General features: G+C 70.0%; 99 protein-coding genes and 7 pseudogenes (1 of these 106 running past the window's edge). 55 read left to right on the top strand and 51 right to left on the bottom strand.

Annotation, left to right across the window (positions count from 1 at the left end):
- From EOT10_RS26430 to EOT10_RS26410, 5 genes are all read right to left on the bottom strand, one after another.
- Positions 1-1,166, bottom strand: partial view of an aconitase X gene (locus tag EOT10_RS26430; RefSeq protein WP_127830837.1) — the 5' portion only. The gene continues 115 nt to the left of window position 1, outside the view; 1,166 of the gene's 1,281 nt are visible here — the first part of the coding sequence; its start codon is at positions 1,164-1,166; its stop codon lies beyond the left edge, outside the window.
- Positions 1,163-2,857, bottom strand: coding sequence for a dihydroxy-acid dehydratase (gene ilvD / locus EOT10_RS26425; RefSeq protein WP_223281209.1), 1,695 nt, complete (start codon positions 2,855-2,857; stop codon positions 1,163-1,165). Before ilvD ends, EOT10_RS26430 begins: the two co-directional genes overlap by 4 nt.
- 11 nt (positions 2,858-2,868) lie before the next feature.
- Positions 2,869-4,161, bottom strand: coding sequence for an FAD-dependent oxidoreductase (locus tag EOT10_RS26420; protein WP_127830836.1), 1,293 nt, complete (start codon positions 4,159-4,161; stop codon positions 2,869-2,871).
- Positions 4,162-4,291: 130 nt separating this feature from the next.
- The gene (locus tag EOT10_RS26415) at positions 4,292-5,371 is read right to left on the bottom strand and encodes a LysR family transcriptional regulator (protein WP_223281208.1); all 1,080 of its coding nucleotides are present in this window, start codon (positions 5,369-5,371) and stop codon (positions 4,292-4,294) included.
- Between the two features lie 554 nt (positions 5,372-5,925).
- Positions 5,926-6,837 (bottom strand): helix-turn-helix domain-containing protein, encoded by a 912-nt coding sequence (locus tag EOT10_RS26410; protein WP_127830835.1) that lies wholly within the window; start codon positions 6,835-6,837, stop codon positions 5,926-5,928.
- A gap of 84 nt (positions 6,838-6,921) precedes the next feature.
- Here EOT10_RS26410 and EOT10_RS26405 point away from each other — a divergent pair, with 84 nt between their 5' ends.
- The 4 genes from EOT10_RS26405 (at position 6,922) to EOT10_RS26385 (ending at position 9,842) form a co-directional block, all read left to right on the top strand.
- Positions 6,922-7,524 carry a non-oxidative hydroxyarylic acid decarboxylases subunit B gene (locus EOT10_RS26405; RefSeq protein ID WP_127830834.1) on the top strand — a complete coding sequence of 201 codons (603 nt, stop codon included), beginning with the start codon at positions 6,922-6,924 and terminating at the stop codon, positions 7,522-7,524.
- A 28-nt stretch (positions 7,525-7,552) separates the two neighbouring features.
- The gene (gene vdcC, locus EOT10_RS26400) at positions 7,553-8,980 is read left to right on the top strand and encodes a non-oxidative vanillic acid decarboxylases subunit C (RefSeq protein ID WP_127830833.1); all 1,428 of its coding nucleotides are present in this window, start codon (positions 7,553-7,555) and stop codon (positions 8,978-8,980) included.
- A 41-nt stretch (positions 8,981-9,021) separates the two neighbouring features.
- Positions 9,022-9,267, top strand: coding sequence for a non-oxidative hydroxyarylic acid decarboxylases subunit D (locus EOT10_RS26395; RefSeq protein ID WP_127830832.1), 246 nt, complete (start codon positions 9,022-9,024; stop codon positions 9,265-9,267).
- Positions 9,268-9,473: 206 nt separating this feature from the next.
- Positions 9,474-9,842, top strand: a complete 369-nt coding sequence (locus tag EOT10_RS26385) for a phytanoyl-CoA dioxygenase family protein (RefSeq protein ID WP_189492099.1) — start codon at positions 9,474-9,476, stop codon at positions 9,840-9,842.
- A 386-nt stretch (positions 9,843-10,228) separates the two neighbouring features.
- Here the strand turns inward: EOT10_RS26385 and EOT10_RS26380 are convergent, their stop codons facing one another.
- Positions 10,229-11,440 carry a M20 metallopeptidase family protein gene (locus tag EOT10_RS26380; RefSeq protein ID WP_127830830.1) on the bottom strand — a complete coding sequence of 404 codons (1,212 nt, stop codon included), beginning with the start codon at positions 11,438-11,440 and terminating at the stop codon, positions 10,229-10,231.
- A 14-nt stretch (positions 11,441-11,454) separates the two neighbouring features.
- Positions 11,455-12,888, bottom strand: coding sequence for an MFS transporter (locus tag EOT10_RS26375; protein WP_127830829.1), 1,434 nt, complete (start codon positions 12,886-12,888; stop codon positions 11,455-11,457).
- 116 nt (positions 12,889-13,004) lie between these two features.
- Between EOT10_RS26375 and EOT10_RS26370 the strand changes: the two genes are divergently transcribed.
- The gene (locus tag EOT10_RS26370) at positions 13,005-14,015 is read left to right on the top strand and encodes an Lrp/AsnC family transcriptional regulator (RefSeq protein ID WP_127830828.1); all 1,011 of its coding nucleotides are present in this window, start codon (positions 13,005-13,007) and stop codon (positions 14,013-14,015) included.
- A 4-nt stretch (positions 14,016-14,019) separates the two neighbouring features.
- Here the strand turns inward: EOT10_RS26370 and EOT10_RS26365 are convergent, their stop codons facing one another.
- Both EOT10_RS26365 and EOT10_RS26360 read right to left on the bottom strand, forming a co-directional pair.
- Positions 14,020-14,562 (bottom strand): phenolic acid decarboxylase, encoded by a 543-nt coding sequence (locus tag EOT10_RS26365; RefSeq protein ID WP_127830930.1) that lies wholly within the window; start codon positions 14,560-14,562, stop codon positions 14,020-14,022.
- Between the two features lie 65 nt (positions 14,563-14,627).
- On the bottom strand, positions 14,628-14,927 hold the full coding sequence (locus tag EOT10_RS26360; RefSeq protein ID WP_127830827.1) for a hypothetical protein: 300 nt from the start codon (positions 14,925-14,927) through the stop codon (positions 14,628-14,630).
- A gap of 918 nt (positions 14,928-15,845) precedes the next feature.
- Here EOT10_RS26360 and EOT10_RS26355 point away from each other — a divergent pair.
- Complete coding sequence (locus EOT10_RS26355; RefSeq protein WP_189492097.1) at positions 15,846-17,351, top strand: extracellular catalytic domain type 1 short-chain-length polyhydroxyalkanoate depolymerase; 1,506 nt, start codon at positions 15,846-15,848, stop codon at positions 17,349-17,351.
- 280 nt (positions 17,352-17,631) lie between these two features.
- Positions 17,632-18,000 (top strand): hypothetical protein, encoded by a 369-nt coding sequence (locus EOT10_RS26350; RefSeq protein ID WP_127830826.1) that lies wholly within the window; start codon positions 17,632-17,634, stop codon positions 17,998-18,000.
- A 14-nt stretch (positions 18,001-18,014) separates the two neighbouring features.
- Here EOT10_RS26350 and EOT10_RS26345 read toward each other — a convergent pair.
- A pseudogene (locus tag EOT10_RS26345) lies at positions 18,015-18,236 on the bottom strand (IS5/IS1182 family transposase); the annotation flags it as partial.
- A 359-nt stretch (positions 18,237-18,595) separates the two neighbouring features.
- Between EOT10_RS26345 and EOT10_RS42120 the strand changes: the two are divergent.
- Positions 18,596-18,934, top strand: coding sequence for a transposase (locus tag EOT10_RS42120; protein WP_223281206.1), 339 nt, complete (start codon positions 18,596-18,598; stop codon positions 18,932-18,934).
- A 238-nt stretch (positions 18,935-19,172) separates the two neighbouring features.
- Here the strand turns inward: EOT10_RS42120 and EOT10_RS26335 are convergent, their stop codons facing one another.
- Positions 19,173-23,264, bottom strand: a complete 4,092-nt coding sequence (locus EOT10_RS26335; protein ID WP_127830928.1) for a carboxypeptidase regulatory-like domain-containing protein — start codon at positions 23,262-23,264, stop codon at positions 19,173-19,175.
- Positions 23,265-23,652: 388 nt separating this feature from the next.
- Here EOT10_RS26335 and EOT10_RS26330 point away from each other — a divergent pair, with 388 nt between their 5' ends.
- Positions 23,653-24,711 carry a hypothetical protein gene (locus EOT10_RS26330; protein ID WP_127830824.1) on the top strand — a complete coding sequence of 353 codons (1,059 nt, stop codon included), beginning with the start codon at positions 23,653-23,655 and terminating at the stop codon, positions 24,709-24,711.
- 414 nt (positions 24,712-25,125) lie between these two features.
- Here EOT10_RS26330 and EOT10_RS26325 read toward each other — a convergent pair whose 3' ends face one another.
- Positions 25,126-25,770: a TetR/AcrR family transcriptional regulator gene (locus EOT10_RS26325; protein WP_127830823.1), complete on the bottom strand. Its 645-nt coding sequence runs from the start codon at positions 25,768-25,770 to the stop codon at positions 25,126-25,128.
- 158 nt (positions 25,771-25,928) lie between these two features.
- Here EOT10_RS26325 and EOT10_RS26320 point away from each other — a divergent pair, with 158 nt between their 5' ends.
- From EOT10_RS26320 to EOT10_RS26310, 3 genes are read left to right on the top strand one after another with little or no spacing between them, the layout of a single operon-like run.
- The gene (locus tag EOT10_RS26320; protein WP_127830822.1) at positions 25,929-27,131 is read left to right on the top strand and encodes an acyl-CoA dehydrogenase family protein; all 1,203 of its coding nucleotides are present in this window, start codon (positions 25,929-25,931) and stop codon (positions 27,129-27,131) included.
- The gene (locus EOT10_RS26315) at positions 27,128-28,156 is read left to right on the top strand and encodes a phosphotransferase family protein (protein WP_127830821.1); all 1,029 of its coding nucleotides are present in this window, start codon (positions 27,128-27,130) and stop codon (positions 28,154-28,156) included. Before EOT10_RS26320 ends, EOT10_RS26315 begins: the two co-directional genes overlap by 4 nt.
- A gap of 29 nt (positions 28,157-28,185) precedes the next feature.
- On the top strand, positions 28,186-28,944 hold the full coding sequence (locus tag EOT10_RS26310) for an SDR family NAD(P)-dependent oxidoreductase (protein ID WP_127830820.1): 759 nt from the start codon (positions 28,186-28,188) through the stop codon (positions 28,942-28,944).
- Between the two features lie 49 nt (positions 28,945-28,993).
- On the opposite strand, the gene EOT10_RS26305 is transcribed toward EOT10_RS26310, so the two are convergent.
- From EOT10_RS26305 to EOT10_RS26220, 18 genes are all read right to left on the bottom strand, one after another.
- Positions 28,994-30,034 carry an MBL fold metallo-hydrolase gene (locus tag EOT10_RS26305; RefSeq protein WP_127830819.1) on the bottom strand — a complete coding sequence of 347 codons (1,041 nt, stop codon included), beginning with the start codon at positions 30,032-30,034 and terminating at the stop codon, positions 28,994-28,996.
- A gap of 98 nt (positions 30,035-30,132) precedes the next feature.
- Positions 30,133-31,644 carry a class I adenylate-forming enzyme family protein gene (locus tag EOT10_RS26300; protein WP_127830818.1) on the bottom strand — a complete coding sequence of 504 codons (1,512 nt, stop codon included), beginning with the start codon at positions 31,642-31,644 and terminating at the stop codon, positions 30,133-30,135.
- Between the two features lie 134 nt (positions 31,645-31,778).
- Entirely contained in the window at positions 31,779-32,099 is a 321-nt protein-coding gene (locus EOT10_RS26295) for an EthD domain-containing protein (RefSeq protein WP_127830817.1), read from the bottom strand.
- 39 nt (positions 32,100-32,138) lie between these two features.
- Complete coding sequence (locus EOT10_RS26290) at positions 32,139-32,516, bottom strand: hypothetical protein (protein WP_127830816.1); 378 nt, start codon at positions 32,514-32,516, stop codon at positions 32,139-32,141.
- Between the two features lie 44 nt (positions 32,517-32,560).
- The gene (locus tag EOT10_RS26285) at positions 32,561-32,920 is read right to left on the bottom strand and encodes a nuclear transport factor 2 family protein (RefSeq protein WP_223281204.1); all 360 of its coding nucleotides are present in this window, start codon (positions 32,918-32,920) and stop codon (positions 32,561-32,563) included.
- A 49-nt stretch (positions 32,921-32,969) separates the two neighbouring features.
- Complete coding sequence (locus EOT10_RS26280) at positions 32,970-34,160, bottom strand: ABC transporter substrate-binding protein (protein ID WP_127830815.1); 1,191 nt, start codon at positions 34,158-34,160, stop codon at positions 32,970-32,972.
- A 206-nt stretch (positions 34,161-34,366) separates the two neighbouring features.
- Positions 34,367-34,987, bottom strand: a complete 621-nt coding sequence (locus EOT10_RS26275) for a TetR/AcrR family transcriptional regulator (protein ID WP_127830814.1) — start codon at positions 34,985-34,987, stop codon at positions 34,367-34,369.
- 79 nt (positions 34,988-35,066) lie between these two features.
- Positions 35,067-36,215: an acetyl-CoA C-acetyltransferase gene (locus EOT10_RS26270; protein WP_127830813.1), complete on the bottom strand. Its 1,149-nt coding sequence runs from the start codon at positions 36,213-36,215 to the stop codon at positions 35,067-35,069.
- A 47-nt stretch (positions 36,216-36,262) separates the two neighbouring features.
- Positions 36,263-37,057, bottom strand: a complete 795-nt coding sequence (locus EOT10_RS26265) for an enoyl-CoA hydratase/isomerase family protein (RefSeq protein ID WP_127830812.1) — start codon at positions 37,055-37,057, stop codon at positions 36,263-36,265.
- Positions 37,054-37,839: an SDR family NAD(P)-dependent oxidoreductase gene (locus EOT10_RS26260; RefSeq protein ID WP_127830811.1), complete on the bottom strand. Its 786-nt coding sequence runs from the start codon at positions 37,837-37,839 to the stop codon at positions 37,054-37,056. The genes EOT10_RS26265 and EOT10_RS26260 overlap by 4 nt, the downstream gene beginning before the upstream one ends.
- Positions 37,836-38,612, bottom strand: a complete 777-nt coding sequence (locus tag EOT10_RS26255; protein ID WP_127830810.1) for an SDR family oxidoreductase — start codon at positions 38,610-38,612, stop codon at positions 37,836-37,838. Before EOT10_RS26255 ends, EOT10_RS26260 begins: the two co-directional genes overlap by 4 nt.
- Positions 38,609-39,871, bottom strand: a complete 1,263-nt coding sequence (locus tag EOT10_RS26250; RefSeq protein ID WP_127830809.1) for an acyl-CoA dehydrogenase family protein — start codon at positions 39,869-39,871, stop codon at positions 38,609-38,611. Before EOT10_RS26250 ends, EOT10_RS26255 begins: the two co-directional genes overlap by 4 nt.
- 46 nt (positions 39,872-39,917) lie before the next feature.
- Positions 39,918-40,892, bottom strand: coding sequence for a phosphotransferase family protein (locus tag EOT10_RS26245; RefSeq protein WP_127830808.1), 975 nt, complete (start codon positions 40,890-40,892; stop codon positions 39,918-39,920).
- Positions 40,889-42,091, bottom strand: coding sequence for an acyl-CoA dehydrogenase family protein (locus tag EOT10_RS26240; RefSeq protein ID WP_127830807.1), 1,203 nt, complete (start codon positions 42,089-42,091; stop codon positions 40,889-40,891). Before EOT10_RS26240 ends, EOT10_RS26245 begins: the two co-directional genes overlap by 4 nt.
- A gap of 17 nt (positions 42,092-42,108) precedes the next feature.
- Positions 42,109-43,257 (bottom strand): thiolase family protein, encoded by a 1,149-nt coding sequence (locus EOT10_RS26235; RefSeq protein ID WP_127830806.1) that lies wholly within the window; start codon positions 43,255-43,257, stop codon positions 42,109-42,111.
- Positions 43,254-43,634, bottom strand: coding sequence for a Zn-ribbon domain-containing OB-fold protein (locus EOT10_RS26230; RefSeq protein WP_127830805.1), 381 nt, complete (start codon positions 43,632-43,634; stop codon positions 43,254-43,256). The genes EOT10_RS26235 and EOT10_RS26230 overlap by 4 nt, the downstream gene beginning before the upstream one ends.
- A gap of 5 nt (positions 43,635-43,639) precedes the next feature.
- Positions 43,640-44,428: an enoyl-CoA hydratase/isomerase family protein gene (locus EOT10_RS26225; RefSeq protein WP_127830804.1), complete on the bottom strand. Its 789-nt coding sequence runs from the start codon at positions 44,426-44,428 to the stop codon at positions 43,640-43,642.
- A 119-nt stretch (positions 44,429-44,547) separates the two neighbouring features.
- A complete protein-coding gene (locus tag EOT10_RS26220) occupies positions 44,548-45,600 on the bottom strand; it encodes an alcohol dehydrogenase catalytic domain-containing protein (RefSeq protein ID WP_127830803.1) in 1,053 nt (350 codons plus the stop codon).
- Between the two features lie 165 nt (positions 45,601-45,765).
- On the opposite strand from EOT10_RS26220, the gene icmF reads away from it, so the two are divergent.
- The 3 genes from icmF to EOT10_RS26205 all read left to right on the top strand — a co-directional run bounded on the left by icmF (position 45,766) and on the right by EOT10_RS26205 (position 51,676).
- Entirely contained in the window at positions 45,766-49,014 is a 3,249-nt protein-coding gene (gene icmF / locus EOT10_RS26215) for a fused isobutyryl-CoA mutase/GTPase IcmF (RefSeq protein ID WP_127830802.1), read from the top strand.
- Positions 49,015-49,091: 77 nt separating this feature from the next.
- Positions 49,092-50,765 (top strand): AMP-binding protein, encoded by a 1,674-nt coding sequence (locus EOT10_RS26210; protein WP_127830801.1) that lies wholly within the window; start codon positions 49,092-49,094, stop codon positions 50,763-50,765.
- 47 nt (positions 50,766-50,812) lie between these two features.
- Positions 50,813-51,676, top strand: coding sequence for a 3-hydroxybutyryl-CoA dehydrogenase (locus EOT10_RS26205; RefSeq protein WP_127830800.1), 864 nt, complete (start codon positions 50,813-50,815; stop codon positions 51,674-51,676).
- A gap of 96 nt (positions 51,677-51,772) precedes the next feature.
- Here the strand turns inward: EOT10_RS26205 and EOT10_RS43190 are convergent.
- The 7 genes and pseudogenes from EOT10_RS43190 to EOT10_RS26170 all read right to left on the bottom strand — a co-directional run.
- Positions 51,773-52,093, bottom strand: a pseudogene (locus tag EOT10_RS43190) (GMC oxidoreductase); the annotation flags it as partial.
- Between the two features lie 142 nt (positions 52,094-52,235).
- Entirely contained in the window at positions 52,236-54,197 is a 1,962-nt protein-coding gene (locus EOT10_RS26195; RefSeq protein ID WP_127830799.1) for an oxidoreductase, read from the bottom strand.
- 19 nt (positions 54,198-54,216) lie between these two features.
- Positions 54,217-55,350 (bottom strand): acyl-CoA dehydrogenase family protein, encoded by a 1,134-nt coding sequence (locus tag EOT10_RS26190; protein ID WP_127830798.1) that lies wholly within the window; start codon positions 55,348-55,350, stop codon positions 54,217-54,219.
- 44 nt (positions 55,351-55,394) lie between these two features.
- Positions 55,395-56,735: an FAD-dependent oxidoreductase gene (locus EOT10_RS26185; RefSeq protein ID WP_127830797.1), complete on the bottom strand. Its 1,341-nt coding sequence runs from the start codon at positions 56,733-56,735 to the stop codon at positions 55,395-55,397.
- A gap of 94 nt (positions 56,736-56,829) precedes the next feature.
- Entirely contained in the window at positions 56,830-59,334 is a 2,505-nt protein-coding gene (locus EOT10_RS26180) for an ATP-binding cassette domain-containing protein (protein WP_127830796.1), read from the bottom strand.
- An 11-nt stretch (positions 59,335-59,345) separates the two neighbouring features.
- Positions 59,346-60,215 carry a branched-chain amino acid ABC transporter permease gene (locus EOT10_RS26175; RefSeq protein ID WP_127830795.1) on the bottom strand — a complete coding sequence of 290 codons (870 nt, stop codon included), beginning with the start codon at positions 60,213-60,215 and terminating at the stop codon, positions 59,346-59,348.
- A gap of 184 nt (positions 60,216-60,399) precedes the next feature.
- Positions 60,400-61,203: an SDR family NAD(P)-dependent oxidoreductase gene (locus tag EOT10_RS26170; RefSeq protein WP_127830794.1), complete on the bottom strand. Its 804-nt coding sequence runs from the start codon at positions 61,201-61,203 to the stop codon at positions 60,400-60,402.
- A 90-nt stretch (positions 61,204-61,293) separates the two neighbouring features.
- On the opposite strand from EOT10_RS26170, the gene EOT10_RS26165 reads away from it, so the two are divergent.
- The gene (locus EOT10_RS26165) at positions 61,294-62,412 is read left to right on the top strand and encodes an NAD(P)-dependent alcohol dehydrogenase (protein ID WP_127830926.1); all 1,119 of its coding nucleotides are present in this window, start codon (positions 61,294-61,296) and stop codon (positions 62,410-62,412) included.
- A gap of 80 nt (positions 62,413-62,492) precedes the next feature.
- A pseudogene (locus EOT10_RS43185) lies at positions 62,493-62,760 on the top strand (IS481 family transposase); the annotation flags it as partial.
- 275 nt (positions 62,761-63,035) lie between these two features.
- Here EOT10_RS43185 and EOT10_RS26160 read toward each other — a convergent pair.
- Genes EOT10_RS26160 through EOT10_RS26150 form a run of 3 tightly spaced genes read right to left on the bottom strand, consistent with a single transcriptional unit; the run spans position 63,036 to position 66,188 of the window.
- A complete protein-coding gene (locus tag EOT10_RS26160) occupies positions 63,036-63,710 on the bottom strand; it encodes a GntR family transcriptional regulator (RefSeq protein WP_223281203.1) in 675 nt (224 codons plus the stop codon).
- Positions 63,711-63,763: 53 nt separating this feature from the next.
- Entirely contained in the window at positions 63,764-65,164 is a 1,401-nt protein-coding gene (locus EOT10_RS26155) for an MFS transporter (protein WP_127830793.1), read from the bottom strand.
- A gap of 25 nt (positions 65,165-65,189) precedes the next feature.
- The gene (locus tag EOT10_RS26150; protein ID WP_127830792.1) at positions 65,190-66,188 is read right to left on the bottom strand and encodes a 2-hydroxyacid dehydrogenase; all 999 of its coding nucleotides are present in this window, start codon (positions 66,186-66,188) and stop codon (positions 65,190-65,192) included.
- A gap of 151 nt (positions 66,189-66,339) precedes the next feature.
- Here EOT10_RS26150 and EOT10_RS26145 point away from each other — a divergent pair, with 151 nt between their 5' ends.
- Entirely contained in the window at positions 66,340-67,215 is an 876-nt protein-coding gene (locus EOT10_RS26145) for a dihydrodipicolinate synthase family protein (RefSeq protein ID WP_127830791.1), read from the top strand.
- Between the two features lie 123 nt (positions 67,216-67,338).
- Here the strand turns inward: EOT10_RS26145 and EOT10_RS26140 are convergent, their stop codons facing one another.
- From EOT10_RS26140 to EOT10_RS26125, 4 genes are read right to left on the bottom strand one after another with little or no spacing between them, the layout of a single operon-like run.
- Positions 67,339-68,808, bottom strand: coding sequence for an FGGY-family carbohydrate kinase (locus tag EOT10_RS26140; protein ID WP_127830790.1), 1,470 nt, complete (start codon positions 68,806-68,808; stop codon positions 67,339-67,341).
- Positions 68,805-70,439: a fucose isomerase gene (locus EOT10_RS26135; RefSeq protein ID WP_223281202.1), complete on the bottom strand. Its 1,635-nt coding sequence runs from the start codon at positions 70,437-70,439 to the stop codon at positions 68,805-68,807. The genes EOT10_RS26140 and EOT10_RS26135 overlap by 4 nt, the downstream gene beginning before the upstream one ends.
- On the bottom strand, positions 70,436-71,530 hold the full coding sequence (locus tag EOT10_RS26130) for an exo-alpha-sialidase (protein WP_127830789.1): 1,095 nt from the start codon (positions 71,528-71,530) through the stop codon (positions 70,436-70,438). The genes EOT10_RS26135 and EOT10_RS26130 overlap by 4 nt, the downstream gene beginning before the upstream one ends.
- Positions 71,531-71,553: 23 nt before the next feature.
- Complete coding sequence (locus tag EOT10_RS26125; RefSeq protein WP_127830788.1) at positions 71,554-72,234, bottom strand: GntR family transcriptional regulator; 681 nt, start codon at positions 72,232-72,234, stop codon at positions 71,554-71,556.
- 213 nt (positions 72,235-72,447) lie between these two features.
- Between EOT10_RS26125 and EOT10_RS26120 the strand changes: the two genes are divergently transcribed.
- The 13 genes and pseudogenes from EOT10_RS26120 to EOT10_RS26060 all read left to right on the top strand — a co-directional run bounded on the left by EOT10_RS26120 (position 72,448) and on the right by EOT10_RS26060 (position 90,285).
- Positions 72,448-73,827 (top strand): MFS transporter, encoded by a 1,380-nt coding sequence (locus EOT10_RS26120; protein ID WP_127830787.1) that lies wholly within the window; start codon positions 72,448-72,450, stop codon positions 73,825-73,827.
- Between the two features lie 377 nt (positions 73,828-74,204).
- Positions 74,205-74,483, top strand: a pseudogene (locus EOT10_RS26115) (amidohydrolase family protein); the annotation flags it as partial.
- Positions 74,484-74,582: 99 nt separating this feature from the next.
- A complete protein-coding gene (locus tag EOT10_RS26110) occupies positions 74,583-75,014 on the top strand; it encodes a hypothetical protein (RefSeq protein ID WP_127830785.1) in 432 nt (143 codons plus the stop codon).
- Between the two features lie 105 nt (positions 75,015-75,119).
- A complete protein-coding gene (locus EOT10_RS26105; protein WP_127830784.1) occupies positions 75,120-76,043 on the top strand; it encodes a DUF8832 domain-containing protein in 924 nt (307 codons plus the stop codon).
- A 96-nt stretch (positions 76,044-76,139) separates the two neighbouring features.
- The gene (locus EOT10_RS26100; RefSeq protein ID WP_127830783.1) at positions 76,140-77,300 is read left to right on the top strand and encodes a permease; all 1,161 of its coding nucleotides are present in this window, start codon (positions 76,140-76,142) and stop codon (positions 77,298-77,300) included.
- Between the two features lie 223 nt (positions 77,301-77,523).
- On the top strand, positions 77,524-80,127 hold the full coding sequence (locus tag EOT10_RS26095; RefSeq protein WP_127830782.1) for a PA14 domain-containing protein: 2,604 nt from the start codon (positions 77,524-77,526) through the stop codon (positions 80,125-80,127).
- A gap of 133 nt (positions 80,128-80,260) precedes the next feature.
- Entirely contained in the window at positions 80,261-82,660 is a 2,400-nt protein-coding gene (locus EOT10_RS26090; RefSeq protein WP_127830781.1) for a beta-L-arabinofuranosidase domain-containing protein, read from the top strand.
- Between the two features lie 336 nt (positions 82,661-82,996).
- A complete protein-coding gene (locus tag EOT10_RS26085; RefSeq protein WP_127830780.1) occupies positions 82,997-84,007 on the top strand; it encodes a LacI family DNA-binding transcriptional regulator in 1,011 nt (336 codons plus the stop codon).
- 215 nt (positions 84,008-84,222) lie between these two features.
- Positions 84,223-85,335 carry an aldose epimerase family protein gene (locus EOT10_RS26080; protein WP_127830923.1) on the top strand — a complete coding sequence of 371 codons (1,113 nt, stop codon included), beginning with the start codon at positions 84,223-84,225 and terminating at the stop codon, positions 85,333-85,335.
- A 191-nt stretch (positions 85,336-85,526) separates the two neighbouring features.
- Positions 85,527-86,624, top strand: a complete 1,098-nt coding sequence (locus tag EOT10_RS26075; RefSeq protein WP_127830779.1) for an ABC transporter substrate-binding protein — start codon at positions 85,527-85,529, stop codon at positions 86,622-86,624.
- Between the two features lie 112 nt (positions 86,625-86,736).
- Positions 86,737-88,296, top strand: a complete 1,560-nt coding sequence (locus EOT10_RS26070; protein ID WP_127830778.1) for a sugar ABC transporter ATP-binding protein — start codon at positions 86,737-86,739, stop codon at positions 88,294-88,296.
- Positions 88,289-89,251: an ABC transporter permease gene (locus EOT10_RS26065; protein WP_127830777.1), complete on the top strand. Its 963-nt coding sequence runs from the start codon at positions 88,289-88,291 to the stop codon at positions 89,249-89,251. The genes EOT10_RS26070 and EOT10_RS26065 overlap by 8 nt, the downstream gene beginning before the upstream one ends.
- Positions 89,248-90,285, top strand: coding sequence for an ABC transporter permease (locus EOT10_RS26060; protein ID WP_127830776.1), 1,038 nt, complete (start codon positions 89,248-89,250; stop codon positions 90,283-90,285). Before EOT10_RS26065 ends, EOT10_RS26060 begins: the two co-directional genes overlap by 4 nt.
- A gap of 18 nt (positions 90,286-90,303) precedes the next feature.
- On the opposite strand, the gene EOT10_RS26055 is transcribed toward EOT10_RS26060, so the two are convergent.
- The gene (locus EOT10_RS26055) at positions 90,304-91,377 is read right to left on the bottom strand and encodes a polyketide synthase dehydratase domain-containing protein (RefSeq protein WP_189492094.1); all 1,074 of its coding nucleotides are present in this window, start codon (positions 91,375-91,377) and stop codon (positions 90,304-90,306) included.
- On the opposite strand from EOT10_RS26055, the pseudogene EOT10_RS26050 reads away from it, so the two are divergent.
- Positions 91,375-91,893, top strand: a pseudogene (locus EOT10_RS26050) (IS5 family transposase); the annotation flags it as partial. The gene EOT10_RS26055 and the pseudogene EOT10_RS26050 overlap by 3 nt on opposite strands.
- A gap of 16 nt (positions 91,894-91,909) precedes the next feature.
- Here the strand turns inward: EOT10_RS26050 and EOT10_RS26040 are convergent.
- Positions 91,910-93,055, bottom strand: a complete 1,146-nt coding sequence (locus tag EOT10_RS26040) for an LLM class flavin-dependent oxidoreductase (protein WP_127830773.1) — start codon at positions 93,053-93,055, stop codon at positions 91,910-91,912.
- Positions 93,056-93,181: 126 nt separating this feature from the next.
- On the opposite strand from EOT10_RS26040, the gene EOT10_RS26035 reads away from it, so the two are divergent.
- The 6 genes and pseudogenes from EOT10_RS26035 (at position 93,182) to EOT10_RS26020 (ending at position 96,825) form a co-directional block, all read left to right on the top strand.
- Positions 93,182-94,126 (top strand): IclR family transcriptional regulator, encoded by a 945-nt coding sequence (locus EOT10_RS26035; RefSeq protein WP_127830772.1) that lies wholly within the window; start codon positions 93,182-93,184, stop codon positions 94,124-94,126.
- Positions 94,127-94,243: 117 nt separating this feature from the next.
- Positions 94,244-95,095: an SDR family NAD(P)-dependent oxidoreductase gene (locus EOT10_RS26030; protein WP_223281201.1), complete on the top strand. Its 852-nt coding sequence runs from the start codon at positions 94,244-94,246 to the stop codon at positions 95,093-95,095.
- 27 nt (positions 95,096-95,122) lie between these two features.
- Positions 95,123-95,287 (top strand): annotated as a pseudogene (locus EOT10_RS42905) (SDR family NAD(P)-dependent oxidoreductase); the annotation flags it as partial.
- 16 nt (positions 95,288-95,303) lie between these two features.
- Positions 95,304-95,636, top strand: a complete 333-nt coding sequence (locus tag EOT10_RS42900) for an SDR family oxidoreductase (protein WP_317617362.1) — start codon at positions 95,304-95,306, stop codon at positions 95,634-95,636.
- Entirely contained in the window at positions 95,636-95,929 is a 294-nt protein-coding gene (locus EOT10_RS42895; protein WP_317617363.1) for an SDR family NAD(P)-dependent oxidoreductase, read from the top strand. The genes EOT10_RS42900 and EOT10_RS42895 overlap by 1 nt, the downstream gene beginning before the upstream one ends.
- The gene (locus EOT10_RS26020) at positions 95,926-96,825 is read left to right on the top strand and encodes an alpha/beta hydrolase (protein WP_189492091.1); all 900 of its coding nucleotides are present in this window, start codon (positions 95,926-95,928) and stop codon (positions 96,823-96,825) included. The genes EOT10_RS42895 and EOT10_RS26020 overlap by 4 nt, the downstream gene beginning before the upstream one ends.
- On the opposite strand, the gene EOT10_RS42645 is transcribed toward EOT10_RS26020, so the two are convergent.
- Positions 96,818-96,940, bottom strand: coding sequence for a hypothetical protein (locus tag EOT10_RS42645; RefSeq protein ID WP_262985441.1), 123 nt, complete (start codon positions 96,938-96,940; stop codon positions 96,818-96,820). The two genes, EOT10_RS26020 and EOT10_RS42645, sit on opposite strands and share 8 nt — an antisense overlap.
- Positions 96,941-96,990: 50 nt before the next feature.
- On the opposite strand from EOT10_RS42645, the gene EOT10_RS26015 reads away from it, so the two are divergent.
- Entirely contained in the window at positions 96,991-97,344 is a 354-nt protein-coding gene (locus EOT10_RS26015) for a DUF4277 domain-containing protein (RefSeq protein ID WP_223281200.1), read from the top strand.
- Positions 97,345-97,820: 476 nt separating this feature from the next.
- Complete coding sequence (locus EOT10_RS26010) at positions 97,821-98,153, top strand: hypothetical protein (protein WP_127830770.1); 333 nt, start codon at positions 97,821-97,823, stop codon at positions 98,151-98,153.
- Positions 98,154-98,517: 364 nt separating this feature from the next.
- Here the strand turns inward: EOT10_RS26010 and EOT10_RS26005 are convergent, their stop codons facing one another.
- Complete coding sequence (locus tag EOT10_RS26005; protein WP_223281199.1) at positions 98,518-99,483, bottom strand: DUF2599 domain-containing protein; 966 nt, start codon at positions 99,481-99,483, stop codon at positions 98,518-98,520.
- Positions 99,484-100,148: 665 nt separating this feature from the next.
- On the opposite strand from EOT10_RS26005, the gene EOT10_RS25995 reads away from it, so the two are divergent.
- The gene (locus EOT10_RS25995) at positions 100,149-100,613 is read left to right on the top strand and encodes a DUF6188 family protein (RefSeq protein ID WP_223281198.1); all 465 of its coding nucleotides are present in this window, start codon (positions 100,149-100,151) and stop codon (positions 100,611-100,613) included.
- A gap of 512 nt (positions 100,614-101,125) precedes the next feature.
- Here EOT10_RS25995 and EOT10_RS25990 read toward each other — a convergent pair.
- Positions 101,126-101,329: a hypothetical protein gene (locus EOT10_RS25990; RefSeq protein ID WP_127830767.1), complete on the bottom strand. Its 204-nt coding sequence runs from the start codon at positions 101,327-101,329 to the stop codon at positions 101,126-101,128.
- A gap of 519 nt (positions 101,330-101,848) precedes the next feature.
- Between EOT10_RS25990 and EOT10_RS25980 the strand changes: the two genes are divergently transcribed.
- The 9 genes from EOT10_RS25980 to EOT10_RS25940 all read left to right on the top strand — a co-directional run bounded on the left by EOT10_RS25980 (position 101,849) and on the right by EOT10_RS25940 (position 109,432).
- Positions 101,849-102,139 carry a DUF6879 family protein gene (locus EOT10_RS25980; RefSeq protein ID WP_431313325.1) on the top strand — a complete coding sequence of 97 codons (291 nt, stop codon included), beginning with the start codon at positions 101,849-101,851 and terminating at the stop codon, positions 102,137-102,139.
- An 82-nt stretch (positions 102,140-102,221) separates the two neighbouring features.
- Positions 102,222-103,016 (top strand): helix-turn-helix domain-containing protein, encoded by a 795-nt coding sequence (locus EOT10_RS25975; RefSeq protein WP_223281224.1) that lies wholly within the window; start codon positions 102,222-102,224, stop codon positions 103,014-103,016.
- Positions 103,017-103,274: 258 nt separating this feature from the next.
- A complete protein-coding gene (locus EOT10_RS25970; RefSeq protein ID WP_127830765.1) occupies positions 103,275-103,616 on the top strand; it encodes a hypothetical protein in 342 nt (113 codons plus the stop codon).
- Between the two features lie 3 nt (positions 103,617-103,619).
- The gene (locus tag EOT10_RS25965; RefSeq protein WP_127830764.1) at positions 103,620-104,243 is read left to right on the top strand and encodes a relaxase domain-containing protein; all 624 of its coding nucleotides are present in this window, start codon (positions 103,620-103,622) and stop codon (positions 104,241-104,243) included.
- Entirely contained in the window at positions 104,138-105,100 is a 963-nt protein-coding gene (locus tag EOT10_RS25960) for an AAA family ATPase (RefSeq protein WP_189492088.1), read from the top strand. The genes EOT10_RS25965 and EOT10_RS25960 overlap by 106 nt, the downstream gene beginning before the upstream one ends.
- Positions 105,101-106,924 (top strand): hypothetical protein, encoded by a 1,824-nt coding sequence (locus EOT10_RS25955; protein ID WP_127830762.1) that lies wholly within the window; start codon positions 105,101-105,103, stop codon positions 106,922-106,924.
- Between the two features lie 8 nt (positions 106,925-106,932).
- On the top strand, positions 106,933-107,703 hold the full coding sequence (locus EOT10_RS25950; RefSeq protein WP_127830761.1) for a calcium-binding protein: 771 nt from the start codon (positions 106,933-106,935) through the stop codon (positions 107,701-107,703).
- 519 nt (positions 107,704-108,222) lie between these two features.
- Positions 108,223-108,705 carry a hypothetical protein gene (locus tag EOT10_RS25945; RefSeq protein WP_127830760.1) on the top strand — a complete coding sequence of 161 codons (483 nt, stop codon included), beginning with the start codon at positions 108,223-108,225 and terminating at the stop codon, positions 108,703-108,705.
- Between the two features lie 244 nt (positions 108,706-108,949).
- Positions 108,950-109,432 carry a hypothetical protein gene (locus tag EOT10_RS25940; protein ID WP_127830759.1) on the top strand — a complete coding sequence of 161 codons (483 nt, stop codon included), beginning with the start codon at positions 108,950-108,952 and terminating at the stop codon, positions 109,430-109,432.
- A 645-nt stretch (positions 109,433-110,077) separates the two neighbouring features.
- Here the strand turns inward: EOT10_RS25940 and EOT10_RS25930 are convergent.
- On the bottom strand, positions 110,078-110,623 hold the full coding sequence (locus tag EOT10_RS25930; protein ID WP_127830757.1) for an AAA family ATPase: 546 nt from the start codon (positions 110,621-110,623) through the stop codon (positions 110,078-110,080).
- Positions 110,624-110,726: 103 nt separating this feature from the next.
- Between EOT10_RS25930 and EOT10_RS25925 the strand changes: the two are divergent.
- The 3 genes and pseudogenes from EOT10_RS25925 (at position 110,727) to EOT10_RS42110 (ending at position 112,335) form a co-directional block, all read left to right on the top strand.
- Positions 110,727-111,536, top strand: a pseudogene (locus EOT10_RS25925) (transposase family protein).
- 132 nt (positions 111,537-111,668) lie between these two features.
- Complete coding sequence (locus EOT10_RS43180) at positions 111,669-111,935, top strand: DUF6082 family protein (RefSeq protein ID WP_431313324.1); 267 nt, start codon at positions 111,669-111,671, stop codon at positions 111,933-111,935.
- Between the two features lie 10 nt (positions 111,936-111,945).
- On the top strand, positions 111,946-112,335 hold the full coding sequence (locus tag EOT10_RS42110; RefSeq protein WP_431313327.1) for a DUF6082 family protein: 390 nt from the start codon (positions 111,946-111,948) through the stop codon (positions 112,333-112,335).
- A gap of 73 nt (positions 112,336-112,408) precedes the next feature.
- On the opposite strand, the gene EOT10_RS25915 is transcribed toward EOT10_RS42110, so the two are convergent.
- A complete protein-coding gene (locus tag EOT10_RS25915; protein WP_223281197.1) occupies positions 112,409-113,212 on the bottom strand; it encodes a hypothetical protein in 804 nt (267 codons plus the stop codon).
- Between the two features lie 332 nt (positions 113,213-113,544).
- Between EOT10_RS25915 and EOT10_RS25910 the strand changes: the two genes are divergently transcribed.
- Positions 113,545-114,963: an SMI1/KNR4 family protein gene (locus EOT10_RS25910; protein WP_127830755.1), complete on the top strand. Its 1,419-nt coding sequence runs from the start codon at positions 113,545-113,547 to the stop codon at positions 114,961-114,963.
- 61 nt (positions 114,964-115,024) lie between these two features.
- Positions 115,025-115,343: transposase (locus EOT10_RS25905; protein WP_146003137.1), on the top strand; the 319-nt coding region annotated here is incomplete at its 3' end.

Raw genomic sequence — 115,343 nt, 5'->3', positions numbered from 1 at the left:
GAGTCGGTGGCGAAGACCTTCGTGCCGGGCGGCACGGAACGGGACATGGCGGGGCAGGAGTCGGTCAGGACGCGGCCGCCTGCGCGCTCGATGGTCTGCGTCCAGCCGTTGCGGTCAGCGGTGGTGCGCAGCGCGCGCGGCACCATCAGCCACAGCTGGGTGCCGGAGCTGAGCCGCCGTCCCTCCAGCAGCCGGGCGGTGTCGCGGACCTGGTCGAGCGAGGCGTGGGGGCACCCGAGGAGGACGAAGTCCACGTCCGGGTCGTTGCCCTGGGAGTTGAGGTCCTCATAGACGGCGCGGCGCTCGCGCTCCCCGTACGGGACGGCCTCGGGTACGGGCCGCCCACCGAAGGCCGCCTCGAGACTCGGGGCTTCCGGTGTGATGCCGGGTAGGTGGTAGATCTCGACGCCGCCCGAGGAGGCGGCGGCCGCCCCGAAGTGCTTGAGGTCGAGCGGGTCGGGCCGGGCCAGGGTGCCGGTGACGACCGGGCGTTCCTCCTGGACGAGGCCGCCCGCGAAGTAGCCGAGCATGCCCCAGTCGAGCGGCCCGACCACCGGTGTGCGGACGTCGATGTGGTGGGTGCCGAGCCGGTTCTCGGTGTGGTGGTTGCCCCAGCAGGGGATGCGGCCGGTGAGCGAGGCCGCTCCGGTGGAAGCGGTGCCCTCGCAGTTGGTGCGGGCGCCCAGGACCGAGTTGGCGTAGACGACCGCCGAGGACTCCATCCAGGCCACGTGCTCGCCGCGCACGGGGAGGTTGCCCACCTGGTACGGCGTACAGGTGGCGAGGATGTTGACGCCCTTGCGGCTGTAGAACGCCTCGGCGTCGGTCTGCAGCGCGACGAACTCCTTGGGGTAGGGGGCGATGCCCTCGGCGTCGGGGCCGAAGCTCTGCTGCAGCTGGCAGGTGGGCACCTTCATGTCGGGGATGGCGAAGTCGCCGTCGCTGTCAAGGTTGAGCACGGCGTAGGCCTTGTGCCAGCCGCCCTCCCGCACCAGTCGGGCCTTGGCGGGCGAGGGCTGGGTCATCGTCCCGGCGACGTTCCGCACGTCGCACAGCTGCTCGGCGTCCAGGGCCTGCCCGTAGCGGACGAGGAGGTCCATGGCGGCCGCGACGGCGGGTCCTTCGGCGCCGTCGAGCATGGCCTTGTCGGTGTCGCTGAGCTTCACGCGTTCGTGGTTCCTTCCTCGAGCGTGCGCGGGGTGAGGACCGCGCCTTCCTGGAGGGGGCGGACAGTACGCCGGTAGACGGACAGCCAGCCGCGCTCGGCGTCGACGGACGGGGTCCAAGGGATGCGGGTGGCCAGTTCCTCGTCCGGTACGAGAAGGTCGACGCGGCGGTTCGTGAGGTCGATGGAGATGGTGTCGCCGTCGCGGACCAGGGCCAGCGGCCCGCCGTCCGCGGCCTCCGGGGAGACCTCGCCGACGACGACGCCCTTGTTGACCAGGCCGGAGAGCTGCCCGTCGGTGACGACGGCGACCTTGCCGGTCAGCCCGGCCCCATCGAGGGCGAAGACGGGCCGCGAGGCCATGCCCATGCCGGGGGTGCCCTTGGGCCCGAGACCGCGCAGGACCAGCACGTGTCCCGGCTGCGCGTCTCCGGCGCGCAGCCCGGCGAGAGCGTCCTGCGGGCTGTCGTACACCTTGGCCGGTCCGGTGAACGACGGCGGGCGCTCCTCGTCGACCGCCAGCTTGACGATGCCGGTGGCCGGCGCGAGCGAGCCGCGGACCAGGACGATCGTGGGTCTGCGGCCGAACGGCCGCTCGCCGGGGCGGATCACCTCGGGGTCCGCGGGCTGCCGGCCCGCGAGCTCCTCGCCGAGGGTGCGGCCGGTGGCGGTCAGGGCCTCGGTGTGCAGCAGTTCGCGCAGCTGCCACAGCACCCCCGACGCACCTCCCGCCGCCTCGAACTCCTCAATGGAATGCGGGCCGTTCGGCCGTACGGCGGCCAGCAGCGGCACCCGGTCCGCGAGCCGCTCGTACATCCCGTACACGTCGATGCCGCTCTGCGCCTCCTCGGCGACCGCCTGCAGGTGCTTGACGGAGTTGATGGAGGCGCTGACGGCGAGCATGGCCGTCACCGCGTTCTCGAAGGCCTCGCGGGTGAGCAGGGTGCGAGGTCGCAGGTCCTCCCGTACGAGCTCGACGATCCGCCGCCCCGCCGTCCGCACGTCGGCCCACATCCTGGGGCTGTTGGCGAGCACGGGGGTGGAGCCGGGCAGCGCCATGCCGAGTGCCTCGCAGGCGATGTGCAGGGAGTTGGCGGTGCCCATGCCGGCGCAGACGCCGGGGCCCGCGACGGCGTTCTCGCTCATGCCGGTCAGTTCGTCCAGGCCGATGCGGCCCTGGGCGTAGTGGCCCGCGCCGAGAAAGACGTCCTCGATGTCGCAGGGGCGTCCGCCGAAGGTGCCGCAGGCCTGGTAGCCGCAGCCGACGACGATGGTCGGCAGGTCGAGCCGCGCCGCCGCCATCAGCTGGCCGGGCGCGGTCTTGTCGCAGGAGGCGAGGGTGAGCATGCCGTCGAGCTGGGCGCCTTCGACGGCGGCCTCGATGTCGTGGGTGATCAGGTCGCGGGCGGAGAGGATGTATCCGCCGCGCCCGCCCGCGCTGTGGATGAAGTCGCTCGGGGCGACGGTGCGGATCTCGAAGCCGACGCCGCCCGCTTCGGCGATCGCCTCCTTGACGGCCCTCGCGATGTCGTCAAGGTGGCTGTAGCAGGTGGCGAGCTGGGACGAGGAGTTGACGATGGCGATCTTCGGCTTGGCCATGTCCTCGTCGGTGAGGCCGAGGGCCCGCCACTGGGCCCGCCGGACGGCCCACGGGGACGTGCCGGGGGTGTAGTTGCTGCGGAGTGCGGTCACGGAACGGCTCCTCAGTCGTCGACGTTGGCGGCGAGTCGGGCGCGAAGGGCGGCGAGGTCGATCGCATGTACGCTGCCGTCGCGGCCGGCGAGGTCCAGGGCGTGCGCGGCGCCCGCCCCCATGGCGGCGCACGGGCCCATGACGCGGACGCTGGACAGGGCGGCGGCATCGCCGTCGGCGCAGCGTCCGGCGGCGATGAGGTTGTCGCAGTCCGGTGAGAGCAGGGAGCGCAGCGGCACGTAGTGGACATGGTCGGCGTCGAAGGTCTCCCAGACGTATCCGTCGGCGCGGTCGTGCAGCTCGATGGGCCAGGAGGTGCGGGCGACCGCATCGTCGAAACGGATCCCTGTCCGCACCTCTTCCAGCGACAGCTGGTGGACCCCCTTGATCCAGCGGGTCTGCCTCCTTCCTGGGAAGCCGTACGAGCGGACCTTCGCCGCACCGAAGGCCTTCGGGAACTCCGCCCGGAGGAACTCGACCACTCGGTCGGCCTGTTCGCGGCCCTCGAGCTGGGCGGACGACGCCTCGACCGGGTCGAGCGGGGCCGGGATGTGGGTCATGTTGAGGACGGCGGTGTTCCGGCCGGGGAAGAAGAACGCGAGCCCGTCGCGGCGTATCAACCCCCACTCGGCGGCGTTGGCGTGGACGCGCTCGGCGAGCTCCTCGCGGCTCGGCTGGTGTTCTTCGTCCAGGTGTTCCAGGACGATCTGCTGCGAGCCGTAGATGGTCCGATCCGGTATCCGGCAGGGCAACCCCGCCTCCCAGGTGAGTGCCGCGTCGCCGGTGGCGTCGACGAATCCCGGCGCGGTGACCCGTACCGCCCCATGCCGGGTGGCGAAGGACACCGCCGTGATGCGCCGGCCGTCGCGTTCCACACCGGTGAGGGAAGCACCGAGGACGACGCGGACGCCCAGCTCCCGGATCCGGCGCTCCACCCACCGTCCCAGCGCCACCTCGTCATAGGTGACGGTGATGGTGTGGCCGCGGTTGACGTGCAGATCGCCCGAAGCGCCCAGGTCCGCGAAGATGCCGTCGAAGATCCCGTGGGTGAGCTGCCGGTAGGCCGGCCCGTTGCCGTACACCCCGCAGAACAGCCCGATCAGCGAGTTCACCATCTGCCCGCCGAGCACGGGCAGGCCGTCGACCAGGACGACCTCACGCCCGAGCCGGGCGCTCTCGATCGCGGCGGAGATACCGGAGACGCCCGCCCCCACCACGCAGAAATCGGCGTCGAGCTGATGGCTCGTGGTGCCGACGGGCTTGGTGACGGTGTGGACCTTCAGCTCGGTCAGGGCATGGGGCATGGAGGTCTCCTGTGCGAGGGGGCGGTGCCGCAGTCGGCTCTCGGTGCTTGCCCGGCACAGTAGGAAGCCCTGCCCGGCGGAGGGAATGCCCAGGTCGATAGAGCATTCGGCTGGGCGGCATCAATCGCGTTTATGGTCCGAGGCAGGCCGCCGCCCGGGCCACCAGGTCACGCAGCCAGCTGTGCGCCGGATCCTGGTCGTGGCTCGCGTCCCACCACAGATGCTCCTCCAGCGGGTCGAGCGGTATCGGGCAGTCGAGCGTGCGCAGCCCGTGCGCGGACGGCAGCGGCGCGGCGAGCCGCTCCGGAATGAGCGCCACCCGCCGCGTGCCGGCGATGAAGTCGGGTACAGCCCGGTAGCTCTCCACACGTACGGCGATCCGCGGCCGGATGCCCAGTGCGGTCAGCTGCCGGGTCGCCGGAGCGGCCGACGGATAGCCGTCGTCCCGGTGGTAGGGCACCACCCACGGCAACCGTGCCAGGTCCTCGATGCCGAACGACTGGGCCTCGCACAGCGGGTGGTCGGCGGACACCACGCAGACCCACTGGTCCTGGAAGAGCGGAGCCGACTCGACCCCTGGGGTGCGGGAGTGGCCGAGGGGCGGGGAGACCATGCCGTCGACGAGCCGGATCGCGTCGCCCGCGACGCTGCCCAGAGTCTCCCTGATGAGCTGGAGATGGAGCGCCGCATGCGGCGCCTCGCGGTCGAAGAGCCGTGACAGCGCAGGGCCCAGGACGGTTGCCGGGTAGTCGGCCATCAGCAGCGTGAACTCCCGCTGGGTGGTGGCGGAGTCGAACGCCCTGCCTGTCGCGAAGAGCCGCTCGGCGGCCGCACACACGGTCTCGGTCTGCCCGGCCAGTTGCGCGGCGAGCGGCGTCAGGACGTAAGAACCCTGGACCCGCACGAGCAGCTCGTCCCCGAAATGCCGGCGCAGCCGGGACAGCGCGGCGCTGGCGGCCGGCTGGGTAACGCCGAGGTGCCGGGCGGCACGGGTGACGTTGCGCTCGCGCAGCAGCGCGCGGAGCGTCACCAGGAGGTTGAGGTCGAGGTTGGCGAGGTGTGCGGAACGGGACTGCCGTGGGGTCATGTGCTCGGGATTCTGCCGCATGCACGCCCTGCCGGTCAGCCAGGATTCCGGTGGCTGGAAACCAGCGTTGACCTGGTGATCCTCGCGGACCCGCTCACGACGGCTGACGCGGGGCCACTTCATCAGCGGTGCCTCATCAGCGCCGCAGCGTCACGGTGGTCTCTCGCAACCGGGCTGTAGGCCGCGGTACGTCTCGCGGGCCGACAGCCACGCGTGTGGGACGGACGGTCGGGCAGCCACTGTGAAGACCGGAGTCGTGAGTCGTCTGGGTTGGGCGGGTTTTCTCCGAGAAGGGATCTGGGATGCAGGAGTGCGGCGGCCCGAGTCCCCCGTGTACGACGCGATGCTTCTCCACCGCGAAGAAGATGATGGGGGGACGGCGGGTGTGCGGGGTCGCGTTCCGCGGAGCGGTCGGCTGACCCGGTTTTCGGCTTCTTGCCGTCCGCCCGACTGACCGGAGAGCCCGCCCGTCAGCGCCGCACCCCCACCAAGTTCGAAGACCCGACATGACGGAAACGGTGCGCTTCATCGGAGTGTGACCGCTGGGCGGTCAAGATCGACAGGGCACGCCCTGGCCCGGCAGCCCGAGCCGGGTACTGAGGGCCCCGGCCGGGGGCAGGCCGTGCGCCAACCTGTCCTGCGGTAGTCCTGGGCGATGACGGTGCAGCGAGGAGCGTTCAGGTGGGCGTGTGGTGCCCATTCTGATGACGTGGCGATGGGTCCTCGCGGAAAGCGCCCGGCGTCACGCCCGTCCGTAGCCGAAAGAACTTCGTGAAGTCGCTGGCGTCGGTGAACCCGAGCCGGTCCGCGACCTCCTTCGCGGCGAGACCGCTGTGCCACAGCAGGCGCTTCGCCTCGAGCAGCACCCGGTCGTCGATGTACTGCTTGGCCGTACGTCCCGTCGCGGCGAGCGTCGCACGGGTCAGCGTGCGCGAGCTGTAGCCGAGCGCCGCTGCGTAGTCCTCCACGCGTCGGGTCACCGCATGGTCCCGCTCCACGGCCGAGTGGAAACGGCGGAAAGTCTCTGACGCGGGGGTCGGCCGGGGCGCCGGGCCGCGCGCCTGTGCGAACCGCACCACAAGGACGGACAGCAGCGCGCGCAACACCTCGGTGTGTGCCTGAAGGGGAAGCGAGGCCATCGCACCGTACTCGTACGAGAGATGGTCGAGCGCCCGCCGCAGGCCCTCCGCCGCCGCGCTGTCCGGCGTCGTCGGACGCTGCTCGTAGGGCGGGTCCATGTGCGCCGCCGACACCGTGGCCGACGGCAGGAAGCCCGGCTGGAACAGCACCACCACCCCGTCCGCCGCCACCAGGTCGGGGCCGAACCGCTGCACCTGACCCGGTCGGATCCACAGCCACGACCCGGGCCGCAGCTCGTGCTCGACGAAGTCCACCCACATCCGCAGCGGCCGCGAGCGGGCGCCGATCAGCTGGTGGAAGGCGGGCCGCAGCGGCACGTACGGGTCGTTGCCATGGCGGCGTGAGCGCTCGTACAGATCGGCGAGCTCCATCACCTCGACCCCGGCCGCGGCGCCCACGGTCGGGGTGTAGGCCAGCTCCTTGACCTCAGACTGTCCGTTTTTCCCCATCGTGAGTCCCGAGGGTACCGTCGCCCGCCGAGAACCGCCTCCTAGCGTGGAATCACAGGTCAGCGAGGTGTGAGGAGTGGTCTTGTGCGGTTGGTCGTGGGAATGACCGGGGCGACGGGAGCCCCGTTCGGTGTCCGGCTCCTGGAGCACTTGCGGGAGCTGCCGGACGTGGAGACGCATCTGGTGCTGTCCCGGTGGGCGCGCACCACCATCGAGCTGGAGACGGGCCTGTCCGTGGCCGACGTGTCCGCGCTCGCCGATGTCACGCACCATCCCGAGGACCAGGGCGCCACCATCTCCTCCGGTTCGTTCCGCACCGACGGCATGGTGATCGTGCCGTGCTCCATGAAGACCCTCGCCGGGATCAGGACCGGCTATGCCGAGGGGCTCGTGGCCCGCGCCGCCGACGTCGTCCTCAAGGAGCGCCGCAAGCTGGTCCTCGTCCCGCGCGAGACACCGCTGAGCGAGATCCACCTCCAGAACATGCTCGAACTTGCCCGCATGGGCGTGCACGTGGTGCCGCCCATGCCCGCCTTCTACAACAACCCGCGGACCGTCGACGACATCGTCGACCACATCACGGCCCGCATCCTCGACCAGTTCGACCTGCCCTCGCCCGCCGCCGAGCGCTGGGCCGGGATGCGCGCGGCGCGCACGGCCTCCCGATCGTCGGCTGACGTCGCCTGAAATTTCTCAACCCGCAAAGGAGTTCCCTATGGCCTACGACGATCTGCGTAGTTTCCTGGACACGTTGGAGAAGGAGGGGCAACTGCTGCGCATCACCGACGAGGTGCTGCCCGAGCCGGATCTCGCGGCCGCCGCCAACGCGACGGGCCGCATCGGCGAGAACGCCCCCGCCCTCTACTTCGACAACGTGAATGGCTTCACCGACGCCCGCATCGCCCTCAACGTCCACGGCTCCTGGGCCAATCACGCGCTCGCCCTCGGACTGCCGCGGAACACCCCGGTCAAGGAGCAGGTCGAGGAGTTCGCGCGTCGGTGGGACGCCTTCCCCGTCGCGCCCGAGCGCCGCGAGGACGCGCCCTGGCGCGAGAACACCCAGGAGGGCGACGACGTCGATCTCTTCTCCGTGCTGCCGCTGTTCCGCCTCAACGACGGCGACGGCGGCTTCTACCTCGACAAGGCCGCCGTCGTCTCCCGCGACCCCGAGGACCCGGACGACTTCGGGAAGCAGAACGTCGGCACCTACCGGATCCAGGTCATCGGCCGGGACCGGCTCGCCTTCCAGCCCGTCCCGATGCACGACGTCGCCCAGCACCTGCGCAAGGCCGAGGAGAGGGGTGAGGACCTGCCCATCGCCATCACCCTCGGCAACGACCCGGTGATGGCGATCGTGGCCGGGATGCCGATGGCGTACGACCAGAGCGAGTACGAGATGGCCGGCGCACTGCGCGGCGCGCCCGCGCCGATCGCCACCGCGCCGCTCACCGGCTTCGACGTGCCCTGGGGGAGCGAGGTCGTCATCGAGGGCGTCATCGAGTCCCGCAAGCGTCAGATCGAGGGCCCCTTCGGCGAGTTCACCGGACACTACTCGGGCGGCCGCCGCATGCCCGTCATCCGCGTGGACCGCGTCTCGTACCGCGCGAACCCGGTCTTCGAGTCCCTCTACCTCGGCATGCCGTGGACCGAGTGCGACTACCTCGTCGGACCCAACACGTGCGTGCCGCTGCTCAAGCAGCTGCGCGCCGAGTTCCCCGAGGTGCAGGCCGTCAACGCCATGTACACGCACGGCCTGATGGTGATCATCTCCACAGCCAAGCGGTACGGCGGCTTCGCCAAGGCCGTCGGCATGCGCGCCATGACGACGCCGCACGGACTCGGCTACGTGGCGCAGGTGATCCTCGTCGACGAAGACGTCGACCCGTTCAACCTGCCGCAGGTCATGTGGGCCATGTCCGCCAAGGTCAACCCGAAGGACGACGTCGTCGTCATCCCCAATCTGTCCGTCCTGGAACTCGCGCCCGCCGCGCAGCCCGCCGGCATCACCAGCAAGATGATCATCGATGCGACGACGCCGGTCGCCCCGGACGTCCGCGGCAACTTCTCCACCCCGGCCAAGGACCTGCCCGAGACCGCCGAATGGACGGCCCGTCTGCAGCGCCTCATCGCCGACCGCCACTGACGCCTGTCACTCCTCCCCTCCTCCCCGAAAGGACAAATCCCATGAACGACGAGCACCTTGAGTGCCCCCGTTGCGCTTTCGACACGATCACCCAGCTCGCCTCTTCCCCGGTCCCCGGTGTGTGGGACGTGCTGCAGTGCGCGCGCTGCCTCTATACCTGGCGCACCATCGAACCCGCCCGCCGCACCCGCCGCGACACCTACCCCGAGGCGTTCAAGCTGACGGAGGCCGACATCGAGAACGCGATCGAGGTGCCCGCCGTCCCCCCTCTCATTGGCCGCAGTTGATGACGTAGCGGGTGTGTGGGCGACAGCAGCCACTGCTCGACCTTGCCCCACGGCGGCAGGAACGCCCCTCCGTTGTGCTGCACCAGCCAGTGCGCGTGGCTGTAGCGGTCGTCGACGCCGAGGAAGTCACGGAAGTCACGGACCCGCTCCGGCTTGAAGATCCGGCTCAAGGATCACCCCGGCGATCCGGCCGCGGTGCTCGACAAGTGCCACGCTCGACCGCGGACAGGTCGTTGAAGGGGACGATCTTCAACGGCTGCCTGCAGGTCATCCCCGGCTCGCACACCGCCGGGTGCCTCGACCACGCCCACGAGGACAGCAGCGCTCACCGCGGCAAGACCCTCGGCGTAAAGGGCATGCCGAACGGCCCGCACGAACGCTCCGTCTGGCTCCCGCTCAACGCCGGGCAAGCCTGCCTCATGGACGTACGACTCGTGCCCCGCTCGGACAGCAACAACACGACCGCAGGCGCCCGCATCGGCCTGAACATCCGCTACGTCGCTCCCGGCGCGATCCGTTCCAACGACGCCTCCCCCAGCCCCAGCCTGTACCCACTCACCGGGCCAGGCCGGTGAACCGCAAACCCACCCGCACACGAGGACCACTGACTCCCCATTCAGCCCCACCCAGCCAACATCCAGCCAGCGGTACGCGAACGGGGCCGACCCGAACCCGGGACGGCCCCACCTGACCTGGCAGTTTGCTAAACCGCCGGATCGGCGCTACCGCGTGGCCCATACATTGAACCGGAACATCCAGCCCAGGGATTTGGCCTGCGGAAACGCTGGCGATTCAACGCGGATCCAGCCCGGATCCAGCCACCGGAACCCCGTACGAAGCGGCCCCGGCCAAGGCGGTTGACCGTCAGCGCCCCAGCGTATCGAGCGGCAGCACGTGCAGTCGGTCTTCGCAGGCATGGGCCCGCTTCCCCAGGTTGATCACCACTCCGCCCGCGAAATCCTCACCGAGCAAGGCGCCGCACCGCCATCTCGGCCAGCACGGCCGCGCCCCTCGGGAGCGCCGCGTCGTCGAAGACGGCGTACGCGGAGTGGTTGAAGGGCGCAGTCGCCTCGTCCGTGCCGGCCGGGCGCGCGGACAGGCCGAGCTGGACGCCGGGGACGACCGCGGTGACCCGGGAGAAGTCCTCCGACGCCATGATCGGATGCTCGGAGTACACCCAACGGGCGTCGCCGTAGAGGTCATTCACGACCTCGCGGCCCAGCTCCACCGCTTCCTGCGCCGCGATCATCGCCGGGTACACCTCGTGCGCGTCCACGTCCGCCGCCATGCCCCAGCCGCCCGCGATGCCCTGCACCAGGCGCACCGCGCGCGGCAGGAAGTCGGCCATCGCCTCCGGTGAGGTGGAACGGACCGTGGCCTCGAACTCGGCGGTGCCGGGGATGATGTTGAGCTTCGTACCCGCCTGGAACAGGCCGACCGTGAGCACAACCGGGTCGAAGACCGAAGTCGTACGCGTCACCAGGTTCTGCAGGGCGAGCACCATCTCCGCCGCCACCGGCACCGGGTCGGCCGCCGTGTGCGGGGTCGATCCATGACCGCCCTTGCCGCGCACGGTCACCTTCAGCTCGGCGTTGCCCGCGGTCTGGGTGCCGACGCGGCCGCTGAAGGTGCCGCACTCCGGGCCGTTCGACGACACATGGACCGAGTACGCGCCGACGAGCGGCTGTCCGGCGGCGTCGAGCAGCCCCTCATCGATCATGTATCGGGCGCCGTCGTAACTCTCCTCGCCCGGCTGGAACATGAAGACCACAGTCCCCGGCAGGTCCGCCTGCCATTCGCAAAGGAGCCGGGCCGCGCCGACCAGGATCGCCACGTGCTGGTCGTGCCCGCACGCGTGCATCACACCGTCGATCCGCGACTTGTACGGCACGTCGGCCAGCTCCTGCAACGGCAGCGCGTCCATGTCACCGCGCAGCAGTACCGCGGGCCCGGGCCGCCCGCCTCGCAGCACAGCCACGACGGAGCCGAGCGCCTTGCCGGTGGTGATCTCCAGCGGCAGGCCGGCAAGCGCGGCAAGCACTTTCCCCTGGGTCAGGGGAAGTTCGAGCCCGATCTCCGGTTCACGGTGCAATGCGTGGCGCAGGGCGGTGAGTTCGGGCGCGAGGGCCTCAGCGCGGTCCCGGAATTGCGTCGCGAGCGGCTCAGTCGTCATCGGTGAAGTCCCTTTCAAGGTCGGTCGGTCGTACGGCGTCGTGCGAGCAGGACGAGCCCGGCCGCGACCAGGCCCGACAGTGCGCACGTCAGCCACACCAGGCGGTACGCCTCCACCGACGGCAGCGGCGAGTTCGCGAGCAGCACGTTGCTGAGCACCACGGCGAACAGTCCGCCGGCGATCCCGCCCGCCAAGGTGCGCACGGTGTTGTAGATGCCCGCGGCGATCCCGGTCTGCCCGGCGGGCGCACGCTCGGCGACCAGCGAAGGGAAGCCGCCGGACATCAGGCCCACGCCGAGCCCGACCAGCGTGACGGTGATTCCGAAGGCCGCCTCGCTGCCGTGCGCCAGGCACAGCGCCCCGTATCCGACGGCCAGCAGGGCGGCGCCGGTGGCGATGGTGCGGTGCAGACCGATCCGGGCGGCGAGCCGGGAGTGCAGCGAGGCGCCGATCACCGAGGCGATCTGGCTGGGCAGCGTGAGGAGGGCGATGCCGGTGGTGTCGAGTCCGAAGCCGTACCCCGCCTCGCCCGAACGCGTCGCCAAGAAGGTGGAATTGGGCGACTGGGACCCGAACAGCGCAATGGCGAACAGCATCGCCGCGAGCTGCACCGGCCACATCGAGCGGTGCCCGATGACGCGCAGATCGACGGCGGGCTGCTCCGTCCGCAGCTCCCACCACGCCCACGCCGCGAGTACCACGAGCCCGCCGAGCAGGCACCCGAGCACGGTCGACGAACCCCAGCCCAGTCTCGACGTCTGCGAAAGACCGTACTGAAGCAGCAGCAGCGCCACGGCGAGCCCCGCGAACCCGACCCCGTCGATCCGCTGCGCGGCCCGCACCGACGTCTCCGGGATGAGGAACACGGCGCAGCCGAAGGCGAGAACGGCGAGAACGGTGAGTACGAGCAACGCGGGACGCACCCCGCCGAGCAGATCCTCCGCGGGACCGGCCATCAGCGACCCGAGTGCCACCCCGCCGGTCAGACAGCCGACGAGCAGCCCGATCGCCCGGCGGCCCGCGTCGCCCTGCACCTTGTCGCGCGTGATGGCGATCTCCAGCGGCAGCCAAGCCGACAGCGGACCGGTCAACACCCGCCCCAAGAGCACAAGTTCGTACGACGGGGCGAGCGCCACGAGCAGCGAGCCGAGCACCACGACACCGAGCGCGATCCGGAGCATCCGCCGGTGGCCGTACATGTCGCCGAGCTTGGTCAGCACCGGCACGCACACCGCGGCAGCGAGCAGTTGCAGGCTCACCACCAGGCCGATGTCGCCCGCCGACACCCCGTGCAGGCCTGCGATGGACGGCAGCAGCGGCGGCACGAAGCCCTGAAAGAAGCCACTGGTCAGCTCGACGAAGGCCATGAAACCGACGACGGCGCCGATCCGGGCCGGCGCGGCGGCCGAGGCCTCGGCGCGTTTCGGGGGTGGCAGGGACACGGGCATACGGGACTCCTGGGGCGCACGGCGGCGGGGCAGTCGGAATTGCGGATCACCGTGCAGCAAGAAGCCGTGACGGGTGCCGATCTAGCTGATATCCGTCACCTGTTACGTTGCCGTGGATGGAATCAGTCACCGCGTCCGAAGCCGATCTGCAGCTGCTGCACGCCCTGCAGATCAACCCGCGGGTGCCCTGGAACGTGCTCGGTGACGTCCTCGGCATCACCCCCTCCACTGCCGCCCGCCGCTGGGCGCGACTGTCTGAGGAGGGTCTCGCCTGGGTGACCGCCTACCGCCCCGACCTCGCCGGCCAGCTCGGCGACCCGGTGAACGCACTGGTCACCGCCGTCTGCGCGCCGGGCAGGCTGAGCGAGATCGCCCATACCTTCGCCACGCACCCGGAAGTCCTCTCCGTCGAGATCGTCTCCGGCGACGGGGACCTCCATCTCACGGTCGCGGCGGCCGACCGGCACGCGTTCGCCGCGTACATGCTCGGCCCGTTCGCCCAGGTCGACGGATTGCTGCAGTCCAGTACGTGCTGGGTGACACGGCTCTACAAGGAGGGCAGCAAATGGCGGTTGCGGGCACTGAGCCCGACCCAGGTGCGCCAGCTGCGCAGCGCAGCGCCGGTCGACCGGGCCTCGGCGCCGCGCACCGCGGTCGACGCGGTGGACGAGCGCATCGTGAACGCCCTCTCGGCCGACGGCCGCGCCTCCTACGCGGCGCTGGCGGAGGCCGCCGCCGTCAGCGAGCCGACGCTCCGCCGCCGCCTGCGCCGACTCCTCGACACCGGCCGGGTCGCCGTCCGCTGCGACGTGGCCTGGGAGGCGGCGGGCTGGCCCGTCCCGACGGTGGTCGCGCTGCGGGTCCCCGCCGACCGGCTCGACGAGACGGCCCGCGCACTGAGCGCCCGCCCGGACACCCGCCTGGTCGCCACCTGCGTCGGCGAGGCCGACCTGCTCGTGTCGGCCTGGCTCCCGTCCCTGGCCGACACGCATCCCTTCGGGCGGATGCTGGCGGAGCAGTTCCCGGGGGTACGGGTGGTGCGCTGGCTCACCGGCCTCCGGGCGGTCAAGCGGATGGGTCAGCTACTGGACGAGCGAGGTCGCGCGGTACGCGATCAGCGGCGGTAGCCGGTCAGTTGGTGCGGTCGGACCAGCCTGCGGGCAGCTCGCCGGGAGCGACGGAGATGACCTTCTCGTCGTCCTCACCGACGTACTCGTCGAGCGTGATGCGGGCGAACTCGGGGACCTCGTAGATCGGGTAGGTCGGGCCCGCGTCGCGGAAGGCGCGCATCTCGTCGAGGTGGTCGTTCTGGAACAGGACGGTGCGCTCACCGTGGTCCTTGATCCAGTCCGGGAAGAAGATGACGCCGTGCAGGACCCGCTCGGCGGGGACGACGGTGACGCAGACCGAGGTGCCGGTGGGCTCGTTCCAGGAGATCTTGTATACGCCCCGGGTGAGCATCGCCAGGTCGACCCTCTGGTCCTTGACCCAGCGGCCGCCGACGTGGCCTGTGTGGATGCGGTAGTCAATGGTGGTCGCGTTCTTGACGTACATCTCGTACTGCCAGCCGTTGGCGTACGTGTAGATGAAGCGGTGGCCGACGGCGCCGGAGAGGTCCTGCGTCGGGACGGGGCGCTCGACGGTGGTCGGGTATGCGGGCCTGGTGGTTTCCACCCGCAGCAGTTCGATCTGCGCCTCGGTTAGGTCGGGGAGGTTCTCGCCGGTACGGGTCACGCGGATCACGGCGCGGCGCAGCGGGCCGAGGAGGCGGCTGAACTCATGGCTGTGCTCGCCGACGGGCCGCTCACCCCGCGCCAGGCGGCCTGCGGCAGATGGTCACCGAGGGCAAGGTCGACCTCGACCTGATCGACGAGGACACCGACGGCCACTCGTCGGGAGCCAACGGGGGAGGTTCGGCGCTTGTCGCGTGCGGCGGTGCGGAACATGTTGCCGATCATGTGCATACGGTCCTCGACCGTGGCCACCGCCAGCTTCTTGCGCACCGCGGCCACGAAGGCCTCGATGTCCGAGCGCTGCACCCCGGCGATGACGACAGGTGACGAACCGTCAGCCCATCCAGCACGGATCCAGCACGGGGTACGAAACGGCCGCGTCCACCACTCGGGACGCGGTCGTTTGACCTGCCTATTCGGCAGTAACAAATCGCGATGCCACGGGCGCCATCAGACGTTGAACCGAAACTCCACCACGTCTCCGTGGCGGCCGGAGACGCGGTGGAGGGGGCCGACGGAAGGCGACACATCTGCCGTGCGACATCTCTATAAGGGATGTGTCAGCCGCAACGAGTTCTCTGGCCCAGGCGCCCAACAACGGATGCCCATAGCCCTCATCCGAGCAGTACTCGTACCTGGGCTGCTCGCCTCGGCGCCGCGCACTGGCTGGGATCCGGCGGACGCGGTGAGGGCGCGGGCGGCCACGGCGTGAACGCACCGACCGGCTGAAGCTCGGGCGGCGAGGGCCACGTCTCATGGCACCCACGGACTGATGGGGCGTCACGTATGTGCCGACGGCCCCGTGAACCGGACCGTCGGTAGAGCGCCATGGGAAACCGCCGCGTCCGGACGGAGGCTCCACCCACACAACCGGAACCGCACAGTGGACAGTGGACGACAAGGACCTTCACGACCTGGTCGGCGAACTGTGCGCGTGCGGAGTGGAGTTGGACACCCATCGGGATGCCGTAACGCCTGCCGTAACGGCGGCGGCGTGAAGCAGGCACCAGGCACATCATCCGCCGTCGTGGCCCTTCCGAGTGGCGCAACGGTGACGGCCCACAGCCCACACCCCTTCGAGGTGGGGCGCGTCACCATTACTGTCGCCAGACGGCCGGACGTAACTTCCCTGTAACTCCTGGGGCACGTAACGCTGTCCGGTACCGGGCGGCCAGGGCCGGGGGTTGTCCGTCTCCCCGTCCCTCGCGATCACCTGGTGGCACGATGCATCCTGCTTCCCCCCACTCCTCGCGGCGCGGCTTCCGACGCGTGCTGCGGCCTGCCGACCGCGGACGTCGGTCGCGCTCCGCGTCCGCGGTCGCGCTGGTGCTGTCCGCGGTCGCCCTGATCCTCGGGTTGCTGTCCCCTGCCCCCGCGCAAGCCGCCTCCCTGCAGGAGGTGACGAGCTTCGGCTCCAACCCCGGCAGCCTGCAGATGTTCCGCTATGTCCCCGACGGGTTGCCGTCCGGGCGCCCCCTCGTGGTCGCCATGCACGGCTGCACCCAGTCGGCCTCGGCGTTCGACGACGAGACCGGCTGGACCAAGTGGGCCGATGCCTGGGGCTTCGCGCTGGTGCTGCCCCAGCAGAAGAGCGCCAACAACGCCAACTCATGCTTCAACTGGTTCCAGTCGTCCGACTTCTCGCGCGGTCAGGGCGAGGCCTTGTCCATCAAGCAGATGGTCGACAAGACCGCGGCCGACTACGGGACCGATCCCTCACGTGTCTACGTCACCGGCCTGTCCGCGGGCGGGGCGATGACCGCGGTCATGGCGGCCTCCTACCCGGACGTCTTCTCCGGCGCGGCAGTGGCCGCCGGCCTTCCCTTCGACTGCGCCCGTTCCACCACCGAAGCTCTGAGCTGTATGAACCCCGGCAGCAACCTCACCGCGCAGCAGTGGGGCGACAAGGTGCGCGCGGCCGACCCCGGCTACAGCGGCCCCTACCCGACGGTGGCGGTGTGGCAGGGCTCCCAGGACACCACTGTCGCGCCGATGAACATGACCGAACTCGTGGAGCAGTGGACCAACGTCCACGGCACCGACACCACGGCCGACGTGAGCGACACGGTGCAGGGTTTCCCGCACAAGGTCTACCAGGACGCTTCGGGCCGCGCCGTCGTCGAGTCGTACAGCATCACGGGCATGTCCCACGGCCAGCCGGTCGATCCCGGCACCGGGGCCACCCAGTGCGGCACGGCCAGCCAGTACCTGCCGGACATGAACATCTGTGCCTCGTACTGGATCGGACACTCCTGGGGACTCGACGCCACCGACGGCGGCGGTTCCCTGCCCGCCCCGACCGGGCTCACCGTCACCGCCACCACCGACACCTCGGCGTCCCTGTCCTGGAACGCCGTCGACGGTGCGGCCTCCTACCGCGTCTACCGCGGCGGCACCCAGGTCGGCTCGCCTTCCTCGACGTCGTTCACCGACACCGGGCTCGCCCCCGGCACGACGTACAGCTACACCGTGGCCGCCGTGGACGGCTCCGGGGCCGTGGGCGCGTCCTCCACCGGGGCGCAGGCGACCACGACCGGTGCCACCCACCACTGCTACACCGACAACAACTACAACCAGGTCGCCGCCGGACGTGCCCACCAGAGCCTCGGCTACGTCTACGCCAACGGCTCCAACCAGAACATGGGCCTGTACAACGTCTACGTCACCCACACCCTGGAAGAGACCTCGCCCGGCAGTTTCGTGATCGCCGATTCCGGCTGCCCGTCCTGACGGACCCATCCGCTGAGGCGGCTTCACCTTCACCGGGTGAGGCCGCCGCCGCACGTCGTCACCTGTCCTGTGATGGGGGCGAACTGCGGCGTGCTCAGCAGGCACGCACCTCCGGGCGCCGCCGCACCAGCCGAGTCTGCCGGTCTGGGCTCCAGCGCCGCCGGCCCCGCCTTGGAGTGAAGGACCGATGCCCGAAAGGCCGTTGAACTAGGACCTGTCCGGCCGATCATGTATCGGCCCTGCGGCGCCTGTCTTGAGCCTGGTGCGTCATGATCTCGGTGTGGCAGATGATTCCGTCTCGGTGACTTTCAGCTCGTTGTGGCATCTGAAGGCCCTGCATCGCATGGTGATGAACGGGAAGTTCGACGGTCCCGACGACGTCTTCTTCGGCAGCTCTCATCTCGCGGCCGCGCAGCACGCGATCCTTGAGGCGTTGATGCGGGCTGAACCCCAACAGGCCGCGAGGTGGGAGTCTTGGCGAGACGCGCGCGGGCACGAGGAGGTCCTGGATAGGGTTCGACGACATCTGCGGGACCACGCTGAAGCCGTCACAGCCATGGAACCGGCGGCCCGCCGTAGCTATGTGGAGAGCCTGCTTGCGCCGCTGGTAGGCGACCCCGATCTACTGGCGGAGTTGATAGGTGAGTAGTTCTTCTTCGGTATTCAGGTGCGCCGCCAGATGACGATGGCGGCGACAGTGGCGGTGCCGAGGAAGACGTAGCCGCGTTTGTCGTAGCGCGTGGCAATCGCCCGGGACTGTTTCATGCGGTTGATCGCCCGTTCGACGGTGTTGCGTTTCTTGTAGCGGTCCTCATCGAAACCGGGTGGCCGTCCGCCGCGTGAGCCCTTGCGCAGGCGGGCGGCTTGGCTGTCGGTCTTCTCCGGGATCGAAAGCCCGAGGCACCACGTGCTCTGGTGCTGCGCCTGGCCCGCGAAAACGACGGTTGGGGATATCGCCGGATCCATGGCGAACTGATCAACCTGGGCTGGAAGGTAGCCGTCTCCACCGTCTGGGAGATCTTGCAGCGGACCGGCGTCGACCCGGCGCCCCGGCGCGCCGACCGCTCCTGGGCGAAGTTCCTGACCGCCCAGGCCCAGGGAATCCTCGCCGTCGATGTCTTCCACGTGGACAATGCCTCTTTACGGCACTTGTTCGTCCTGTGACTCCCGGCGGGTGCACATCGCCGGCATCACCCGCAGCGTCACCGCCGCATGAGCCACGCAGCAGGCCCCGCAACCTGCTGATGAGCCTGGACGACACACGCATCGACGGCATCCGGTACCTGATCCATGACAACGCCGGCTACTTCAACCGGGGCTTCGACGCGGTCTTCACCGCCGTCGGCGCCCGAGTGGTGCCGATCCTGCCCGGCGTGCCCCGGATGAACGCGATCGCCGAGCGCTGGGTCGGATCATGCCGCCGCGAGGCCACCGACCGCATCCTCATCACCGCAAAGCGCCACCTGCGTCTCGTCATCGACCAGTACGCCGACCACCACAACAAACACCGGCCGCACCGATCACTCACTCGAACAACGAAGCCCCGACGGTGTCGGCACGCCCGAACCGCCCGCCACCGATGACCAATCGTGTGTCATCCGGCGCGACCGCCTCGGCGGCTTCATCCACGAATACACGCAGGTCGCACAGGGTGACAGAGTTTTCGGCACGCACAGGGTGTCGCGACCGGAGGGACGGCGTTCGCGGTGTCCCTTCCGAAGGCACCGGAACGGTTCAACTACGCGCGCCCGTGCGGGCCGATCGATAGACCGGCCCGCACGGGGTGGGACAGGATGATGCTGTAATTCGCGGAACAGGTGGTCAGGGCGTCTTCTTGAGCGTGAAGTCGCCGGTGGTCGTCGCTCCCTTCGCGATCTTCACCGTGGTGGTGGTGGGCTGGTAGCCCTCCTTGGCCACGATCACGGTGAGCGGGCTGTTGTGGACGTCCAGCCACAGGGCGTAGCTGCCGTCCTTGCCGGTTTTGAGGGTGTAGCTTGCCGCCTTGCCGTTGATCTGGATGGTGGCTCCGGCGAGGGGCACGGTGTCGCCCTTGCCGTCGGAGCCGAGGACGGTGCCGGTGTACTTGCCCCAGGTCTTGGGCGGGTTGACGTGCATTGTCACCGGGATTGCAGGGATGCGGTAGGGGGTGTCGGTGCTCATGCTCAGCTTGGTGCTGTATGTGCCGGGTTGGCTGATCTCGGCGGCAGAGGCGTCCAGGGTGACCACCACGGTTGTGCTGGCCCCCGGTGCGAGGGTGGCCTGCTTTGTCCCGAGGGAGAGCCAGGTCGCCGTCGAACCTGCTTGGTCGTAGCCGGGCAGCTCCTGGACGGTTGCGACCGGGTCCCGCCCGGCGCCGGAGTTGCCGCCGACAGTGTAGAAGCCCGGGGCTCCGCCGCCGCGGTAGAGCGCGGTGTTGGCGTTGGGCAGTGCGCTCCAGGTACCGGCCGCCGGGTCGAAGGCGAAGCCCTGGTTGGTGAGGGCAGTGCTGCCGTTGACGACGCCGCCGCTGGTGAGGAGCAGGCCGTTCGCGGCGGTGTAGGCCGAGCCCCACAAGTCGGTGGGCAGGTCGGCGATCGGGGACCAGCTGTCGGAGGAGGGGTCGTAGACGTAGGCGTGCTTGGTGGTGCCGTTGTTGGTCGAACCGCCGGCGCAGTAGAGCAGGTCGTGGATACCTCCGCAGGCGCTCCAGGAGACGGGCTCGGGGTAGGAGGCGATCTGCGACCAGCTGTTGGTGGACGCGTCATAGGCGTAGGCGTCCGTGGTGCCGCAACTGGAGGCGGCGCAGCCGCCGATCACGTAGAGCTTGCCGTTCAGGACCGCGTGGCCCGAACCGGCGTAGGCCTTGGGAGCGGAGGCGCCGGTGGTCCAGCTGTCGGATGACGGGTTGTAGATCTCCAGTTTGGTGTCGGGCGCGCTGCTGGAGCTCCAGCCGCCGACGGCGTAGAGCTTGCCATCGATGAAGCCTGCAGCCGGGGCGTCACGGGTGTCGGTCGACGGGGCCAGCGTGGACCAGGAGCCCGAAGTGGAATCGTAGGTGTACAGGGCGGTGCTGTCCTGGCTGCCGGTGGAGCCGAAGGCGGTGTAGAGCTTGCCGTTGTCCGACGCGACCGCAGTGTCCTGGAGGGGCACCGGCAGGTCGGCGACGGGTTGCCAGGCGTCACCGGCGGCTGCGGGGGCGGCTGTTGCGCCGGTGGCGGACTTAGGGGCCCGCAGCGGCGAGTAGCTGCCCTTGACCAGTTGCCGGGCTGCGCCTCGGGTGGCCTGGATCTGGAAGTCTCCGCTGCCCTTGTTGAGGTTGAAGGTGGCGGGGGCTCCTCCGGTGTTCTTCACGGTCAGCTGCTGGGTGCCGGTGGCACCCCAGGCGAGGGTTGTGTCGACGGAAGCCGGGGTGATGGTGAGCCGGCCGGCCTTGACGGCGTAGTCGCTCTCGGTGGTGCTGTCCGCCGCCACCTGTACGGCCTTGCTGTCGGACGTGTACTTGTTCTTGTCCGCCTTGAAGGAGTGTTGTCCGACGGTGTCGGAGAACATCCAGTAGAAGCCGTCGCCGAGCGCCGGGTCGTCCGGGGTGGCGGCGGTCATGGCCGACTGCTCGGGAGCGTCGGCGTTCGTGACAGTGGCGCCGACCACGCCGTCACCGGTGTTGGCGTCGGTGACGGTACCCGCCACCAGGCCGCCGGTCACCGGGACGTAGTTCCGGTTGCCGACGGCGATGTCGTCCACCTGCCACCACCAGCCCCACGTGGCGACGTAGTGGAACCGCAGCTGGACGGCCGATGCGCCGGCGTAACTGGTGAGCGGAATCTCCACATGGGCCGGACCGGTCAGTGAGGTGGTGCGGGTCCACACCGGGGTCCAGGTGGCACCGCCGTCGGTGGTGATGTCCACGCTGCCGGTCTGGTTTGCGTTGTGGAACTCGGTGTCGAAGGAGATATAGGGCGCGGAGTCGTCGGTGAAGTCGTACACCGGGGTGATCAGCGAGCTGTCCTGGTGCTTGCCCTGACCGTAGTAGTCGCTGTCGACCATGGCGAAGGCTCCGCTGCCTCCGGTGTGGTTCTTGCGTCCGCGGGTGTCGGAGAAGTCCCATCCGCCGTAGGTGCCGTCGGCATTGACTACGCTCCAGCCCTGCGGAGCGGAGGTGGTGGAGTCGAACGTCTCGGCCGTGCCCGTACGCTTCAGCTTGTAGCCGACCGCCGTGCCCTGATCGGGGTTCACCGGAACGGCGAAGTTCACGGTCTGCGCGTCATCCCCGGATTTGACGTCCTTGCTCACCGCCTGGTAGCCGGGGTATTGCGCGGCGACCTTCAGCGTGTAACTGCTGCCCACAGGGAGTTGGAGTTTGTAGGCGCCGGTGTAGGGGTCGGTGTAGACCGGTCCACCGGGCATGCCGTCGACGGTGATCGACGCGTACAGCGGCCATCCGTGGCCGGAACCGTCGGTCACCTTGCCGGTGACGGTCCGGCGGGCCACCGCATCCAGCGCAAAGGTCTCGGTGACCGACCCGCCATCCTCGACCGCGACTGCGCTGGTCGTCTTGCTGGCGTATCCGTAGGCGGAGGCGGTCAGGTCGTAGGTGCCGGGTTTGACTGTGAGTGAGTAGTGGCCCTTGGCATCCGTGGTGGCACGGTAGTCGCCCGCGGCGATGGTGGCCCCGGCCAGCGCAGCACCTGAGGCGTCGGTGACGGTGCCGCCGATCTCACCATGCGGGCCGCTGCGGAAGGCTGCGAGGCCGTTGGGGGTGCCCAGACCGGTCGGGCCGTCGTAGCCGGTCCCGGCGTTGCACAGGTAGCTCGGTGAGCAGGAGCCGTTGGACCCGCTGGTCACGTCGTTGAGGGCCGACACGTTGAGGTACGGGTACGCATTGGGGTAGCTGCCCGTGGCCGGTGCGCCGGCCGCAGCGTACACACCCGCGATGATCGGCGAGGAGGCACTCGTACCGCCGTACACGGCCCAGCCGCTGCCGCCGTAGCTCTGGTACACCGAGACACCTGTGGCCGGGTCGGCGACCGCGGAGACGTCGGCAACCGACCGCATGGCACAGCCGGTGTCGCCCTGGAACGCCGGCTTGGGCTCGTACATCGAGCAGCCTGACCCCGTGCCGCCGGTGCCGTTGTGCCACACCGACTCCGACCAGCCGCGCGTCTGGGTGGTGTCCTTCTGCAGTGAGGTGCCACCGACAGCGGTGACGTACTGCGACGCCGCAGGATAGGAGACGCCGTAGGAGGCGTCCCCGGAAGAGGCGACCATCGCGACGCCCGGATGGTTGTAGTGGGCGTCGAAGGCAGTGGTCTCGGAGGGGTCCTCGCCGCTGCCCGGCGTGCTGGTGTACCCGCTGCCGTAGGAGTTGGACACGTACTGGGCGCCCAGGGCGACGGCCTCGTCGACCGCGGCTCCCATGTCGTCGAAGTTGGCGGAGTCGGCCTCGACCAGCAGGATGTGAGCATCGGGCGCGGCTGCGGAGACCATGTCGAGATCGAGCGAGATCTCGCCGGCCCAGTTCGAGTCGGCCCCCGGGTAGTTGGTACCGCCTCGCTGGTCGACCTTGTGGAAGCAGCCGTTGGCCGTGGTGCACGCCGGCAGGCCGTACTGCGCTCGGTAGATGGCCAGGTCAGCCTCGGCCGCGGGATCGTCGTACGCGTCTACGATGGCTATCGTCCTGCCGCCGCCCCCGTCGCCCGGCAGGTTGTAGGCGCTCTGCAGATCCGAGGCGCCCCAGCCGCTGGGTGTGGCCGCGTCCGGCTGGACCCCCTTGGTGCCGGGGACATCGGTGCGGCGCATCGCGAAGCAGGCGACGTCACCGGGCTTGGGAGTGCTGCACACTTGCGCGACGGGGGGTGTGGCATCCCTCGACGCTGCACTGAGCGGCTGCGCTCCCGCAGTCGCAGCGAGGGGCAGCGCGGCACCCACGATCGCCAGTGCGGCGGAGGCGACAACGGCCAGACGTGAGGGATTTCGCCCTCGGTCCGGACCTCTGAACGTTCTGGCGGCTTGCAACGTGTGACTCCTCTGCAACGTGCCTGGAGTCGACCGCAGGCGTGCTCGCTGGTCGACGGCGGACGCCTTCGTTCGCCGTTCAAGTTCATCTTGATAAAGAGCCCACCAGCAAGAAGGTAGAGAGGTCGCATTTACGCCCTGTCATAAATGCGCCAGGGAGGGAGTGTTGGATGTCGCCAGTGCACGCGTGCACGGTCCACAGGCCGCGGGGTGCCCGGGTGTGGTGGGCTTGTGTGCCAACTCATTGGACAACACGGCACATTCCGCTAATGTGATCACGCGTGGAAGATCGACTGAGGGAGTGGGGACTGTGGCGGAGCCGGTCCCGCAACCGAAGATGGCGGAGCCTTCACTGCTGACCCTGCTCGGTATCGACGCCGAGCAGGACGCCCTCTACCGCCTCCTCATCGACCGTCCTGGCAGCGATCCGGCAGCCCTGGCCCCGCATCTCGGGAACGGCGAGGCGGTTGAGCGCATCCTGTCGACTCTGGTCGATCGCGGGCTGGCCAGCGCCGAACAGGACACGGACGGTGTGCGCTACCGTGCCTCGCCGCCGACCCTTGCGCTAGGTCCCCTGCTGGAATCCCGGCGCGCCGCCCTGCACCGGGTCGAGCATCTCGTCACCGAGCTGGCCGACCGGCACCGCGCCGCACAGTCCCATACCTCCGAGGCAATCGTCGAGGTCCTGTCCGGAGCTGCCGCGATCCGGCGCTGGCTGGTCGCGATGCAACGGGACGCGCGGAGCGAAGTCCGAGGGATGATCCCGGCCACGCAGGCAACCAGCGTCATCACCTACCAGGACAACCTGGATGAGGTGGAACGCGACATGATGCTCCGAGGGCTGACCATACGCACCGTCTTGGAACGCGCCTGGCTGGAGGATCCCGCGGCCGCTCGCTCCCTCGCACAGGCGGCAGCGCATGGGCAGCAGATCTCCGTCACCGACAAGGTGCCCACCAAGCTGCTCATCGCCGACGACGACATCGCCGTGCTGCCGCTCGACCGCGAACGGGACGCGGCCGGAGAACCCGTGGCACTGGTGGTGCACCGCAGCAACCTGCTCACCACCCTGATCTCGATGTTCGAACTGTACTTCGCGATGGGTTGGCAGTTGCGTACCGATGGCCTCGACCAGACCGCAGCTGAGAACAAACCCCGCTCCGGTCAACTCGAACCGATCGACCGGAAGATCATCGCCCTGCTCCACATCGGACTCACCGACGCAGCCATCGCCCGCCAACTCGACATGAGCCACCGCACGGTCCAGCGGAGACTGCACCATCTGATGGATACGGTCGGCGCGGCAACCCGCTTTCAACTCGGCTGGCACGTGGCCGTCTCTGACTGGGTGGACACGAACCCGTCCTGAAACGTTCTCTTTCACCAGTACCCCATCACGGGGGCCACCGTCTCTCCGGACTTCACTCGCGGGATCGCGAGTCACTCCGACGGTCTGTGCCAGGACGATCATCAGCGCTGAAGTCTTCGCCGGCCCACCCTGTGCCGTTTCCGCACCAGCGCGATGGCGCGGGCGCGGAACTCAGCGGGGTAGGCGCGGGGCATGTCGGGCAGCCTTTCGTGAAGGCCGTCAGTTAGCCACCAGAACTGGAACCTGAGAGGTGGGGCAGGTCAGTCACCCGATCGTGCAGCAGACCCCTTCGCTTGCCGGAAATCGCCCCCGCTCGGCTGTCAGGCCACAACCTCGCCGATTCCTCACGACATCCGGAGTGCTGCACCCGCGAGGTTCGATACCCTCCGGCTCTCACGACACCACGATCGGAAATCAGTAAGCATTCACGATGCGCAGGGCGATATCGCCGTACTGGTAGGCGAGTTGGTCAACGGAGGACTCGCCACCCTCGTGGAACCAGCTGGCCACGCCGATGCCCATATCCAGGATCGAGTACGAGGCGATCCTGGCCGACCGAACCTCGAAGGCACCTTCGGCCGCACCCCGTTCGATGAGTTCGCGGTAGCGGCGCTCGTAGTCGCTGCGGCTGCTGAGCACACGCTCCTGGTCCGGCGGCTCCAGGTTGCCGATCTCACGGTTGCCGACGAATGCCTCGAGGCGATGGCGTGCGTGGTAGCGGATGTGTGCCTCCACCGAGCGGCGGAGCTGTTCGCGTACATCGTCTGTGCCGCCGACGGCCGCGATGTTGTCCGCGATGAGCTGCTCCATCGTGCCGATCATGATCTCGGCCAAGAGTTCATGCTTGGAGGCCACGTGTTTGTACAGGCTCGGGCCGCGGATGCCGACGGCGGCGCCGATGTCTGTCATGGTCGTGGACCGGTAGCCCTGTTCCGCGAACAGTCGCAGCGCTGCCAGGCGGATCCCCGACCGGCGGTCCGCCGGCGACTTCTCCTCGGATCGTGCGGGGCGATGAGCACGCTCGTAGCGACCGTCCTGGCCGTCGTGCACTACTCCCATGCCACCCCTCCGTTAGGCTACTCATGGTTAGCTGACTGAGCAATGCTCTGCGTGGTCATCTGACCTGTTCTTCCACAAGGATAGCGGCCTCGCCCTTGACACATCACCCCTCCCCCTCTCTGATGGCTAATGGTCATTAGCCGAACTCGGGAGTGAGCGTGTCCATCGGATTCGAGATCGACGAGAGGGTGGCCGACATCGCGCGGCGCACCGCGGAGCTCGTACGGGATGTGGTGATCCCCGAGGAGCAGGCGTGCGACGGGAACGTCCACAACGGGCCGGAGCCGCTGCGCCGTCGGCTTCAGGAGGCGGCACGCGTGGCAGGGGTGTTCGCCCCGCACGTCGGCGACGAGTGGGGTGGGCTCGGACTTGATCTGTGCGGGCAGGCGGTGGTGTTCGAAGCGGCCGGGTACTCGCTGCTCGGGCCGCTCGCGCTCAACTGCGCTGCGCCCGACGAGGGCAATATGCACCTGCTCGAAGTGGTCGCCACCGAGGAGCAGAAGGAGCGCTTCCTCCGCCCGCTTGCGGCCGGTGTGGTGCGCTCGTGCTTCGCGATGACCGAGCCTGCACCCGGCGCCGGTTCCGATCCCCGGGCCCTTGCCACGACCGCCACGAGGATCGACGGCGGCTGGCGGATCGACGGCCGCAAGTGGTTCATCAGCGGCACGGACGGGGCCGCCTTCGCCATCGTCATGGCTCGCACCCGCGGCGAGGCGGGGGACGCGGGCGGGGCGACGATGTTCCTCGTCGAGGCCGACAACCCGGGCATGAAGATCGTCCGGAACATCGACACGCTGGACCAGGGGCTGTTCGGCGGCCACAGCGAGGTCGTCTTTGAGGACTGCGAGGTCGGCGACGACGCCGCGCTGGGCGCGGTCGACGAGGGTTTCACATATGCGCAGGTGCGCCTCGGGCCCGCGCGGATGACCCACTGCATGCGCTGGCTCGGGGTGGCGCGCCGCGCGCAGGACATCGCCCTGGAACGGGCGGCGGACCGCTCGGCCTTCGGAAAGCCGCTGGCCGAACTGGGCATGGTGCAACAGCTGTTGGCCGACTCCGAGATCGACATCGAGACCAGCCGGGCGGTGTTGTGGCGGGCCTGCTGGGAACTGGACCAGGGCCGCTCGGCCGCCCAGCACACCTCGATCACCAAGACGTACGTCTCGGAGGCGGTCAACCGGGTGGTCGACCGGGCCGTGCAGGTGTGCGGAGCGCTCGGCATCTCCGGGGACGCCCCCCTGTCGCGTCTGTACCGGGAGGTGCGGCCGTTCCGTATCTACGACGGGCCGTCCGAGACGCACCGCTGGGCCATCGCCAAACGCGCCGTGCGCGCGGCGCGGGAGCGGCGGGCCGCGCTGTGACCGCGCCCGAGGCAGCCGTCGTCGGTATCGATGTGCCCGCGCTGCGGCGGTACTTCGAGCGCCATGTCCCTCAGTGCACGGGCCCGCTCGGGATCGAGCTGCTGCACGGCGGGCGCTCCAACCTGACGTACCGCGTGACCGACCAAACGCACCGGTGGGTGCTGCGCCGGCCACCGCTTGGGGTGCTGACGCCGACCGCGCACGACATGGACCGCGAGTACCGCGTGGTCGCCGCGCTCGGCGGCACCGGGGTGCCGGTCGCCGGGGCCGTCCTGTCGTGCACGGACCCGGACGTCATCGGAGCGCCGTTCTGCGTCGTGGACTTCGTGGAGGGGGCGGTGCTGCGCGACGGCGACGAGGTCGCGGCGCTGCCGTCCGCGGACGTACGGGGATCCGCCGACGCTCTTGTCGACGCCCTGGTGGCCCTGCACGCGGTCGACGCCGCGACCGTCGGACTGGGCGACTTCGGCCGCCCGGACGGCTACCTGGAACGGCAGGTGCGACGCTGGCGCGGCCAGTGGGAAAAGGTCGCGACGCGGGCGCTGCCCGACCTCGACGCCCTGCACGGCAGGCTCGCCCGCACCGTGCCTGCGAGCGGCGCACCGGCGATCGTGCACGGCGACTACCGCCTCGACAACACCATCCTGGCGCCCGGCGACTTCGGGCAGATCGCCGCGATCGTCGACTGGGAGATGGCCACGCTCGGCGATCCGCTCGCCGACCTCGGCATGCTGCTCATGTACTGGGACCCGGCCTGCGAACCGGTGCTCGGGGCGCGCCACGTGCCGACGGCCCATCCGGCCTTCCCTGGTGGGCACGAGCTGGCAGAGCGGTATGCCGCGCGCTCCGGCCGGGACATCACCGCGCTGCCCTTCTACCAGGCTCTGGCCTGTTTCAAGCTCGCGGTGATCGCGGAGGGCATCCACGCCCGCTATATCGCGGGCCGCACCGTCGGCACCGGTTTCGAGCAGGTCGGCTCCGCGGTCCCCGCGCTGCTGCGCTCGGGGTTGGAGCTGCTGTCGTGATCACCGCACCCGCGAACGAAGGAGAGACCGTGCGAGAGCGACTGTCCGGAATGATTGCCCTGGTCACCGGTGCGACCGGGGGCATCGGCGATGCCGTCTCACGTCGGCTCGCCGCCGAGGGTGCCACCGTGGTGGTCACCGACGTCGACGCCGACCGCTGTACGGAACTGGCGAAGGAGCTCTCCGCCGACGGGGCGCAGGCGCTGGGGCTCGCCCTCGACGTGAGCGAAGAGGAGGCCTGGCGCGCAGCGATCGAGCGCGTGGTGGCCGAGCTGGGCGGCCTGTCCGTCCTCGTCAACAACGCGGGGATCGCGGAGATGCGGACCGTGGAGACGGAGACCCAGGAGTCCTGGGACAAGGTCATCGGAGTCACGCAGGGCGGTGTGTGGCTCGGCATGAAGCACGGCGGGCCCGCGATCGAGCGCTCCGGCGGCGGCTCGATCGTGAACATCGCGTCGATCTTCGGTACGGTCGGCGGCTTCGGCAGCCAGTTCTCGTATCACGCGGCGAAGGGCGCGGTCCGGTTGATGACGAAGAACGCCGCGCTGCACTGGGCCACCCGCGGTGTCCGCGTCAACTCCCTCCATCCCGGCTTCATCGAGACGCCGCTCTCGCGCGAGCTGTGGCGCGGCACGCCCCGGCACACCGCGATGGTCGAGGGCACCCCCATGGCGCGGCTCGGCCGGCCCGACGAGGTCGCGGGCGCGGTCGCGTTCCTCGCCTCGCCGGACTCCAGCTTCGTGACCGGTTCCGAGCTGTACGTGGACGGCGGCTGGACGGCCCGCTGACACACGTGAGGGGCGCGGCAACTGCCGCGCCCCTTGAGGTCGTTGATCGTCAGCGCACTCGCGTGTACTGGTTCACCCCGCCCACGACCTTCACCGCGGCCCGTCCCCGCAGCACCAGGACGTCCAGGTGGGCCGCCGTCTCGTTGACCGCGAGCATCTGGTTGAAGGCGCTGAGGTCACCGAACGGCACTTCCCGGCGCGTCCAGCCCAGGGCGCGCGCCACCGCGTGGGCGTCGAGTGTGGCGTCCCCCAGGGCTGCCAGGCTTTTGGCCAGCCGGTTGTCGTGGTGCGTGAGCAGCTCGGCGACGCGCGTGTGGGAGCTGTCGGCGACCGGCCCATGGGCGGGCAGCAGGCGCGTGTCGGCGTAGCGGGTCATGAGCCGCAGCGAGTCCAGATAGTCGGCGAGGGGTCGTCCGCCGGGTTCGGTCAGTTCGAAACCGATGGACGGAGTGATGTGCGGAAGTACGTGGTCCCCTGAGAACAGCAGCCCGCGCTGTTCGTCGAGGTAGACGACATGTCCTGTGGTGTGTCCGGGAGTTGGTACGACGCGCAGTTCGCGTTCGCCGAAGCGCAGGGTCTCCGCTCCGAGCCAGCGGTCCGGGGCCTCCCACACGCTCGGGTCGTAGCCGCCGTGGTCCATCGCCTGGACGTGGTCGGCCAGTTCGCCGGCGCCCGCCCGGCGCAGTGTCTCCAGTGACCCCGCGGGTTCGTCGCTGCGCAGCCGGTGGAGCATCTCCAGGCCTGGCCGCTCGCCCGCGCCCAAGTACACGCGTGAGCCCAGCAGTCGGCGCAGCTCGACTGCGTTGGTGTAGTGGTCGCGGTGGATGTGCGTGACGAGGATGTGGCGGATGTCGCCGAGGTCGCGGCCGATGGCGGCGAGGGCTTCTTCGAGCGCTTTGCGGGCCTCGGGGATCGCCCAGCCGCCGTCGATCATGACGATGCCGTCGTCCTCCGCCAGGTTCTCCAGCAGATAGACGTTGACGGCGTGCAGACCGTCGTTGGGCAGCGGCAGCGCAACGCGGTGCACCTCAGGCTGCACGGTCTGGACTCCGGCTGCGGCCCATGGGCCCTGGTCGAACCGCGGTGTCATGACTCTCCCTTGCCGGCTGTTGTGCCGTGGTCGGTTGTCCTTCGTGGTGCGGGCCGCGCCGGTCGTGTGGCGGCGCGGCCCTCGGTAATGCCGCCGGGTCAGGCCGGGCCGGAAGTGTGCGTACGCAGCCTGCGGGCCAGTTCGCCGGCCCCGGACCGGTCGAGCTTGCCGACCTTGGTCTGAGGCAACTCCTCGACGCCGTACACGAATTCGGGCCATTTGCTCTTGGAGAGGCCTAGGTGTTCGAGGTGTGCGGTGATCTCCGCCAGGTCGATGGCGCCGCCGTCCTCGGTGACGACGAGCAGCGCGATCCGCTCGCCGAGCACCTCGTCGGGGACGGCGGCGACGCAGGCCCTGGCCACGCGCGGGTAGGCGGCCACCGCCCGCTCGATCTCGGTGATGTCGATGTTGCGGCCGCCGCGGATGATGATGTCCTTCTCGCGGCCCATGATGGTGACGGTGCCGTCCTCGTGGGTCATCAGCAGGTCGCCGGTGGGGAAGTAGCCGTCGTCCATCAGCTCCGGCGGCTCGACCCGGCCGTCACGTGCATAGCCGAGGAAGAGGGACGGGCCGCGGACCTGCGCCCGCCCGGACACACCCGGTGCCGCCTGGGCGCCGTCGGGGGTGAGCGCGCGGAGGTCCGTGCCGGGGAAGGGGCGGCCGTCCCTGCCGAGCCGGATCTCCTCGGGGTCGTCGGGGCTCGGGGAGGTGTGGCCCAGGCACTCGGACATGCCGAAGACGCGAAGGATCTTCGTCCCCAGGGATTGTTCGGCGCGGGCGAGGGCTCCGCGGTCCATCGGTCCGCCGCCGACCGTGATGGCGCGCACTCCCCCGAGGGCGCCGGATCCGGCCGCTTCTGCGCCCATCTGGAGTGCCATCGTCGGGACGCACATGGTCCAGCGGACCTCGGTCTCGGCCATCCGCCGCAACGCCGCTGCCCGGTCCCACTTCGCCGTCAGTACGAGCGGGCCGCCCAGCAGAAGGGAGAGGTAGACGCCGAAGCAATACGCGGCCGTCGACGACAGCGGCACAATCGCGGCCACCGCGTCCCCGCGCGCCAGGCCGTTGATCTCGATGGTGCTCGTACCGGCGTAACGCAGGGCGGCCTCGGACTGCACAACTCCCTTCGGCCGCCCGGTCGAACCGGACGTCAGTCCGATGAGGGCGCCGCCCGACCAGCGCGCCACGTCGTACGGTCCGGGCGCCGACCGGCAGGCCCAGCCCTCGAGCACCGTGCCCACCCGGCCCTCCGCAACCAGGTCGGACACCCCCCATTCCTCCATCGCCGAGGGCTCGGCGACCACGGCGTCCGGTCGGATGTCCTCGCAGGCCGCGGCGAACTCCGCACGCGTGGTGTGCCGATTGACCACCGCGAGGACACCTCCCGTCAGGCCCACGGCGAGGCTGCCGGCGACGGTGCGCCACGAGTTGTCGGCCTGCAGCGCGACGGTGCCGCCCGCCCCTCCGGCTCCCCCGGGGAACATCACCTCGGCGAGCCGGGCCGCCTCGGCGAGCAGCTCGCGCGCCGTATGGGGGCCTGTGTCGTCGATGACAGCGACGAAGTCCTCCTGCTCGGCCCTGTGTTGGAACTCCCGCACTACCTGTCGCATCCCGCTTCCTCGCTACGCTGTACCGAACTCCGTGATGACCGTGTGGCGCGTGCCGTGGTGCTGTCGTGCGTTGGCGCTTGTGGTGCGTTGGCGCTGTGGTGCCTGGTGCTGTATTGGCGATATACGGGCAGGTCTCAGCCGGTGAACATCTCCGCCTCATGGCCCATCACCGCGATACGCCGTCCCTTCATGTCCCCCACCTGCGCGATCGCGTCCGCCCACTCCTGGCTCTCGAGTGCCTTCTTCAGCTCCTCCGGGGAGTCGAAGCTGAGCACGGAGATTCCGTCCCAGCCCTCGGAGCGCGGCTCCAGGGCCTGGTCGATCTCGGTGTGCCGCCAGGCGCGCAACCCGGGCAGGTGGTAGGTGAGTTCGGCGTGGTCGCCGCGCCACCAGTCGATGAACCGCTCGTGCGTCCACTCCGGAGGCCGGGCTGCCAGCAGAACGAGGTTGTACATAACCACTCTCCAAACAGGGTCGGTTGAGGCGCGACGGGGTCATTCGAAGCGGATCTCGGACGACCGGCCGATCAGCAGCCGCTGCAGCCGGTTCTCGTCGTCGACGCGTCCGGCGGCGACAAAACTCGCCTCGGGGACACCTGCGCGGCGCACCTCGCCGAGGAAGAGCTCGTCCTGGCCGATGGTGGTCGCGGACAGGAGATGGTGGGTACGCGTTCCCCGCTCGCGCTGTTCCAGATAGCCGACCAGCTCGGCGCGGTCCCCGGCGAAGTCGGTCGCGTTGCCGTCGCCGGTGGAGAACAGGATGGAGAGTTCGAAGTCGTCACTGATCAAATCGAGGATCCTGTTCGGCGTGTCACTGTCGAGGATCTCGAACCAGGCGGTGAGAAACGGGGCGGCGGTCGTCGTCTTCGTCATCTGGGCTTCCTTTCGGCTCGGTGTCGGTGGCCGCGTATGCGGGACTACTCCGGCAGGTCGATGAGGTCGTACGTCGTGGTGAAGTACGACTGGTAGCGGGCCATTCGCCCCTCGGGCGTGACCACGGCCGCCGACAGGAAGGACCCGACGGCCTTCCCCGACTCGGTCACCACTCCGTACACGGTCTCCAGATCGCCGTCGGAGCTGTGCCGGAGGATCTTGTGCTCCCTCTCCACGGCGTTGCGGCCCGCGATGTAGGCGGCGAAGTCCGCCTTGGAGCGTCCCGTCGCCTCGCGGCCCGGCAGGGCGATGAGGTAGCGGAAGTCCGGTTCGAGGAGGTCGAGCGCCTGCTCGGGGTCCTCGCTGTCCATGCGTGCCATGTAAGCGAGCAGTACGTCGGCCATGATTGGTCCTCTCGTTGGGGGGTGGCAGCCGTGCGCGACACGAAGGCTGTCAGTCGCGGGTCGGCGGGGTGAAGAAGTCGCCCTGCGACTCCCAGCGGCCGTTCTTGACGACGAGCTTTTGCAGGTCACGGGTGCCGAGGTGGTGGCCGGGACCGAAGTCGAGAACCGGCCCGACGCCCGTGTCGACCTGGCGCGCGTTAGCGAAGGCCCGGGTCAGCGACTCGCTGGTGACCGGCCCGTCGATGGTCTTGGCTATCTCGCCGAAGGCCTTGGCCGCCTCCCAGCCCCACAGGGTGATGAAGTCGGCCGGCTGCCCCCGCTCGTACTTCGCCATCGCCGTGCGGAACTCCTTGATGGCCGGGTCGTCGTCGTGCGGCGACTTGACCAGCTGCAGCGCCTTGAGCCCTTCGGCCGCCTTCCCGGCCAGTGTCAGCGTGGCCTGCGCCGCCACGGGCGCGTAGCCGTACACCGGGGCGGTGAGCCGCTGGAGCCGCGCTTCCTTGAGGTACGAGGCGGTCTCGGGGGCGGTGAGGATCAGCACGACGGCGTCGGGCTTCTGGGCCTTGACCTTGCTGATCACCGGGCTGTAGTCGGTGGTCTGGTACTTCACCGTCAGCCGTTTCACCTGTACCGACGGATCGGTCTTGCGGGCGGCGGGCTCGATCTGCTTGCCCACGTTCACGAACGCCGCCGGGTCACTGTGCACGACGACCACCTTCTTGGCGCCGTCCCGCACCACCCACTGTCCGAGGGCGGCGGCCTGGTCCTCGTACAGCGTCTGCAGACCGAACAGCCCGTCGCGCGCCGGCTCGTACCAGGACGCGTCGCCGCCGAGCGTGTTGAGGACCGGCACCTTCGACTGCTCCAGGACGAAGGGGAACGTGGCCTGGGTCTGGGAGGTGCCGTTGGTGGCGACGATCGCCACGACCCCGTCCTGGTCCACGAGTCGACGGGCGATCTGGACGGTCTGCTGCGGATCGTTGGCGTTGTCCTTGACGACCCAGTCGATCTTGCGGCCGTTGATCCCGCCCTGTGCGTTGACCGATGTGAAGTAAGCGTCGGCTCCTGCCCTTTCGGGGATCCCGAAGGATGCCAGGGGGCCGGTGAGCGGGTACCACGCACCGATTTTGATGACCTTGTCGTCGCCCGCAGAGGGGCTTTTCGTGCCGCAGGCGTTCGCCATCAGGGCGAGCGTGGCGGCCAGCGCGGCGATGAGCGCGCGAGTCCTGCGTCGTCGCATGACCCCTCCCTCAGATCAACCTGAGTTAAGTTCAATTCAGTTCGGATGTTAATCCCGGGGAAACGCACCTGGCAATGGCCGGTCACATACCGATCCGCCACGCTCCAGTCGGGGTGACCCGAAACAACAGCGCGGCCCCCTGACGGATGTCCGTCAGGGGGCCGCGCAGGGCGGGACCGCTCAGCGGTTCCGCATCGATATCGGCGTCAGGAAGCGACCATGCGTACGCAGGCGCCCTCGATCAGCTCGCTGATCTCCGACAGTGGTGTCGGTCCCGACGGCCGGTACCACCGCCACACGCTGACGATCAGTCCGAGCACGCTCGAACCGAGGAGCTGCGCGTCCCGCAGCGGGAAGGAGCCCTGGGACATGCCCTTCACCAGCAGGTTCGTCCAGTCCCTCTCGACGACCTGGACCAGCTGCCGGGCCGCCACGCGCTCGGCCTCCTCACGCTTGGACCTGCGGGTACCCGAGAGTAGATCCATGTGGTTCTGCAGGATGCGCATCTGCAGGACCTCGTGCGGAGAGACGTCGTACGCCGCGCGGACCGCCGTCCGCAGCGCCTCGACGGGGTCCTCCACGTCCTTGGTCGCCTCGACGAACCGGTCGTGCGAGCGCTCCAGTTCGAGCCGCATGATCGTGAGCAGGCAGTGGGTCTTCGATTCGAAATAGTGATAGAGGGCGGTCTGGCCGATACCGACCCGCTCCGCCACGGTGGACCACTTGGTGGCCTCGTAGCCGGCCTCCCCGAAACAGTCCACAGCGGCCGTGAGGATGGCGGCGCGCTTGGACCGGGGTCCCGCCTCCGGTTCAACGATCCTTGTCATTGCTTCTCTCCTGGCCGTCACCCACCGTGGTCGTACCCGAGAGTAAACCCAAGTTGAACTCAGTTGCCAACCGAATGACCTACACCCGTTCGAGCACGGTTGCGTTGGCCATGCCGCCGCCCTCGCACATCGTCTGCAGACCATAGCGACCGCCGGTCCTGCGCAGCTGGTGAATCAGTGTGGTCATGAGCCGGGCGCCCGTGGCGCCGAGCGGATGCCCGAGCGCGATCGCCCCGCCGAAGGCGTTGACCAGCTCATGGGGCGCACCAATCTCCTTCTGCCAGGCGAGGACGACGGAGGCGAAGGCCTCGTTGATCTCCACCAGGTCGATCCGGTCGATCGTCAGGCCCGCCCGGTCGAGGACCTTCTCGGTGGCGGGGATCGGGCCGGTCAGCATGTGGATCGGGTCGGAGCCGACCACGGCCATGCTGTGCACCCGGGCGAGCGGGGTCAGACCGTGGCGGCGTACGGCCTCCTCGGAGGCGATCAGGAGGGCGGCGGCGCCGTCCGAGATCTGGCTGGAGACGGCGGCGGTCAGCCGTCCGTCCTCGGTGAGGGGCTTCAGGCCCGCCATCTTCTCAAGCGTGGTGTCGGCGCGCGGGCCCTCGTCGGCGGTGAGCCCGAAGGCCGGCACGATCTCGTCGTCGAAGTCGCCGGCCGCCTGGGAGGCGAGGGCCCGCTGGTGGCTGCCGAGCGCGAACCGCTCCATGTCCTCGCGGGTGATGCCCCACTTCTCGGCGATCAGCTCGGCGCCGCGGAACTGCGACACCTCCTGCTCCCCGAAGTTCTCGCGCCAGCCCTCCCCCGTGAACGGGTTGCCGAGGCCCGCCTGTTCACCGAGGTGCATGGGGCTGGCGATGGGTACCAGGCTCATCGCCTCCACGCCACCCGCGACCACCAGGTCGGCGGCCCCCGATCCGACGGCCTGGGCCGCGAAGTGGACGGCCTGCTGGGACGATCCGCACTGCCGGTCGATGGTGGTGCCGGGCACGTGCTGCGGCAGCCCCGCCGACAGCCAGGCGGTGCGGGCGATGTTCCCGCTCTGGGCGCCTATCTGGCTGACGCACCCGAAGTACACGTCGTCGACGGCCGCCGGGTCGACGCCGGTGCGTTCCAGCAGGGCGCGCAGCACGTGTGCGCCGAGGTCGGCGGGGTGTACGCCGCTGAGTGTGCCCTTGCGGCGGCCGACCGGGGTGCGGACGGCGCCGACGATGAATGCTTCCGACATGGTGGGCTCCACGAGGTTCTCGAAGTTCAAGGGGACAGGGGATGGCATCAGGTGCCGGACGCGGCGCGCGTGAAGTCGGGCGCCCGCTTGCCGAGGAAGGCGGCGACGCCCTCGCGGCCCTCGTCGGAGGCGGCCGCGGCGGCGAGCGCGCGGGCCTCACGGTCCAGGTGCGGGCCCAGCGGCGAGGTCAGCCCGGCGGCGACGAGCCGGCGCGTGGCGCCGAACGCGGCGGTGGGTCCACGGCGCAGGACCTCGGCCGTCCGCGCGGCCTCCTCGGGGAGGTGACCGGCGGGGACGACGCGGCTCACCAGGCCGAGCGCGGCGACTTCGGCGGCCGATGTCCTACGGTTCGTCAGCAGCAGGTCCAGGGCCCGCTTGGGGCCGAGCAGACGCGGCAGGAACCAGCTCACTCCGGCGTCCGGCGAGTAGCCGATCCCGGTGTACGCCGCGGTGAACGAGGCGCTGTCGGCGGCGAGGGTCACATCGGCTGCCGCGGCCAGACCGATGCCCGCGCCCGCGACCGCGCCCTGCACGGCGGCCACCATGGGCGCATCGAGCGCGGCGAACGTGCGCAGTGCCTCGTGCAGTGCTTCCGTGACCGCGATGAGGTGCTTCTCCAGCGCCTCGCCGGAGAGTAGGGAGAACTCCCTGAGGTCGCCGCCGACGCAGAAGGACTTCCCTTCGGCAGTGAGCAGGACGGCTCGTACGGACGCGCGCTCGCAGGCCCGTGCGGCGTCGAGGAGTCCGTGCGCGGTCTCCAGGCCGATGGCGTTGCCGGCCTCGCCCCGGCGCAGGGTGACACGGGCGAGGCCGCCGTCGTCGATCTCCGCCGTGACCGTCATCGCGTGGTCCATCCGCCGTCGACCGTCAGGACCTGTCCGGTGCAGTACGTGGAGGCGTCCGAGGCGAGGAACAGCAGCGCGCCGTCGAGTTCCTGGGCCTCGCCACCGCGCCCGAGCAGGGTGTTGCGCTCGATCCAGCGCCTTGAGCGCTCGTCACCGAAGAGGTCCGCGGTCATCTCGGTGCGGAACCAACCCGGCGCGAGCGCGTTGACGCGGGTCCCGGCGCGGCCCCACTGCCCGGCCAACTCCCGTGTCAGACCGATGAGTCCGGCCTTGGACGCGGCGTAACTCGCGCCGCCGAGGGGCGCGGCGGAGACCAGGCCGAGGATGGAGGAGATGTTGACGATGCTCCGGCCCACCGGGGGTCCCTCGGTGGGGGCGGGCGCTTCGGCGATCAGGCGGGCCAGGTGGAACGGTGCGGTGAGGTTCACGTCGAGGACGTCGGCGAAGGCGCCCGGGGATTCGTCCTCGGCGCGCGTCTCGCCGGACGTGGCCGCGTTGTTGATCAGGATGTCGATGCGGCCGGTGGCGGCCAGCGCGGTGTCCACCAGCCTCGTACGGTCGGCTTCCTGCGAGACGTCGCAGGCGACGGGGTGGATGCGCGCGTCGGAGTCGGCGAGCTCCTTCAGCCGGTCGATGCGCCGTGCGGCGGCGAACACGGTGGCACCCGCCTGCGCGAGGACGGCGGCGAACCGTGCGCCGAGCCCGGCGGAGGCGCCCGTGACGAGGGCGGTCCGGCCCTCCAGGGAGAACAGTTCGGCGGCGGGGCGCGGCGCGCTCACTCGTCCACCCCGATGGGCAGTGCGGTCGCGCCGCCGTCGAGGACCAGGGTCTGGCCGGTCATCCAGGACGAGGCGTCGGAGGCGAGGAACAGGGCGGCGTTCGCCACGTCCTCGACCGTGCCGAGGCGCCGCATCGGCAGCTTGGCGGTGAGGAGGGGCTCGCGAACTTCCCACACCGCGCGTGCCAGTTCCGTCTTGATGAGTCCGGGCGCGATGGCGTTCACTCGTGCCCGCGGCCCGAGTTCGTAGGCGAGCTGCCGGGTCATGTGCAGCATGGCGGCCTTGGTGGCGTTGTAGTAGCCGATGTGCGGGTCGACGATCAGTCCGCCGACGGAGGCGATGTTCACCACCGCTCCCCCGTGCTCGGCCATCCAGGCCCGCCACGCGTAGCGGGTCCAGGCGAGCATGCCGTACTGGTTGACGCGCACGGTCTTCTCCGCGCGCGGCAGGTCCAGATCGATGAGGTCGCCGTTGTAGGGGTTGGTCGCCGCGTTGTTGACGAGGATGTCGACCCGGCCGAAGCGGGTCATGGTCTCGTCGATACAGGCCTCGGCCTGGTCCGGCTCACCGGCGTTGGCGACCACGGTGTGGAGATCGCCGTCGCCCTTGACGCGCAGCAACTCCTCGCGCGCCGAGTCGAGTCCGGGTGCTTTGCGGGCCGCGATCACCACGTGGGCGCCGGCCGCGCGGTAGGCGGTGGCGATGCCGAGGCCGATGCCGCGGGACCCGCCGGTGATGACGGCCACCTTGCCGTCGAGGGTGTGGGCGCTCACGCCGCACCTGCCTTCGTCTGGGAATGCGTCGGGGCCTGTGTCTCGCACTTCTTGGACTTCTTGTACGGGGCGAGTTCCTGGCGGGCCACGGTCCGCAGATGCACCTCGTCGGGGCCGTCGGCGATCTTCAGGGCCCGCGTGATGGAGTACAGCCGTGCCAGTACGGTGTCGTCGCTCACCCCGGCCGCTCCGTGGGCCTGGACCGCGCGGTCGACGACCTTGTGGGCGACCTCGAGGGCCGCCACCTTGATCGCGGCGACCTCCATACGGGCGGCGGCGTTGCCGACGGTGTCCATCAGCCAGGCCGACTTGAGAACCAGGAGCCGCAGCTGCTCGATCTCGATGCGGCTCCGGGCGACCCATTCGCGCACCACGCCCCGATCAGCGAGTGGCCCTCCGAAGGCCTCGCGCTCGGTGACGCGTTCGCACATCAGCTGCAGGGCGCGCTCGGCGAATCCGACGGCGCGCATCGCGTAGTGCATGCGTCCCGGGCCGAGCCGCCCCTGAGCGAGCGCGAACCCCTCGCCTTCGCCTCCCAGGATGTTCCGCACGGGCACGCGGACGTTCTCGAAGAGCACGTCGCCGTGGCCGAGCCGGTCGGTGTAGCCGAACATCGGCAGGTCGCGAAGGACGGTGACGCCCGGGGTGTCCCGGGGAATGAGCAGCATGCTCTGTTGCCGGTAGGTAGGCGCGTCCGGGTCGGTCTTGCCCATCAGGATGATCAGCCGGCAGTCGGGGTCGAGGATCCCGGAGGTGTACCACTTACGGCCGTTGACGACGTACTCGTCGCCGTCACGCGTGATGCTGGTACGGATGTTGCGGGCGTCGGAACTGGCGACCTCGGGCTCGGTCATGGCGAAGCAGGAGCGGATCTCCGCGTCCAACAGGGGCCGCAGCCACCGCTGTTGCTGCTCGGTGGTGCCGTACAGAGCGAGCAGTTCCATGTTGCCGGTGTCGGGCGCCGAGCAGTTGAACACTTCGGGCCCGATGATGGAGCGCCCGGCCAGCTCCATGAGCGGCGCGTATTCGAGGTTGGTGAGTCCCGCGCCCCAGTCGCCGTGCGCCATGAAGAGGTTCCACAGGCCCTCGGCGCGGGCCTTCTCCTTCAGCTCGGTCATCACCGGCGGCAGCGCGTGCGGGTCGTCCGCCTCGGCGAGCTGCCGGTCGTACACCGCTTCCGCTGGAAAGACGTACTGCTCCATGAACGACCGCATGCGGTCCTGGAGTTCACTCGCGCGCGGCGAGAATCCGAAGTCCATGATGGCTCCTGTTGTGGGTCTGAGCGGGTCCCCGGGGCCGCTCGGGTCAGTCGAGGAGGTCGCGCGCCGTGCGGATCATCGCGGCGATGGTCGGCGGCAGTCGCTCCTGGTCCGGGTCGTGGTGCTTGCCCTCGCGGTGCCGGCGCAGGTTGTGGCCCATGATCGCGGCCATCTTCATGCGGCCCAGCGCCCGGAACCAGTTCATCGCGGGCAGCTCGGGCCCGCCGTCGCGGTAGGCGTCGAGGAGTTCGGCCTCGGTGGGCAGGCCAGGCACCGCTCGCCCCAGCTGCGGGAAGTTGTGGTGGTCGGCGAAGAGCAGGAACCAGCCGAGGTCGATGCGCGGGTCTCCCACGCTCCAGATCTCCCAGTCGACGACGGCGACGGCGCGCTCGCCGACGTACAGCACGTTGCCGAGCCGGAAGTCGCCGTGCAGCAGCACGGGCGGGAGGCCGTCGGGCACGTCCTCCGCGAGGCGTGCGAGCAACTCCTCACCGCCCGGCCGAAGTTCGGCCGGGACGGCGTGCATAGTGCGGCTCCAGCGCTCCAACTCACCCGCGGCGTCGAGGGGCTCGGGCGCCTGCAGAGTAGGGCCTGACACATCGGTACCGTGCAGTGCGCGCAGGACGCGGGCGCTGTCCAGCATCCGCGCCCGCGCCGTCGTAGCGGGTACCTCGGGCTCGTCGAGCACGGGCTCGACGGCCTCACCGGCGGCGAACTCCATGGCGAACCAGGCGGGTTGGACCTCGTCGACGGCGGCGAGACCCGGCACGGGCACTGCGGAGCCGGAGAGAGCGCGCAGCACCCGCGCCTGGCGCAGCACGTCGTTGCGCCCGATCGGCCGCTGCCCCGGGGGCACCGCCTTGACGACGTACTTCTGCTCCCCCGCCGTGACCGAGTACGTGAGCCCTGAGTGTCCGCCCGGAAGCGTCGCCAACTCCCCTATGAGCGTGCCGGGATGACGCAGGGCGAGCCGGTCACGGACGCGCAGGGCCAGTTCGGCTACGGGGGTGGCCGTGCTCATCGGACAGGCTCCTTGGGCAGGCCGAGCACGCGCTCGGCGAGGATGGTGTGCTGGATCTCGTCGGTGCCGCCCGCGATGCTGTATCCGGGCGCGCCGAGCAGGTGCTCCGTCCAGGCGTACGTGCCCCACTCCCCCGTGTCGGCGACGAGGGACGGGCCGAGCAGGTCCGACACCAGATCACTGGTGCGCCGCATCGTCTCGGTTGCGTACAGCTTGCCGACCGAGGCCTCCGCGCCGGGTTCGCGTCCGGCGACGAGGGCACCGGTCACCCGTAGCCCGATCAGCCGCTGCACGAGGGCGCGTGCGTAGAGGTCGGCGGCCCGCTGCTGTTCGCCGCCGGTGAGGGGGCGGGGCAGGTGCCGCGCCAGGTCCAGGGCCCGGTCGGAGTTGTCCAGGCCGAGGTTGCCGGAGTCGAGGCGTTCGGCGGCGAGCACGCTGAGCGTGACCCGCCAGCCCTCGCCCACCGGGCCGAGCCGGTCGGTGTCGAGGACGACGACGCCGTCGAGGTAGACCTCGTTGAAGCTGGCGCCCCCGGTCATCTGCCGGATGGGCCGCACGCTCACACCAGGCGCGTCCATGCGGACGAGGAAGACGGTGATGCCCGCGTGCTTGCGTACGTCGGGGTCGGTGCGGCACACCGCCACCCCCCAGGTCGCGACGGTCGCTCCGGAGGTCCACACCTTGTGCCCGTCGAGGACCCAGGTGTCGCCGTCGCGCACCGCCTTGGTGCGCACCGCGGCCAGGTCGGATCCCGCCTCGGTCTCCGAGAAGAGCTGACAGGCCAGCTCGTCGGCGCGCAGCATCGGGCGCAGCCACCGCTGCTTCTGCTCCTCGGTGCCCCAGATGCCGATCGCCGACGCGACGAGCTGCTGCGTCACAGGGAAGATCTCGGTGCGGTGCGGCACGTCGAAGGCCGCTTCCTCAGAGCGGTAGAGCTGCTCGTAGTACGCGGGCAGGCCGCGCCCCCCGTACGTCGCCTGCCAGTTGAGCGCCCCCCACCCCTGGTCGTAGCGGGTGCGCTCCCATTCCTGGGTGCGGGCGGTGTACCGGCGTTCCTGCTCGTCGGTCCGGTTCTCGAACACGGCGACCGAGTCGGAGCCGCTGCCCCAGGCGCCGTCGGCGGCGCGCGGCCGGGCGACCGTGGCGAGCCACTGCCGGGCCTGGGCGCGGAACTCCTCGGGTTCTGGGATTTCCGTCATGTCTTCCTCACCTCCGTTCAGCGGGACAGCACGGTGCAGGCGCTCACGCCCGGGGCGCCGTACACGTGGGTGAAGCCGACCCTGGGCGCGCCGGGCACCTGGCGTTCGCCCGCCGCTCCCCGCAACTGCTGGACGACTTCGTAGACCTGGCGAAGGCCGGACGCGCCGATGGGTTCGCCGTTGGCGATGCAGCCGCCGTCGGTGTTGACCGGCAGTGGCCCGCCGATCTCCGTGGTGCCGGCGGCGATCAGCCGCTCCTGTTCGCCGTCCTCGCAGAAGCCGCACTCGGCCAGGTGCATGACCTCGGCGCCGCTCTCGGTGTCCTGCAGCTGGCAGACGTCGACGTCGCCGGGGCCGATCCCCGCCTCCTCGAAGGCGGCGGCCGAGGCGTCGCGGCTGACACTGGTCAGCTCGCCCCCGGGGATCCAGGGGCTGAACACCTCGAACGAGCCGAAGCGCCGGGTGCGTACCGCCGCCGAACGCAGGGTCACCGAGGGGGCGTCCAGGGTCCGGGCCACCTCGGGCGAACAGAGCACGAGGGCCGCGGCGCCCGAGCCCGGGGAGCAGAACATGTAGCGGGTCAGCGGGTCGCTGACCATGCCGGAGTCCAGGATCTCCGCGGCCGTCACGGGCTTGCGGCGCCAGGCCTCGGGGGTGCGGGCGCCGTTGCGGTACGCCTTCTCGGCGATCAGCGCGAGGGTGTGCGGGGTGATCCCGTGGTCGTGCATATAGCGCTGGATCTTCATTCCGAAGAACTGCGTGGTGACCATCAGGCCGTCGCTGCCGTACTCCTCGCCCAGGCCCCAGTCCTCGGGCCGGGGGTCGAAGGCGCCGCGCGGGTGTTTGTCGAAGCCGACGGCGAGGACGACGTCGGCCATGCCCGAGCGGATGGCGTTCACGGCGGAGATCAGCGCGCTGCCGCCGGTCGCGCAGCCGTTCTTGACGTTCACGAACGGCAGCCCGGTCAGACCGAGTTGGGCCACCAGGGTGTCGGCGAGCCCGGCGCTGTCGCTGCCGCCGAACGCGGCCCGCACCCGGGACCACTCGATCCCGGCGTCCGCGAGGGCGGCGCCCACCGCGCTGACGGCCAGCTGCCGGCCACTGGCCTCCGACCGGCCGAACGGGGTGCGTCCGGCGCCGCAGATCAGGACGTCGCCGCCACTCATGAGGCCTCCTCTCGGGTGTTGGTGGGCCGGGCCCGCGGCACCCCGTCGCCTGCGCTCACGGTGAGGGGCATGCCGATCCGGACCTCCTCGAGGTCGTCGACGTCGAGCACCGCGGCCACCCGCACGCCCTCGGCCAGCTCCACGTAGCCGAGGGCGAACGGCGCGAATCCGCCGGGCGGTTCCTTGTACGGCGGTGACTTGGGCGCGTACCGCTGGACCGTCCAGGTCCACAGCGTGCCCGCGCCGGACAGGGCCGCCGCGACGGCCGGCCCTCCGCAGCGCGGGCACGACTCGTCCGCGGGGTACACGGTCACCGAGCAGCCGGAGCAGTGCGAGCCCTGGAGTCCGGCGGCCGGACTCCGCGGAAGCGTGGTCATCCGGATCAGCGCCCCGTCCACTTGGGTTCGCGCTTCTCCAGGAACGCCGAGACACCTTCGTTGGCGTCCTCGGAGTTGAGCGCCACGCCCACGGCGAGGTGCTCCATGACCATCAGCGACTGGGTGTCGGCGTCGAGGCTGCGGTCGATCGTCATCTTGGTGAGCCACATCGTGAACGGGCTCTTGTCGGTGAGGTGGGAGATGAACTCCTCGACCGTCTCGTCCAGCTTCTCTGTCGGCGCGTGGTCGTTGATCAGGCCGAACTCGGTGGCCTCGATGCCGGAGAGCAGCTTGCCGGTGAGCATCAGCTCCTTGGTCTTGCGGATGCCGATCATGCGCGGCACCCGGTAGATCGGTCCCGCTCCGCCGAACAGCGCGCGGCGGATGTGGAAGTCACCGATCTTGGCGTCGTCCGCGGCGATCGCGAAGTCGCAGGAGATCATGATCTCGAAGCCGCCCGCGGTGACATGCCCCTCCAGGACCGCGACCGAGGGGGTCTTCATCGAGTACAGCCGGTCGCACACCTTCGCGGACTTGACCGCGACGTCGATGGCGTTCGACTTGCCGACGAAGTCCGCCTTGAGGCTGTCCAGGTCGAAGCCCGAGCAGAAGGTGCCGCCGCGGCCGCGGAACACCAGGACGCGCAGCTCGGGGTCCTCGTCGACCTCGGTGATGATCTCGTCGAGGCGGTCCAGGATCGGCACCGTGACGCAGTTCTTCTTCCACGGGCGGTTGAGCCAGACGCGGGCGACATGACCGTCACGCTCGAACTGGATCTCGTCTTCCACTGCCATCTCTGATCCCTCCGGTTCCAAACTGAACTGAATTCATTACGAGTTTGCGCAGCTAGTGATCCACTGTCAAGACCCACTTCGAAACTGGTTCAGTGAAATCAGGCCGACTTCGCGCCGGGTCAGTTACCGCTGCCCGCGGGGATGTCGACGAGCACCTTGGTCCGCCGCGCGTCGCGCACGTCGTGCAGTCCCGCGACGGCGTCGGTGAGGGGGATGTGCTCCAGCCAGCCGTCCGTCGGGAAGCGGCCGTCGGCCATGTGCGCGAGGACCCGTTCGAAGACGCCGTCGGGGTACGCCTCGGAGCCGAGCAGCGCGAGTTCGGCCAGGCGCACGACAGAGGCGTCGATCGCGACCGGACCTGAGTACAGGGCGACCATGACGACCGGCGCCCGGGCGGCGAGCGAGCGGATGGCGGTGTTCAGCGCATCAAGCCGGCCCGCGCACTCGATGGCGGCGCCGACGCCCCGCCCGCCGGTGTGCCGCATGACTTCATCGACCACGTCCACCGCTCCCGGATCGAGCACGTAGGCGCCGTGCCGCTCGGCCGCGGCCCGGCGGGACGGCGAGGGTTCCACCACAAGCACGTCGTCCACCCCGTTCGCCTTCAACGCGAACAGCGCCCCCATGCCCACCGCGCCCGCGCCCGTCACCAGCGCGCTGCCCCCGCGCACACCGGCGCGTTCCACGGCGTTCAGAGCCACGGCCATGGGCTCGACCAGCGCACCCTGTTCCAGCGAGAGCCCGTCGGGCAGCTGGTGCACGGACCCGGCCGGCACGACCACGTACTCGGCGAGGCCACCACCCGGCGAGGTCACCCCGATCGCGGCAAGGGCCGCGCACAGGTGGTCCAGTCCGGCCGTGCACCGCGGGCACACCCCACAGGTGCGTATCGGCCGGACGCAGACCCGATCGCCCAGCGCGGCCCGGTCGACGCCCTCTCCGCGGGCGACCACCGTCCCGGCGAACTCGTGACCCAGCGTCTGCGGCAAGGTGGCCCCGGTCAGCGGGTTGGGCTCGTGGGTGGCACGAGGCGTCTCGAAGTACTCGTGCACATCCGTTCCGCAGATCCCCGCGTACGCCACGCGGATCTTCACCTCGCCGGGGCCCGGCTCGGGTTCGGGCATCTCCTCGATCCGCAGATCCTTGGCTCCGTACAGCCTGGCGGCCAGCATCGTTCCTCCCGGGAATCGCTCCAGTACGACACCTCGACACTGCCACCGAACTGAACTGACTTCAACAAATTCCTTGAGACTTGCACCTACTTCGGTTCACTATGGAGAGCGTCCGCCCACCCGTATCCGCCCCTGCCGACGCGGGAGGGGCAGTCTGGAGTGCCAATGTCCGCCGGCGACGCGGCAGCGCGGCCGTACCGCGCACAGCATCCCGTCCGCTTCGTGACCGCTTCGAGCCTCTTCGACGGCCATGACGCGTCGATCAACATCATGCGGCGCATCCTGCAGGCCCAGGGCGCGGAAGTGATCCACCTCGGGCACAACCGCTCCGTCGGCGAGGTGGTGGACGCCGCCCTGGACGAGGACGTCCAGGGCGTGGCCGTCAGCTCCTACCAGGGCGGTCACATCGAGTACTTCGAGTACCTGATGGAGCTGCTGCGGGAGCGCGGCGCCGGGCACGTGCGGGTGTTCGGCGGCGGCGGGGGCGTGATCGTGCCGCAGGAGGCCGAACGGCTGGCGCGGGCCGGCGTACGCATCTTCTCGCCGGAGGACGGGCAGCGGCTCGGCCTGGTGGGGATGATCGGGTCGATGATCGAGGCGTGCGACACCGCACCCTGGCAGGAGTCACCGGCCGAGCTCGGCCGGGTGCTCGCCGGTGAACGCCCGGCCCTGGCCCGAGTGCTGTCCGGAGCCGCCACCAATGCTGTGCCGGCCGCGGACCTGCGGGCTCTGGAGAAGGCGGCCGCGGCGCGCCACGTGCCGGTCCTCGGCATCACCGGCACGGGCGGCTCGGGCAAGTCCTCGCTCACCGACGAGCTCGTGCGCAGGCTCCGCACCGACCAGGGAGACGCGCTGCGGGTGGCCGTCCTCGCCGTGGACCCGACACGACGGCGCGGCGGAGGCGCACTGCTCGGCGACCGCATCCGGATGAACTCCCTGGACGGCGACCGCGTCTTCTTCCGCTCGCTCGCGACCCGCGGCAGCGGTGAACTCCCCGACGGCCTCGACGAATCGATCACCGCATGCAAGGCCGCCGGCTATGACCTGGTCATCATCGAGACACCCGGCATCGGCCAGGGCGACGCCGCGATCGTGCCCTACGCCGATGTGTCGCTGTACGTGATGACGCCTGAGTTCGGCGCCGCATCGCAGCTCGAGAAGATCGACATGCTGGACTTCGCGGACGTCGTCGCCATCAACAAGTTCGAGCGGCGCGGAGCGGCGGACGCCCTGCGCGACGTCGGGCGCCAACTCGTACGCAACCGCCAGGCGTTCGGGTCGCGGCCCGACGACATGCCGGTGTTCGGCACCAGTGCCGCCACCTTTCACGACGACGGTGTGACCGCGCTCTACCAGCATCTGCGCACGCTGCTCGCCGAACGCGGCCTGCCGGTCGGCGCCGGGGCGCTGCCCGCGGTGTCCGTGCGCCACTCCAGCGGCGCGGCGCAGATCGTGCCGCCGCAGCGGGCGCGCTATCTGGCCGACATCACCGAGACGGTGCGTACGTACCATGCGCACACCCTCGACCAGGCCGAGGCCGCGCGCCGAGTCCAGCAACTGGCATCGGTCCGCGCAGAGTTGGCGGCAGCCCAGGCACCGACAGCCGATGTCGACCAGCTGCTCGCCACGGCCCAGGGGCGGCTCGACGAGGACGCGCGCCGCGCACTGGAGCAGTGGCCCGGGACCGTACGGGCCTACTCCGGCGACGAGTTGGTGGTCTCCGTACGCGACCGGGAGCTGCGCACGGCACTGGTGCGCGAGTCGCTGTCGGGCAGCAGGATCCCCCGCGTCGCACTGCCGCGGTACACCGACCACGGGGAGCTGCTGCGGTATCTGCGGGCGGAGAACCTGCCGGGCTCGTTCCCGTTCACGGCCGGGGTGTTCCCCTTCAAGCGGGAGGGCGAGGATCCGGCGCGGATGTTCGCCGGGGAAGGCGATCCGTTCCGTACCAACCGCCGCTTCAAGCTGCTGTCCCAGGGGGCCGAGGCGACGCGTCTGTCCACTGCCTTCGACTCCGTCACCCTCTACGGACGCGATCCCGACCGGCGCCCCGACATCTACGGCAAGGTCGGCACCTCCGGTGTCTCGGTGGCGACGCTGGAGGACATGAAGGCACTGTACGAGGGGTTCGACCTGGTCGCGCCGACCACCTCCGTCTCCATGACGATCAACGGACCCGCACCGACCATCCTCGCGTTCTTCCTGAACACGGCCGTCGACCAACAGCTCGACGCGTACACCGCCGAGCACGGCCACGCGCCCGACGCCGAGCAGGAGCGGGAGATCCGGGCCCATGTACTGAGCAGCGTGCGCGGCACCGTGCAGGCCGACATCCTCAAGGAGGACCAGGGGCAGAACACCTGCCTGTTCTCCACGGAGTTCAGCCTGCGCATGATGGGCGACATCCAGGAGTGGTTCATCGAACAGGACGTCCGCAACTTCTACTCGGTCTCCATCTCCGGCTACCACATCGCCGAGGCCGGCGCGAACCCCATCAGCCAGCTCGCGTTCACGCTCGCCAACGGATTCACCTACGTCGAGTCGTACCTGGCGCGCGGCATGGACATCGACGACTTCGCGCCCAACCTGTCGTTCTTCTTCTCCAACGGCATGGACCCGGAGTACTCGGTACTCGGCCGGGTGGCCCGGCGCATCTGGGCGGTGGCGATGCGCGACCGCTACGGAGCCAACGAGCGCAGCCAGAAGCTCAAGTACCACGTGCAGACCTCGGGCCGCTCCCTGCACGCCCAGGGGATGGACTTCAACGACATCCGCACCACTCTGCAGGCGCTGATCGCGCTCTACGACAACTGCAACAGCCTGCACACCAACGCCTACGACGAGGCGGTGACCACCCCGACCGAGGACTCCGTGCGGCGGGCGCTCGCCATCCAGCTGATCATCAATCGCGAGTGGGGGCTCGCGATGAACGAGAACCCGCTGCAGGGCTCGTACATCATCGACGAGCTCACCGACCTCCTGGAGGAAGCGGTCCTCACCGAGTTCGAGCTGATCAGCGAACGCGGCGGCGTGCTCGGTGCCATGGAGACGGGCTACCAACGGGGCCGTATCCAGGACGAGTCCATGCTGTACGAGGAGCGCAAGCACAACGGAACGCTGCCCATCATCGGCGTCAACACCTTCCGCAAGCCGCACGCCGAGGACACAGCCCCGGCCACGGTCGAGCTGGCGCGCGCCACCGAGCGGGAGAAGGAATCCCAACTCACCCGCGTCCACGACTTCCAGACCCGTCACGAGCACGCGGCCCGCACCGCGCTTGCCGACCTCAAGCGTGCCGCGACCGGCGGGGAGAACGTGTTCGCCGTGCTGATGGACGCTGCACGCGTCTGTTCCCTGCAGCAGATCACCGAGGCGTTCTTCGAAGTGGGCGGCGCCTACCGGCGCAACGTCTGACACACCATGCGCAAGCCGGCCACCGGATCGTCCACAGCCGACCGACCGACCAGAGACAGCCGACCCAGGAGGCATCCATGCGGCCGACGCATCCGCCCGCGGCCGAACTCGCCGCTCAGTACCGTGCCCATGGAGACTGGCGGGACCGCCCGATCGCCGGATATCTGCGCCGCGCGGCCACCCTGTGGCCGGACGCGCTCGCCCTGGTCGACGGTGACCGGCGCCTGACGTTCGCCGACGTCGACCGGCAGGCGACGGCGCTGGCCGCCGCCCTGCACGCCCGCGGGATCGGCCAGGACGACGTCGTGTCGTTCCAACTGCCCAACCGGGCCGAGGCCGTGGTGCTCTTCCAGGCGATCATGAAAGTGGGCGCGGTCGCCCATCCGATCGTGCCGATCTACCGAGGGCACGAGCTCCGCTTCATCCTGCGCCAGGCGCGAACAAAGATCGTGTTCGTACCGGGCCGCTACCGGGACTTCGACTATCCGGACCTCTACCGGCGCCTGCGCGACGCCCTCCCCGAACTACGGGAGGTGGTGGTCGTCGACGGCGACGCGGACGACGGAACGTCGTCGTGGGAGGCGCTCCTCGGCTCAGCGGGACCTGATCCCGAGGCTGCGGTGGACGCATTGCCCGAGCCGGACCCCGACCAAGTCTGCCTGCTGCTCTACACCTCCGGCACGACCGCCGACCCCAAAGGCGTGCTGCACAGCCACAACACCCTGGTCTTCGAGAACTTCTCGATGATCGACCAGTTCGCGCTCAACGAGCGGGACGTGATCTTCAACCCCTCCCCGGTCACCCACATCACCGGGGTGAACTGCGCCCTCGTACTGCCCTTCCTGCTCGGCGCCCCCGTGGTCCTCCAGGACCTGTGGGACCCGGTACTCGCGCTGCGCCGGATCACCAGCAACGCGGCGAGTTTCGCGATCTTCTCGACGCCCTTCCTGACGGGCCTGCTCGCCGCCGCCGAGGCCTCGGACGTGACGGCGCCGACCCTCCGCTACCTTGTCTGCGGCGGCGCGGCCATCCCCGACGACCTCCCCCGCCGAGCCGCGGACCGCCTCGGTGTGGTCACCCGCATGTACGGCGCGACCGAAGGCCCCTCGGTGACCGCGGCCGACCGCTGGGACCCGGCCTGGGTCCGGAGCCGCACCGACGGCACGCCCCTCGCCCCGACCGAGGTCGTGGTCTCGGACGGCTCGGGCGGGACGGCCCCTGTGGGCGTCCTCGGCGAGGTGCTCTGGCGTGGTCCCGACACCTGCCTCGGCTATCTCGACGAGCGGCTGAACGAGGCCGCGTTCACCCCGGACGGCTGGTTCCGCAGCGGCGACCTGGCCCGGTTCGACGAACACGGCGCCCTCCACATCGAGGGCCGCATCAAGGACGTCGTCAACCGTTCGGGCGAGAAGATCAGCGTCCACGAGGTGGAGAACCTCCTGGGCGAGCATCCCGCCGTCGCCGAGGTCGCCGTCGTCGCCGGACCCGACGACCGCACCGGGGAGCGGGCCTGCGCGTTCGTCGTGACCGGCGGAGAGCGAGAACTCACCCTGCAGGACATCGGCGCGCACCTGACCGCCCGCGAAGTGGCCACGCAGAAGATTCCCGAGAGCCTCTTCGTCGTCGACGCCCTGCCGTACACGGCCAGCGGCAAGATCAAGAAGTTTGCGCTCCGGGAGTGGCTGCGAGACCGCGGAACGGCCTCGAAGAGCATCGCGGGCATGACCGTCCTGCACGTCCACGAACGCTGAACTCCCTTGCCCCAGAAAGGAACTTCATGCCTCCGGAAAGGAACCCCATGTCCCGCATTTCCCGCCTGGGCGTCGTCGGCTGCGGCCTCATGGGCTCCGGCATAGCCGAAGTCGCCGCACTGCGCGGCCTCGACGTCACCGTCGCCGAGGCGACGCCCGAGCTCACCACCGCGGGCCGGGCCCGCGTCGTCGCGTCCCTGGACCGCGGGCTGCAACACGGCAAGCTCACCCCGGCCGAACGCGACCAGGCCCTGGCCCGGCTGTCCTTCACCCACGATCTCGGCGAGCTGGCCGACCGGCAGTTCGTCATCGAGGCGGTCGCCGAGAACCGGGAGGTGAAACTCGACATCTTCCGACAACTGGACAAGGTGATGGCCGAGCCCGACGCCGTCCTCGCCACCAACACCTCCTCGATCCCCGTCGTCGACCTCGCCGTCGCCACCGGCCGCTCCTCCCACGTCGTCGGCCTGCACTTCTTCAACCCCGTACCGGTGCAGAAGCTCGTCGAGGTGATCCCCGCTCTGACCACCAGCGCGGACACAGTGACCCGCGCCCGCGCCTTCGCCACCGAGCTTCTGGGCAAGGAGGTCATCCAGGCGCCCGACCGGTCGGGCTTCGTCGTCAACGCGCTGCTGGTCCCATATCTGCTCGCCGCGATCCGCATGGTGGAGTCCGGCGCCGCCCGCCCCGAGGACATCGACCGCGGCATGGAACTGGGCTGTGCCCACCCGATGGGCCCCCTGCGGCTGCTCGACCTGATCGGCCTCGACACGGCGCAGGCGGTGGCCGAGTCGATGTACGAGGAGTTCAAGGAGCCCCTGTACGCCGCTCCCCCGCTGCTCCAGCGGATGGTGGCGGCCGGGCATCTGGGGCGTAAGAGCGGGCGCGGGTTCTACCTGTACGACAGGTGAGCGCGTACGGCACGGCCGGCCGCCAGGGTTCGGCGGCCGGCCGTGCCGGGGGGTTGCGTGCCGTCGACGGTCGGGCGTTCCGGCGCAGTTCTGATCGACGTCCGCCGTGGGGTTGCCCTCGCCGCCCATGACGCAGGTGCCGACGGCGTGACAACAGGCGTTCTTGCCCTGGCGGACGGCGCGGACGAGGTCGGCGTCGAAGGTCACGTCCGGGCCCGGCCATGTCTCGGCCCGGACGTACTTCTCCAGCGGGCCCGACTCCATGGTCCTGCAGGGCTCGCGAATTCCCGAGACCATGCGATGCAGTTCGTCGGGGTGGTCGAACAGGCCCAGCCGGATGCGCGGTGCGGCCTGCGGGTTCCGGGAGATGATCTCCACACGCCCCAGCGAGTAGGGGCGGTGCCGGACGAGCGGCACCAGCAGCACCCCCTGCCACCGGCGGAACCATCACCACAGACCACCATGCGACCTGCGACTGCTGCCTCTCTTCTTGGTTGATGAGGGGAATCGCTGGTGCGGGAGCCTGCTGATGAGGTGTCCGCTATGAAAGGCCGTTCTTCTACAGGGATTTGGTTCCGACGGCATCCGCTGCCGCCCGCCCTTCCGCGATGGCGTGGGCGATGCGGCGCGGTACGACGCAGTCACCGACGGCGTGGACGCTCCGGCCGTCGGCCGGCGTGATGTCAGGCCGGTGCGGGAGCCTTTCGCCGACGGTCACCAAGAGGTCCGCGGCCAGGATCGATTCATGACCGTCCATGACGTGGCGCAGTCGCAGCCCGTCGGCGGTCGTGGCCGTGACGGTGTTCATCACGACGACCCGCAGCGGCGCTCCGGTGAGCCGGTTCATCAGCTGGGTGCGGTTCTCCGGCGACAGACCGGTCGCGAATCCGTGGCCGGGTGTGATGAGCGTGACCTCGCGGGCCCCGGCCGCGAGTGCGCTCTCGACGGCGCTGATGCCCTGCCACCAGCCGAAGCCGTCGTCGAGGACGGCGACTCTGGGGGCGTCCGGTACGAGGTCGGCATACCGGTGGAGGAAGTCCGTGCTGGTGAGGGTCGGCAGTTCCCCGGGTACGGGCACGGACGCCTCCCGTGCGCCGGTGGCGAGGACGATCCTGGAGAACCGCGTCAGGTCGGCGGAGGTCGGCGTCGTCCCCAGCAGGACACGGACGCCGAGGTCGGTGAGTTGGTCGCGCTGGTGGTCGACGATCTTCTGCCAGCCGGAGCGGTGTGCGGCGCGGGCGGCGATGCGTGCCTGGCCGCCGACTTCGGGTGCGGTGTCGAAGACGACGACTTCGACACCGGTGCGGGCGAGCGTCATGGCGCACTCCATGCCGGCGGGGCCCGCCCCGATGACGGCCACGGGGCCGGGCCGGTCGACCTGCCAGGGGGTGAGCCGCAGGGGCACGGCGGGGCGGAACTCGGCTCCCGGCGGGCCGAGTTCGGGGTTCACCGAGCACGACCCGGTGGGCTCGAAGGTCCGGCAGCCCTCGTTGCAGCCCGTGCAGGGGCGTACGGAACGCTCGTCGCCCGCGACGAGTTTGCGAGCGAAGTCGGGGTCGGCGATGAACGGCCGTGCCATACCGACCAGATCGGCCCCCGCACGCAGCGCCCCTTCAATGTCGGCCACCGACCGGAATCCCTGGCTGACGAGGAGTGGCAGCGGGACCGCGGCGCGCAGCCGGGCAACGGATTCAAGGAGAGGCGGGCGGGTGGTGGCCATGCCGGGGACGTAGGTGTTGCGGACGCCGGTGGTGACATTGACGTACGTGAAGGGCGAGGCTGCGCACAGGCGCGGCAACAGTTCGGCCAGGTCTTCGAGGCCGAGCCCAGAGTCGTCGCCCGGTTCCGCCGACACCCGTACACCGATGGGAAGTTCACCGATCTCGCCGCGGATCGCGTCGATCACCTGGGCGAGCAGGGTGATGCGGTCGCCGTATTCGTCGGTGCGGGTGTTGTTGACGCGGGAGAGGAACTGGGCGAGCAAGTAACCGTGGCCCGCGTGCAGTTCGACGCCGTGGAAGCCGGCCTGCACGCTGTTGGCTGCCGAGATGCGGAACGCGTCGACCACATGGCGTACTTCTTCTGTACTCAGGGGGTGGGGTGCGCTCGCCTCGCGTGGTGAGCGGACTGCGGCCGCGGAGACCGGGGCGTAGTACGTGCCCGCGCCGAGGGTCTCGCGGCCGAGGTGGACGAGCTGGGCGATGGCCACGGCGCCGCCTTCGGTGATGGCTTCGGCTCGGCGGCGCACGGCGTCCTTGGTCTCGGGGCGCCATGCCTCGGTCAAGTACCGTTGTGGCAGGGTCGATTCTGCGGCCACCGCGGTTCCGCCGGTGATGACCATGCCCGCGCCGCCCTGTGCGAGGCGCCGCCAGTAGGCCGCGTCGGCGTCGGTGGGGGCGCCGTCGGCGACGGCCGCGGTGGCGTGCGCGGTGGCGACGAGGCGGTTGCGAAGGGTGTGCCCGCCGAGCGTGAACGGTTGGGCGAGGGTGAGTGCGGGTGTGAGTGCGTCATGTTCGGTCATGTGATTCTCCCTGCCGGGCTCAGGCGGCGGATCGCGGGGCGAGACCGACGAGTCCGGCGATCCGGGCGCGGTGCTGCTCCGTCGTGCCGAACAGCACCTCGCTGCTGCGGGCGCGCCGCACGTACAGGTGCGCGGAGTGTTCCCAGGTGAAGCCGATTCCGCCGTGCAGTTGGACGTACTCGGCCGTGGCCAGGCGGAAGGTCTCGGAGCAGACTGCTGCGGCGGCGCTCGCGGCCACCGGCAGGTGGGGCGAGTCGAGGGCCATGCAGGCGCTCGCGTACCTGGCTGCCGAGCGCGCCGCCTCCAGCGCGACCAGCACGTCGGCTAGCCGGTGTTTGATGGCCTGGAACGAGCCGATGGGGCGCCCGAACTGGTGGCGCTGCGCGACGAATGTGACCGTCGCGTCCAGCGCGTGACCGCTGCCGCCGACCTGTTCGGCGGCGAGCGCGGCCCGCCCCGCGTCGAGCGCCGCCGTCAGTTCGCCGGATTCCCCCACGGCTGTTGCCGGTGCGCCGTGGAACTCCACGCGTGCCTGCCGGCGGGTCTCGTCCAGGACGCGGTGCGGGGTGCGCACGCAGGTCTCCGGGGCGGGTTCGCAGGCGAACAGCCGTGGTCCTTCGGGAGTTCGGGCCCGTACGAGGATCAGATTCGCGCCCGCTCCGTCGAGCACGAAGTCCACAGCGCCGCGCAGCACCGTGCCCGCACCGGTGGGCTCGGCGCTGACGCCGGGCTCGCCGTCGTGGAAGCCGGCCACGGTCGCGGTGAGCGTGCCGTCCGCGATGCGCGGCAGGTAGCGCTCGCATGCCTGCCGGTCCCCGGCGGCGAGCAGGGCGTGCGCGGCGAGGACCACTGTGGGCAGCAGCGGCGCGCAGTACAGGGCGCGCCCCGACTCCTCCAAAGCCACGGCGAGTTCGGCGAAGGTGTAGCCCGATCCGCCGTACTCCTCGGGAATGGCAAGACCGTGCACACCGATCTCGCCCGCGAGCCGCTTCCAGAGGGCTTCGTCGTATCCGCGCGGGGTGGCGAGATGCTTGCGGATGTCCTCCGGGCCGCTCGTCTCGGTGAAAAAGTCCCGCAGGACGCTGCGAAGTTCCCCCTGTTCCTCGGTCTCGGACAACATCTGGGGGTCGATCTCAGGGTGACGGCGGTGCATGGGGTCTCCAACGGGCTCGGGTGTGCGGATGGCCGACGGCGGCGTCATGAGCGGTGCGCCTGTTCCGCGGCGGTCTCCGCCGCTGTCAGTCCGAAGACGAGAGCCGAGGCGAGGCCGCCCGCGTAGGCGCGGTGCCACAGGCCGCCGGTGTCCGATCCGGCGGCGAGCAGGCCTGCCAGTGGCCGGCCGTCCTCACCCAGGACGCGGGCCCGGTCGTCGATGCGTACGCCGTGGAAGGGGAAGGTGATGGCCGGGACCGTCTCGATGACGTAGTACGGCGGTTCGTCGAGCGGCAGGCGGTCCAGCTTCCGGCCGGGGACCGGTTGGCGCCCCTTTGCGACCTGCTTGTTGAACAGGGCGACGGCGTCGCGGACGGCATCGGCGTCGTAGCCCCACTCCTCGGGCAGGTAGGCCAGTTCGTCGAGGTCCTCGGCGAGTCCGACGCGACCGCCCCGCTTGCTCGCCAGGGCGTACTTGTCGACGGCGACGGCTCCTTCGACGTAGGAACCGATGATCCAGTCGCGGAACACCCGGGCGTCGGCGATCAGGAGCCCGCGGCCCTCCGGCTGGTCAAGCAGCTCCATGGCGGTGAGGTGGTCGCCCTGCGTCTCGTCGACGAACCGCTCGCCGCGGAGGTTCAGCAGCAGGGCATGCTCGCTGTAGTAGAGCGACATGTCGACGAAGTCGGCCCCGTCGGCGAAGGGGATGCCGCTGGGGATGAGGTGTCCGTAGAAGCCCGCGTTGTCATCTCCGGTGGCCGCGCCCGCTTGCGTGGCCAGCCGGTAACCGCCGCCGGTGCTGTGGGGGTTGGAGCGGAGCTGCATGCGGTCGGCGCGGGGGTGCACGTGTGCCGTGCGCAGGGCGAGGTCGCCCTGGAATCCGCCGGTCGCGATGAGCGTGCTCCGGGCCCGTATCCGGCGGTGCGTGCCGTCGGCCACCCTCAGGTCCGCTCCGACCACGGCGCCGTGCTCGACCACGAGGCGATCGGTGTCGGTCTCCAGCAGCACCTCGCCCCCGCCGTCGAGAACGAGGCGGCGGCAGGTGTCGAGGTAGTGGTTGGTGTCGAACTGGTGCCCGCGGCCGAAACTGAGGATGCGTTGGGCGTCCTTGGCCTCCACGCCGGTGGAGCGGATCCAGGCGATGCCGTCGGCGAACCGGTCCACCAGGGCCCGCTTGAGCGCGGTGTCGCCGCGCGGGTTGTGCTCGTCCATGACGTCGTGGTCCGGGGCCGTCCACGCATAGCCGGCGAAGCGCGCCGAGCCGCCGACGTCCGTACCGGTCTCGGTGATCGCGACGGACAGGCCGTCCCGGACTGCGCGGGCGCCGGCGGTCAGGCCCGCCATGCCCGCGCCTATGATCAGCAGGTCAACGGCATCGGTGGTCATGCGGCTCTCCCGAGGTCTAGGGGTGTGGGCGTGGCGGGTCGGTGTCTCAGCCCCACGCGACGAAGGTGTCTCAGCCCTGCGCGAAGGGGATGTCTCAGCCCTGCCCGACAGGGACGGAGGCATCGTCCTGCCCGTCGAAGTAGGCCTGTTCGGCCCGGGCGAGGAACACCGGGTCCGCGGGCTCGCCACGGGCTGCGATGTTGCCCTCGTGCAGGACGATCACCTCGTGGCAGGCGGACGCGGCGCGGCCGAGCGACTGTTCGAGGAGGACGACCGTCAGGCCCTCGTGGGCGAGGCGGCCGAGGCGCGCGTACACCTCGTCGACCATCGCCGGGGACAGGCCGAGCGCCGGTTCGTCGACGATCAGCAGATCGGGCCGGGCCATCAGGGCGCGGGCGACCGCCAGGATCTGCTGCTCGCCGCCGGAGAGCCCGGCGGCGGCCACTCCCATCCGGTCGCGCAGCCGCGGCGGCAGCCACTCGGCGGTCTCCGCGAGCCGCGTCCGCAGTTCCGCTCCCTTGATGCCGGCAGCGTACGCGGCGACCTCCAGGTTCTCCCGCAGCGAGAGCGTCTTGAACAGGGCGCGGCCCTCGGGCACCAATGCGGACCGCAGGTCCTCGGCGGCCGTGCGCCCACCGAGCGTGGGCGGGAGCGTGCCGTGCAGGATCCGGCCGAGGGTGCTCTTGCCCGCGCCGTTGGCACCGACCACGCCGATCACGCTGCCCTGGGGGACGGCGAGGTCGACGCCGTGCAGCGCGGTGACCCCGCCGTAGCTGTGGCCGACGCCTTCGAGTCGTACCGCGGCGCGCTCGGTGCCGTCGCGGGCCGGGAGCTCGTCCCGGGCGCCGCCCTCGCCCAGATATGAGGAGCGCACCCGGGGATCGTCCAGGATCTTGCCGGGCTCGCCCTCGCCGATCGGCCGCCCGAAGTCGAAGGCGACCACGCGGTGGGCGACGGCGAACAGGTCGTCGAGGACATGGTCGATGATCACGACCGCGGTACCGCGCTCCTGCCGGCGCACGATCTGCCGGGCGAGGAGTGTGCGTTCGGTGGCGTCGAGGCCGCCGAACGGTTCGTCCAGGATGAGCAGTTCGGGCTCCTCGGCCAGCGCTCTGGCCAGGTCGAGGCGTTTGTGGAGGCCGAACGGGAGCTCGTTCGGGTAGCGGTCGGCGACGTGTGCGAGGCCGACGCGGTCGAGGAGCTCGGTGGCCGCGGCGCGGTGCTGTGCGGTGATACGTCGCCGGGTGCAGAGCACGTTCTCCAGGACCGTCAGTTCGGGGAAGGTCTCAGCGTGCTGGAAGGTGCGCCCGATGCCGAGCCGTCGGCGGGCGGTGGCGCGGCTCTTCAGCAGGGGCTTGCCGTGATAGCGGGCGCCGCCCGCGACCCGTCCGCTTCCGACGAGTCCCGACAGGACGTTCAACAGCGTTGTCTTTCCCGCTCCGTTGGGGCCGATGATCGCGACGGTCTCGCCGGCCCGTACGGACAGGGAAGCGCCTTCGAGCGCTTTGAGCCCACCGAAGGTGACGGACACGTCGTCAAGGCGCAGGAGTTCCGGGGCGGTCGCCGACGGTGCGGGCACGGTCTGTGCGGGCCCTTCGGCCAGTTCCACCGCCGTCGGTGCCTGTCGGGCGGGCCGCCGCAGCAGCAGTCGGCGTGCCAGGCGCCCGACGGCGAGCACCACGCCGCCCGGCAGGAAGAGCAGCGCAACGATCAGCACGATGCCCTGAAGGATCGGCTGCGGAACGCCCGCGCTCTCGGCGGCGGTCGGCGCCCAGGTCAGGTAGGCGCCACCGACGACCGCGCCGATGAGCGTGCCGGCGCCACCGAGGACGCACGCGGCGATCAGCGAGATCGCCAGCGTGAGGGAGAACGGGTCGGGGCTGACGAATCCGACGACCACGGCCAACAGGACGCCCGCCAGGGCGGCGAACGCGGCGCTGACTGCGAAGGCGAGCGCCGACTGGGCCTCCGGTGCGATACCGATCGAACGCGCCGCCATCGGATGGGACTTGGCGGCAACGAGCCGCATCCGCAGGGCGCCGGGCCTGGCCAGCGCGCCCACCGCGAGCGCGATCCCGGCCACGCCCACGGCGAGGTACTGCGCCTGCGTGCCCGCGCTGGCCAGAGTGCCGAGACCCAGGGCGCTGTGCAGCTTCGTCATCGGGATGCCCTGGTCACCGCCGGTCACATCGGTCCACTGGCCCATCACCTCCAGCGACACCATGGTGAACGCGAGGGTGAGCAGGGCCACGTACAGCATGGAGAAGCGGGCGCCCGCGCTGCCCAGGAACGCTCCGAGGGCGGCGCTGCACCCGACGGCGCCGAGCACCACGGCCTCCACCGACCAGCCGTGTCCACTGCCGTAGGCGGCGAAGTAGGCGCCCAGGGCGAAGAACGCGGGATGGGCGATCGACCAGATCCCGGCCCATCCCGCGAGCAGGCCGACCGAGAGGACGAGGACGGTGTAGACGGCCGCGAGTCCCACGGAGTAGGCCTGGTAGGGCGGGATGACCCCGGAGCTCAGTACGGCGATGAGCGCGGCCGCGGCGAGCGGTCCGAGCGCCGCTCTGGCGAGGGTGGAACGACTGATGGCGGACATGGAGCGCTCCCTCAGACCCGCTGGAATGTGCGCACGCCGAACAGCCCCTGCGGGCGGATCAGCAGCACGAGGATGGTGAACGAGAACACGAAGGTGTCCCGGTAGCCGGCCGAGACGTAACTCGCGGCCAGGTTGTCCAGGACGCCGACCGTGAGGCCGCCGACGACGGCGCCGTACATGCTCGTCAGGCCGCCGAGGAAGATCCCGGCGAAGGCCCTGAACAGGGGCGCGCTGAGCACGGTGGGGACGAGTCCGGCGCGGGGCGCGTACAGGACGGCGGCGAGCACGGCCAGGCCGAGCCCGAGCGCCCAGGCGATCCGCGCGATGCGCTGCGAGCCGAGACCGAGGATCTGCGCGGTCTCGGCCGACTCGGCGACGGCGCGCATCGCGGAACCGATGGTCGTGCGTCCGAAGAGGTACGCCACCAGTGCCATCGCGACCGCCGCGACCGCGAGGGTGAGCAGGCTCTGGGCTGGGATCGCCGAACCACCGATCGCGACGGATCCCTCCACCAGGCTCGGGAAGAGCCGTGGCTGGTCGTCCCAGATCGTGCTGATGACGCTCTCCGCGATGAGCGAGAGGCCCATCGTCATGACGAGCGCCGTGAGCAACTCCCCGTGTGCCAGGGGCCTGATCACCGTTTCCCGGGCGGCCAGGCCGACCGCCGTGGTCACCACGATCGCGGCCACGGCAGCGAGCAGCAGCGGCAGGCCGCTGTCGTACAGCGCCAACGCGGCGTAGAGCCCGACGGTCGCCAGGCTCGCGAGCGCGAAATTGACCACATCCGTCGCCCGATAAATGATCACAAGCCCCAGACCCATCAGGCCGTACACCGCACCACTGGCGAGACCGCTCACCAGGACGAGCAGAAACTGATCCACGTCGACCGTCTCCTCGCACCGGGCGCCCTCGCGCCCCGCACCTCGGCGCCTCCACGAGCGCATCGCAAACTGAACTCAATTCATGCACCGTAGGCAGCCGCGGCCCGGCGGGCAAGACCCGTGCACGAGTTCGTCGAAGTCCCGGCTTCACCGGCGGGCACGCCCCCCGCACCCAGCCCTTGGGTCAGACGGTGAACCGGCCACCGTTGGCCAGCAGCACCGCGCCGACCAGGTTCGCCGCGGCATCACTCGCCAGGAACAGGGCGATGTCGGCGATCTCCTCGGCCGTGGCGTACGGGCGTACTCGCGGGTCGGCGAATCCGCTGCGCAGCGCCGCGGGCGTGCGCGCCGCCATGCCGGTCTCCGTCGGTCCTGGCGCCACCACGTTCACCCGGACCCCCGAGGCGATGACCTCCTTGGCGACGGCCTGACTCAGCGCGTGCACGCCCGCTTTGGATGCCGCGTAGTGCGGATAGCCGACGGGGGTGTCGAAGACCGACGAGGACCCGATGACCACGATGGCCCCGGCCCTCTCCGGCCTCATCGCCCGTACCGCGGCGCGCAGTACGTGGAACGTGCCGTCCAGGTTGATCCGCATGACGCGCTGCCAGTCCGCGTCCTCGAGCCGGTCGGTCACCTCGGGCGGACGGCCCTCCACCAGCGCGTCCGCTATCAGCTGCTTGGCCTTGGGGTCGTCGACGCCCGCGGCGTGCACCAGGACGTCGAGCCGCCCGTGCCGGCGCACCACGTCCTCGACGGCCATATCCACCGTTGCCGCGTCCGCCACGTCGAGGGTGACCGCGCTCGCGACGCCGATCCCCTCGGCGACGGCTTCGGCACCCTCGGCTTTGACGTCGGCCAGGACCACGGCCCGCGCCCCCTCGGCGGCCAACTGCCGTGCCACCGCCGCTCCCATGCCCGATCCGGCCCCGGTCACCATCGCGACCTTGCCCGCGAACCGGCCCTGCTGCCACGTACCGCCACTCATCCCGAACTCCTCGCCGTCGCTTGATATTGAACTGACTTCGTCTCTGTTACCGTGATCGGCGGCCTACTGACAAGAGCCTGGACGGTGAACATGCAAGCGGTGCGACTGGCGGCCTGGCAGCGGGAGCCTGTGGTCGCGGAGGTGGAGCGACCAGTGCCCCGGGCGGCCGAGGTACTGCTCCGTGTGGAGGCCGCCGGGCTCTGCCACTCGGACGTGCATGTCGTCGACGCACCCGCGGGGACGCTCCCCTACGAGCCGCCGTTCACCCTCGGACACGAGGTCGCGGGGCGGGTCGAAGCACTCGGCCCCGACGCGGATGCCGACGGCTTGAGCGTCGGTGACCGCTTCGTCGTGTACGGCCCGTGGGGCTGCGGGTCCTGCTCGCGCTGCGCCGCCGGCCAGGACAACTACTGCGATCGTCGCGGCACCCTGTCCTGGCACGGCGTCGGACTCGGCCGGGACGGCGGGATGGCCGAGTACGTGCTGGTGCCGTCGGCACGTCACCTGGTGCCGATCGGCGACCTGTCGGCCGATCAGGCGGCGCCGCTCTCCGATGCGGGCCTCACCTCGTACCACGCCATCGCCGGGCTGCGGGACCTGCTCGGCGAGGGCACCACGGCCGCGGTCATCGGTGTCGGCGGGCTGGGCCACGTGGCCATCCAGATCCTGCGTGCGACGACCCCGAGCCGCGTCCTCGCGGTGGACGTCCGCGAAGAGGCCTTGGCTCTCGCAGAGCGGTCCGGCGCGCACTTCGCCACCTTGCCGCGACCGGACACGGCACGCGTACTGCGCACCCAGGCCGGCGGTGTGGGGGTGGACGCCGTGCTCGACTTCGCCGGCACCACGGCCACCCTGGAGCTCGCCGCCGCGGCGCTGCGCCCGGGCGGCGGACTCGCGCTGGTCGGCAGCGGCGGCGGCCAACTCACTGTACGCAAGTCGGGGTTCCTGCCCCCTGGCTTCCGACTCTCACTGCCCTTCTGGGGCCCCCTTCCCGAGCTCCCCGAGGTCATCGCGCTGGCACGCTCCGGAGCTGTCAGGGTCGAGACGGAACACTTTCCGCTCTCCGCGGCACCGGAGGCCTTCGCTCGCCTACGGCGCGGCCAGGTGCGAGCCCGGGCAGTGCTCGTTCCCGACTGCACCAGGAAAAGCAACGCCGTCGCCTACGGGCGGGCGCCGAGACCGGAGGGGGCGGGCCGCGACACCTGGTGAACGGGGTTGCCGGGGGGAGGTGCGGCCCCCGAGCAGAATCGAGCCGGGGACCGCACCAATGCACTGAACAACGCCCCCGCCTGCGAGGTGTCCGGTCGGCCGGTCCCGAGCCACGTCCAGCGAGGGAGCCCGTGCGGGTGCAGCGGCGGATCAGCAGCCGAGGCGCGATCATGGTCTGCCGCCAAAGACTCTCGCTCGGCCGCACCTACGCCGGGCAGACCGTGCGAACGTCCACGTAGCCGTATCTACCCTCACAGTCGAACGGGACGGCGGAGTACGTCCTTTCGGCGCACCACCGAGATTCCGATCCGTAACCTGAAGGCGCATAAACCCGCGCGAAGTTCCTGATGTTGCCTAGGACCACCGTCAAACGACAGATGGGACTAAAACGTCAACCGTCAATTGGGACACAAAAGCTTGGCCAGTCCGCCCGTGGCGTGAGGGCCGCACCCCCCGCCAATGCGGGGACAAATGTGCACCGTATCGAGCTAGTTGAGTCAGGACTGTAACGCGGAAACGATGAATTGGGAGGCCCTGTGTCGTCGTCAAACCAAGGCCAGGTTGATCGTCTGGCACGAACCCCGACAGACGTCACTCGAACCAGTGACGTGCGGAGAATGGGTCTAGCTGTCGGTCACCTGCCGTAGCGCCGTCCGCAGTCGGTTGCCAGCGCCCAGCAGGTGGCTGCTGAGGAGGCTGGTGGCCTTCGCGACGTCGCGGGAGCGGACGGCGTGCAGGAGGTCGGCATGGGCTTCCGCAGCCGGGTGGAGGTCGCGGTCTTGGGTGTTGGTGACATCCAGGATCACCGCGAACACAGGCCGGTACTGTTCCCATACCGCCGCCAGACGCCGGTGTCCGGCCAGTGCGTAGAACGCGGAGTGGAACTCCAGGTCGGCCTCGGCGAAGGCGGCCGGATCGCCCTTGTCAGCCGCCTTGGTCATGGCGGTGACCGACGACTCCAGCGTGTCGATGTCGCGTTTCCCGGCGCGTTCGATGACACGGGTGAGGGCCAGCGTCTCCAGGGACTCGCGCAGAGTGAACAGCTCCTCGACGTCGTCCTCCCCCAGCCCGGTGACGTACACGCCGCGGCGCCGGGACTCCACCAGGCCCTCCGCTTCCAGCAGCCGCAGGGCGTCGCGGATCGGGCCCCGGCTGACGTCGAACCGGTCTGCCAGCGCCCCCTCCACCAGGTGTGTCCCCGGCTCCAGCTGCCCGGTGACGATCAGCACCCGCAGCTGGTGTGCCACACGCTCGCCCAGCGGCAGCTGCCGCACCTGCCTCACGGCCAGCTGTTCCACGCCGATCCCTCCCTCACGTGCCGTCCGTACCGTCAACGGTTGACGAGTGACTACTATCCCATCGTGTGCGACGGCTCCCCGTCCAGTCGCAGCGGCTCCACCTTCGGCAGGAGGAACGCGTAGGTGGCCGCACCGAACAGTGCCACGCAGCCTGCCGTGACGAGTGGGACGACGAAGGAGCCGGAGCTGCCCATCAGCACGCCGAGGAGCAGCGGGGACACGATTCCGGCGATGTTGCCGGCGGTGTTCTGGATGCCGGCGATGGAGCCAACGTGGCCGGGGGTGGGGGCGATGTCACCGGGCAGCGCCCAGACGCTGGCGGCCGCAAAGGTCGAGCAGAAGTACGACGCGGACAGGGCGGCCAGCGCCATGCCGACGCTCGGGGAGACGACGGCGAGGGCGATGACGGAGGTACCCAGCAGGCCCCCGACCAGGCAGGTCTTGCGAGCCTTGGTGACCGGGGTGCCGCGCCGGACCAGCCAGTCCGAGACCAGGCCGCCGCACCAGCCGCCGACCATGGACGCGAGCCCGGGCACCATGCCCAGGAAGCCGAACTTCATCGTCGACAGGTGGTACGTCTCCACCAGGTACGACGGGAACCAGGTGATGAAGAAGTAGGCGACGAAGTTGACGCAGAAGAAGCCGAGCATCATCGCCCACACCAGGCGGAACCGGAACAGGTCGCGCCAGCGGACCGAGCTCTGCGTGGGGGTGTCCGCGCTCTCCTGACCCGCCTTGATGTAGTCCAGTTCCGGCTTCTTCAGCTGCCCGTGCCGCTCGGGGTCGCGGTAGTACAGCCACCAGCCGAACGCCCAGAGCACTCCCAGTCCGCCGGCCACGGCGAATGCGGCCCGCCAGCCGAGTGTGCCGACGACCAGCGCGACGAGCGGGATGGACAGCGCGCCGCCTACGGCGTTGCCGTTGTTGAAGGTCGCCGACGCGAAGCTGCGCTCCGTCCTGGGGAACCACCGGGAGACGACCTTGGCGCTGGACGGGAAGGACGGGGCCTCGCCGAGGCCGAGCACCATGCGCAGCGTGAGCAGCGCACCGGTGCCGCGGGCCAGTCCCATCAGGGCGGTGGCCACGCCCCACCACAGGCTTGCGAAGAACAGGGTGACGCGTGGGCCGAACCGGTCGGCCAGCCATCCGCCCGGCATCTGCCCGAAGGCATACGTCCAGAAGAACGCCGACATGATCGTGCCGGCGAGGGCGGGCGATATGTGGAAGTCCTCGCTGATGTGCGGCAGGGAGACGCTGAGGGCGGCGCGGTCGATGTAGTTGATCGTGATGCCGATGAACAGCAGGCCGAGGATGACGAAGCGGGTCCGGCCTACTCGCGGCCGGCCGGCCGCCGGGGTGTCGGCGTCGGCGGGCTGGGTTCCGTCAGTCGGCCGCGTGCCGTCAGTGGGCTGGGCTCCGTCGGCGGGCCGGATTCCGGGATGGGTACCGGTCATGGTGGGCTCCTGGGGAAGTAGGCGGTCAGACGCGGGCCTGGTCGGGGGCGACGCCGTTGACGACGTTGCGGGGCGGCTTGCCGGACAGCACCAGGTCGAGGCTGTCGATCACACTGGCGCGGAGGTTGTGGTACGCCTCGTGCGTCACTCCTGCGGCATGCGGGTTGAGCAGGACGTCGGTGCGGCCGCGCAGCGGTGAGGAGGCCGGCAGCGGCTCCTCGGTGAAGACGTCGAGCGCGGCGCCGGCCAGCTGCCCGGAGTCGAGGGCCCGCACGACGGCTTCCTCGTCCAGCACGCCGCCGCGACCGGCGTTCACGATCCACGAGCCGCGCGGCATGCGCTGCAGCAAGGCGTCGCCGATCAGGCCGCGCGTGGCGTTGTTCAACGGCATGTGCAGGGTCAGGACGTTGCTGCGGGCGGCCAGTTCGTCCAGGTCGACGTACTCCCGGCCGGGCTCGCTCGGCACCGGGTCGTGGACGAGGATGCGGGCCCCGAAGGCGTCGAGGCGGCGGGCGACGGCACGCCCGATGTTGCCGAATCCGGCGATGCCGACGGTCAGTGACGACACGTCGCGGCCGCGTACCCCTTCCGGCCCCCACTCGCCGCGCTCGATCTTGGCGTGGCCGAACGCGTACGGGCGCAGCAGGTAGAGCAGCGCGCCCACCGTCCAGTCGGCCACCGCGTCCGTGTTGAAGCCGGGCAGATTGGCGACGGGGATGCCGCGTTCGGCGGCGGCGCGGTGGTCGACGCCGTCGAAGCCGACGGCGACCGACTGGATGAGGCGGCACTGCTCCATGACGTCCAGCAGCTCGGCGGTGATCCGACGCTCCTTCTCCAGCGGTGCCAGGACGACCGTCGCGGTCGCCAGGGTCTCGAGGTGGTCGCGCGGGTCCTCGTCCGGGCCGATCTCGGTGATCCGCAAGTCGGTGTGGCCCGGCAGGAGGCGGCGCAGCTCGGCGGGGCCGAGGTCGTTCAGGTGGTAGAGGCTGACCAGGTGTTCGGGCTGGTCGGGCTGGTCGGGCATGTGCGTACTCCGATGTGTGGACGGGGTGAACGATGCGACCCCGGCGGCTCGTGACACCGCAGATCATCGGGCGTACGATGAATTCTCGTCAACGGTTAACCGTAGACTGATTCGGAAAAGTTTCCCCGCCGCCCCGGAGGACCACCCCCTCATGCCTGCGCCGCAGACCACCGTCATCACCCCGCTGACCACGCCGTTCACACCGGACGGCGAGCTCGACCTGGCCGCTGCCCGCGAGCTGTTTCGCTTCACCGCCGACACGACGGGGCTGCTGATGATCGCCGGGACGACCGGAGAGTTCCCCGCCCTGGACCGCTCGGAGCGGCGCGCACTGACCGAGCTCGCCCTGGAGGTCGCGGGCCCGGGCGCCGTGATGGCCCATGTCGGCGCCCCTGATGCGCACGCGGCCGTGGCCCTCACCCGCGACGCGGTCTCCGCGGGCGCCACCCGGCTCGCGGCGCTCACCCCGTACTACATGCCGGCCGAGCCCGACGAGCTGCGGGACTACTTCCTGCGCGTGCGGCAGGCCGCGGGGGACGCCGAGCTGTTCGCGTACCTCTTCCCCGAGCGCAGCGGCATCACCGTCGGCCCCGAGGAGTTCGCGCGGCTGGCGAAGGAGTGCGGTCTGTCCGGCGTCAAGCTGAGCGGCACGCCGTCCACCGAGGTGGCCGCGTACCGTGCCTTCCTGCCCGCGGAGTTCACCGTCTACTCGGGCAACGACGCCCTGCTCACCACGGTCCTCGACGAAGGCGGCGCGGGCGTGATCTCCGGCTGCTCCGGCGCCCTGCCCGAACCCTTCCTGGAGCTGGCCGCTGCCAAGCTCGCCGGTGCAGGGGCGGATGAACTCGCGCCGCTGCAGGCGCGGGTGGACCGCGTGGTCGCGCTGCTCGGCCCGAGCGCCGGGCGGATCAAGCACGCCCTGCGCGTACGCGGCCTGCCGGCCGGATCCTCCCGCATGACCGTCGGCTACCCGGACCCGCGGACGGCGGACGAAATCGAGAAGCTGGTGGCGGACCTGGCCGGGTGAGCTCCGACGAGGGGGACGGACGACCTCGACGCGAAAGCAGGCGGCGGGTGCACGGAGAACCGTGCACCCGCCGCGTCGTACGAGGACCATGCCCCCGCCATGTCGTACACGGATCCGGCGGCGTCAGCCCCCGCGCTGGAACCGGGCCAGGGCATGGGCCGTTACCCGGGTCGCCGGATACAGGTCCCGGTACAGCCCGTGCAACCGGTCGTACGCTCCCACCGCGGCCGGGTCCGGCACGCGCTGCTCACGCACGGGGTTCCAAACCGCGATGTCCGCCTTCTCGATCAGCTGCGCGGCCAGCCGGGCGGCGCCGTAACTGGCTCCGACCGTGACGGTCGGGACGTCCTGCGGCAGCCCGGTGACGTCGGAGACGATCTGCGTCCACAGGCCGCCCTGTGTGCCGCCGCCGACCGCGACGACACGCTCGATCGCCGCGCCCGCCTTCCGCATCGCCCCGATGTTGTGCCGTACGCCGTGCGCGGTGGCCTCGAGCGCGGCGCGGTACAGGTCACCGCGGGTGTGTTCGACGGTGAGGCCCGCGATCACACCGCGGGCGTCGGGGTCGGCGATCGGAGTGCGCTCACCGGCGAAGTACGGCAGCATCGCAAGACCCCGCGCACCGACGCCGCTCGCCGCGGCCTCCGCGAGCAGATCCGCATGGTCCGGCGAGCCGAACAGGCCGCGCAACCACTCGGTGACCGCTCCCGAGGTAGCCATACCGCCGGCCAGGGAGCGCGTGCCGGGGAAGGCGCCGACCGTGCTCCACAGCTCCGGCACCCGCAGCTGCCCGATGACCGTGGCGACGAGGAACATCGTCGTGCCGTACATGAGCATCAGGTCACCCGGTCGCGTCGCACCGACGCTGACGGCCTCGGTCCAGGCGTCGATGGTGCCGGTGATGACGGGAGTACCCGGGGCAAGCCCGGTGACCGCCGCGGCCTCGGCGGTCACCGCGCCGGCCAGGTCACCGGGCCAGCGCAGTTCGGGGAGTTGCGCGTGCGGCCACACCGCCTCCACCCAGGGCCGGTACCAGTCCTGCGCCCGGGCGTCGTAGAAGGGGACGGACTGACTGGCCGAGTGGTGGTCAAGGACGTAGGCGCCGGTGAGTCGGTGGGCGAGGAAGGACGCCGGCATGAACAGCCGCCGGGCGGTGGCGAACACCTCCGGCTCGTGCTCGGCCACCCAGGCCACCTTCGGCCCGACCGCCTGCGTGGACAGCGCACTGCCGCACCGGTCGAGGACGGCCTCCCGGCCGAGTTGCGCGTCCAGCCGCTCGATCTGCGCGGTGGCCCGCGTATCCACGCCGTACAGGATGGCCGGGCGCAGCGGCCGGTTCGCGGCGTCCGCCAGGGCCACGCAGGGGCCCATACCGCTGACGCCCACCGCGTCCACCTGCCGGTCGCCGGCGAGGAGTTCGCGCGTGATTCCGCAGAACTCCTCCCACCACACCTCGGGGTCCATCTCGACGTGCCCCGGTTTCGGCCGGGAGACCGTGTGCCGGTGCACAGCGGTCGCCACGACCGTGCCGGAGGCGTCGACCAGGACGCCCTTGCTGCTGGAGGTGCCGATGTCCACACCAAGGAAGCTCATACCCGGACTTCCCCGCACAGATGGACGGTGACACCCAGCTCCTGGAAGGCCACTGCCTTGGCGACGAGTGCGGCGTCGGCGGTTGCGGCGTCGGGAGCGTACGCGAGCTGCGCGTGGTTGGCCTTGTGTCGCGCCATGAACTGGTCGCGGCTGACGCCGTGGGTGACCACATGGGCGATCGGCCACTCGGGGTTGGTCGCGGCCCAGCGGCGCTCGGTCTCCTCGGCGGGCAGCTCGACGACGGAGCCGCGGCCGATGTCCAGGTGGAGCCCGCCGCCGGCGATGTAGAGCCGGGACCAGACGATCTCTCCGGGCTTGCTCACGCCCTTGATGGTGCCGCCCCCTGCGGGGAAGTACACGGGGTTCTGCCGCCAGCTGACCGCGCCCGCGTAGCCGCCGGTGAGGTGGGACGGCGGTACGGACCCGGAGATCTCCCAGACCCACACGAACCGCCCTTCGTACTCCTCGCCCCAGCGCACGTCGTGCAGCGTGGTCGCCGGGTCCAGGCCCATGGCGGTCCAGATGCGGTGGGTGATCAGCGCGTCGACGGCCACGCCCTCGTCGGCTTCGTTGAAGTGCGGCAGCGGCCGGCCCTCGTACAGCACACGCGAGCCGTCGCGGCTGGTCACCTGCGGGCGCTGGACGTTGTTGAGCAGGCCTTCGGCCAGGTCGGACGCGGGTGTGAGGTCCTTGAGGCCCTGCTGGTACTGGATGCCCACCGAGTCCAGGCCGAAGTCGTCGGCGATCCGCAGCGCCGCGATGTACATCTTCAGCTGTTCGCGGATCTGCCGGTCGGTCAGCTCGGTGGCCTCGTCGGTGCCGGTGGCGAAGGTCATGCCCGCCTGCTCGAGCCACGCACGGGCTGCGTCGGCCTCCTCATCCGGGACGCGCAGCATCTCCGCGTACAGGGCGCTCTGCGACAACCGCTCCTTGTAGATGCCGAGCGGGTTGAGCAACTCGTCGTCGATGATCGCGTTGTACATGCCCATGCAGCCCTCGTCGAAGACGCCGATGATGGCCTTGTCCCGGCGCAACTGCCCGGCAATGGCGGCGCCCAGCGTGCGCTCCGGGGACTCGGGCAGCTCGGGCAGCGGCCGCACGTGGGAGCTGTCGTGCGTGATGCGGCCGGTCTCGGTCCACTCGCGCAGGCCCTCGAGGAAGAAGTCGTCGGTGAAGTCGACGGACCAGGTGGTGGAGTACTCCCGGTCCATCTTCGTCATGCCGGCGTTCACACCGAGCAGGCCGACCAGACCGGGCCAGGTGCCGTCGAAGTTGGCGACTGTCAGGACGGGCCCTTCGTGGGTGCGCAGGCCGGCCAGCACGTGGTGGCTGTACTGCCACACCGCTTCCGCGACGATCAGCGGGGCCTGGGGCGGGATGGCCTTGAAGACCTCCAGCCCGGCGCGCTGGCTGTCGATGAAGCCGTGCCCCTTGTCCGGGTCGTACGGGTGGGCTCGCCGCACGGTCCAGCCGAGCCGGGCGAAGGCCTCGGTGACGCCCTTCTCCAGCGCTTCCTGCGTGGGCCAGCCCGCCGCGTTGGCAGCCGGGCGCAGATCACCGCTGGCGATCAGGTACGCGGTGCGCGGCGGGGCACTGAGCTGCGGTCGGGACTCGGGCAGCCGGTAGGTCACGACTCCTCCAGATGGGTCAGGGACAGCCGGGCGAGGACGATGCCGCGCCGCTGCCAGGTGTAGGTGATGAGCAGGTCGGGTCCGTCGAGGACGGCGGTCGGGTAGGAGAACTCGGCGACGCCGCTGGTCACCACACCGGCGTCACCCGGCGCGAAACCGGGCCGCGCGTGCGGGTCGAGCCGTTGCGGCACGGCGGGGTCCACGAGGGTGAGGCCGTCGTCGACGACGGCCACCTCGCGCCAGGTCATGCCGTCGTCGTCGGAGACGGACACGACCAGGGGGCAGCGGCTGCCCCAGTCCTGGGACGAAGGGTTGTGGACGCAGGCGGCGCGGCCGGAGGGCAGGGCGAGGGCGCACAGCCCGGAGTTGTTGTTCGGCAAGCCGGTCGGCACAGCCAGGCTCCAGCGGCGTCCGCCGTCGCGCGAGACGGCGCGGTGGGCGCGGCTTTCGGTGCTGCGCATCAGGGCCACCGGGCCGTCGGGCCCCAGCCACAGCGACGGCTGGATGTGGCCCGCGCCCCGCAGCGCCGCGCGATCTACGGGGATCGGGGCGCGCGACCAGGTGGCGCCACTGTCCGCCGAGACATCGACGAAGGGATCCCAGCGGGCCGGTTTTGCCCAGTGCTCGACCGAGGCGGGGGCCGGCCACAGGCCCTCGGGGGTGACCAGCGGCGGGTTCTTCACCGGCCCGCGGCCGCCGGACAGGTCGCCCGGGACGAGCTCCCGCGGCCGCTCCCAGGTGGCACCGCCATCCCGCGTACGGGTCACGAGGGTGACCCACTCCGAGATCCGCGGCCCCGCCTTCGCGAACAGCCACAGCACCCCGTTCTCGGACGGGTCCGGCGCCGGCACGGGGTTCCAGTGCGCCATGTCGTATCCGGTGTCGAGTGCGTGCACCCCCGCCGGGCCCGACAGCCAGATGCGGTTGTCCGGCGTGCCCTCGCGGGTCCCCGCGAACCAGGCGACCAGCGGGGCGCCTCCGGTGGGGGCGGCGACGGTCGAGGCGTGGCACTGGCGCCACCGCGGATCGTCGACGGTCACGAACGTACGGGTGAGGGCGGCCGGAAGGGCGGTGGCTTCGGGGCGGGGCATCTCGGTCTCCGGAAGAGGAGCGGTCACGAGGCGCGGCGGTGACGCCCGGGAAACTCTGTGAGGGAGGCCCGCATCCGGTCGTGGGAGCCGGCCAGGTGCTCGTCGAGCATCGCGAGGAGGGGTTCTGTCGCGCCGGTACGGATGAGTTCCGCGAGGTTGGCGTGGTCCTGCGCGGTGGGGTGCAGATCACGGTCGCGGGTGTTCGTCACATCGAGCATGGCCGCGAACAGCGGCCGGTGCGTGGCCCATGCAGCCGCGAGCCTGCGGTTGTCGGACAGCTCGTAGAAGGCGCTGTGGAAGTCCAGGTCGGCTGCGGCGAACCGGGTCGGATCGCGGTCGTCCGCCGCCTGTCGCATGATCTCCAGCGTCGCGTCGAGAACCGACCAGTCCGCGGAGGCCGGCCGTGCGATCGTCTCCCGGACGGCAAGGCCCTCGAGCGCACCGCGCAATGCGTACAGCTCGCGCAGATCGTCGTCGTCCAGGCCGCGTACGGACACTCCGCGGCTGCGGGGTTCCACCAGTCCCTCGCTCTCGAGCTGGCGCAGCGCGTCGCGCACCGGCCCACGACTGACGCCGAACTCCTCGGCGACTTTGCCCTCGACGAGGTGCGTGCCGGGCGTCAGGTCACCGCGTACGACGAGCGCGCGCAGCTGCTCGAGGACCTGAGCCCCCAGGGACGGCCGGGTGATGGGGCTGACGCGCATGGTCTCTCCCCCTTCCTTGCTTCTCCCTGCGATATCGCGCAGGCACTGTGCGTGTACGGGCTCATCGCCGGTGACCGGAACGTACTTCAGCTAACGGTTAACCGTCAACGAAAATCGTTGACGGTTAACCGTTCTCAATGCATAGTCATGCCCGGGCACGACGACGTGCCTCCCCGGCCACGCACGGGGCGGCGAAGTTGGGGAGGGACGCGCATGGCCGCGACCACTCCGCAGACCGACCGGCGCTACGCCTGGAAGGTCGCGGCATCCAGTTTCCTGGGCAACACGCTCGAGTACTACGACTTCCTGGTCTACGGCACAGCAGCAGCCGTGATCTTCCCGAAGGTCTTCTTCCCCGGCGAAGAAGGGTTCCTCGGCACCCTGGCCGCGTTCGGCACCTTCGCCGTCGGCTTCCTCGCCCGGCCGCTCGGCGGCCTGGCGTTCGGGCGCCGCGGTGACGTACACGGACGCAAGTCCACGCTGCTGCTCACGCTGTCCCTGATGGGCCTGTCCACCATCGCCATCGGACTGCTCCCGGGCTACGACACCATCGGCGTCCTCGCGCCGGCGCTGCTCGTCCTCCTGCGTCTCGTGCAGGGTTTCGCCGTCGGCGGCGAATGGGGCGGCTCCATGATCATCGTCCTCGAGTCGGCCCCGGACCACCGGCGCGGCTTCTATACCGCCTGGCCCAATATCGGCGGCTTCTCGGCCCAGATCCTCATCACCGGCCTCTTCGCATGGGTGTACACCCTGCCGGAGGACGCGCTCTACGCCTGGGGCTGGCGAATCCCGTTCCTGCTGTCCGCCATCATCCTGGCCGTGACGTTCTGGCTGCGGCGCTCGCTGCACGAAAGCCCCGTCTTCACCGAGACCAGCGGCCGGCCCGCCGAGGCCACATCCCGGCCGGAGACGCCGAAGCGCGCCGGCGGGCCGATCCGCGCCATCTTCCTGGAGGACTGGCGCAACCTGCTGCTCATCGTCGGCTTGCGCTTCGCCGAAGCCCTCCCGTACTTCCTGCTCACCGTCTTCGCCCTGTCGTACGCCAGCGGCTCCCTCGGCCTGGACAAGTCCACCCTGAACATGGCGGTCCTCATCGTCTCGGTGCTCGCCTTCCCGGCGCACGGACTGTACGCGGCGCTCTCGGACCGCAAGGGGCGGCGACCGGTCTACCTGCTCGGTGCCATCGTCGTGGCCGTCGCGGCGTTCCCCTTCTTCTGGCTGTTGCAGTCCGGGAACTTCCTGCTGATCGTGCTCGGCTACGTCCTCGTCCTCAACCTCGGCCACAACGCCATCAACGCGGTCCAGCCGGCATTCTTCGCCGAGCTCTTCCCCGCCGACCGCCGCTACACAGGCGCCGCCGCGGGCCGCGAGATCGCCTCCATCCTCACCGGCGGCCTGACCCCGTTCATCGCCACGGCCCTGGCCGGCCCGGACGGCACCCGCTGGCCCTTGGTCGCGGGGTACGTCGTCCTTGGCGCCGTGATCACCATGGTCGCGGTGTGGAAGTCCCCCGAAACCTTCCGCCGCGACCTGCGCAGCACGGGAGCCGGCTCATCGGCCGCGGCGTCCGGTGCTCATGCCGGGCAGTGCTGAGACCCCGGTGAGGTCCGCCCGGGCCGGATGGCGTGGGGCGCGGAGTGCACCCGCCTCGCCTTCGCCCGGCACCCCGGACACCGTGGCGGCGGACCGCAGGCCGCCGCCTCCACGCAGAGCACCTCGGCGGACACGCTCACCCGCTCCAACCGCACATCGATCCCAGGAAACAGCACATCTTCGAGCGATCCAGCCCCCGTGATCGAGAACTGCCCAGGAGGAACGTTCCCGCATCACCCTCTGACCTGGTCCCAAGTCGAACGAGGGATCCGGCACCTTCGGGACGTCGGGGCGGCCGAACACCTCACCCCGATCATCTGGCGTCGCAGGGACGGATACATGTTCGGGTGGTCGCCCAGTAGGTCAGCGGCCGGTCCCCCGCCGTGCCCTGGGTCGACGCGGCCATCTCCATCGCCACCCACAAGGCGAACGTCTGGATCGACCTGTCGGGCTGGTCACCCAAGTACTTCCCCACGCAGCTCGTGGAGCAGGCGAACAGCCTCCTGCGCCACAAAGTCCTCTTCGGATCCGACTTCCCGCTCCTGGCACCGGAACGCTGGCTGCACGACTTCGGACAACTCGACATCAAGGACGACGTGCGCCCGCTCATACTCAAGCGGAACGCCACGACGCTTCTCGGCCTGGCCGCACAGTAGGTCCCAGGTCTCCGCCCCCTCGAACCCCCATCAGGCAGCCGATACCTTGTGGGGGTACGGTCGGGGGGCGGACAGTGATCGAAGAGGAAAGGCACGGCTGTGGGTAGCACGCGGGCAGGCAGGCGGCGCATCGCCCAGCTGCTGACCGTGTGCACGGTGCTGTTCGGCCTGTTCCTCATGCACGGCGCCCCCACCGCAGCCGCAGGGGGCTGCCACGGGGCCATGCCCACGAGCACGGCCTCGCCGATGCCTGAGAGCCACGACGCCGCAGTGACGGCCATGGCCGCGCACCCTCCGATCCCCGCCGCCCGGGTCATGGACTCCGCCGGAATGCCCGGTGTGCTGTGCGTCTCGACCCCCGCCCACGAGCGGACCCCCTTGCCCGCCCCCGGCCTGCTCGACGTGGTCGGCATCGCCGTGCTCGCCCTGGCGACGCCGGCACGGCGAGCAGCCGTCGGCGGGACGGGGCGGCGCGCGCCACCGGGCAGCGGACGAGAACTCCTGCTGAAGGTGTGCGTCGCGCGGACGTGACAGGTACGCGCCGGAACCCGGCCCCAGGCCGGAGCCGGCCATCGCGTCCTGCTCGTCTCCGCGCGCCATCGGTATGGTGCGCCCACCCGGAAAGACTCCGTTTCGATGCACATCTCCTCCCGTTTTGCCGGTCGCCGCAGCCTCGCGGCCGCCACAGCCGCGACAGCTCTCGCGCTGACGCTGACCGCCTGTGGCTCTTCCAACGACTCCTCGTCCATGCCCGGCATGGACCACGGCAGCAAGGCCTCCGCGTCCCCCTCTCCGAGCGCGTCGCACGCGATGACAGACATGCCCGGCATGGACCACATGGCTACCGGAAACGGCCTGTCCGACACCTCGGACGGCTACCGCCTCACCTCCGAGAACGCGAGCCTGCCGTCCGGTAAGCAGGCCGCCTACCGGTTCGCCGTCACCGGCCCGGACAGCAAGCCGGTCACCGCCTTCGCCCTCGACCAGACGAAGCGGATGCACTTCTACGCCATCCGCTCCGACCTGACCGGGTTCCAGCACATCCACCCGACGATGGCCACCGACGGCACGTGGAACGCGGATCTGGCCGCCCTCGCCCCGGGCTCGTGGCGCGTGTTCGCCTCCTTCGCCCCCGATGCCGGGCCCGGCCAGGGCAAGGACTTCGTGCTCTCCCGCAGGGTCACCGTGCCTGGCGACGCCGCGAAGAGCCCGCTGCCCGCCCCGGCGACCGCCGCACGCGTCGACGGGTACACCGTCACCGTCAAAGGCGAGCCCATGGCGGGGATGGCTCACCCGCTGACCGTCTCCATCGCCAAGGACGGCAAGCCCGTCAAGGACCTGCAGCCCTATCTGGACACCTACGCCCACCTGACCGCCTTCCATGAAGGCGACGCCGCATTCGCCCACCTCCACCCCACCACCAAGGTGACCGGCGACCACGGCGGACCCGACCTCGCCTTCCACGCCGAACTGCCCACCTCCGGCAACTGGCGGCTGTTCCTGCAGTTCAAGACCGGAGGCACGCTGCACACCGCCGCTCTGACCCTGCACGTGGGCTGACCTCCGCCGGGGCGCCACCTCCCCGGTGGCGCCCCGCTCCCCCACCACGGCGTGTCCGCGCCGCGTACGCCGCATCCGGGGAGGAAGGCTGCGCAGATGCACGCCGTACTGCACGCACTGTCGATCGCCGGGTCCATGACCTGGGAGATCACCTGGGCTCTGATCCTGGGCTTCGCCCTGTCCGCCGTCGTCCAGGCCGTGGTCCGCAAGTCCACCGTCGTCTCACTGCTCGGCGACGACCGGCCACGCACCCTCGCGACCGCCGCGGGCCTCGGCGCGGCGTCCTCGTCCTGCTCCTACGCCGCGGTGGCTCTGGCACGGTCACTGTTCCGCAGGGGCGCGCACTTCACTGCCGCGATGGCCTTCGAGATCGCCTCCACGAACCTCGTCGTGGAGCTCGGCGTCATCCTTGCCCTGCTGATGGGCTGGCAGTTCACCGCCGCGGAATTCGTCGGCGGCCCCGTCATGATCGCCCTGCTGGCCGTCCTGTTCCGCCTGTTCCTGCGCGACGCGCTCCTGCGTCAGGCCCGTGAGCAGGCAGAACGCGGACTCGCCGGGTCGATGGAAGGCCATGCCGCGATGGACATGGCCGTCGACCGCAAGGGCTCCTTCACCCGGCGGCTGCTCTCCCGCGAGGGCTTCACCGCGACGAGCCACGTGTTCGTCATGGAGTGGGCGGCGATCCTGCGTGACCTCGTCGTCGGTCTGCTCATCGCCGGCGCCATCGCCGCCTGGGTCCCGGACTCGTTCTGGCGCGCCTTCTTCTTCGACGGCCACCCGCTCGCCGCGAAACTGTGGGGACCCGTCGTCGGCCCGCTGGTCGCGATCGCCTCCTTCGTGTGCTCCATCGGCAATGTGCCGCTGGCGGTGGTGCTGTGGAAGGGAGGCATCAGTTTCGGCGGCGTGGTCGCGTTCATCTTCGCCGACCTGCTGATCCTGCCGATCCTCAACATCTACCGGAAGTACTACGGCGCCAGGATGGCAGCCTTCCTCCTCTGCACGTTCTATGCCGCGATGGTCATCGCCGGATACGTCGTCGAATTCGCCTTCGGAGGCCTCGGCCTCATCCCCGACCAAGCCGAGGCGAAGGTCCCCACGGAGGGCGTCAGCTGGAACTACACCACCTGGCTCAACATCGCCTTCCTCACCCTCGCCGCCGTCCTTGTGACGCGGTTCTGCCGGACCGGTGGGCCGGCCATGCTCCGCATGATGGGCGGCTCACCGGACACCGGTCACGACCACGCCGGACACCGGTGACTGTCGAACACCGCCGACCCTCAGGGCGTCGGCGATCGCGTTGATGTACGCGGGGTCCTTCAGGAGTCGCTGCCCGCTCTCGATCATCGACAGCCGCTGGGTCGTCTTGTCATGACCCTGGACAGCGCACCTGAGGGCGTGCTGTCATGCCAACTGCCCGTTCCTTCCAACGTTGTACAACGCAGGCGACGAGCCGCCCCCCTTCCTCAGTCAAGGAGGATTCGTGCGCACCAAACGACTCAGAGGCCGACTGGCCATGCTGCTGGCCGCGGGACTGGGCCTCGCGGCACTCACCGTGTCACCGTCGGCGACAGCGGCCGACGACCCGGTCGAACCCCACGGCCTGAAGGGCGAGTACTACACCCAGTCCGCCGCCGGAGCCTTCGACTTCCACGAGCTCAAGGCCACTGGCTTCGACCCGAAACTCGACTTCGACACCCTCGAGCCGCGGCTGCGGACGGCCACCGGCCAGGCCGACGATGTCAGTGTGCGCTGGACGGGCAAGGTCGTACCGGAGAAGACCGGCGCGACAACGTTTTCCATCATCGGCGACAACGGCTTCCGGCTCTGGGTCGACGGCAAGCTCGCCATCGACCACTGGGTCGACGACTGGGACAAGGAACAGACCTCCCAGCCCGTCGAGTTGACGGCCGGCAAGGCGTACGACATCAAGGTCGAGTACTTCGAGCACTTCGGCGGCTCGAACCTCCATCTGCGCTGGACCGAGCAGGGCGAGAGCAAGGAAGCGATCCCCTCCTCCGCCTTCCGTCTCCCCGACGGCTGGGACTACGACGGGGCGATATCCACGACCGTCCTCAAGGACGGCCGCACCCTCAAGCTCGACTTCGCGCAGTCCCTCGCCGCCCCGCCGGCCGGCCTCGCGGATCACCTCCAGGCCGTGATCGGCGGAGCCCAGTGGCCGCTCACCACGATCAAGGCCGACCCGGCCGACCCCCGCAGCCTGCTCGTCGGGCTCAAGGAGCCGGTCGTGGGCAAGAAGGGCGGCGGCGCGTCCGGCCAGGCCGATGTCACGTACGACGGCAAGGGCGGGCTGACCAGCACCGGCGACAAGGCCGTCGGCCAGTTCTGGAGCAGCGGCCCGAACGACTCCGAGTACGAGCTGCGTACCAAGTGGGCCGACGAGGTGGGGCCGAAGAACGCCCACCCCGAGTACCCGCGCCCGCAGCTCACCCGGGACGCCTGGCAGAACCTCAACGGCGAGTGGCAGTTCGCCGCGGCGAAGTCCGGTGACAAGCCGCCGGTCGGCAAGCAGCTCGGCGAGAAGATCCTCGTGCCCTACCCGGTCGAGTCGCAGCTCTCCGGCATCGAGCGCCACGAGGACCGCATGTGGTACCGCCGCACCTTCACGGTCCCCGCGGGCTGGAAGGTCGGTGACGGCAAGCACCTCCAGCTGAACTTCGGCGCCGTCGACTGGCAGTCCGAGGTGTACGTCAACGGCACCAAGGTCGCCGAACACAAGGGCGGCTACGACAAGTTCAGCGCCGACATCACGGATGCGCTGAAGCCGGGGCGCACCCAGGAGCTGATCGTCGGCGTCTACGACCCGACGGACGCGCGGGGCGGCGAGAACCCGCCGGTCGGCAAGCAGCGCCTCGACCCGAGCGGCATCTGGTACACCCCCTCCTCCGGCATCTGGCAGACCGTGTGGATGGAGCCGGTCGCGGCCGATCACGCCGCCGACCTCAAGATCACACCGGACGTCGAGGCGGGCAAGGCCACCGTCGAGGCCAAGGGCGTACGGGACGGCGTGCCGGTCACTGCGACGGCGTACGACGGCAAGCGCAGGGTCGCCACGGCGAGCGGGGTCACCGGCGCGCCACTGACCCTGAAGATCGACAAGGCGCATCTGTGGTCGCCCGACGACCCGTTCCTCTACAACCTCAAGGTGAACGTCGGCAAGGACAGCGTCGGCAGCTACTTCGGGATGCGCTCCATCTCCGTCGAGAAGGTGAACGGCACGCCGCGCACCCTCCTCAACGGCAAGCCCGTCTTCATGATGGCCACGCTCGACCAGGGCTTCTGGCCCGACGGGCTGCACACCGCGCCGACGGACGAGGCGCTGGCCTACGACCTGAAGACGCACAAGCAGATGGGCTTCAACTCGGTCCGCAAGCACATCAAGGTCGAGCCCGACCGCTGGTTCTACTGGGCGGACAAGCTCGGTCTGATGGTGTGGCAGGACATGCCGGCCATGAGCGCGGCGCCGGACGCGGCCGCGCGCGCCGAGTACGAGCGCGAGATGAAGACGATGATCGACCAGCACAGCAGCCACCCCTCGGTGGTCATGTGGGTCACCTTCAACGAGGGCTGGGGCCAGTACGACGTGGGCCGCATCGCCGAGCAGGCCAAGGCCTGGGACCCGACGCGGCTGGTCAACAACATGTCGGGCCTCAACCTCGGGGCGGACGGCGGGACCGGCGACATCATGGACGAGCACGGCTACCCGAGCCCGGCCCTGCCGCCGCATCCCGACGGCAAGCGCGCCCTGGTCAGCGGCGAGTACGGCGGCCTCGGCCTCGCGGTACCCGGTCACGCGTGGGCGGTGCAGCAGTCGTACGTGGACGTCGACCCGGCGAAGTACACGGACGACTACCTCGCGCGGCTCGCCGAGGTGCACAAGCTGGCCTGCCAGGGCAGCAACGGCGCCGTGTACACGCAGATCTCGGACGTCGAGGGTGAGCTCAACGGCCTGGTGACGTACGACCGCAAGATCGTCAAGCCGGATGTGAAGCGGGTGAAGGCGGCGCAGGACGCGCTGATCCGCGACGCCTCGCAGGCGACCGTGGCCGGCTGCTCCGGCAGCTGAGCACGGTCTGACATGTGCCCGGTCCCCCTTCCGCCCCGTCGGGGCGGAAGGGGGACCGGGGCGCGGCTCGCCTTCCTTGCGCGAGCGCGGCCCTCCGCATCCCCTCCCCCCCCCCCCGAACAGGAGCACCCGCATGCCTGTCAGCAGACGCGCCCTTCTCGGTGCCGGCGCCCTGGGCCTGGGCGCCGCGGCGCTCGGCGGCCGGTTCGCCACGTCCGCCGCGGCGGCTTCACGCCCGTCGGCCGGCTCTCCGCTCCCGGACGCGTTCCGGAAGCTGCCCTCCGGCAGTGTCACCGCCCGCGGCTGGCTCGCAGGACAGCTGAAGCTCCAGCTCGACGGGCTGTGCGGCCGGTACGAGGACCTCTCCCACTTCCTGGACTTCGCCAACACCGGCTGGGTGCACCCCGAGCGCGGCGCGTGGGAGGAACTGCCGTACTGGCTGCGCGGCTACGTCCCGCTCGCCGTCGCCACCGGTGACGAGCACGCCCTGACCCGTTCGAGCGAGTGGATCGACGCGATCCTCGCCACGCAGGACAGCGACGGCTTCTTCGGCCCGCGCGCGCTGCGCACCTCGCTCAACGGCGGTCCGGACTTCTGGCCGTTCCTGCCGCTGCTGATGGCGTTGCGGACCTACGAGGAGTACACGCGCGACCGGCGCGTCGTCCCGTTCGTCACACGCTTCCTGCGTTTCATGAACGCCCAGGGCACCGGAGCCTTCAACTCCAGCTGGGTTTCGTACCGTTGGGGCGACGGGCTCGACATCGTGGTGTGGCTGTACCGCCGTACCGGGGAGAAGTTCCTCCTCGATCTGGCGGGCAGGATGCACACCCTCGGCGCGGACTGGACAGGCGTCACGCCCTCGCGCCACAACGTGAACATCGCCCAGGGATTCCGTGAGCCGGCCCAGTACGCACAGCTCACCGGCTCGGCCGAGCTGACCCGGGCCACCTACCGCGGTTACGACGCGGTGATGGGTGCGTACGGCCAGTTCCCCGGCGGCGGCATGGCGGGCGACGAGAACTACCGGCCCGGCTTCGGCGACCCCCGCCAGGGCTTCGAGACCTGCGGCATCGTCGAGTTCATGGCCAGCCATGAACTGCTCACACGCATCACCGGTGACCCGGTCTGGGCGGACCGCTGCGAGGAACTCGCGTTCAACATGCTTCCCGCCGCACTCGACCCGCAGGGCAAGTCCCTGCACTACGTCACCAGCGCCAACAGCGTCGACCTGAACAACACCCCGAAGACACAAGGGCAGTTCCAGAACGGCTTCGCCATGCAGTCCTTGCAGCCCGGCGTCGACCAGTACCGCTGCTGCCCGCACAACTACGGCATGGGCTGGCCCTACTTCAACGAGGAGCTGTGGCTCGCCACGCCCGGCGACGGGCTCGCCGCCGCCATGTACGCCCCCTGCACGGTCCGTACGCGGGTCACCGGCTGCACCGAGGTGACCATCGTCGAGGAGACCGGCTATCCCTTCACCGAGGCCGTCGAGTTCAGGCTCTCCACCCCGAAGCCGGTGCGTTTCCCGCTCCAGCTGCGCATCCCGGGGTGGTGCCGCGGGCCCGAACTCCTCGTCAACGGCAAGCGCCTGGCGGCCGAGGACGGACCGGTCTGGGTCAAGGTGGAGCGCACCTGGCACGACGGTGACGTGGTGACGCTGCGCCTGCCGCAGCACACTTCCGTACGCCACTGGCCCGACAACCATGACGCCGTCAGCGTCGACCACGGACCGCTCACCTACTCCCTGAAGATCGGCGAGCAGTACGAGCGCTACGCGGGCGACGACACGTTCCCCCACTACGAGGTGCACGCGACCTCCGCCTGGAACTACGGTCTGTCGCCCGACGCCGGGCTCTCGTTCCGGCGCGACGACGGGCCGGTCGGGGACAACCCTTTCACCCACAGAACGACTCCGGTGCACATCACCGCGCGTGCCCGTCGCATCGAGGAGTGGGTCGCGGACGACGAGCACGTCGTCGCGCCCCTGCAAAGCGGACCTGCCCGCAGCGACGCACCCGTCGAGACCGTGACACTCGTCCCCATGGGCGCGGCCCGGCTGCGGATCACGGCGTTTCCCCAGGCCTCGCCCGACGGCAGGGCATGGACGCCGGAGCCCGCGTTCCGGCGCATCGCCAACAAGCACAGCGGGAAGGTTCTGGCGGTCGACGGCATGTCGACGGAGAACAGTGCCCGCGTCGTCCAGTTCGCCAACTCCGGTACGGGCGATCACGCGTGGCAACTCGTCGACAAGGGCGACGGCTGGCATCTGATCCGTAACGGCCAGAGCGGCAAGGTCCTCGGGGTCGACGGGATGTCCACGGCGGACAGCGCACACGTCGTCCAGTACGAGGACAACGGCACCGCCGACCACCTGTGGGCGCTCGTCGACAGCGGGGACGGGTGGTACCGGATCCGCAACAAGAACAGCGGCAAGGTCCTCGGCGTGGACGGGATGTCGACGGCGGACAGCGCGCAGGTCGTCCAGTTCGATGACAACGGGACGGACGACCACTTGTGGCGGCTGCTCTGACGTGACGTCGTGACCGTTCGTGGCGCGCCGGGGGGATCCCGGCGCGCCACGGTGTCGGTGTGCCGGGGACGGCGCGCCGGGGGTCCTGGGTGTCAGGAGCCTGTGTGCCGGGCGTCCTGCGTGTCGGCGTGTCGGGGGTCCGGTGCGTCGGGGTCTCGTTCCCCTGCTTGTCCGGCTGCCGGTGCCTGGCAAAATCCGTTCCCCTTGCCACCTTTCACTATGCGGACGTATAACGTTGCAAGCCCGGCTCCAGAGCCTTTGCGCCGGGGCCATGGCTCCGGCGCCGTGCGGGCACGCACCGGTCCCGGCGCCCGGCAGGCCACCGGAAGGAATGTTGTGCGGGTCAGCCTCAAAGACGTCGCCGCGCGTGCGGGCGTGTCGATCAAGACCGTCTCGAATGTGGTGAACAACTACCAGCACGTCACACCCGCGATGCGCGAGCGGGTACAGCAGGCCATCGACGAGCTCGGCTACCGGCCCAACCTCACCGCGCGGCACCTGCGTCAGGGGCGGACGGGCATCATCGCCCTCGCCCTTCCCGAGCTGGGGAACCCGTACTTCGCCGAGCTCGCGGCCGCGGTGATCGACGCAGCCGCCCTGCACGACTACATCGTGCTCCTGGACCACACGGGCGGCCGGCGCGAACAGGAGGTCCTGGTCAGCCAGGGTTTCCGCGCCCGCGTCATCGACGGCCTGATCCTCAGCCCCATCGAGCTGGAGGCCGAGGACCTCCGTGAGCGTACGGAGAACGTGCCTCTGGTCCTGCTCGGCGAGCGCCACTACGACCTGCCCTACGACCACATCGCGGTGGACAACGTCGCAGCGGCCCGCACCGCAGTCCGCCATCTCATCGATCTGGGGCGCCGCGAGGTGGCGTTCATCGGCGCCCGCCGCGGCCACAGCCAGCCCGCCCACCTGCGTCTTCAGGGGTGGCGCGAGGAACTTCTCTCGGCGGGCCTCTCCGTGGACGACGGGCTGATCGCGACGACCGAGGGGTGGGGGCACGCGGACGGCGCGGCGGCGATGACCCGGATCCTGGAGACCGGGCGCAGGCCCGACGCCGTGTTCGCGTACAACGACCCCATCGCCATCGGAGCGATGCGGGTGCTGTCGGAGCGCGGCATGCGCGTGCCCGAGGACGTCGCCGTGGTCGGCTTCGACGATGTCGTCGAGGGGCACTTCGGGACGGTCACGCTCACCTCCGTGTCGCCGGACAAGGAGGCCATCGCGCGGATGGCGGTGGAGTCGGTCCTCGCCCGGCTCAGCGGCCAGGCGCCCGAACCCCGCCGCGTGTGGGCGGACTACCGGCTCATCGCGCGCGAGAGCACGCTGGGGCGGAGCACGTAGCCCGGGCGGCGGGGGACCATGCGCTCGTCATGCCGGGGAGAGGACTTCCCGCCGTCATCCCCGACCGACCCGAGCAGATACCTGTACCAGCTCCTTACAACGTTGTAATGTCCAGGCGTCCGCAGCTGCCGGTCTCCGGCTCCGTCCGCGCCCGCATCGGCATCGCCCGCGTCCGGCGCCGACCGGAGCCCGGCCCTCACCCCCGCGAGGAGCCCATGTCCTTCACCGCCCCTTTCTCGGCATCCTTCGGCGCCACCCCCTCGGGCCTCCCGGTCGAGCGCTGGACTCTGTGCAGCGCGAGCGGAGTCGAGGCCGCCGTGCTGACGTACGGCGCTGTACTGCACTCCCTACGTGTCCCCGGTCCCGGGAGGCGGCCGCCCGCCGAGGTCGTGCTCAGCCTCCCGGACGTGAAGCACTACGCCACCCATGGCGCGTATCTCGGCGCCGTGGTGGGGCGGTTCGCCAATCGCATCGCCGCAGGCACGTTCACCCTGGACGGAACGCGGCACCACATCCCCGGCAACGACCGGGGCAACTCGCTGCACGGCGGGGCCGACGGGTTCGACCGCCGGGTGTGGCGGGCCGAGCCGTGCGAGCGGTCCGACGGCGCCGCGAGTGTGCGGCTGAGCCTGGAGAGTCCGCACGGCGACCAGGGCTTTCCCGGTTCGCTCCAGGTGTCCGTCACCTACACTCTCGCGCCCGACGGATCCCTGACGCTCGACTACCACGCCGTCACCGACCGCCCCACGCCCGTCAATCTGACGCACCACGCCTACTTCAACCTCTCCGGCCACCCGGACCGAGGGGCGCTCGACCACCTGCTGACGGTGGACGCCTCCGCGTATCTGCCCATCGACGAGACGGGCCTTCCGCTCCCCGGGGCACCCGCACCGGTGGCCGGTTCGCCGTTCGACTTCACCCGGGCACGGCGGATCGGTGCGCGGATCACCGAGCGCGACGAGCAGTTGGCGCGCGCCGGCGGCTACGACCACTGCTGGGTGCTCGGCGACCCTGACCATCCGTCCGGCGAGGGGCAGTTGGGCCTGCGCCGCGCGGCTCGCCTCGAGGACCCCGGCAGCGGGCGCGTGCTCGAGGTGCACACCAGCGAGCCGGGACTCCAGGTCTACGCGGGGCAGCAACTCGACGGCGGATTGCGCGACTTGCTGGGTCGCAGACTTGGCGCCCACGCGGGCCTGTGCCTGGAGACGCAGCACTTCCCCGACTCCCCCAATCGTCCCGACTATCCGAGCACCGTCCTGCGCCCGGACCAGGCCCTGCGCAGCCGGACCGTGCTCGGCTTCCCGCACCTCACAGCGGTCGCACGATGACCGCGGCCGGGCGGCCCACCCGAATCACAGGGCGGTCACGTCCCGCACAAAGGCTTTACACCCTCCTTTCAACGATGTAAAAACCTCCTGCGGGCGAATCAGTCCAGGCTCCCCCCTCGTCGAGCCGCATATCGCCGCCCTCACTGCTCCCTGCCACCCTCCGTCGCCGCGCCACCCGGATCGGGGTCACCATGAAGCACTTCGCCCACCGCCGTCACCTCACCGCCCGCCCTGTGATCGTGGCCCTGGCCGCCGCCATGGCCCTCACCGCCTCCGGCTGCGCCAAGTCCGAGGACGACGCCGCGAACAAGTCCGACTCCTCCGCGTCCGCCGCCGACGCGGGCCAGAAGGTCGTCACGCCGAAGCCCGGCAGCAAGGGCTGCACGATCGCCGCGTACGGCGGGAAGAAGCTCGACCTCAAGAACGCCACGGTCGGCTTCTCGCAGTCCGAGAAGGAGGCCAACCCCTTCCGGATCGCGGAGACGGCCTCGGTCAAGGCCGAGGCGAGCAAGCGCGGTCTGAAGCTGCTCACCGCCAACGCCCAGTCGCAGTTCTCCAAGCAGATCAGCGATGTGCAGGACCTCCTCGCCAAGGGCGCCGACCTACTGGTGATCGCCCCGCTCAACTCGGATGGCTGGGAGCCCGTGTTGAAGGCCGCCGCGGCCAAGAAGGTGCCCATCGTCACCATCGACCGCAAGATCAACGCTACGGCGTGCAAGGACTACGTCAGCTTCATCGCGTCGGACTTCGTCGACCAGGGCAAGCGCGCCGCCGACCAGATGATCGAGGCGACCGGCGGCAAGGGCGAGGTCGCGATCCTGCTCGGCGCCGCGGGCAACAACGTCACCACCGAGCGCACCAGGGGCTTCAAGGACCGCATCAAGGAGAAGGCCCCGGACCTCAAGGTCGTCTTCCAGCAGACCGGCGACTTCGCCCGCGAGAAGGGCCAGCAGGTCACCGAGCAGCTGATCCAGTCCAAGCCCGGCATCAAGGGGATCTACGCCGAGAACGACGAGATGGGCCTCGGCGCGGTCGCCGCGCTCAAGGGCGCCGGCAAGAAGGCCGGTGACGTGAAGATCGTGACGGTCGACGGAACGCGCAACGCCGTCCAGGGCATCGTCGACGGCTGGATCAGCGGTGTCATCGAGTCCAACCCGCGCTTCGGCCCGCTCGCCTTCCAGACCCTCGACACGTTCACCCAGGGCAAGGAAGTCCCCCAGGACGTCATCATCGAGGACGGGGCCTACGACGCGAAGAACGCCAAGTCGGACATCGGCAAGGCGTTCTGACACGACTTCAGGCGGGTGGGGGTGGGCCTGCGCAGGCCCACCCGCACTCGCCCCTGATCCATACTCCCCTCTGCTCCCCTGCCCTAGCCCTCACTCCACTCTGGAGGCACAGGTGGCTCCCTCCGCCGAAGTCCTCACCGTCCGCGGACTCAGCAAGTCGTTCCCCGGCGTCCGGGCCCTGGACGGCGTGGACCTCGCGCTGCACGCCGGTGAGGTCCACGCCTTGATCGGCGAGAACGGCGCCGGCAAGTCGACGCTCATCAAGGTCCTCACCGGCGTGTACCGGCCCGACGCGGGAGACATCACCTTCCAGGGGCGCCCGGTCTCTTTCGCCACGCCGCTGGAGGCCCAGCACGCGGGCATCTCCACGATCTACCAAGAGGTCAACCTCATCCCGCTGTTGAGCGTGGCCCGCAACCTCTTCCTGGGCCGCGAGCCGCGCAACCGGCTCGGGCTGCTCGACTTCGGCCGTATGCACCGCGAGGCCGAGGAGACGCTGCGCGCGTACGGGGTGCGGGTGGACGTGCGGCAGCCGCTGCGGACGCTGGGCGTCGGCGCCCAGCAGATGGTGGCGCTGGCCCGGGCCGTCGCCACCGACGCGCGTGTCGTCATCATGGACGAGCCGACCTCCTCCCTCGAACCTCGCGAGGTGGAGACCCTGTTCGAGGTGATCCGCCGGCTGCGCGCCGACGGGATCGCCGTCATCTACGTCAGCCACCGGCTCGACGAGCTGTACGCCATGTGCGACACCGTGACGGTGCTGCGGGACGGCTGCCGCGTGCACACCGGGCCGCTCGCGGATCTGGACCGGCTCACGCTGGTGTCGATCATGCTGGGGCGTGACCTGGGCGAGGTCCGCAGTGAGGGCCTGACCAAGTTCACCGGCGACCACCATGCCGCCGACTCCGAACCCGTCCTCAATGCAACAGATCTGACGGTTCCTCACAAGTTGCACGGGGTCTCGCTGGACATCCGTCCTGGCGAGGTCGTCGGTCTGGGCGGGCTGCTGGGGTCGGGGCGCACGGAGACAGCGAAGGCGATCTCCGGCGCACTGGCGTCGAAGGCGGGCAGCGTCACCGTGGCCGGCGTCCCGCTGCGCGCGGGATCCACGCCCGCCGCCATCCGCGCCGGCATCAGCCTGCTGCCCGAGGACCGCAAGAGCGAGGGCATCGTCCCCGGGCTCTCCGTCCGGGAGAACATCGCGCTGGCCGCACTGCCTAGGCTCTCCCGCTTCGGTCTGGTCTCCGAGGCCCAGGTCGACAAGATCGTGGACACCTTCGTCAAGAGGCTCCGTATCAAGGCCTCCTCGCCGTACCAGAAGGTGGGCGAGCTGTCCGGAGGCAATCAGCAGAAGGTGCTCCTGGCCCGCTGGCTGGCCATGAACCCGAAGGTGCTGCTCCTGGACGAGCCCACGCGCGGTATCGACGTGGGCGCGAAGGCCGAGGTGCAGAAGCTGGTCGACGAACTGGCCGAGGACGGCCTCGGTGTCCTGCTCATCTCCTCCGACCTGGAGGAACTCATCGAAGGGTCCGACCGCGTGGTCGTACTGAAGGACGGCGCGGTCGTCGGCGAGCTGACCGGCGACGACGTCACGGAGGACAAGCTGATGCAGACCATCGCGGCGGGCAGCCCCGGCCCCGGCGCCGCCGGAGAGGTGACCCGCCATGGCTGAGGCCGCGATACGGCCGGCCGCCCTCGACCGCGCCCGCGTGCTGCAGTGGATGCAGACGTACGGCGTGTACGCGGGCGTGGCTGTGCTGCTCGTCGTCAATATCGCCGTGACCCCGCACTTCCTGTCCGCCGAGAACTTCCGGACTCAGGCCGTACAGGTCGCGCCCGTGATCATCGTCGCGCTCGGCATGGCCCTGGCCATCGGCACCGAGGGCATCGACCTGTCCGTGGGCGCCGTCATGGCGCTCGCGGCCTCGGTCACTGCCCTCTATCTGGGGTACGGACTTGTGCCTGCCCTGCTCACGGTGGCCGTGTTCGCCGCCGTGGTGGGCCTGGCCAACGGGGCGCTGGTCGCCTGGGTCGGCGTCCAGCCGATCGTGGCCACGCTCGCCCTCATGGTCGGCGGCCGCGGCATCGCCCTGGTGCTGCTGCCGCAGCTCAAGGACCTGCACAACCCGGCGCTCGCGTCGCTCGGTTCGGGGGACGTCCTCGGCATCCCGTACCTCATCGTCATCGCCGCCGCGCTCGCGCTGCTGGTGGCCTTCGTCGTCCGGCGCACCACCTTCGGGCGGCAGTTGCTCGCCATCGGCGACAACCGGGCGGCGGCGAAGCTCGCGGGGCTGCCGGTGCGCCGGGTCCTGATGCTCGTCTACGTGGCGTGCGCGCTCCTCGCCGCTGTCGCGGGTGTGCTCGCGACCGCGCGGCTCCAGGCCAGCGACCCCACGTCGCTGGGCAATCTGATGGAACTGTCCGCGATCACCGCAGTGGTGGTCGGCGGCACCCCCCTGAGCGGCGGCAGGGTCAACATCGCCGGAACGGTGGCGGGCGCCGTCCTCATCCAGTTGCTCACCGCCACCCTCATCAAGCACGATCTGCCGCCTTCGTGGACGCAGATCGCCCAGGCCATCGTGATCGTGCTGGCGGTGTACGCGGCGCGCGGACGGGGGAAGCGATGACGGCGACCAGGACGGAAACGGAAGAGGCCGTGGCCCGTACGGAGAAAGAGCTTCCCGACGCCGAGCCCGTCGGCAGCAGCCGTTCCGAGCGGCTGAGCGCGCTGGTCCAGCAGCATGGCGCGCTCGCGGTCCTCGTGATCGTCTCAGCGGTGGCGTCACTGAGCTTCGGCTCGTTCGCCACCGGGGACAACGTGTCCAACATGGCGACGAGTTCGGCGTTCCTGGCGGTCGTCGCGCTCGGCATGACGTTCGTCATCATCACCGGCGGCATCGACCTGTCGGTCGGTTCGCTCTTCGCTCTCGGCGGTGTTCTGGCCGCGTGGGGGTCGCAGTACGGCACTTTGGTGGCGCTCCTGCTGCCGATGGCGTTCTGCGGGCTCATCGGTGTGGTCAACGGCCTGCTGATCGCCCGCTCGCGGCTCGCTCCCTTCATCGTCACGCTGGCCGCGATGCTGGGCGCGCGCGGCCTGATGCTGTCCCTGACCGACGAGGGCGCCGACACCTATCTCGTCGCCAAGGGTTCGTTCCTCGCCGAGCTCGGCCAGGGCACGACACTCGGCCTCGGCAACCCCGTGTGGATCACCCTGGCCCTGTTCGTGGCGGGCGCGGTGGCCCTGCGCCGCAGCCGCTTCGGCCAGCATGTCTACGCGGTCGGTGGCAACGAGGACGCGGCCGCTCTCATGGGTGCTCCCGTGGCCCGCACAAAGGTCATTGTCTATACGCTGTCCGGCGTCCTCGCGGGCCTGGCCGGCGCGCTCAACGCCGCCTGGCTGGCCTCCGGCGTCACGATTCTCGGCAACGGCATGGAGCTGGAGGCCATTTCCGCGGTCGTCATCGGCGGCACGCTGCTGACCGGCGGCCTCGGCTACGTCAGCGGCTCCCTGGTGGGGGTGCTGCTCCTGAAGGTCATCCAGAACGTCATCAACCAGATCGGCTCCCTCGACTCCTCCTACCAGCAGGTCGTCAGCGGCGCGTTCCTGGCGGTCGTGGTCATCGCGCAGACGTGGCTCGGCCGCAGGCGGCAGTTGTTGTGACCGATGGGCACCGTGCCCTTACGCCCTGGTACCCGGCGGGCGAGCCCGGGCGATCAGGAGGGCGGTGACCAGGCCCAGGCCGCCGAGGCCTCCGGTGACCAGGTAGCTTCCGCCGGGCCTGACCGGAGCACGCATGCCTGAGGATGGAGTCGTCGGGCGGGGCGCGGGGCCAGGGCGCACTCGGGCGACGCTGCGGCGGCCGTCTCGCCAGGCAACTTCGGTGATCGACGGGTCCTCGGCGAGCAGGTCGGCCAGGAGCGCCTCCAAGGGGGTGTTGCCGGAGACTTCCAGGCTGGAGGACCGCAGTTCTGGGTGTTCGAAGGCCGCGGCCCGCAGGAGCCCGCGTACTCCGGCGGCGGTCAGGGCGTGCTCGCCCCGCCACAGCGTCCACAGGCGGGGCGCGGGGGCGCGCTTGGCCAGCTGTTGAAGGATGGTCAGCGTGTTGTGCACGGCGGCGCGGGCAGGTGCTGGTTTGTCCGCCGTTCCGTCGTGCGGGTCCAGAACAAGCAGGATGTGGGTGTGGGCTGTTCGCCTTCGGCTCCCAGTGTGTCGGCAAGCAGTTGGGCATCCAGCGACCGGCCAGGGCGGGGTGCAGGGCCATGGTCCAGGCGGAGACGCGGGCGGTGTCGGCGATGTGTACCAGGGCGGTGGCGCGGTTGTGGTCGGGCTGCAGCTGGATGCGGTCGATCGCGGTGAGGGCGGGGCGTGGTGGACGTTGTGGCGGTCGCGGAAGTGCCGGTGCAGATCGGCGGGGTCGGAGTCGGTCCACTCAGGGCTGGGCAGCATCGCCGGGTCCAGGGCCGGGCGCGGTTGATCGTCCGGCAGCGCCCGGACGGTGGCCCGCGCGTGTATCACGATGCCGTCGTCGGTGCGTGTGAGGACTTCGGCGCGTGTCTGGCCGCCCTCGTGGACCAAGCGTGTGGTTACTTCGGGCTCAGGGTCCAGGACGAGCGGTGTCTCCAGGCGCAGGTCGGTGAGCGCGATCCGGTCGGTGCCGAAGACTTCGGCCGCGGCGGTCAGCAGTATCTCGGCGAATCCGGTGCCGGGCAGGTCGGGGGTCTCGGCGACCCGGTGGTCGGCGAGCCAGGGCATCAGCATTCCGCCGGAGCCCGAAAAGGGGGGTCCGCAGCCCCGGCCTCGGACGTTCCCGGGGCGGCCTGACCAGCGAGATCCATCTGGCCTGCGACGCCTTTGGTCGCCCACTCGCCTTCGTGGTCACGGGCGGGAACACCAACGACTGCACCCAGTTCACTACCTTGATGGAGGCGATCCGGGTGCCTCGCCTCGGCCCGGGCCGGCCTCGGGTGCGGCCCGACCACGTGCTGGGCGACAAGGGCTACAGCTCCCGGGCTATACGGACCTGCCTGCGGCGGAGGGGTATCAGCCACACCATCCCCGAACGCGCCGACCAGGTCCGCAACCGGCTCCGGCGCGGCAACCGATGCGGGCGCCCCCAGCCTTTGACAAGCGGCTCTACAAGCGGCGCAATTCGTGGAACGATGCTTCAACCGACTCAAGCAGTGGCGCGGCATCGCGACCCGCTGCGACAAGACCGTCGAGTCCTACCAGGCAGCCGTCAACCTCGCCTCGCTCCTGATGTGGGCGTGACTTTGGAAGGCAACTCCTAGCCGGGCTCCCCGGCCTCAGCCGCCCTCGGCGGCTTCGGGGTGTACGTCGCCAGCTCGGGGATGACCTCCTTTCCCAGGACTTCGATCGTGCGCAGGATGTCCTGGTGTTCGAGGTAGCCCCACTGGACGTAGCAGATGAGCTCGTCTACGCCGAGGTCGGCGTAGCGCTTCATCTTGTCGACGCAGGTCTGGGTGTCGCCGATGACGATCATGTCGGCGGCGTCGAACCGCTCGACCGGGACCTCGCCCGCGAACAGCGGCTTGAGGAGGGGGAAGGTGCGGTCCCGCTCCTCCTCGGTGAGGTGCGGGAGCTCCCATTCGAGGGTGAACACGGCCAGGTTCCGGTACCACCAGGCCACCGAGTCCCAGACCTTGGGACTCACCGGTCCGCGGCCGCCGGGACAGTGCACGAGGGTGTAGGCGGCGACCTTGTCGGTGGTCACGTCGGTGAGCGGCCGGGCCGCGGCCGCCGCCGCGCGGTACGCGGTGATCTGGGCCGCCATCACCTCCAGCGACTGCATGATCGAGAAGGAGAGCAGCCCGAGCCCGTTCGCCCCGGCGACCTCCGCCGAGCCGTTGGAGGTGGCGGCCATCCAGACCGGCGGATGCGGGTCCTGCACGGGTTTCGGAGTGACCATCCGGCGCGGGAAGCTGAAGCGCTCGGACTCGTAGGAGAAGTACTCCTCCCGCCACATCCCGCAGACGATCTGGATCGCCTCCCGCCAGTCGTCGCGGGACTTCGCGATGTCCACCCCGAAGGCGGTCTGTTCCATGGGCGTCGAGCGGCCCGTCCCCCATTCGACCCGCCCGCCGGAGAGCAGGTCGACGGTGGCCACCTTCTCGGCGATCCGCTGCGGCGGGGTGAAGCCGAAGGGGGTGAGGGTGACGCCGAAGCCGAGCCGGATCCGCTCGGTGAGCCCGGCCAGGTAGCCGAGGAAGACCTCGGAGGAGGGCATGTGCGAGCGGCCCTCGCGGAAGTGGTGCTCCACCGCCCAGACCGTGTTGAAGCCCATCCGGTCGGCGAGCCGGATCTGCTCCACCGCCTCGCGGTACGCGCGCTGCTCGGCGCGCCGCTGGCCCTGCGGGTGCGGGCCGTCCCAGGGGCGGGGTACGTCGACCTCGTACAGCACATCGAGTTTCATCGGGGCCTCCGAGCCAGAGAGATTGACGGAGCATCAGTTTCGGTATATCAAAAGAGACTTCGGAGTGCGGAAGGATTGTGGACGGCTGGGCCCGGTCCCGCAAGGGGCGGACGGGAGGGAACAGGGATGGTGCGTCCGGCGCTCGCCGCGACCCGCGCGCTCGCGGTGCTCGACTTCTTCGCGGCCCATCCGGGCGGCGCGTTCAGCCTCTCCGAGCTGTCCGCCGCGCTCGGCATCAGCCTGGCCTCGGCGCTCTCGGTGCTCCAGGCGCTGGAGGACGCCGGCTACCTCGTCCGGCACCCGAAGCGGAAGACGTACGAGCTGGGCGCCTGCCCGATCGCGCTCGGCGACGCGGCGCTGCGCGGCAACCCGGCCGTGGACCTGGCCCGCGGCCGGATGGCCGAGCTGGCCCGGGAGTTGGGTACCGAGACGGTGATCTCCGCGCCCGCCGCCCACGGCGACCAGATCGTGATCCTCTCCACCGATGGCACCCCGCAGATCCCCTCCGCGGACATCCGCCGCGGACAGCGCGTGCCGCTGGTGCCGCCGCTCGGCCAGGTCTTCTACGCCTGGTCGCCGGAGGGCCGGACGGAGAGCTGGCTGCGCCGGCTGGACGGGGTGGACGAGCGCACCCGGGAGGCCGTGCGCGCGCATATGGCCGGCGCCCTGGCGGCGGTGCGCGAGCGCGGCTACTCGGTCGCGGTGGACGGGCCCGCCCGGGTGGAGCTCGGCGGACTGCTGCAGCGGCTTGCCGAACGGCCGGTCGACGCGGACGCGCTGCGGGCCCACTTCGACGCCGTGGCGGCCGAGTTGGCCGGCAGCGCCTACGAACTGCTCGACATCGAGCCGGAGCGGGAGTACACCATCGCGACCGTGGTCGCGGCCGTGCACGACTCCGCAGGCGCGGTCGCCCTCGCGCTCACCGTCAACGGGCTGCGGCGGGCACGCGGGAGCCGGGTGGTGGAGATCGGCGAGCGGCTGGCCGGCGTCGCCCGCGCGATCACCAAGCGGACCGGCGGGCGGATCGTCCCGCTGGTCGACGTACCGCCGCCGCCCCGACAAGGGAGTTGACGCCCCCTCAGCTCGGCCCCGGCACGGCACGGGTCTTGCGCTCTGCGACGGACTCGCCCATCCTCCTCTGGCACTGTGGAGAGGCTTTCGAGATATCGAAACTCGCGGAGGCGGACAGTGACCCCGACGCCCGGCCCGGCAACGCCCGCGTACCCCCCGCAACCCGACGGCGACGCCGTCCCCGACTTCGCCGGGGCGCTGCGGCTGGACGGCAGGGCGGCGGTGGTCCTCGGCGCGGGCCAGGGGATGGGCCGGCAGATCGTGCACGCGCTCACCCAGTGCGGGGCCCAGGTGCTGGCCGTGGACGTGGACGGGCAGCGGGCGGCGGCGGTCGGCAAGGAGACCGGTGCGCTGCCGTGGACCGCCGACGCGACCGGGCGCGAGGACGCCCGGCGGCTGTGGGAGGAGGCCGAGCGGCGGTTCGGGCGGGTGCACCTGCTGGTCGACGTCATCGGCATGAGCCGCTACCGCAGTCTGCTCGAACTCACCGACGAGGACTGGTCCTGGCACCAGGACATCGTGCTGCGGCACGCCCTGCTCGCCGCCCAGTACGGCGGCCGGCACCTGGCCGCGCACGGCGGAGGGGCGCTGACCTTCGTCTCCTCCGTCTCCGGGCAGACCGGCGCCCCGATGCACGCCGCCTACGGGGCGGCCAAGGCCGGGCTGGCGGCGCTGGTCCGCTCGGCCTGCGTCGAGCTCGGGCCGCACGGGGTGCGGGTGAACGCGGTGGCGCCGGGGACGGTCTGGACGCCCAGGGTCTCCGCGTACCTCGGCGAGCAGGGGCACCGGAACAACGTGGACAACGCACCGCTGCGGCGGGTGGCCACCCCCGCGGACATCGCTTCCGCGCTGCTCTTCCTCAGCAGCGACCTGGCCGGGTACGTCAGCGGCCAGGTACTCACCGTGGACGGCGGGGTCGGCGCCAAGTTCCCCTATCCGATGCCCGACATGGACGCGGCCCCGCACTGAGCGCCGACCGCGGAGGAGGGAGAGGCGATGCCCGAGCAGCCCGCGTACCACCTGGAGGGCCGGACCGCCGTGGTCACCGGCGCGGCCTCCGGCATCGGACGGGAAACCGCGCTGGCGCCGGCCCGCGCCGGGGCCCTGCCCGCGGTCTGTGACCTGGACCGGGAGGGGCTGGAGGAGACCCGCGCGCAGCTGGCCGAGGCAGGCGTGAGTGAAGGACCCGGTCACCGGGGTCCTCGACGTCCGCGACCGGGCCGCGGTCGAGGACTTCGCCCGGCGGGCCACCGCCCGCGCGGACCGGCTCGACGTCTGGGCCAATGTGGCGGGCGTGCTGCGCGCGGCCCCGGTCGCCGAGACCACCGAGGAGACCCTGGACCTGGTCCTCGGCGTCAACCTCAAGGGCACCTGGTTCGGCTGCGCGGCGGCCGGCCGGAACACGGCCGGCCAGGGCTCCGGATGCATCGTCAACACCGCCTCGGCGGGCGCCGACACGCCCGCGCCGGGGCTGGGCGCGTACGCGCCGCCTCCAAGGCCGGCGTGCTGATGCTCACCCGTACCCTTGCCACCGAGCTCGGCCGGTACGGGGTGCGGGTGAACAGCGTCGCGCCCGGCTTCGTGGACACTCCGATGGTCGCCCGCAACTTCAGCCGCCCGGACGGGACGGTGGACCCGGACGCGCGGGAGGCGGACTTCGCCTCGCGCGCCGCGTCCTCCCCGCTGGGGCGGACCGGGGAGCCGTGGGACATCGCGATGGCCGTGCTCTACCTGGCCTCCGACGCGGCCCGCTTCATCACCGGCCAGACCATCCGGCCCAACGGCGGGGTGGTGATGCCGTGATCGGGCTTCCGCTCCCGCCACCGCGAGCGGGCCGACCCGCCTCGCCGGAGCTGCTGGAACGGCGGCGGGCGGTGCGGCGGGCGACCCCGCCCCCGGGCGAAGTCCGTTGGAAGGCCGAGGAGTTCGGCGGGGTGGCGGGCATCGCCGTCGATCCTGGCGATCCGCCGGCCGATGACTCCGCCGGCCCGCCGATCGTCCATCTGCACGGCGGCGGCTACCGCCTCGGCGGCGCCGAGGGCTGGGTCGGCCTCGCCCACCGGATGGCCCGCGCCACCGGGCGCCGGGTGATCGTCCCGGAGTACCGGCTGGCTCCCGAGCATCCCTTCCCGGCCGCGCTGCACGACGCCGCGGCCGTATGGCAGGCGGTGGCCGACCCGGCCCAGGGGCCGCCGCCCGTCCTCTCCGGGGATTCCGCCGGCGGAGGGCTGGCCGTCGCCCTGGCGCTGGCGCTCCGCTCGGCCGCTGCGGCGGAATCCCCGGCCGTCCCCGGACCGCACCGGCTGGTGCTCCTCTCCCCGCTGCTGGACCTGCGGGCCGACGCCCCGTCCTACCGACTCAACGCGGAGCGGGACCGGTTGTGGGGACGGTCCGCCGCCCGCGAGGCCGCCGAGGGCTACCTCCAAGGCGTGCCGCCGGAGGCCGAGCCCCTCGCCTCGCCACTGCTCGCCGACCCTGCGGCGCTGGCCGGGCTGCCCCCGGTGCTGCTCTTCGCGGGGACGGGGGAGGCGCTGATCGACGACGCGACCGGCTTCGCCCGGCGGGCGGCCCGGGCCCAGGTCGCGGTGGAGGCGCACTTCCTGCCGGAGCTGCCGCACGTCTGGCCGCTGCTGCTGCCGGACGACCCGCGCTCGGCGGAGGCGATGGCGAGGGTGGCCGACTTCCTCGGTCTCAGTTGAACGTCCAGCGCAGCGCCACCATCAGCGCCACCGCGCCGAGCATCGCCGCCAGGGCGTACCGGGTGCCGGCGGCGCCGTAGTGCGGGAGGTAGGCGCCGCAGAGGTTGAGAGTCACATGGCAGAGGGCGGCCGGCAGTGCGCATGCGCGCGGTGGTGTCCCAGGTGGTGACCAAGCGTCTGGGTGCTCTGCCCGTGGTCGCGGCGTTTCTGCATCGACTGCGGGTGGCCGAGATCGTCGATGATCTGTGCCCGGTGCGCGACCTCGCGCTGGCCACCCACGGCGAGGTGATCGAGGCCCTGGTCGCCAACCGGCTCACCGCCCCGCGCCCGCTGGTACGGGTGGAGGACTGGGTCAGGACCTGGGCGGTCAAGGAGGTCTTGGACCTCGATCCCGCTGTGCTCAACGACGACCGGCTCGGCCGCGCGCTGGACGCAATCGCCCCGCACCTGGAGGAGGTCACCGGCTCGGTGTCGCGGCCCAGACGATCGGCGAGATCGGGATCGACACGGCCCAGCTGAACTGGGCCCCGGTGACGAGCCGATTCTTTGAGGGCCTTGCCAGCGACTGCTAGGAGTGCGCCGGGCCCCTTCGTACGGTGCGGCGGCATCGAGATCACGCGCCCTCCCCTCCTCGAGCCTGCGCCAGCAGCAGCGCGGCGTACCAGGCCGGGCCGTGGTCCTACCGCAGTTGTGCGACCCCGGACTCACCCAAACGGGTGAACCATCCACAAGATCACCGCCGTTTGCGGCTGGTTACACGGTTCTTACCGGCACCCCGTTTGAGGCGATCGGCAACCGCCTGGGAAGCGCGGCTGGTGGCGCGGGTCGAGGAGAAGCCGAAGCGGGCCGAGCGCACGCATGCACCGCAGGAGCACCAGCCTCAGACCGCCGCTTCGGAGGCGCCGAGCTTTACCGCGGTAAAGAATGAGGACGCGGCGCACGCTCCCAGCGAGGGCCGGGCGAGGCCGGAGCCCTCAGCTCCGGCACCGGCGACGATGTCTCCGGACAACGTCCCCGAGCCCCGGCACTCCACCGGCGTCGCCCCTGACGTCCATGGGACGAAGCCTTCCGAGGAGAAGGTGAAGCAGGGCAAGCCGCTGCCCTACGACAACGGCCCGTTCATCGCGATGCACCTCGGCAAGATGATGGACGAGACCGCCCACGCGGCCTCCGTCCGCATCATGAACAAGCAGATCTGGGACAAGGCCGGAACGGCCAAAGCCCTGGACGTTCTCAGGGAGATGCTCGAGACGGCCGAACAGAAGGACAGGGAGCAACTCCACACGCTGCTCCAGGACTTCGCCCGCCCGACCGAACACGCGGGCTGAACCTCCCGGCCCCGCTCTTCCTGCCCTTTGCGGTGAGGGAGGAGTGGGGCCGCTGTCGTGCTGCTTCAGCCACTGCACCCCAAGTCCATCGGAGCGATCGTCGCCAAGTGCAGTGAAGACGCCGGATGCGGCGTGAAGCACACCGGGCACTCCGCCCGCCGCGGCGTCATCACCGAAGCAGCCCGCAACGGAATCGACCGAAAGATCATCGCCCGCCAGTCCGCCCCACCGGCCCGGATCCCCGACGCTGGAGGGATACATCGAGGAGGGCGGCATGTGGGAAGACAACGCCCTGATCGGGATCGGTCTATGAGCCGAGGGCGCCCGGCCTGTGACGGCCGGGCGCCCGACGCACAGCGGGCGGTTAGTCCCAGTTGCACTTGTCGTTGAGCAGCGGGTTCATGACCTTCAGCCAGGACAGGTCAGAGCGCCAGGACTCCAGGTCCCACGATTCGCCGCCGGTCCATCCGCCGCCCGGCTTGGGAGCGGAGAAAGCGACGTGGCAGACGAACTGCTTGTAGATGGAGCTTTCTTTGGCGTCCGTCCACGCCCACGGCTTGGGCACGCGTTGCCACGCCTGGTCCCACTCCGCCGGCGCGAGTACCTTGCCGCCGGTTCGACCCTTCAGCGTGGGCCACGCCCGCACGACGAAGGTGTTCTGCCAGTCGCTCATCGGGATCTCGATGCGCGTCTCGTTGATCAGGTCGGTGGCGCGGGACTCCGGGTCGTCCGGCACGACGCCAAAGTAGCCGACGCACTCGTGTCGGCATCCTTCGATGTCGTTGCCCTCAGGGTTCCAGAAGATCGAGCGATGGTTCGAGAACTTCTGCACCCACTCCTTGTTGTCGCTGTCCCACGACCGGTCAGAAGTGGGGTAGCCGAAGTCTCCGGCCTCCCACTTGTAGTTGCCCCAGACCCAGCCGATTTTTCCGGAGACGGCGTGAGCGCCGTTGGAGAAGGGGTTCCAGTAGTAGGTGCCGTTCTCGAACTCCTGGCGCTTGCCCTCTCCATCGGGGTTGGTCAGCTCATCCGTCTTGGGGTAGCCGAGACGTCCGGCCTCCCATCCTTCCTGCGCCCACTTGTCACGGATGGCTCCCCACACCGGGTGCGCTCCGGTCTCCGGGGTCCAGTAGATCGATCCGCCGTCGAAGGTGTTGTAGCGGCCCCTTCCGTCCGGCGTGGTCAGCTCGTCGGATGTGGGGCAGCCCAGGACTCCTTCCCGGCCGTGGTACTCGTTGTACTTGGCGAGGATGTCGCCACCCACCTGATACCCGCAGGTGTCCGGGTCGGCCGCCGCCGGTGCGGCCTGAATCGTCAGTGCGACGAGCACCGCCGCTGCCCCCGTTGCCGCTGCCCGAACGATCGCGGACGTGCGGTGTCTGAGCATCAACTTGCTTCCCCCTACTGCCAGTTGCGTGCGGACGCCTCATGATGCCCATGCTGTGCTTGAGGTATGCGCGCATCGGTGCCACGGCTTCCACGGTCGACCTACGACGACGTACCGGGGATGACCACGGTGCGTGAGGAGCTGCACGCCCGAGGGGCGGCCTCCCATACGGCGCCCCCTTCGTAAGGGTGGACGGCAAGGGTGAAATCCTCGCCCAGCAGACGGAGGATCCGCCATTAGCCAACCGCATGTGGCTGAGTGAGTATCCGTTCGCAGTGAACGTGGGCGATTCACCCAAATTTACTCAGAGCTGTTCCGCTCACTGTCACCATCCGCGGAGGGGTGAAGGCGGCAACGCGCCGCCTCTAGGCGCTCCGAGTAGTCCGCTGCGAAGATTCCGGGGGGCCTTCTCCAGTGTTCCCGCGAACCGGTGGATGGGAGCCCACACCGCTTCATCGTCCGCAAGACTGCTGAGGTCCGTCATCTGCACTCGCTCCAGCCAGTCCGACAGGACCAGGGCCTCATCAGAGGTGAGCTTGATAGTGATCTGCTCGTTGTCCACAGCCGGAACATAGTTCTAGCCATGCCGCTCTGGCACTGGAAATCCCATGGCTCTCGAGTGTCGAATCAGCCAAAGTGCAGTAGTGAGTACTGAAGAGAGTCCCGTGGAACATGAGGACCGGTGGATCCTGAACCTTCGCGGGATGAGCGTCACCAGGATCAGCGTGGACTTCCGGCTCGTGCTGGCCCTCGACTCGGACTGGGAAATCGCACTGGAAGCACCCGTCAACCTCTCGCACGGGACAGTCCATGCCAACCCGTCCGTGCTCCTGAACCCGGAATCGCAGGACGTCGCAGCGGCCCTCGCACTCTTCGGAGCGAAGGTCCTGTCGGCGGTCGCGGTCAAATCCGGTACGCTGCGTCTCGTTTTCGACACAGGACACCACCTGAACTGCTCGTCAGATCCGTCCTTCGAAGCGTGGCAGGTCACGGGCCCGGCAGGATGGAGCTTCGTATCGCTGCCTGGAGGCGACCTCGCCGTCTGGACCCACTCAGGAGCGAGCGAGTCCTAGCCTCGACACACGATGCGGCAGGCACGAGACTCGCGGTCTGTCTCAACGAATCGAGTCCACGCGTCTCACCCAACCCAGTCCACGCAGGTCAGCAGCACGCGAAGGACTAACTTCGATGAGACAGGACAGTGAGTGTTTGAGATCCCCGGCAGGTCTTCGCTGCGGTCTTGCTCGGCCACGACCATGGGGGCTGTACTGGTAGCTGGGGCCACCTGGAAGAAGGCGGGTTCCACCGTGATCATCGGCCTTTCCGGCGTATCCGCGTGAAACGGACCTCAGTTCCGTCGCGGACTGGCGTCACCGTGACGCTTCCACGGAACGGCAACTTCTGCCCCACCCTTCACAGTGCGCCTTTGACCTGCGTTTCTTGGGATCTCAAAAACGCACTTACGACGTATGCGCGTCTTGGCGGGGCGAGCCAACAAGATGGCGCCCCGCTCCCGCCATGAAGCGGAGCGCCCCTTCCTGCCGCCGGTCACCTCCAAGCACCCGGCGGCGGGAGTCTTGAGTCTTCAGTCGGCCTGCGTCTCGCGCGGCCGGCGCGGCCAACTCGTACCGGCACGCGCGCCGTTGTGGAGCTCGCCGCTGTAGTAGTGCCGGTGTTCGCCACAGTGGTCGGCCGGCAGGGTGCAGCGCAGTACGCCTTCGGGTTGCCGGATGAAGCAGATGCCGGGGATTTCCACATGTCGCGCCGACGTGTCTCGCGTCGTGCTCATCGCCGGGTCTGCCGCATCACGAGTCGCAGCCATGTGCCGTGAGTGCAGACCGTCGGATCGTCGGTGCACTGCTCGCAGTTCCGCGTGTGGTCGAGCTGCGCCGGATAGATGCGCTGGAGGGCACAGGGCTGGCAACTGCGGGGGAACCAGCGGGCCACCGTGTCGTGGAAAGACATTGCGTTCACCGAGGTCGATGCCCGAACCGGCGCCGAGGGTGACGGCACACCATGCGCAGTCTCGCCCCCGGATCTGAGGCTGGGTGAGCGCTTCAGGGGCGGGCAGCAGCGGCGTAAGAGGATCCTCGACGAGGACCGCCCCGCCTTTTGCCGATGTGATGTGGCCCGTAGTCTCGGCCATGTCGACGCTCCTGGTGGTGTCGGCCGACCCCGGGGCCGTTCGCGCGGCCGCCGGGCTTTGTTGTGCTTCCCGACGCTAGGCACGTGATGTGCAGTACAGCCAGGGATGTGCAGATGTTTGCAGGATGGCGTCTTTAGCTGAGCACATGTCCTGTTCACGCCCTTGACCGCCGCACCCGTCTGCCTGACCGTGATGCAAAGGAATGCACATCGCGTGATCGGAGACAGGCAGGTGCGCTGGCTCCCACGCCGGCGAGCCTCGGACATCGCGCTGCCCGGAAACGACTTCTGGCTGTTCGACGACCAAGTGATCCGGTGGGGCCACTTCTCCCGTAGCGGGGCCATGGTCGGCCACGAGACCTCCGAGGACCGCGCCGCCGCGAAGCTGTGCGCCGAGGCTTTCGACGCGGTCTGGAGCCGCGCCGTCCCTCACGACCGCTACCAGATCCGCTGAGCAGAAAGCACCGGCAGCCAACCCCATGCCCGCCTCGCCTTCCTCATCTGCCCAGGCCGCGCGTTAAGCCGTCGCCCATCGCCTGCGCGACCTTCGTAAGGAAGCCGGCCTGACTGTCATGCAGTTGGCTGCCGCGTTCAACTGGCACTACTCCAAGACGTCCCGTATCGAGAACGCCCTCACCGGGCCCTCAGCGACCGACATCCGCCTCTTTTTCGCCGCCGTCCGTGCGGAGGACCAGGCGCAGGACCTTTTCATCCAGTCCTTCAATGCCGAATCGATGTACCGGCAGTGGCGCGACCAGGTCCGCACCGGGCTGCGGCACATCCAAGAGAGCCGCACGCGGACCTTCCGCGAGACGGAATGCTTCCGTATCTACTCCTCGAGCCTCGTGCCCGGCCTGCTCCAGACGGAGGGCTACGCGCTCGCCGTCCTCGGCATGGCGGCGAGCGTTCACCACCTGCCCGAGGACGACAGCGCAGAGGCCGCACACGCCAGGATCGAGCGCTCGCGCATCGTCCACGAACAGGGGCACCGGTTCGTCGTGGTGGTTGAAGAGCCGGTGCTGTACTGCCAGGTGGCCGACCCTGCTGCCATGGCCGCGCAGCTCGGCTACCTCCTCACCGCGGGCGCACTGCCAGCTGTCTCCCCGGGCATCATCCCGATGACAACCAGACGTTCGCACTGGCCCGAAGAGACGTTCCACATCTACGACGACCAGCTCGTCTCGGTCGAGCTGGTGTCCGCCGAGGTCAACGTGACGCAGCCCGGCGAGGTCGCACAGTATCTGGAGACGTTCGAGCGGCTCCGCAGCATGGCCGTCTATGACGCGGACGCGCGAGGTCTGATCGTGAAGGCCATTGACGCCCTGGGCTGACCCGCAGAACAAGGGAATGCACGGGTTGCTACGTGCAGCACGATGGCGAAGGCCTCGCCGGGGAAGGTCGGCCGACCGCCGTCGGCGACCAGATCGACTACCGCATGGACGGCGCCCTCGTGTGGATCGGCGAAGGCCTCGCCGCGGTCGGTCAGACCTCCGGTGCTCCCCTGGACGAGGCGGGCAAGCGGGCCGCCCGCGCGCTGACCAATGGAGTCCACCCGGTCACCGGCGAGCAGTTGGTGAGCCCCGAGCTGCGTGCTCACCCGCGCGCAGCTGGTCGGCGCGCGGCTCGTGGAAGCGATCGAGGCGGCCGCCGAGAGGGCAGGCCGGGAGTCGGCCGACCTGTTCGCCGGGAAGCCGAAGCAGGCGGCGAAGTACGCGACGCTCGCCCGGATGGTGCACCAGAAAGGCGAGCGTCACCGGTTGCAAGTCGACTCGCTGCACCGCATCGCCCGCGCGGCCGGACTCGCCCTGGACGACATCTACGACGCCGACGAACTCGCCGAGGCGCGCGCTCATGAAGCCGAGCGAGTCAGCATCCGCATCCGCGCCTACGACATCGTCGCCGACCTGCCGAAAAGTGACTCCACTACGTGAGCGTTGCTCGGAGAGCTGCGGGAGCAAGAGTTCCGTGACCTGGTCCATCAGGCGAAACGTGAGGCGTTCGCCGAGCTGGAGAAATGGATCGGCTACGGCCTGGCGAGCGAGGACGGCACGCTGCAGCGCATCGCCACCGGCGGACTGCTCGGCTGGAGCGTGGAGCACCAGTCGGCGCGCCCGGTCGACGACACCCCCGGCGACCCTCACCTCCACGTCCACTTCGTCATCGTGAACATGGCCCGTTGCGAGGACGGGACATGGAGGGCCATCGCGAACGGCGGCATGGACCTTCACCGGCATGCGAAGGCATTCGACGCCCTGTTCAAGGGGCGCGTGCGCGCGCTGGCCCATGAGCGGCTCGGCATGCGCTACGCCCGCTCGCCGCGTACAGGCGCCTGGGAGGTCGAGGGGATCCCCGAGCCGCTGCGCGACCACTACTCCCGTCGCGCTGCCCAGGTCGACGCCATCGCCGGCGCGGACGCGAGCCGCGAGCCGCGAGCCGCGAGGAGAAGCTACGGGTGTCGGCCGAGACTCGGCATGCCAAGCACGACACCGGACGCCTCGACCTCCGTGACGGTTGGCGCCGGCGCGCGGAGGAACTCGGCTACGACGTCGACGAGCTGATCCGGGCAGCAGCCCCCGAACCGCCCGGGCCCGACGGAGGCTTGCGCGCCGATGGGCCTCAGGGCCCGCGTACCCCTTCGCCCGAGGAGATCGCGCAGGAGGTCTTCGACCCGCGCCACGGACTGACCGCCTTCGACAAGGAGTTCAGCACCGCGCAGCTGCTCGCCCGGGTCGCCGACGCCTGCCGGTACGGGGTCAGGAGTGAGGAACTGGAGGACCTGGCCCTGCGGGTCCTCGGGGTGCAGGGGTACGCCAAGGCGCTGCCGCCACGCGGCTCGCAGCTGATGGAGCACACCGAGCGGTACACCACCCTCGACATCCTGCGGGCCGAGCGGACCATCGTTGACCAGGCCCGGAACAGGTACGCCGACGGCTCCGCCCGCCTGAGTGCGGATCAGGCGGCGGCCGCGCTCTCCGTGTTCGAGGTGAGCGCCGGATTCACTCTCGGCGGCGAGCAGCGGCGCGTGGTCGAACGGCTGCTGACGGCCGGGCACGGCGTGGACGCTGTGATCGGCGTTGCCGGATCGGGCAAGACGAGCCTGATGGAGGCCTGTCGGGTCGGCTGGGACGGCGTCGGCCTCACCTACGCCGGCGCCTCTCTGTCCGCGGTCGCCGCGCAGAACCTGTACGAGGGCTCCGGCATCCCCTCGCGCACCGTGGCCGCCTGGCTGCAGCGCATCCACGGCGGCGACGGGCTGACGGGCATCGACGTCCTGGTCCTGGACGAGGCGGTGATGACCGACGACCGGTCCCTGGCCGTCCTGCTCACCGAGGCCGCCCGCACCGGCACCAAGGTCATCGGCATCGGCGACCCGCAGCAGCTACAGGCGATCGGACCCGGCGGCGGATTCGCCTAGGTGCACCGCCTGGTCGGCGGCGAGACGCTCACCACCAACCGGCGGCAGCAGGACGCCGGTGAACGCGCCGCGCTGGAGATCTGGCGCACCGGCTCCCGCGAGCAGGCCCTGAACCTCCTGGCCGACCGCGGCCGGGTGCACGCCACCGACAGCGCCGACGACGCGAGCCGCGGCATGCTCACCGCCTGGAACGAGACCCGGAGCCGCTGGGGCGACGCATGCGACGTGGTCGACAACCTGGTCGTCCTGGCCGCCCGCAACCACGACGCCGCGCTGTTGAACACAGGCGCCCAGTCGCTGCGTCGGGCGGCGGGCGAACTCGGCCGCGAGCACCGCTACGCCCTGCCCGGCGGCGGCCACCTCACCCTGGCCGTCGGCGACATCGTCCGAGTACGCGCCAACGACTACCGCTCCCGACGCGGCGCCGGCCCCGACGTCCTCAACGGCTACCGAGCTGTCGTCACCGACATCTCCGACGACCATCAGGTGCAGATCGCCTGGCGTCGCAAAGACCCCGATGGCACCACCGGGTTTGGGCAGGCCTGGCTGAGCGTCGGCGATTTCACTGGCGGCGCGCTCTCCCTCGGGTACGCGATGACGATCGCCGCCTCCCAGGGCCTGACCACGGACACTGCCCTGGTGTACGGGCTGGGCGCGAACGCGTACGCCCTCTACCCCGGCATCACCCGCGCCCGCACCGCCAACCACCTGTGGCTGCCGACCGAGGCGCTCGAGGACGCGGAAACCCGGGCCCAGCTCGGCGAGCCCCGCGACGACGCCGAGGCCCTCGACCGGGCCCTGCAGGCGTACGCAACGCTGCTGCGGCAGGACCGCGCCGACACCATGGTCAGCGACCAGCTGCGGGCCGCTCCCGAGCCCGTCGCGGTGCCGCGACCGGCTGAGGGCGAGGTGGCGTTCCCGGCCTGGACTGACCGCCAGGCACGCCCGTACGGCGCCCTGTCCACCGCGCAGTTGGAGGCACGCCGCCTGGCGACGACGCTGCGCGCGGCAGCAACCACCGAGCACGCCGCCGACGAGCAGACCCGTCAGGCCCAGGAAGCGGCAGCTGCCGCGGCCGAAAACCCCAGCGCCGGGCAGCGCACCGCCCAGGCCGCGGCCGCCGTCCTTGCCGTAGCCGATCAGCTCGCCGAACAGGCACAGCGGGAAGCCGACATCGCCGGCGGTGCGGCGACCACCGCCGAGCAGGCCAAGGACATCAAGGAGAAGATCGAGACAGCCTCCGGCCGAGGCCGGATCGCGCTGCGGCTCGCCGGCACGTCCCGCGCCGAACAGCACAGCCTGCTCATCCAATACGCGCGACAGCTGACCGACGCGAGTGAGGAGCAGCAGCGCGCCGAACGCGCGGCCACGCAGGCCCGGCGGCAGGCATGGCAAACACTGCACTCATCCCCGTACGCCGAGTCCCTTCGCGCTCACGGCGGACTCGGCGAGGCACCCGACGACGTGACGGTGATGCGGCATCAGTTCGCCGCGATGCGTGCGCATCTGCCCGTCCTTGCCGCACAGGTCGACACCGCTCGGGCCGAGGCCGCGCAGCAGGCCCGGACGGAGGCGCTCGAATTGCGAGCCAGGGCCAGCGATCTGCGCACGGCCGCTGACCAATTGAAAGCCGAGCAGCAGTTGCGCCAGAAGATCATCGCCCAGGCGCCGCAGCGCCACCTGGCCGATGAGGCGGCGCGGGACGCCGCATTGCTTCGCCGGCAGCGGCAGCGAGCACCCCAGCCCCGGGCTGAGGCCGAGCCAATCCTTTACAGTTCGTTCACACGCCAACCGCCTACACGGGCGACAGGCCTCTTTTCCTGAGGGAACTCATGCGCAGACTCGCCATCGGTGCCGCTTCGTCCGGCGCGCTGGCACTAATAGCCCTCACCGTTCCGGCCGCTCACGCGGACACGGTCGTGGGCGACACGAAGGTTTCGAACGTGGTGGTGAACAGCGGCAAGGACGTCGCCGTCGGCACGACGAACAAGGTCACCTTCAAGGTCACGTTCACAGCCTCAGACCCGGCCGGCATAGCCTCCGGGCAGACGTACCTGTACCACGGCACCTGGAGCGACCCCGACGTCTTCTGGACCCAGGACTCGCCCAGCGAAACCACGTGCACGTCGGGGACCACGGTCACCTGCACCTCGACGTACACCGTCGTCCCCGAGTACGACCTGAACTACAACGCCTTTGCAGGCACCTGGCACTTCGGCGCGTACGCGAAGGCCCAGGACGGCGAATCGGCGAAGCTCACGAATCTCGGCACCTTCCATGTGCAGCGCTACTCCAAGCTCACGGTCAACGCCTCGCCGGAGCCGGTTGCCAAGGGCCGGACGATCACCGTCACGGGCAAGCTGACCAGGGCGAACTGGGAGGACCACCTGTATCACGGGTACACCGGGCAGCCGGTCAAGCTGCAGTTCCGCAAGGCCGGCAGCAGCACGTACAGCACCGTCAAGACGGTGAACACGGACGGCAGCGGCAATGTGAAGGCCACGGTCACCGCCTCCACCGACGGCTACTGGCGCTACTACTTCACAGGCACGAGCACCACGCCCGCCGCCAAGGCCACGGGCGACTTCGTCGACGTGCAGTAAAGAGGGACCTCGCCCGCGAAGCAACGCACCAGGGCGCGCTGCCCTGAGGCAGTGCCGTTGCACTCCGACTAATGGCCGTTGACAGCAATGGTCGTGCCCGGGTTTGGTCGTGTTCCTCCTAGTGGGGCGCCCCGGCCCGGGTGCGTCGCTCGGCGTCCTGGTACCAGGCGTAGGCGAGGAACACGCCAACCTGGCTGTGCAGCTGCTGCACACCCGTCGTAAGTCGATCAGGGGCCGTTGTGTTGCGTCCTGTCCGCAGGTTCATGCTGTTCCCACCTCGATCGGGCACGGCAGCGTGCTGAGTGGAGCAACTCCCCCTGGAGTGTCTTGCCTCCAGTACATAAGTTTGGCGAGGCGCTCAAGGAGAACAAAGAAGCGCTCTGACGTGTGACGATTCAACGCCGTACCGGAGGCCCCTCGGTGATCACCGAGGGGCCTCCTGCATGGGCACCCCCGCTGCTGGTCTGTGATCAGTAGCATCGTTCTCCCGATCGACAGGACATCGGAGCTTAGGGGGGCGTGGTGCTGGAGAGTTTGGTGACGACGGTCGCTGGTGCCCTGCTCGCCACCGTGGGTGTGCTGGTTGGCGGGGTCGTCACGCGCCGTGCCCAGGATCAGCAGTGGATACGCGATCAGCAGCTCGCTGCGCATCAGGAAATTTTCAGCCACTACGCCAAGTTCACGATGGAACTCAGGCGAGCCCACGGTGATCGCCGGGGCTGGGAATACGACTGGGGTGAGTGGAGCGCGGCTTTGATGCGCGTAAGCCTGGTCGCCCCCACAGAAGTCGCCACAGAGATCGACAATTTTGGCCGCGCCATCAACTCCTTCCTGGACCAGGTGGAACGAGGGGAGCGCACCCCACTTCACAACCCTCTCAGTCCGGAGGAGTTCGAAGCGGCGCGGCAGGAACCCGCCGTGGCGCAAGTGAGGCTGGTCAACGCCATACGAAGTTCACTCGGCGGTGATCACAGGGGGCTGTCGTTCGGGATCGGAGGGTAGGGCGTACCGGCCCTGGCCTCGCGTCACGCGTGAGTACCGCTTTAGGAGCGTGGTTGGCCGATGCGGCGGCTGACCTGGGGGTTCTCGCCTTGCGCTGATCTACTTAGCAATGCCTGCTGCCTCTCGTTGTTCCCCGTGGTTCCCCGCTCGATCTGGCACGGCTGTGGTACGGGCGCCGTCTGATCCGTAGCGTGGGCGGCCATTCGCATCTTCGGCTGTCAGTGCTGCATGGCACTCTGCCGCCATGACGACAACGACGGAGCTCACTCTCTTCGCCGACTACTTTCAGATACACGTATCCGATGCGGACTCAGACGGTGACCTAAGCGACGCGTGGACGGACCAGGCCGTTGTCGATCACCTCGCGGTTGCACAGGATGCGCTGGGTATCGGCACGGTGGTCAATGTCAACGTATCCGTCACTGTGGTCGTCCTGCCTCAGGAACCGAGTGATGACAGCTCGGAATTCGATCACGTTGTTGAGGTCAGCCTCGATGTGTCGGCGGGTCGCCTGATGGTCCTGGGCTGCACGGATTACGCCCCCGATGCGGCTACGTTCGAGGTCGCGTCAGGCTGGAACCGCGTCCGCGCGTCCCGGAGCAATTTGGCTCGGGCAGCTCAGGCCGACGTCGACTCCGACGAGAGCCCCGAGACCACCGAGAAGATCCGTATCCAGGTGTGGGCAGCCCCGGAGTCTCCAGCGACGATCACCAAGCGATGGTCTTAGTCCGGCGAAGTCTTCGAGGGCTGGCTCGTGTGCCCGTCCTTTGAGCCGCACCTTCACCACCGTCAGATACCCACCACTCGCCCCGGCTCCCATCCCGTCCGCCGTCGACCCACACACCGTGGAGCGGGCGTGGTTCATGGCGTCCAGGTGGAGCGCGCTACTGTACGAACGACCTGGACGCCATGGGCCGCGTCTGCTCGGCTTTGCCTGGGTCGACGGTGGACGGGATGGGAGCCCACCACGCTCACCACGAACCGGCCGGCACTCGCGAACGGCGCCCCCGCCATCCCAGAGTCTGAGCGCCCCCGCCGGAGGCACATCTTTGGCCCGCGGATGACGCTTCTCACCTCCGCCCGCTTGCACGCAGCGTGCCGCCGGGCGCGGCCAGCCGGGGCGCAGACAGAAGGCAGGCCGCGCCGCAAAGGCGGCGCGCGCCCGCGCCGTGCGCGGGCCTTGATGAGGGAGAGAAACCAGTAACAGCTCTCAGCATCAAAGAGCTTGAGGAGTCAGGTCTTGTCCGGTCGATCACGTGTGCTCCTCCAACACGGCGTGGTGCGGGTGGTCGGAGCGATGCAGAATGGGAACAGCGTTGCCCATTCCTGCTGGTCAGTGAGGTTTTCTCAGCGACCTTGTGATGGACGGCTTTCAGCCGACGATGCGAGCCGTGGCGAGGTCGGCGAGGATCTGATCCACGGTTTGGTCGGGTGTCTGGTTCGACGTGTCCAGCCAGAGCCCGCGGCGTGGGGTGTCCCGGTGCAGTGCGTCGTCGAGGATGTCGACCGTCCAGGGGCCGCCGTAGCCGTTCTTGTGCCGGCCGGCCTCACGCGTTGTGACTACTTCGGGGCCAGGGGCAAGGACGACCACATACAGGGGCCTTGTCGTCACGGCGTGGAGGTAGGCGTCCAGATACTCGCCGAGAACGACGTCTTGAACGACGACGGTCCATCCCGCCTGCGCGTACAGGTCTGCGACCGCAGCGGATGCCTGGTACCGCAGTTGCAGCTGATCCCTGGCCTCGGCGGTCGGCTGGGGCGTGAACTCCGCGCGACCGGACACGATCATCCGCCGGAAGCCGTCGCCGCGCAGGTGCACTGAGCGTGGGAGCCGCTCGGCCAGCAGCTGGGCGATGGTGGACTTCCCGGACGCCATGACGCCCGTCACGAGCACGACCGCGGAACTGAGCTCCCGCACTGTTGGCCCCCGTCGTGGCGCACCTGAGTCAGAACTGCCGCGAAGCCCCTGGTAGGACCGGTCTCACCACAAGATCATGTCCGTAACCACCAGAGGCCCCACGTTGGTCACCTATGTTGCCACGCTCGATGTCCCCCACCAGGTCGTGGACTACCTCGCCCGTTTGCTGGCCGCGCACCGCCGCCGAATCGGCACTCCGCGCGGCTCGCGGGCGCTCGGGCCGTTCCGGCAGGCCGTGTTGGTGTTGCGCTGGTTCCGAGAGCGCGGCTGTGTGCACTGCCTGGCACGAGACGCCGGGATCTCGCAGGCCACCGGCTACCGCTACCTGCATGAGGGCATCGATGTCCTCGCCGGCCAGGCCCCCGACCTGCATGGCGTCCTGAGGCGCTGCCAGGAGGAGGGAATGACGCACGTAATCCTGGACGGCACCCTGGTCCAAGTCGGACCGCGTTTTGGGCGAGCGTGAGAACGGCAATGACCTGTGGTTCAGCCAGAAACGAGAGGCGTTCGGCGGCAACGTCCAGTTCCTGTCCGCGCCGGACGGCACCCCGCTGTGGGTCTCCGAGGTTGAGCCCGGATCGACGCCCGACATCACCGCAGCCCGGATCCACGTCCTGCCCGCCCTCCACAAGGCTGCTGCCCAGGGCCTACCGACCCTGGCCGACAAGGGATACATCGGGGCGGGCATCGGCATACGGATCCCCGTCCGCCGCCCAAAGGGCCGATCCGAGCAAGCCCTCCACATCGACATCCGGATGACGAACGCCTTGATCAGACACATCCGAGCCCTGGGTGAACCTGCCGCCGCCGAGCTCAAGGAACGCTGGCGCGCGCTCAAGCACATCACACTCAGCCCCGCCGCATCGGCGACATCGCCCGCGCCGCGCTCGTTCTCAAGCAGCGTTGGAAGTGATCTTCATAGAGAAAACCTCAGCGACGGACTTACAGGGAGCCAGGTGAGCCGCTGGGTTGAGTCCCCCTTGCCGGGCGCCAGCGCCAGCTTCATCCTGGTCAGCGAACTGGCATTCGGTGTTCAGGGGGGCATGTGACAACTGAAAGAGGCGGGGCGCAGCGCAAGCGAGTGCGGACGGTCGCTGCGTACAGCTTGCTCGGACTCGGACTGCTGGGGTTGATCGCTTCCACGCCGTTCGTGCTGGCCGCCTTGGCTCCAGGGCACATCGACTGGGGGAAGCTCAGTGACATCAGTCAGGCATACGGGGCCGTGTCCGTCGTGTTCTCGGCCATTGCTCTAGCCGGTGTAGCTCTCTCGCTTCTCTACCAGGTCAGGCAGACGCGCACGAGTAACGAGTAACGAGCAGGCCATCAGGGACAGCCATCTCCAGCTCGCGGTGCTCGCGTTGAGCAACCGGGATCTGCTCCAGGCATGGTCTCCGCCCGTTGCGCCGGTGACCTTGAAGCGGCATCAGCAGCATCTGATCACGTCTCTCGCTCTCGGAGAGCTGTTGCAGCGCTTCCGTATCGGCCATCTGTCCGTCGGGAAGCTCACGGTGAAGCTAGACGGCCATTTCCGCGGGGAGATCGCGCGGGAGCAGTGGGAACGCGAAGGGCTGGGGTGGCGCCGCACCATGGAGGCTGGTGATCGCCGTGACGGTGTGTTCGTTCGCCTGGTCGATGAGAGTTACCGGGCTGCTGTGGCGGCGGGGCCAGCGTCCGCTCTTCTGGAGTTTCAAGACCGGCCGGACAGGCCCTAGGCGTTTTTGGCCCGCAGGCATGGCCCCAGTGGTCCTGGATGGGCATGCGTTTCGTCGGTGCTGGGGCTGCGCTCTAGCAGTCGTAGCGGTGCGTGTAGGGCAGGTGGGAGCACTGGCGGCACAAGAAAATGTAGATGCTTCCCATGTCGCCAATATCCATATCCAGGTCTTCTTCTGCGGTGATGCTGAGCAAGTGCTCCATGCGGTGACCGCGCTCGCAGTCTGGCCAGTCGGGCGGCTGGTTCCAGGCCGGGTACACGCCGACCTTGCTTTGTAGCGCACCCGCGAACCGCGTGTACTCCAGATCGAAGTGTCGTTCGAGTTCCTCGATGCGGGGTTGCAGGGTCTGCCGAAGTCCTGGTGGCAGGTCCCAGTTCGGGTATTCCACCGCAGTGGTGGGGGACACTGCGCACGGCTGAGGCATGAAGTCTTCTTCGTACTCACCTTCTTGTGGGGCGGGGCTGTTCCGGAGTACTTCGGTGGCGAGCACGTCTGCTTCGCTCCGCCAGTAGAGCTTCGGTAGTGCGGCGGCCGCGTGGTCCAGAGGGTGGATCAAGGGGCACCAGACCAGTTGGAGTACGTCCATGCCGTCAGGGAAGGCCAGTTCGGGTACGTCTCGCGCGAAGAGCTGGACGACGGGCACCATGGGGACCGTCCCGGCCGGGCTCTTCTCGTTGGGCCAAGCCCAGTGTCCCGGTTGTCCGCAGGAGGGCCACGGCTCGTCAGCTGGCCAGAGAATAGGGCCACCTAGAGAACTCTCCCTGATACCGGGCGAGCCGTTCTTGGGCAGCAGCAGCGTTGTCCGCTGTCCGAGCACTGCGAGCTCGGGTATCAGGTCTTCCAGGTCGAACGGTGGACCTGCAAAGCTCTGCGGCACGGGCGGGGCCTCCTTGGATCAACAGCTCCAACTCTTGGGCAAGCTACCTCCTGCCGCGCGAACCGATCGCTGAGGGACACCTGACCCGGAAGGCTTCTTGCCCTGACTCATCGCCGACCTCCCACCGTCACGGCCGTGCATGCTTGCAGTCGCGCGGAGTCCGGCGCGTACAACTGGGGCCCCGCCTGAGCGGAGCAAGGTCGAGCCGAGGAGGACGGGGCAGCGGCATGGGCCGGGCTTCAGCTCATGACCGGCACGCGCGTTGCACGCGTTCGAGAGCCCGGCACCGTCCTGGCGGCGACGTTGTCAGTGCCGGTCCTTAGGGTCACTGCATGGCTGATCAGAGACTCACTTCTGCGGGGCTGCACGACTTCGCCACCTGGGCACCGGTGTTGCGGCTGCTACGCGACCACGGCGCCGATCAGCGCTCCGATGCCGCCGTACGCGCGGCGGGGCGCATAGGCAGGGGCAGTTGGAGTCTGCCGCTGGAGCGGTCGCGGCCCAGGCCTGGGCGAGCCGTTCAGGCAGAGGACCGGCAGGCGGAGTTTGACGCAGTGGGGCGGGTGCGTGGCGCGCTGGTGGCGGCCGGGATCGACGACGTGTCCTTCTCCGTGAAGTTCGAGTCGACTGGGCAGGCCACGCTCCGCGTGATGGGGCCGAGCCCCGCCGTCGAGTCCGGCATCGGCACGGCTCAGCCGGGGGCGCTGGTCCTGGTCGATGGCGCGGTACCCGAGCCATGGCGCAGGCTGCCGGATCCGGTGCCCGGCGCGGTGCCGGCCCCGACGGCGGATCCGGTGCTGCTGGCATGCACGGTGCGCGAGCGGGTGCCTGACGCCGTCGGAGCGACGGACGCGGAGATCGCCGCCACGGAGGCGCGGCTCGGCGTCGCACTGCCCGAGGAGCTGAAGGCGCTCTACCAAGTCGCCCAGCCGACGTGGGAGCAGGGCTCGGAGACGGATTACGACGCCGGGGAGCGGATCGACAGGGCGGTTGGCTGCGAGCTCTTTCCGCTGGACTCCCTCTACGTCGCTGACGCCGCGTCACGTCCCTCCCCCTGGACTCACGGCGCCATGGAGGCGGTCGTCACCGAGCCCGACGCCGCCGTGCAGGGTCTGGTCGGCTCGCCCGGCTGGATCGTGTTCGGGGACACCGGCGGGGGCGACCGTCTTGCGGTCGATTTGACGCCGGGCCCACGCGGGCACAAAGGGCAGATCATTCTGATCGGCCACGAGGGATATGTCGGCGCGGAGATCGTCGCGGACTCCCTCACCGGCCTGGTGCTCGGCCGGCCTCACAGCACACCGCGGGGCGGGCACGGCGAGTACCCGCCGGTCGTGGCGCACGTCAACATCCGCGGCATACCGAGCATCGAGGCCGCCGTCCATCCTGGCCTTGAGGTGCTGTCCATCGGGGTGTGGGACGACGCGCCGGTCAGCCTCGCCCCCGCCGTCGGGCTGCCGCGGCTGCGCACGCTGTGCGCCTACCCCGGTACGCTCGCCGACCCGTTGGAGATAGCGCGGCTCGCCCATCTCGAGTTCCTTCGGCTCGGCCCGCAGGAGTGGCGGGTGCTGCTCGATGCCGGGGCGGTGCCGCGCAGTCTGTCGGCCGCCTCCATCACGGTCCACGGTCAGCAGGACGTGCTGCCGACGGTGGACCTGGCCAACGAGATCCTGGCGCTGTGGGACCGCCCGCAGATCGTGCGCACCGTGCTCAAGGGCAACCTCGGGCCCGCCGTGCGACCTGCTGGCTAACTGGCTCTAACAAAAGCTGTTGATCATGTGACTGTTGGCTTGTCGGGTCGTTGGTCTGTTCATGGGGAAACGTCAGTCGCGGCCCTGGATCGTGTCGGACGAACTGTGGTCGCTCATCGAGCCGTTACTGCCCAAGCCGGGTCGGAAGCTGGTCGAGGGCCGACCGCGGGTACCGGACCGGCAAGCTTTGTGCGGGATCCTGTTCGTGCTGCACACCGGCATCCAATGGGAGTACCTGCCACAGGAGTTGGGCTTCGGATCAGGCATGACCTGCTGGCGGCGTCTGGCCGCGTGGAACGAGGCCGGCGTGTGGGACCAACTGCACGCGGTGCTGCTGAAGGAACTGCGGTCGAAGAACCAGCTGGACTGGTCGCGGGCGG

This window comes from Streptomyces antnestii, assembly GCF_004005495.1.
Lineage (GTDB): Bacteria > Actinomycetota > Actinomycetes > Streptomycetales > Streptomycetaceae > Streptomyces > Streptomyces antnestii.
This window is presented reverse-complemented; position numbering and strand designations above follow the sequence as displayed.

Bases quoted from the DNA above. Each gene is read 5' to 3' on its own strand.
- EOT10_RS25995 (WP_223281198.1), top strand. From the start codon at position 100,149: ATGGCTCTCGAGTGTCGAATCAGCCAAAGTGCAGTAGTGAGTACTGAA.
- EOT10_RS26125 (WP_127830788.1), bottom strand. From the start codon at position 72,234: ATGCGCGTCAGCCCCATCACCCGGCCGTCCCTGGGGGCTCAGGTCCTC.
- EOT10_RS26375 (WP_127830829.1), bottom strand. From the start codon at position 12,888: ATGCCCGTGTCCCTGCCACCCCCGAAACGCGCCGAGGCCTCGGCCGCC.
- EOT10_RS26235 (WP_127830806.1), bottom strand. From the start codon at position 43,257: ATGAGTGGCGGCGACGTCCTGATCTGCGGCGCCGGACGCACCCCGTTC.
- EOT10_RS26280 (WP_127830815.1), bottom strand. From the start codon at position 34,160: ATGCGACGACGCAGGACTCGCGCGCTCATCGCCGCGCTGGCCGCCACG.
- EOT10_RS26040 (WP_127830773.1), bottom strand. From the start codon at position 93,055: ATGAAACTCGATGTGCTGTACGAGGTCGACGTACCCCGCCCCTGGGAC.
- icmF (WP_127830802.1), top strand. From the start codon at position 45,766: ATGTCCGCCGGCGACGCGGCAGCGCGGCCGTACCGCGCACAGCATCCC.
- EOT10_RS26060 (WP_127830776.1), top strand. From the start codon at position 89,248: ATGACGGCGACCAGGACGGAAACGGAAGAGGCCGTGGCCCGTACGGAG.
- EOT10_RS26355 (WP_189492097.1), top strand. From the start codon at position 15,846: ATGCATCCTGCTTCCCCCCACTCCTCGCGGCGCGGCTTCCGACGCGTG.
- EOT10_RS26275 (WP_127830814.1), bottom strand. From the start codon at position 34,987: ATGACAAGGATCGTTGAACCGGAGGCGGGACCCCGGTCCAAGCGCGCC.
- EOT10_RS26270 (WP_127830813.1), bottom strand. From the start codon at position 36,215: ATGTCGGAAGCATTCATCGTCGGCGCCGTCCGCACCCCGGTCGGCCGC.
- EOT10_RS26065 (WP_127830777.1), top strand. From the start codon at position 88,289: ATGGCTGAGGCCGCGATACGGCCGGCCGCCCTCGACCGCGCCCGCGTG.
- EOT10_RS26190 (WP_127830798.1), bottom strand. From the start codon at position 55,350: ATGCACCGCCGTCACCCTGAGATCGACCCCCAGATGTTGTCCGAGACC.
- EOT10_RS26120 (WP_127830787.1), top strand. From the start codon at position 72,448: ATGGCCGCGACCACTCCGCAGACCGACCGGCGCTACGCCTGGAAGGTC.
- EOT10_RS26165 (WP_127830926.1), top strand. From the start codon at position 61,294: ATGCAAGCGGTGCGACTGGCGGCCTGGCAGCGGGAGCCTGTGGTCGCG.
- EOT10_RS25940 (WP_127830759.1), top strand. From the start codon at position 108,950: ATGACGACAACGACGGAGCTCACTCTCTTCGCCGACTACTTTCAGATA.
- EOT10_RS26155 (WP_127830793.1), bottom strand. From the start codon at position 65,164: ATGACCGGTACCCATCCCGGAATCCGGCCCGCCGACGGAGCCCAGCCC.
- EOT10_RS42120 (WP_223281206.1), top strand. From the start codon at position 18,596: ATGAGCCTGGACGACACACGCATCGACGGCATCCGGTACCTGATCCAT.
- EOT10_RS26220 (WP_127830803.1), bottom strand. From the start codon at position 45,600: ATGCTGGCCGCCAGGCTGTACGGAGCCAAGGATCTGCGGATCGAGGAG.
- EOT10_RS26035 (WP_127830772.1), top strand. From the start codon at position 93,182: ATGGTGCGTCCGGCGCTCGCCGCGACCCGCGCGCTCGCGGTGCTCGAC.
- EOT10_RS26105 (WP_127830784.1), top strand. From the start codon at position 75,120: ATGCACATCTCCTCCCGTTTTGCCGGTCGCCGCAGCCTCGCGGCCGCC.
- EOT10_RS26145 (WP_127830791.1), top strand. From the start codon at position 66,340: ATGCCTGCGCCGCAGACCACCGTCATCACCCCGCTGACCACGCCGTTC.
- EOT10_RS26245 (WP_127830808.1), bottom strand. From the start codon at position 40,892: ATGAGCACGGCCACCCCCGTAGCCGAACTGGCCCTGCGCGTCCGTGAC.
- EOT10_RS26205 (WP_127830800.1), top strand. From the start codon at position 50,813: ATGTCCCGCATTTCCCGCCTGGGCGTCGTCGGCTGCGGCCTCATGGGC.
- EOT10_RS26090 (WP_127830781.1), top strand. From the start codon at position 80,261: ATGCCTGTCAGCAGACGCGCCCTTCTCGGTGCCGGCGCCCTGGGCCTG.
- vdcC (WP_127830833.1), top strand. From the start codon at position 7,553: ATGGCCTACGACGATCTGCGTAGTTTCCTGGACACGTTGGAGAAGGAG.
- EOT10_RS26180 (WP_127830796.1), bottom strand. From the start codon at position 59,334: ATGTCCGCCATCAGTCGTTCCACCCTCGCCAGAGCGGCGCTCGGACCG.
- EOT10_RS26195 (WP_127830799.1), bottom strand. From the start codon at position 54,197: ATGACCGAACATGACGCACTCACACCCGCACTCACCCTCGCCCAACCG.
- EOT10_RS26265 (WP_127830812.1), bottom strand. From the start codon at position 37,057: ATGACGGTCACGGCGGAGATCGACGACGGCGGCCTCGCCCGTGTCACC.
- EOT10_RS26170 (WP_127830794.1), bottom strand. From the start codon at position 61,203: ATGAGTGGCGGTACGTGGCAGCAGGGCCGGTTCGCGGGCAAGGTCGCG.
- EOT10_RS26225 (WP_127830804.1), bottom strand. From the start codon at position 44,428: ATGGCAGTGGAAGACGAGATCCAGTTCGAGCGTGACGGTCATGTCGCC.
- EOT10_RS26295 (WP_127830817.1), bottom strand. From the start codon at position 32,099: ATGTACAACCTCGTTCTGCTGGCAGCCCGGCCTCCGGAGTGGACGCAC.
- EOT10_RS25990 (WP_127830767.1), bottom strand. From the start codon at position 101,329: ATGAGCACGACGCGAGACACGTCGGCGCGACATGTGGAAATCCCCGGC.
- EOT10_RS26305 (WP_127830819.1), bottom strand. From the start codon at position 30,034: ATGACACCGCGGTTCGACCAGGGCCCATGGGCCGCAGCCGGAGTCCAG.
- EOT10_RS26370 (WP_127830828.1), top strand. From the start codon at position 13,005: ATGGAATCAGTCACCGCGTCCGAAGCCGATCTGCAGCTGCTGCACGCC.
- EOT10_RS25950 (WP_127830761.1), top strand. From the start codon at position 106,933: ATGCGCAGACTCGCCATCGGTGCCGCTTCGTCCGGCGCGCTGGCACTA.
- EOT10_RS26290 (WP_127830816.1), bottom strand. From the start codon at position 32,516: ATGACGAAGACGACGACCGCCGCCCCGTTTCTCACCGCCTGGTTCGAG.
- EOT10_RS26080 (WP_127830923.1), top strand. From the start codon at position 84,223: ATGTCCTTCACCGCCCCTTTCTCGGCATCCTTCGGCGCCACCCCCTCG.
- EOT10_RS26380 (WP_127830830.1), bottom strand. From the start codon at position 11,440: ATGACGACTGAGCCGCTCGCGACGCAATTCCGGGACCGCGCTGAGGCC.
- EOT10_RS26075 (WP_127830779.1), top strand. From the start codon at position 85,527: ATGAAGCACTTCGCCCACCGCCGTCACCTCACCGCCCGCCCTGTGATC.
- EOT10_RS26240 (WP_127830807.1), bottom strand. From the start codon at position 42,091: ATGACGGAAATCCCAGAACCCGAGGAGTTCCGCGCCCAGGCCCGGCAG.
- EOT10_RS26185 (WP_127830797.1), bottom strand. From the start codon at position 56,735: ATGACCACCGATGCCGTTGACCTGCTGATCATAGGCGCGGGCATGGCG.
- EOT10_RS26285 (WP_223281204.1), bottom strand. From the start codon at position 32,920: ATGGCCGACGTACTGCTCGCTTACATGGCACGCATGGACAGCGAGGAC.
- EOT10_RS26100 (WP_127830783.1), top strand. From the start codon at position 76,140: ATGCACGCCGTACTGCACGCACTGTCGATCGCCGGGTCCATGACCTGG.
- EOT10_RS26415 (WP_223281208.1), bottom strand. From the start codon at position 5,371: ATGAAGTGGCCCCGCGTCAGCCGTCGTGAGCGGGTCCGCGAGGATCAC.
- EOT10_RS26420 (WP_127830836.1), bottom strand. From the start codon at position 4,161: ATGCCCCATGCCCTGACCGAGCTGAAGGTCCACACCGTCACCAAGCCC.
- EOT10_RS26230 (WP_127830805.1), bottom strand. From the start codon at position 43,634: ATGACCACGCTTCCGCGGAGTCCGGCCGCCGGACTCCAGGGCTCGCAC.
- EOT10_RS26055 (WP_189492094.1), bottom strand. From the start codon at position 91,377: ATGCCCTGGCTCGCCGACCACCGGGTCGCCGAGACCCCCGACCTGCCC.
- EOT10_RS42895 (WP_317617363.1), top strand. From the start codon at position 95,636: ATGCTCACCCGTACCCTTGCCACCGAGCTCGGCCGGTACGGGGTGCGG.
- EOT10_RS26325 (WP_127830823.1), bottom strand. From the start codon at position 25,770: ATGGGAGTAGTGCACGACGGCCAGGACGGTCGCTACGAGCGTGCTCAT.
- EOT10_RS26140 (WP_127830790.1), bottom strand. From the start codon at position 68,808: ATGAGCTTCCTTGGTGTGGACATCGGCACCTCCAGCAGCAAGGGCGTC.
- EOT10_RS26300 (WP_127830818.1), bottom strand. From the start codon at position 31,644: ATGCGACAGGTAGTGCGGGAGTTCCAACACAGGGCCGAGCAGGAGGAC.
- EOT10_RS26130 (WP_127830789.1), bottom strand. From the start codon at position 71,530: ATGCCCCGCCCCGAAGCCACCGCCCTTCCGGCCGCCCTCACCCGTACG.
- EOT10_RS26250 (WP_127830809.1), bottom strand. From the start codon at position 39,871: ATGGACTTCGGATTCTCGCCGCGCGCGAGTGAACTCCAGGACCGCATG.
- EOT10_RS26010 (WP_127830770.1), top strand. From the start codon at position 97,821: ATGTCTCCGGACAACGTCCCCGAGCCCCGGCACTCCACCGGCGTCGCC.
- EOT10_RS26210 (WP_127830801.1), top strand. From the start codon at position 49,092: ATGCGGCCGACGCATCCGCCCGCGGCCGAACTCGCCGCTCAGTACCGT.
- EOT10_RS26410 (WP_127830835.1), bottom strand. From the start codon at position 6,837: ATGGGGAAAAACGGACAGTCTGAGGTCAAGGAGCTGGCCTACACCCCG.
- EOT10_RS26150 (WP_127830792.1), bottom strand. From the start codon at position 66,188: ATGCCCGACCAGCCCGACCAGCCCGAACACCTGGTCAGCCTCTACCAC.
- EOT10_RS25910 (WP_127830755.1), top strand. From the start codon at position 113,545: ATGGCTGATCAGAGACTCACTTCTGCGGGGCTGCACGACTTCGCCACC.
- EOT10_RS26395 (WP_127830832.1), top strand. From the start codon at position 9,022: ATGAACGACGAGCACCTTGAGTGCCCCCGTTGCGCTTTCGACACGATC.